The 111,465-nt window shown below is 71.0% G+C and carries 110 protein-coding genes; 48 read left to right on the top strand and 62 right to left on the bottom strand.

Features of this window, described 5'->3' with window-relative positions; translation table 11 throughout:
* Window positions 1-52 precede the first annotated feature (52 nt).
* Complete coding sequence (locus ODJ79_RS12630) at window positions 53-919, top strand: winged helix-turn-helix domain-containing protein (protein WP_263023576.1); 867 nt, start codon at window positions 53-55, stop codon at window positions 917-919.
* Between the two features lie 44 nt (window positions 920-963).
* A complete protein-coding gene (locus tag ODJ79_RS12625) occupies window positions 964-1,602 on the top strand; it encodes an HAD family hydrolase (protein ID WP_263023689.1) in 639 nt (212 codons plus the stop codon).
* Between the two features lie 73 nt (window positions 1,603-1,675).
* Here the strand turns inward: ODJ79_RS12625 and ODJ79_RS12620 are convergent, their stop codons facing one another.
* The gene (locus ODJ79_RS12620; protein ID WP_263023575.1) at window positions 1,676-2,299 is read right to left on the bottom strand and encodes a ribonuclease D; all 624 of its coding nucleotides are present in this window, start codon (window positions 2,297-2,299) and stop codon (window positions 1,676-1,678) included.
* A 41-nt stretch (window positions 2,300-2,340) separates the two neighbouring features.
* Window positions 2,341-3,117, bottom strand: a complete 777-nt coding sequence (locus ODJ79_RS12615; protein WP_263023574.1) for a hypothetical protein — start codon at window positions 3,115-3,117, stop codon at window positions 2,341-2,343.
* 291 nt (window positions 3,118-3,408) lie between these two features.
* Here ODJ79_RS12615 and ODJ79_RS12610 point away from each other — a divergent pair, with 291 nt between their 5' ends.
* On the top strand, window positions 3,409-3,627 hold the full coding sequence (locus ODJ79_RS12610) for a hypothetical protein (RefSeq protein WP_263023573.1): 219 nt from the start codon (window positions 3,409-3,411) through the stop codon (window positions 3,625-3,627).
* Window positions 3,628-3,719: 92 nt separating this feature from the next.
* On the opposite strand, the gene ODJ79_RS12605 is transcribed toward ODJ79_RS12610, so the two are convergent.
* The 4 genes from ODJ79_RS12605 to ODJ79_RS12590 all read right to left on the bottom strand — a co-directional run bounded on the left by ODJ79_RS12605 (window position 3,720) and on the right by ODJ79_RS12590 (window position 11,244).
* A complete protein-coding gene (locus ODJ79_RS12605) occupies window positions 3,720-5,705 on the bottom strand; it encodes a hypothetical protein (RefSeq protein ID WP_263023572.1) in 1,986 nt (661 codons plus the stop codon).
* Window positions 5,706-6,656: 951 nt separating this feature from the next.
* The gene (locus tag ODJ79_RS12600) at window positions 6,657-7,310 is read right to left on the bottom strand and encodes a hypothetical protein (protein WP_263023571.1); all 654 of its coding nucleotides are present in this window, start codon (window positions 7,308-7,310) and stop codon (window positions 6,657-6,659) included.
* Window positions 7,307-7,624 (bottom strand): hypothetical protein, encoded by a 318-nt coding sequence (locus ODJ79_RS12595; RefSeq protein WP_263023570.1) that lies wholly within the window; start codon window positions 7,622-7,624, stop codon window positions 7,307-7,309. The genes ODJ79_RS12600 and ODJ79_RS12595 overlap by 4 nt, the downstream gene beginning before the upstream one ends.
* Window positions 7,621-11,244 carry a CHAT domain-containing protein gene (locus tag ODJ79_RS12590; RefSeq protein WP_263023569.1) on the bottom strand — a complete coding sequence of 1,208 codons (3,624 nt, stop codon included), beginning with the start codon at window positions 11,242-11,244 and terminating at the stop codon, window positions 7,621-7,623. Before ODJ79_RS12590 ends, ODJ79_RS12595 begins: the two co-directional genes overlap by 4 nt.
* A 590-nt stretch (window positions 11,245-11,834) precedes the next feature.
* Between ODJ79_RS12590 and ODJ79_RS12585 the strand changes: the two genes are divergently transcribed.
* Window positions 11,835-12,035 (top strand): hypothetical protein, encoded by a 201-nt coding sequence (locus ODJ79_RS12585; RefSeq protein ID WP_263023568.1) that lies wholly within the window; start codon window positions 11,835-11,837, stop codon window positions 12,033-12,035.
* A gap of 138 nt (window positions 12,036-12,173) precedes the next feature.
* Here the strand turns inward: ODJ79_RS12585 and ODJ79_RS12580 are convergent, their stop codons facing one another.
* The 3 genes from ODJ79_RS12580 to ODJ79_RS12570 all read right to left on the bottom strand — a co-directional run bounded on the left by ODJ79_RS12580 (window position 12,174) and on the right by ODJ79_RS12570 (window position 14,583).
* The gene (locus ODJ79_RS12580; protein ID WP_263023567.1) at window positions 12,174-12,572 is read right to left on the bottom strand and encodes a hypothetical protein; all 399 of its coding nucleotides are present in this window, start codon (window positions 12,570-12,572) and stop codon (window positions 12,174-12,176) included.
* 561 nt (window positions 12,573-13,133) lie between these two features.
* Window positions 13,134-14,012 carry a class I SAM-dependent methyltransferase gene (locus tag ODJ79_RS12575; RefSeq protein ID WP_263023566.1) on the bottom strand — a complete coding sequence of 293 codons (879 nt, stop codon included), beginning with the start codon at window positions 14,010-14,012 and terminating at the stop codon, window positions 13,134-13,136.
* A 73-nt stretch (window positions 14,013-14,085) separates the two neighbouring features.
* Window positions 14,086-14,583, bottom strand: a complete 498-nt coding sequence (locus tag ODJ79_RS12570; RefSeq protein ID WP_263023565.1) for a nucleoside deaminase — start codon at window positions 14,581-14,583, stop codon at window positions 14,086-14,088.
* Window positions 14,584-14,829: 246 nt separating this feature from the next.
* Here ODJ79_RS12570 and ODJ79_RS12565 point away from each other — a divergent pair, with 246 nt between their 5' ends.
* Window positions 14,830-15,642: a glycosyltransferase gene (locus tag ODJ79_RS12565; RefSeq protein ID WP_263023564.1), complete on the top strand. Its 813-nt coding sequence runs from the start codon at window positions 14,830-14,832 to the stop codon at window positions 15,640-15,642.
* A 37-nt stretch (window positions 15,643-15,679) separates the two neighbouring features.
* Here ODJ79_RS12565 and ODJ79_RS12560 read toward each other — a convergent pair whose 3' ends face one another.
* The 3 genes from ODJ79_RS12560 to ODJ79_RS12550 are packed head-to-tail and all read right to left on the bottom strand — an operon-like array spanning window position 15,680 to window position 19,466.
* Window positions 15,680-18,097: an FtsX-like permease family protein gene (locus ODJ79_RS12560; RefSeq protein ID WP_263023563.1), complete on the bottom strand. Its 2,418-nt coding sequence runs from the start codon at window positions 18,095-18,097 to the stop codon at window positions 15,680-15,682.
* 2 nt (window positions 18,098-18,099) lie between these two features.
* Window positions 18,100-18,840: an ABC transporter ATP-binding protein gene (locus ODJ79_RS12555; RefSeq protein WP_263023562.1), complete on the bottom strand. Its 741-nt coding sequence runs from the start codon at window positions 18,838-18,840 to the stop codon at window positions 18,100-18,102.
* Complete coding sequence (locus ODJ79_RS12550; protein WP_263023561.1) at window positions 18,837-19,466, bottom strand: PadR family transcriptional regulator; 630 nt, start codon at window positions 19,464-19,466, stop codon at window positions 18,837-18,839. The genes ODJ79_RS12555 and ODJ79_RS12550 overlap by 4 nt, the downstream gene beginning before the upstream one ends.
* A gap of 215 nt (window positions 19,467-19,681) precedes the next feature.
* Here ODJ79_RS12550 and ODJ79_RS12545 point away from each other — a divergent pair, with 215 nt between their 5' ends.
* Window positions 19,682-20,428 (top strand): alpha/beta fold hydrolase, encoded by a 747-nt coding sequence (locus ODJ79_RS12545; protein ID WP_263023560.1) that lies wholly within the window; start codon window positions 19,682-19,684, stop codon window positions 20,426-20,428.
* A gap of 52 nt (window positions 20,429-20,480) precedes the next feature.
* A complete protein-coding gene (locus ODJ79_RS12540; protein ID WP_263023559.1) occupies window positions 20,481-20,792 on the top strand; it encodes a hypothetical protein in 312 nt (103 codons plus the stop codon).
* A gap of 38 nt (window positions 20,793-20,830) precedes the next feature.
* Here ODJ79_RS12540 and ODJ79_RS12535 read toward each other — a convergent pair whose 3' ends face one another.
* The 3 genes from ODJ79_RS12535 to ODJ79_RS12525 all read right to left on the bottom strand — a co-directional run bounded on the left by ODJ79_RS12535 (window position 20,831) and on the right by ODJ79_RS12525 (window position 25,091).
* Window positions 20,831-22,921: a serine/threonine protein kinase gene (locus tag ODJ79_RS12535; RefSeq protein ID WP_263023558.1), complete on the bottom strand. Its 2,091-nt coding sequence runs from the start codon at window positions 22,919-22,921 to the stop codon at window positions 20,831-20,833.
* 610 nt (window positions 22,922-23,531) lie between these two features.
* Complete coding sequence (locus tag ODJ79_RS12530) at window positions 23,532-23,891, bottom strand: nuclear transport factor 2 family protein (RefSeq protein WP_263023557.1); 360 nt, start codon at window positions 23,889-23,891, stop codon at window positions 23,532-23,534.
* A gap of 21 nt (window positions 23,892-23,912) precedes the next feature.
* Window positions 23,913-25,091 (bottom strand): serine hydrolase domain-containing protein, encoded by a 1,179-nt coding sequence (locus ODJ79_RS12525; protein WP_263023556.1) that lies wholly within the window; start codon window positions 25,089-25,091, stop codon window positions 23,913-23,915.
* Window positions 25,092-25,159: 68 nt separating this feature from the next.
* On the opposite strand from ODJ79_RS12525, the gene ODJ79_RS12520 reads away from it, so the two are divergent.
* Window positions 25,160-25,651, top strand: coding sequence for a hypothetical protein (locus ODJ79_RS12520; protein ID WP_411267306.1), 492 nt, complete (start codon window positions 25,160-25,162; stop codon window positions 25,649-25,651).
* A gap of 605 nt (window positions 25,652-26,256) precedes the next feature.
* Here the strand turns inward: ODJ79_RS12520 and ODJ79_RS12515 are convergent.
* Window positions 26,257-26,613: an STAS domain-containing protein gene (locus ODJ79_RS12515; protein WP_263023555.1), complete on the bottom strand. Its 357-nt coding sequence runs from the start codon at window positions 26,611-26,613 to the stop codon at window positions 26,257-26,259.
* 289 nt (window positions 26,614-26,902) lie between these two features.
* Between ODJ79_RS12515 and ODJ79_RS12510 the strand changes: the two genes are divergently transcribed.
* Window positions 26,903-27,901 carry an AraC family transcriptional regulator gene (locus ODJ79_RS12510; RefSeq protein WP_263023554.1) on the top strand — a complete coding sequence of 333 codons (999 nt, stop codon included), beginning with the start codon at window positions 26,903-26,905 and terminating at the stop codon, window positions 27,899-27,901.
* A 70-nt stretch (window positions 27,902-27,971) separates the two neighbouring features.
* Here the strand turns inward: ODJ79_RS12510 and ODJ79_RS12505 are convergent, their stop codons facing one another.
* Window positions 27,972-28,337, bottom strand: coding sequence for a hypothetical protein (locus tag ODJ79_RS12505; protein WP_263023553.1), 366 nt, complete (start codon window positions 28,335-28,337; stop codon window positions 27,972-27,974).
* Between the two features lie 239 nt (window positions 28,338-28,576).
* Between ODJ79_RS12505 and ODJ79_RS12500 the strand changes: the two genes are divergently transcribed.
* Complete coding sequence (locus ODJ79_RS12500; protein ID WP_411267305.1) at window positions 28,577-28,873, top strand: hypothetical protein; 297 nt, start codon at window positions 28,577-28,579, stop codon at window positions 28,871-28,873.
* A gap of 64 nt (window positions 28,874-28,937) precedes the next feature.
* On the opposite strand, the gene ODJ79_RS12495 is transcribed toward ODJ79_RS12500, so the two are convergent.
* Entirely contained in the window at window positions 28,938-29,837 is a 900-nt protein-coding gene (locus ODJ79_RS12495; RefSeq protein WP_263023551.1) for a Gfo/Idh/MocA family protein, read from the bottom strand.
* 60 nt (window positions 29,838-29,897) lie between these two features.
* Between ODJ79_RS12495 and ODJ79_RS12490 the strand changes: the two genes are divergently transcribed.
* The 3 genes from ODJ79_RS12490 (at window position 29,898) to ODJ79_RS12480 (ending at window position 31,195) form a co-directional block, all read left to right on the top strand.
* Window positions 29,898-30,263, top strand: a complete 366-nt coding sequence (locus ODJ79_RS12490; protein ID WP_263023550.1) for a hypothetical protein — start codon at window positions 29,898-29,900, stop codon at window positions 30,261-30,263.
* Window positions 30,256-30,708 carry a hypothetical protein gene (locus ODJ79_RS12485; RefSeq protein WP_263023549.1) on the top strand — a complete coding sequence of 151 codons (453 nt, stop codon included), beginning with the start codon at window positions 30,256-30,258 and terminating at the stop codon, window positions 30,706-30,708. The genes ODJ79_RS12490 and ODJ79_RS12485 overlap by 8 nt, the downstream gene beginning before the upstream one ends.
* A gap of 61 nt (window positions 30,709-30,769) precedes the next feature.
* Complete coding sequence (locus ODJ79_RS12480) at window positions 30,770-31,195, top strand: hypothetical protein (protein WP_263023548.1); 426 nt, start codon at window positions 30,770-30,772, stop codon at window positions 31,193-31,195.
* Window positions 31,196-31,214: 19 nt separating this feature from the next.
* Here ODJ79_RS12480 and ODJ79_RS12475 read toward each other — a convergent pair whose 3' ends face one another.
* The 9 genes from ODJ79_RS12475 to ODJ79_RS12435 all read right to left on the bottom strand — a co-directional run bounded on the left by ODJ79_RS12475 (window position 31,215) and on the right by ODJ79_RS12435 (window position 41,025).
* On the bottom strand, window positions 31,215-32,678 hold the full coding sequence (locus tag ODJ79_RS12475; RefSeq protein ID WP_263023547.1) for a glutathionylspermidine synthase family protein: 1,464 nt from the start codon (window positions 32,676-32,678) through the stop codon (window positions 31,215-31,217).
* A gap of 1 nt (window position 32,679) precedes the next feature.
* Complete coding sequence (locus tag ODJ79_RS12470; protein WP_263023546.1) at window positions 32,680-33,093, bottom strand: hypothetical protein; 414 nt, start codon at window positions 33,091-33,093, stop codon at window positions 32,680-32,682.
* 37 nt (window positions 33,094-33,130) lie between these two features.
* A complete protein-coding gene (gene fabG, locus ODJ79_RS12465) occupies window positions 33,131-33,895 on the bottom strand; it encodes a 3-oxoacyl-ACP reductase FabG (protein WP_263023545.1) in 765 nt (254 codons plus the stop codon).
* A 50-nt stretch (window positions 33,896-33,945) separates the two neighbouring features.
* Entirely contained in the window at window positions 33,946-35,583 is a 1,638-nt protein-coding gene (locus tag ODJ79_RS12460; RefSeq protein ID WP_263023544.1) for an alpha-amylase family protein, read from the bottom strand.
* A 126-nt stretch (window positions 35,584-35,709) separates the two neighbouring features.
* Entirely contained in the window at window positions 35,710-36,897 is a 1,188-nt protein-coding gene (locus ODJ79_RS12455; RefSeq protein WP_263023543.1) for a carbohydrate-binding protein, read from the bottom strand.
* 24 nt (window positions 36,898-36,921) lie between these two features.
* Window positions 36,922-38,199 carry a chitinase gene (locus ODJ79_RS12450; protein ID WP_263023542.1) on the bottom strand — a complete coding sequence of 426 codons (1,278 nt, stop codon included), beginning with the start codon at window positions 38,197-38,199 and terminating at the stop codon, window positions 36,922-36,924.
* A 180-nt stretch (window positions 38,200-38,379) separates the two neighbouring features.
* Window positions 38,380-39,789, bottom strand: a complete 1,410-nt coding sequence (locus tag ODJ79_RS12445; RefSeq protein ID WP_263023541.1) for a carbohydrate-binding protein — start codon at window positions 39,787-39,789, stop codon at window positions 38,380-38,382.
* A gap of 94 nt (window positions 39,790-39,883) precedes the next feature.
* On the bottom strand, window positions 39,884-40,558 hold the full coding sequence (locus ODJ79_RS12440; protein WP_263023540.1) for a YidC/Oxa1 family membrane protein insertase: 675 nt from the start codon (window positions 40,556-40,558) through the stop codon (window positions 39,884-39,886).
* Between the two features lie 191 nt (window positions 40,559-40,749).
* Entirely contained in the window at window positions 40,750-41,025 is a 276-nt protein-coding gene (locus ODJ79_RS12435; RefSeq protein ID WP_263023539.1) for a DUF6412 domain-containing protein, read from the bottom strand.
* 44 nt (window positions 41,026-41,069) lie between these two features.
* On the opposite strand from ODJ79_RS12435, the gene ODJ79_RS12430 reads away from it, so the two are divergent.
* The 3 genes from ODJ79_RS12430 (at window position 41,070) to ODJ79_RS12420 (ending at window position 45,240) form a co-directional block, all read left to right on the top strand.
* Entirely contained in the window at window positions 41,070-42,242 is a 1,173-nt protein-coding gene (locus tag ODJ79_RS12430; protein ID WP_263023538.1) for a glutamate--cysteine ligase, read from the top strand.
* Between the two features lie 117 nt (window positions 42,243-42,359).
* The gene (locus ODJ79_RS12425; RefSeq protein ID WP_263023537.1) at window positions 42,360-43,793 is read left to right on the top strand and encodes an FAD-dependent oxidoreductase; all 1,434 of its coding nucleotides are present in this window, start codon (window positions 42,360-42,362) and stop codon (window positions 43,791-43,793) included.
* 133 nt (window positions 43,794-43,926) lie between these two features.
* A complete protein-coding gene (locus ODJ79_RS12420) occupies window positions 43,927-45,240 on the top strand; it encodes a polysaccharide deacetylase family protein (RefSeq protein ID WP_263023536.1) in 1,314 nt (437 codons plus the stop codon).
* On the opposite strand, the gene ODJ79_RS12415 is transcribed toward ODJ79_RS12420, so the two are convergent.
* Window positions 45,225-46,037 carry an Fpg/Nei family DNA glycosylase gene (locus tag ODJ79_RS12415; protein WP_263023535.1) on the bottom strand — a complete coding sequence of 271 codons (813 nt, stop codon included), beginning with the start codon at window positions 46,035-46,037 and terminating at the stop codon, window positions 45,225-45,227. The two genes, ODJ79_RS12420 and ODJ79_RS12415, sit on opposite strands and share 16 nt — an antisense overlap.
* Window positions 46,038-46,127: 90 nt before the next feature.
* Between ODJ79_RS12415 and ODJ79_RS12410 the strand changes: the two genes are divergently transcribed.
* The 4 genes from ODJ79_RS12410 to rocD all read left to right on the top strand — a co-directional run bounded on the left by ODJ79_RS12410 (window position 46,128) and on the right by rocD (window position 49,628).
* The gene (locus tag ODJ79_RS12410) at window positions 46,128-46,730 is read left to right on the top strand and encodes an ATP-dependent Clp protease proteolytic subunit (protein ID WP_263023534.1); all 603 of its coding nucleotides are present in this window, start codon (window positions 46,128-46,130) and stop codon (window positions 46,728-46,730) included.
* A 141-nt stretch (window positions 46,731-46,871) separates the two neighbouring features.
* Window positions 46,872-47,486 (top strand): hypothetical protein, encoded by a 615-nt coding sequence (locus ODJ79_RS12405; RefSeq protein ID WP_263023533.1) that lies wholly within the window; start codon window positions 46,872-46,874, stop codon window positions 47,484-47,486.
* Between the two features lie 142 nt (window positions 47,487-47,628).
* Complete coding sequence (gene ddaH / locus ODJ79_RS12400; RefSeq protein ID WP_263023532.1) at window positions 47,629-48,417, top strand: dimethylargininase; 789 nt, start codon at window positions 47,629-47,631, stop codon at window positions 48,415-48,417.
* Entirely contained in the window at window positions 48,414-49,628 is a 1,215-nt protein-coding gene (gene rocD, locus ODJ79_RS12395; protein WP_263023531.1) for an ornithine--oxo-acid transaminase, read from the top strand. The genes ddaH and rocD overlap by 4 nt, the downstream gene beginning before the upstream one ends.
* A 4-nt stretch (window positions 49,629-49,632) precedes the next feature.
* On the opposite strand, the gene ODJ79_RS12390 is transcribed toward rocD, so the two are convergent.
* A complete protein-coding gene (locus tag ODJ79_RS12390) occupies window positions 49,633-50,790 on the bottom strand; it encodes an FHA domain-containing protein (RefSeq protein WP_263023530.1) in 1,158 nt (385 codons plus the stop codon).
* 115 nt (window positions 50,791-50,905) lie between these two features.
* On the opposite strand from ODJ79_RS12390, the gene ODJ79_RS12385 reads away from it, so the two are divergent.
* The gene (locus tag ODJ79_RS12385; RefSeq protein WP_263023529.1) at window positions 50,906-51,691 is read left to right on the top strand and encodes a hypothetical protein; all 786 of its coding nucleotides are present in this window, start codon (window positions 50,906-50,908) and stop codon (window positions 51,689-51,691) included.
* On the opposite strand, the gene ODJ79_RS12380 is transcribed toward ODJ79_RS12385, so the two are convergent.
* From ODJ79_RS12380 to ODJ79_RS12340, 9 genes are all read right to left on the bottom strand, one after another.
* Window positions 51,670-52,755, bottom strand: a complete 1,086-nt coding sequence (locus tag ODJ79_RS12380) for a 1-acyl-sn-glycerol-3-phosphate acyltransferase (RefSeq protein ID WP_263023528.1) — start codon at window positions 52,753-52,755, stop codon at window positions 51,670-51,672. The two genes, ODJ79_RS12385 and ODJ79_RS12380, sit on opposite strands and share 22 nt — an antisense overlap.
* Window positions 52,755-53,603, bottom strand: coding sequence for a patatin-like phospholipase family protein (locus ODJ79_RS12375; RefSeq protein ID WP_263023527.1), 849 nt, complete (start codon window positions 53,601-53,603; stop codon window positions 52,755-52,757). The genes ODJ79_RS12380 and ODJ79_RS12375 overlap by 1 nt, the downstream gene beginning before the upstream one ends.
* A gap of 61 nt (window positions 53,604-53,664) precedes the next feature.
* Entirely contained in the window at window positions 53,665-54,156 is a 492-nt protein-coding gene (locus ODJ79_RS12370; protein WP_263023526.1) for a hypothetical protein, read from the bottom strand.
* An 85-nt stretch (window positions 54,157-54,241) separates the two neighbouring features.
* Complete coding sequence (locus ODJ79_RS12365; RefSeq protein WP_263023525.1) at window positions 54,242-57,403, bottom strand: cyclic nucleotide-binding protein; 3,162 nt, start codon at window positions 57,401-57,403, stop codon at window positions 54,242-54,244.
* Window positions 57,404-57,554: 151 nt separating this feature from the next.
* Entirely contained in the window at window positions 57,555-59,069 is a 1,515-nt protein-coding gene (locus ODJ79_RS12360; RefSeq protein ID WP_263023524.1) for a S1C family serine protease, read from the bottom strand.
* 39 nt (window positions 59,070-59,108) lie between these two features.
* The gene (locus ODJ79_RS12355) at window positions 59,109-60,704 is read right to left on the bottom strand and encodes a sensor histidine kinase (RefSeq protein ID WP_263023523.1); all 1,596 of its coding nucleotides are present in this window, start codon (window positions 60,702-60,704) and stop codon (window positions 59,109-59,111) included.
* A gap of 7 nt (window positions 60,705-60,711) precedes the next feature.
* Complete coding sequence (locus tag ODJ79_RS12350; RefSeq protein WP_263023522.1) at window positions 60,712-61,425, bottom strand: response regulator transcription factor; 714 nt, start codon at window positions 61,423-61,425, stop codon at window positions 60,712-60,714.
* Window positions 61,426-61,497: 72 nt separating this feature from the next.
* Entirely contained in the window at window positions 61,498-62,259 is a 762-nt protein-coding gene (locus ODJ79_RS12345) for a lysophospholipid acyltransferase family protein (protein WP_263023521.1), read from the bottom strand.
* Window positions 62,256-63,017, bottom strand: a complete 762-nt coding sequence (locus ODJ79_RS12340; RefSeq protein ID WP_263023520.1) for a GNAT family N-acetyltransferase — start codon at window positions 63,015-63,017, stop codon at window positions 62,256-62,258. Before ODJ79_RS12340 ends, ODJ79_RS12345 begins: the two co-directional genes overlap by 4 nt.
* A 159-nt stretch (window positions 63,018-63,176) precedes the next feature.
* On the opposite strand from ODJ79_RS12340, the gene ODJ79_RS12335 reads away from it, so the two are divergent.
* From ODJ79_RS12335 to ODJ79_RS12315, 5 genes are all read left to right on the top strand, one after another.
* Window positions 63,177-64,094, top strand: a complete 918-nt coding sequence (locus ODJ79_RS12335; protein WP_263023519.1) for an ABC transporter ATP-binding protein — start codon at window positions 63,177-63,179, stop codon at window positions 64,092-64,094.
* Window positions 64,091-64,915, top strand: a complete 825-nt coding sequence (locus tag ODJ79_RS12330) for an ABC transporter permease subunit (RefSeq protein WP_263023518.1) — start codon at window positions 64,091-64,093, stop codon at window positions 64,913-64,915. The genes ODJ79_RS12335 and ODJ79_RS12330 overlap by 4 nt, the downstream gene beginning before the upstream one ends.
* Window positions 64,916-65,060: 145 nt before the next feature.
* Window positions 65,061-68,774, top strand: a complete 3,714-nt coding sequence (locus tag ODJ79_RS12325; RefSeq protein WP_263023687.1) for a multifunctional oxoglutarate decarboxylase/oxoglutarate dehydrogenase thiamine pyrophosphate-binding subunit/dihydrolipoyllysine-residue succinyltransferase subunit — start codon at window positions 65,061-65,063, stop codon at window positions 68,772-68,774.
* A 65-nt stretch (window positions 68,775-68,839) separates the two neighbouring features.
* A complete protein-coding gene (locus ODJ79_RS12320; RefSeq protein WP_263023517.1) occupies window positions 68,840-69,019 on the top strand; it encodes a DUF6104 family protein in 180 nt (59 codons plus the stop codon).
* Complete coding sequence (locus tag ODJ79_RS12315; RefSeq protein ID WP_263023516.1) at window positions 69,006-69,731, top strand: AAA family ATPase; 726 nt, start codon at window positions 69,006-69,008, stop codon at window positions 69,729-69,731. The genes ODJ79_RS12320 and ODJ79_RS12315 overlap by 14 nt, the downstream gene beginning before the upstream one ends.
* 43 nt (window positions 69,732-69,774) lie before the next feature.
* Here the strand turns inward: ODJ79_RS12315 and ODJ79_RS12310 are convergent, their stop codons facing one another.
* Window positions 69,775-70,197, bottom strand: coding sequence for a hypothetical protein (locus ODJ79_RS12310; RefSeq protein WP_263023515.1), 423 nt, complete (start codon window positions 70,195-70,197; stop codon window positions 69,775-69,777).
* Between the two features lie 175 nt (window positions 70,198-70,372).
* Between ODJ79_RS12310 and pta the strand changes: the two genes are divergently transcribed.
* On the top strand, window positions 70,373-72,451 hold the full coding sequence (gene pta, locus ODJ79_RS12305) for a phosphate acetyltransferase (protein WP_263023514.1): 2,079 nt from the start codon (window positions 70,373-70,375) through the stop codon (window positions 72,449-72,451).
* Entirely contained in the window at window positions 72,448-73,563 is a 1,116-nt protein-coding gene (locus ODJ79_RS12300) for an acetate/propionate family kinase (protein WP_263023513.1), read from the top strand. The genes pta and ODJ79_RS12300 overlap by 4 nt, the downstream gene beginning before the upstream one ends.
* Before the next feature lie 4 nt (window positions 73,564-73,567).
* Here ODJ79_RS12300 and ODJ79_RS12295 read toward each other — a convergent pair whose 3' ends face one another.
* The gene (locus tag ODJ79_RS12295) at window positions 73,568-73,729 is read right to left on the bottom strand and encodes a hypothetical protein (protein ID WP_263023512.1); all 162 of its coding nucleotides are present in this window, start codon (window positions 73,727-73,729) and stop codon (window positions 73,568-73,570) included.
* A 131-nt stretch (window positions 73,730-73,860) separates the two neighbouring features.
* Between ODJ79_RS12295 and ODJ79_RS12290 the strand changes: the two genes are divergently transcribed.
* Window positions 73,861-74,763 carry an alpha/beta hydrolase family protein gene (locus tag ODJ79_RS12290; RefSeq protein ID WP_263023511.1) on the top strand — a complete coding sequence of 301 codons (903 nt, stop codon included), beginning with the start codon at window positions 73,861-73,863 and terminating at the stop codon, window positions 74,761-74,763.
* 55 nt (window positions 74,764-74,818) lie between these two features.
* Here ODJ79_RS12290 and ODJ79_RS12285 read toward each other — a convergent pair whose 3' ends face one another.
* The 3 genes from ODJ79_RS12285 to ODJ79_RS12275 all read right to left on the bottom strand — a co-directional run bounded on the left by ODJ79_RS12285 (window position 74,819) and on the right by ODJ79_RS12275 (window position 78,035).
* A complete protein-coding gene (locus ODJ79_RS12285) occupies window positions 74,819-75,769 on the bottom strand; it encodes a zinc-binding dehydrogenase (protein ID WP_263023510.1) in 951 nt (316 codons plus the stop codon).
* Window positions 75,770-76,323: 554 nt separating this feature from the next.
* Window positions 76,324-77,604 (bottom strand): NADP-dependent malic enzyme, encoded by a 1,281-nt coding sequence (locus tag ODJ79_RS12280; RefSeq protein ID WP_263023509.1) that lies wholly within the window; start codon window positions 77,602-77,604, stop codon window positions 76,324-76,326.
* Window positions 77,605-77,726: 122 nt separating this feature from the next.
* Window positions 77,727-78,035: a S26 family signal peptidase gene (locus tag ODJ79_RS12275; protein WP_263023508.1), complete on the bottom strand. Its 309-nt coding sequence runs from the start codon at window positions 78,033-78,035 to the stop codon at window positions 77,727-77,729.
* A gap of 86 nt (window positions 78,036-78,121) precedes the next feature.
* On the opposite strand from ODJ79_RS12275, the gene sodN reads away from it, so the two are divergent.
* From sodN to ODJ79_RS12260, 3 genes are read left to right on the top strand one after another with little or no spacing between them, the layout of a single operon-like run.
* On the top strand, window positions 78,122-78,526 hold the full coding sequence (gene sodN / locus ODJ79_RS12270; protein ID WP_263023507.1) for a superoxide dismutase, Ni: 405 nt from the start codon (window positions 78,122-78,124) through the stop codon (window positions 78,524-78,526).
* Window positions 78,527-78,582: 56 nt separating this feature from the next.
* Window positions 78,583-79,032, top strand: coding sequence for a GNAT family N-acetyltransferase (locus ODJ79_RS12265; protein WP_263023686.1), 450 nt, complete (start codon window positions 78,583-78,585; stop codon window positions 79,030-79,032).
* Window positions 79,033-79,062: 30 nt separating this feature from the next.
* Window positions 79,063-79,467 carry an anti-sigma regulatory factor gene (locus ODJ79_RS12260; protein WP_263023685.1) on the top strand — a complete coding sequence of 135 codons (405 nt, stop codon included), beginning with the start codon at window positions 79,063-79,065 and terminating at the stop codon, window positions 79,465-79,467.
* Here ODJ79_RS12260 and ODJ79_RS12255 read toward each other — a convergent pair.
* Together ODJ79_RS12255 and ODJ79_RS12250 are read right to left on the bottom strand one after the other, a co-directional pair.
* Window positions 79,445-80,167: a FadR/GntR family transcriptional regulator gene (locus tag ODJ79_RS12255; protein WP_263023506.1), complete on the bottom strand. Its 723-nt coding sequence runs from the start codon at window positions 80,165-80,167 to the stop codon at window positions 79,445-79,447. The two genes, ODJ79_RS12260 and ODJ79_RS12255, sit on opposite strands and share 23 nt — an antisense overlap.
* 38 nt (window positions 80,168-80,205) lie before the next feature.
* Window positions 80,206-80,610 (bottom strand): hypothetical protein, encoded by a 405-nt coding sequence (locus ODJ79_RS12250; protein ID WP_263023505.1) that lies wholly within the window; start codon window positions 80,608-80,610, stop codon window positions 80,206-80,208.
* Window positions 80,611-80,662: 52 nt separating this feature from the next.
* Between ODJ79_RS12250 and ODJ79_RS12245 the strand changes: the two genes are divergently transcribed.
* A complete protein-coding gene (locus ODJ79_RS12245) occupies window positions 80,663-81,613 on the top strand; it encodes a diacylglycerol/lipid kinase family protein (protein ID WP_263023504.1) in 951 nt (316 codons plus the stop codon).
* 442 nt (window positions 81,614-82,055) lie between these two features.
* Window positions 82,056-82,310: a WhiB family transcriptional regulator gene (locus tag ODJ79_RS12240; protein ID WP_030438685.1), complete on the top strand. Its 255-nt coding sequence runs from the start codon at window positions 82,056-82,058 to the stop codon at window positions 82,308-82,310.
* A 253-nt stretch (window positions 82,311-82,563) separates the two neighbouring features.
* Here ODJ79_RS12240 and ODJ79_RS12235 read toward each other — a convergent pair whose 3' ends face one another.
* From ODJ79_RS12235 to ODJ79_RS12225, 3 genes are all read right to left on the bottom strand, one after another.
* Window positions 82,564-83,343 (bottom strand): sirohydrochlorin chelatase, encoded by a 780-nt coding sequence (locus tag ODJ79_RS12235; protein WP_411267304.1) that lies wholly within the window; start codon window positions 83,341-83,343, stop codon window positions 82,564-82,566.
* On the bottom strand, window positions 83,325-84,089 hold the full coding sequence (locus tag ODJ79_RS12230; RefSeq protein ID WP_263023503.1) for a phosphoadenylyl-sulfate reductase: 765 nt from the start codon (window positions 84,087-84,089) through the stop codon (window positions 83,325-83,327). The genes ODJ79_RS12235 and ODJ79_RS12230 overlap by 19 nt, the downstream gene beginning before the upstream one ends.
* 151 nt (window positions 84,090-84,240) lie before the next feature.
* Window positions 84,241-85,935 carry a nitrite/sulfite reductase gene (locus ODJ79_RS12225; protein WP_263023502.1) on the bottom strand — a complete coding sequence of 565 codons (1,695 nt, stop codon included), beginning with the start codon at window positions 85,933-85,935 and terminating at the stop codon, window positions 84,241-84,243.
* Window positions 85,936-86,290: 355 nt separating this feature from the next.
* Here ODJ79_RS12225 and ODJ79_RS12220 point away from each other — a divergent pair, with 355 nt between their 5' ends.
* The gene (locus ODJ79_RS12220; RefSeq protein ID WP_263023501.1) at window positions 86,291-87,766 is read left to right on the top strand and encodes a glycosyltransferase family 39 protein; all 1,476 of its coding nucleotides are present in this window, start codon (window positions 86,291-86,293) and stop codon (window positions 87,764-87,766) included.
* Here the strand turns inward: ODJ79_RS12220 and ODJ79_RS12215 are convergent.
* Both ODJ79_RS12215 and ODJ79_RS12210 read right to left on the bottom strand, forming a co-directional pair.
* A complete protein-coding gene (locus ODJ79_RS12215; protein ID WP_263023500.1) occupies window positions 87,763-89,361 on the bottom strand; it encodes a sensor histidine kinase in 1,599 nt (532 codons plus the stop codon). The genes ODJ79_RS12220 and ODJ79_RS12215 overlap by 4 nt on opposite strands.
* Before the next feature lie 94 nt (window positions 89,362-89,455).
* Entirely contained in the window at window positions 89,456-90,493 is a 1,038-nt protein-coding gene (locus tag ODJ79_RS12210) for an SIS domain-containing protein (RefSeq protein WP_263023683.1), read from the bottom strand.
* Window positions 90,494-90,655: 162 nt separating this feature from the next.
* Here ODJ79_RS12210 and ODJ79_RS12205 point away from each other — a divergent pair, with 162 nt between their 5' ends.
* Window positions 90,656-92,227: a tetratricopeptide repeat protein gene (locus ODJ79_RS12205; protein ID WP_411267303.1), complete on the top strand. Its 1,572-nt coding sequence runs from the start codon at window positions 90,656-90,658 to the stop codon at window positions 92,225-92,227.
* Window positions 92,228-92,261: 34 nt separating this feature from the next.
* Here ODJ79_RS12205 and ODJ79_RS12200 read toward each other — a convergent pair whose 3' ends face one another.
* On the bottom strand, window positions 92,262-92,477 hold the full coding sequence (locus ODJ79_RS12200; protein WP_263023499.1) for a biotin/lipoyl-binding carrier protein: 216 nt from the start codon (window positions 92,475-92,477) through the stop codon (window positions 92,262-92,264).
* Window positions 92,478-92,608: 131 nt separating this feature from the next.
* Between ODJ79_RS12200 and ODJ79_RS47115 the strand changes: the two genes are divergently transcribed.
* Window positions 92,609-92,683, top strand: a complete 75-nt coding sequence (locus ODJ79_RS47115; protein ID WP_369814844.1) for a 50S ribosomal protein bL37 — start codon at window positions 92,609-92,611, stop codon at window positions 92,681-92,683.
* 110 nt (window positions 92,684-92,793) lie between these two features.
* Here the strand turns inward: ODJ79_RS47115 and rsrA are convergent, their stop codons facing one another.
* The 5 genes from rsrA to ODJ79_RS12175 all read right to left on the bottom strand — a co-directional run bounded on the left by rsrA (window position 92,794) and on the right by ODJ79_RS12175 (window position 95,937).
* The gene (gene rsrA / locus ODJ79_RS12195) at window positions 92,794-93,081 is read right to left on the bottom strand and encodes a mycothiol system anti-sigma-R factor (RefSeq protein WP_263023681.1); all 288 of its coding nucleotides are present in this window, start codon (window positions 93,079-93,081) and stop codon (window positions 92,794-92,796) included.
* Window positions 93,082-93,086: 5 nt separating this feature from the next.
* Window positions 93,087-93,887: a sigma-70 family RNA polymerase sigma factor gene (locus ODJ79_RS12190; RefSeq protein WP_317620662.1), complete on the bottom strand. Its 801-nt coding sequence runs from the start codon at window positions 93,885-93,887 to the stop codon at window positions 93,087-93,089.
* A gap of 78 nt (window positions 93,888-93,965) precedes the next feature.
* Window positions 93,966-94,568: an alpha/beta family hydrolase gene (locus ODJ79_RS12185; RefSeq protein WP_263023497.1), complete on the bottom strand. Its 603-nt coding sequence runs from the start codon at window positions 94,566-94,568 to the stop codon at window positions 93,966-93,968.
* Window positions 94,569-94,671: 103 nt separating this feature from the next.
* Window positions 94,672-95,067: a WhiB family transcriptional regulator gene (locus tag ODJ79_RS12180; RefSeq protein WP_263023496.1), complete on the bottom strand. Its 396-nt coding sequence runs from the start codon at window positions 95,065-95,067 to the stop codon at window positions 94,672-94,674.
* Between the two features lie 192 nt (window positions 95,068-95,259).
* On the bottom strand, window positions 95,260-95,937 hold the full coding sequence (locus ODJ79_RS12175) for an SOS response-associated peptidase (RefSeq protein ID WP_263023495.1): 678 nt from the start codon (window positions 95,935-95,937) through the stop codon (window positions 95,260-95,262).
* Window positions 95,938-96,015: 78 nt separating this feature from the next.
* Between ODJ79_RS12175 and aroA the strand changes: the two genes are divergently transcribed.
* The 7 genes from aroA (at window position 96,016) to ODJ79_RS12140 (ending at window position 102,282) form a co-directional block, all read left to right on the top strand.
* Window positions 96,016-97,308: a 3-phosphoshikimate 1-carboxyvinyltransferase gene (aroA, locus tag ODJ79_RS12170; protein ID WP_263023494.1), complete on the top strand. Its 1,293-nt coding sequence runs from the start codon at window positions 96,016-96,018 to the stop codon at window positions 97,306-97,308.
* Between the two features lie 2 nt (window positions 97,309-97,310).
* Complete coding sequence (gene rsgA / locus ODJ79_RS12165) at window positions 97,311-98,381, top strand: ribosome small subunit-dependent GTPase A (RefSeq protein ID WP_263023680.1); 1,071 nt, start codon at window positions 97,311-97,313, stop codon at window positions 98,379-98,381.
* A gap of 32 nt (window positions 98,382-98,413) precedes the next feature.
* Window positions 98,414-99,217 carry a histidinol-phosphatase gene (hisN, locus tag ODJ79_RS12160; protein ID WP_263023493.1) on the top strand — a complete coding sequence of 268 codons (804 nt, stop codon included), beginning with the start codon at window positions 98,414-98,416 and terminating at the stop codon, window positions 99,215-99,217.
* Window positions 99,218-99,283: 66 nt separating this feature from the next.
* A complete protein-coding gene (locus ODJ79_RS12155) occupies window positions 99,284-100,156 on the top strand; it encodes a hypothetical protein (protein WP_263023679.1) in 873 nt (290 codons plus the stop codon).
* Window positions 100,157-100,189: 33 nt separating this feature from the next.
* Entirely contained in the window at window positions 100,190-100,798 is a 609-nt protein-coding gene (locus ODJ79_RS12150; protein ID WP_263023492.1) for a sugar O-acetyltransferase, read from the top strand.
* A 135-nt stretch (window positions 100,799-100,933) separates the two neighbouring features.
* A complete protein-coding gene (locus tag ODJ79_RS12145; RefSeq protein WP_263023491.1) occupies window positions 100,934-101,656 on the top strand; it encodes an ATP-binding protein in 723 nt (240 codons plus the stop codon).
* Window positions 101,657-101,724: 68 nt separating this feature from the next.
* The gene (locus tag ODJ79_RS12140) at window positions 101,725-102,282 is read left to right on the top strand and encodes a DUF5709 domain-containing protein (protein WP_263023490.1); all 558 of its coding nucleotides are present in this window, start codon (window positions 101,725-101,727) and stop codon (window positions 102,280-102,282) included.
* A 3-nt stretch (window positions 102,283-102,285) separates the two neighbouring features.
* Here ODJ79_RS12140 and ODJ79_RS12135 read toward each other — a convergent pair whose 3' ends face one another.
* Complete coding sequence (locus ODJ79_RS12135; RefSeq protein ID WP_263023489.1) at window positions 102,286-102,921, bottom strand: response regulator; 636 nt, start codon at window positions 102,919-102,921, stop codon at window positions 102,286-102,288.
* The gene (macS, locus tag ODJ79_RS12130) at window positions 102,921-104,033 is read right to left on the bottom strand and encodes a MacS family sensor histidine kinase (RefSeq protein WP_263023488.1); all 1,113 of its coding nucleotides are present in this window, start codon (window positions 104,031-104,033) and stop codon (window positions 102,921-102,923) included. Before macS ends, ODJ79_RS12135 begins: the two co-directional genes overlap by 1 nt.
* 44 nt (window positions 104,034-104,077) lie before the next feature.
* On the opposite strand from macS, the gene ODJ79_RS12125 reads away from it, so the two are divergent.
* The 3 genes from ODJ79_RS12125 to ODJ79_RS12115 all read left to right on the top strand — a co-directional run bounded on the left by ODJ79_RS12125 (window position 104,078) and on the right by ODJ79_RS12115 (window position 106,893).
* Window positions 104,078-104,518 carry an ATP-binding protein gene (locus ODJ79_RS12125; RefSeq protein ID WP_263023678.1) on the top strand — a complete coding sequence of 147 codons (441 nt, stop codon included), beginning with the start codon at window positions 104,078-104,080 and terminating at the stop codon, window positions 104,516-104,518.
* Window positions 104,519-104,666: 148 nt separating this feature from the next.
* Entirely contained in the window at window positions 104,667-105,575 is a 909-nt protein-coding gene (locus tag ODJ79_RS12120) for a carbohydrate-binding protein (protein WP_263023487.1), read from the top strand.
* Window positions 105,576-105,666: 91 nt separating this feature from the next.
* Window positions 105,667-106,893 carry a family 16 glycosylhydrolase gene (locus ODJ79_RS12115; protein ID WP_263023486.1) on the top strand — a complete coding sequence of 409 codons (1,227 nt, stop codon included), beginning with the start codon at window positions 105,667-105,669 and terminating at the stop codon, window positions 106,891-106,893.
* Here the strand turns inward: ODJ79_RS12115 and ODJ79_RS12110 are convergent.
* Together ODJ79_RS12110 and ODJ79_RS12100 are read right to left on the bottom strand one after the other, a co-directional pair.
* Window positions 106,890-108,122, bottom strand: a complete 1,233-nt coding sequence (locus ODJ79_RS12110) for a chitosanase (RefSeq protein WP_317620660.1) — start codon at window positions 108,120-108,122, stop codon at window positions 106,890-106,892. The two genes, ODJ79_RS12115 and ODJ79_RS12110, sit on opposite strands and share 4 nt — an antisense overlap.
* 67 nt (window positions 108,123-108,189) lie before the next feature.
* Window positions 108,190-108,444 (bottom strand): hypothetical protein, encoded by a 255-nt coding sequence (locus tag ODJ79_RS12100; protein ID WP_263023485.1) that lies wholly within the window; start codon window positions 108,442-108,444, stop codon window positions 108,190-108,192.
* A gap of 99 nt (window positions 108,445-108,543) precedes the next feature.
* On the opposite strand from ODJ79_RS12100, the gene malQ reads away from it, so the two are divergent.
* On the top strand, window positions 108,544-110,472 hold the full coding sequence (gene malQ / locus ODJ79_RS12095) for a 4-alpha-glucanotransferase (protein ID WP_263023484.1): 1,929 nt from the start codon (window positions 108,544-108,546) through the stop codon (window positions 110,470-110,472).
* 4 nt (window positions 110,473-110,476) lie between these two features.
* On the opposite strand, the gene ODJ79_RS12090 is transcribed toward malQ, so the two are convergent.
* Both ODJ79_RS12090 and narI read right to left on the bottom strand, forming a co-directional pair.
* On the bottom strand, window positions 110,477-110,860 hold the full coding sequence (locus tag ODJ79_RS12090) for a hypothetical protein (protein ID WP_263023483.1): 384 nt from the start codon (window positions 110,858-110,860) through the stop codon (window positions 110,477-110,479).
* 69 nt (window positions 110,861-110,929) lie between these two features.
* The coding region (narI, locus tag ODJ79_RS12085; protein ID WP_263023482.1) for a respiratory nitrate reductase subunit gamma at window positions 110,930-111,465 on the bottom strand (536 nt) is incomplete at its 5' end.

Genomic DNA, 111,465 nt, shown 5'->3' with positions numbered 1-111,465 from the left:
AGCCCTAGAGTGCAGCTTTTCTCGCTTGTCTAGGCAGGGGTATGGTCGGAGCGTGACCTCGAACCTGGACTTCCTTGGTGAGCTGGATCCTGACGATCCACGCCAGGCGTCGCAGCAGATCGCGAACATGCTGCGAGCGGCCATCCTGACCCGGAAGCTCGCGCCGGGCGACAAGCTGCCGTCTCAGCCGGATTTGGCAAACCGCTATGGCGTCGCCAGGGAGACCATCCGGCGGGCGCTTGAGATCCTGCGTAGTGAGCGGCTGATCGTCACCCGGCAGGGCAGCGGCGCTTTCGTCCGCGCGCAGACTCAACGTCCTGTAGAGCTACGTCCGTTGATCGAGGCGGCATTCGAGCAGCCGCACGTGACCATCGACTTCGCCGGATTCGCTGGCGAAACGCTTCGAGACGCCATCGCCGAAGCACTGGACCTCGTACGTGCCGGCCGCATGGCGCCGGAGACGATCGCGGTGCGCCTGTTGATCTCCGACATGTCTGTGCCGATGGCGCTGCCCGCCCTAGCAGCAACCGGAGGCGACGACGCCGCCGTGCGGAAGCGGCAAGAACGGATCACGCGACGCTCGACCGATGGGATCATCGACCAGGTAGAAGAGCTAGGAGACCTCGGCCTAGTGAAGTCAGCGACGGTGGAGGCGAGGATGCATAGCATCGCCCCCACCTTCAAGCTCTATCTGCTGAACGGTCGTGAGGCGTTCTTCGGCTACTACTCCGTGGTCAAACGCGAGGTGACCATCGGCGGCAACCCAGTCGAGATCTTCGACCCAATGGGCAAGGACGTGACCCTGTTTCACTACGCAGCGGATGACGACGAAGGATCACACGGCACACAGTTCGTCGAGTCCTCCAAAGTCTGGTTCGACGCCGTTTGGAACAGCGTCGCCCGTGAGTACCGCCCGTGAGCCGCGCAGTACTCGCCCGGCTCATCAGCAGCGGCCCGCTTCTGATGGACTTCGACGGTCCCGTCTGTTCTGTCTTCGCGGGTTACCCGGCCCCCCGCATTGCCGCAGAACTCGTCGGACTCCTAGCCGGGCTCGGCGTCGACGTGCCCACGGATGTCCAGGCCGAGCCGGACCCGATGGAGGTACTGCGCTGGTCGGGCGAGCAATGCTTACCGAAGGTGGTCACCGCTGTCGAGGACGCACTCTGTGAGGCGGAGCTTCGCGCTGTGGCAGTCGCTGCGCCCACCCCATTCGGACATGAGTTGATCGTCAACGCCCACGATCACGGTCTACCTGTCGCCATCGTCAGCAACAACTCGGCACCTGCCGTTGAGGCGTACCTTGCCGCCCACGGCCTTATAACGTTGGTCACCCCGATCGTCGGCAGGGCCTACGCGGACCCTGCAAGGATGAAGCCGCACCCCGGCCCGGTGTTGGACGCGGCCCGATACCTCGGCGCTGCGCCCGCGGACTGCACGTTGATCGGAGACTCGCTTACGGACATCGAGGCTGCCCGGGCGGCCGGCGTCCGCGTTGTTGGCTACGCCAACCGAACATGGAAGGTCGCGGCCTTCGCTTCCGCTGATGCTGTGGTCACCTCAATGGGACATCTCGCCGAAGTCTTGGCACCAGAGGCAAGCTAGCCACTAGGAACATAGGCACATCTGGTCGCAAGAGTTTGAATAAGCTACCTCGGCCCGATGCCAGCGCTTCTCATCAGTATGCGAACACGTCTGGCCATCCGCCCAATTCCAAGCGGACACGAGCGGGAATGAATTCGAGACACTGCTGAAATAGCGCCAGAAGGCCGGCGGGCGCCATGTCCCCCTCTAGCGCCTGAAGCAAAGGCAACAGGAATTCGACATCGGCTGCCGCGTATCGGATCTGCTCCTGCGACAGATCCGACGTAAGCCAGTCGGTAAGCCGCTGGTCCTTGCTGATGCTGACACCCAAGCGTCTCTGCAATAGCTGCTGCAATGAGTGGCACTTATTCTCAATTTGCGGCTCAAGAATCTTAGACGCAATTTTGGTGCACGCGACATTGCTCGGAGTGACATTCCAGTGAGCCGTCATGAAGCGAAGATCGAACATCGCGTGGTGAAATACCTTCCGCACGGATTGATCCTCAATCAGGCGACAGAGTCGGTCGGGCCGCCGTCGGCCTACCTGAATGATCACGCCTCCCACGCCCGCAGCGTGTATCTGGACGGTGCCGATCCGATCCAGCTTCGGATTCAGGCCACTCGTTTCGATGTCGCAGGCCATCTCACCGGCAGCAACGAGAGCGCCAAACAAGCTTTCATCGATATCGCCGCGTACGACGTTGATCGTCACCGTCATTTACCTAGCCTTTCTCTTTAAGCAACCGTGCCAATCGACGGCTACGCCGGTCGACTGCCGCCCCTAATGGAGACGAGTTCGTCGTAGACGAACTGGAATATCAAGCCACCGTTCCGACAAGCGATGGTCGGGAGCGACGATGAACGGCCCTCGCTATGCTTATAAGGGACAAAAACAGCAGTGTTGTCGAATCGATAGAAAGTAAAGACGCGGTCACCTGCCCAGTACCAGACCTCAATGCTGGCGCCGCCGGGAACTCGTAGAGATTCAAATTCATCCTTAGTTTCCGCGATCTTTTTGCGCAGATCGTCCGGCGTCGTCTCGAAGCGTGCCGACAACGTCTTCATTGTCAGGTCATCGTCAGGATCCGCGAGGTATACACGAATACGCCCGCTCGACTTCTTTGCCACCTCCTTCAGCTTTGCCATATGCATGCGGCGCCATGTGTTCGCATACGCGACGAATATGTCTAGTTTTTCAACGCCCTTAAAGCAGTCTTCCCAGAGCGTTGCGTCATAGAACTGGTCCGTAACACGCTTGATGCCGGCCGCCTCCAGATCGGCTGACGTTCGCCATGACTCCATCAGTTCGCGGGCAAATGCCCGTTTTCCCATCAGCTCCCACAACATGGAGAACCCCGCGGTGACGATGAGAAGACCTCCCAGCGCTTCCAGGAAGGCCTGCGACGACGGGTGGCTTCGCCAGAAACGCGTCTGATCGCTCCCGAGGTATAGGAACCAGATCCCGACCAGCAAGACGGGAACGCCCGCGAGCAGGTACTTGTACGTGTTGATCGTCTTGAGAGGGGTACTCGACACTGCAACCTCCGCTTCATGTACTGGACACTACGAGGGGGGTACGACAATTTAGCCTCGATCGATCTCCTGAAGGGATCAACTGGCCAGACAGCCTGAAGGCAACTACCAGCGGCGGAACCGGCTACCTGACCGATTGCTGCTCGTCGGACCTCTCGTACAGGCCAGCCCAGGCGAATAGAGCGGAGATGGCGGCACCCTCTGGGAGCGCCGCCATCCCCCCGGTTACTTGCCGCCGGGAACCCGTTGACACCAGGCTGGGACGCCTAACGCACGCGCGACGGATCCCTCTAGTTGGCGGACCTCCCGGACGGCGATGTCGGCTCGCAGCGGGATGATGACCTGGCTGGTGAAGCGCGCGCGTTTCGCTTCGGTGCGCAGGTGCTCACGCATCCGAGCGGCCATGTCCGAGCCGACGCGTACGGCGCTGCCAACATAGTCGATGAGCAGACCGGACGAGACGGGGTGACGGTGGCCAAGAAGGTAGATGCCGACCGGCCAGCCACAATCTGACCCGGCTGCCTGCACGGCAGGCCGGGGATGGTCCAGGGCGCTCCCGACGAGAACGCACAGATCGCGGTAGTCCGCCGCAGTGAGGCGACTCGTCACTCCTCCTCCTCGTCGTCGGCCTCGGGCTCCTCCTCCACCGGGTCGACGTCGGGAAGCTCGTCCTCGCCGAGGCCCGCGAGCATGTCGTCCTCGTCCTGGCCGTATCGGTTGTAGAGCTTGGTCAGGTATGCAGGGAATTCCTCGTACAGCTCGGTCTTGCGCAGCTTGAGCCGAGGCATCAGCCTGCGCTGCTGCTCGTCCACGGCGGCGTACATGTCCGCCAGGCGCTGCTTGGCCGCCATGAGGTTCTCGATGAGCCTGCTCTCCTTGGCCCGATAATCGTCCTCGGGAGACTTCGCCAGCTCATCGTCGTCGTCGGAACCGGGTCCCGACTTGCCCGACGGAATCTCGCCGTCGGCGGTGAAGGCGAGCGCGCGAACCCCCATGTTGCCGACCCACCAATCCTTGCTGAAGTGCAGCGGGTCACCGTGGAGGTCCGTCTTGACGTTTCCTTCGAGGTCGAACTGCCGCGGGCGCTCCCGCACCTCGCCGTCGGCCCACGCCACGGCATCCGCGAGGACGTTGACGCCGCCGATCCGTTTGGCGAGCCCCTCCACGACCTTATCGACACTGCCGCGAAGGTCGCTGATCTTCTTAACGGTCGACTCCTGGTCGCTGAGCAGAAGCCCGGCGGCACACAGCGCCGGTCCCCCGCGGGCCATGAGTTCGGCGATCGAGGAGGACCGGACGTCGCCGTTGTCGAGGTCGGCGAGGCACCGCAGGCGGAGCGTCTCGCTGTCGTCGTCGGAGAGATCCCACGGGAACATCAGCAGTTCGGGGGTGAAGGCCCGCATGAGAGCGCGCTCGGCCGTCGGTTCGGCCTCCTCGAACTGCCGGACGACCAGCGGGCCGATCAGCTTCGCTCGCTTGATCTTCGTCAACCGGCCGTTGTCCTCGGTGACGACGAACTCGCGGACCAGGGGCGCGTTCTCCGGGTCGCACACCGCCTTGACGAGGGTGGCGGCCCGAACGGTGGGCTTGCCGTCGATGTCCGGCTCGCGACCCAGGATGGCCTGGGTCTGCGCCTCGGTCAGCCATTCGCGCTCCTCCAGGGTCAGAACGAAGCGCTCGCCGATCACGTTGCTCTGGGCGGCGGGGGAGAACTGCCGTGGCTGGACATGAACGCTCTCGACATAGTCATTGATCACGACCTGGAAGCCGGTCTGGATGGGCGTCACGCCGTCGGGCTCGACGACCCCGACCACGATCAGGGCCGGCATCGTCGCGGCTCGCGCCGCAGCCAGGCTCCGCGGCGAGGTCGGGGTGGTGTTGAACCTCTCGATCAGGCGGGCGTGCGTGGTGCGCAGGAAGTCCAGCGAGGCTTCACAGTGCTGGATCGGCGCCGTCGGCGCGATGTCGGTCAACTCGTGGCACGCCTCGACCCGGGTGCTCCCGTCGATCGTGTGCAGGAACCAGAGGTCCTTGCGGGTTCCGTCGGCCACCTTCAGGTGGATCCGGGCCAACACGACCACGGGCGGGTTCCAGACACCGCGCGGGTTCCGGCCGACCTGGGTCACCAGGTCCGCCGAGCGGATCGCGGCCGCGCTCAGCTTCACGGCCGAGGTCATGTCCTCGAACGCGGCCGGGTGGTAGTCAACGATGGCCGGCTGGTGGTGACGGCCGATCGGCCAGGGGCGCGGGCGCACACCGTTGGCCGGGCTCGTCTGGATCACGTACCGGCTGCGACCGTTACCGCCGTCGCCGGAGATGAGCGCCGTCCACACCCGCGTATTGAGGGTCAGGAGGAAATTACCGTCGGGCGTCTGGATCGGGCGCAGATGGCCGACCACGTCCTTCGGGTCGATGGCCTGCCGGTCGGCGGCCGGGTCGACGAGGGCTGCGGCCAGCGCGAATGCGGCCTCGTCAGGGAGCTTCCAGGCCGATTCGAAGCGCTTGGCGGCATTCTTCACCGCCACGCCGGTAGTCAGATTGGGGAAGTCGATCGGCTGCTTGGCGAGCACGAACGGGGTCGTCTGAGACATACGAGTCCTTAAGAGGCGGAACGTACAGGGCACCCAGACATTGGGGCGCAGTCCCGCGGACTCGTCCCAGTGGCCCTTCCAACGCGTGGCGTGGGTCCGATCTGGCGACCGAGCTAACTCGCGTTCCGTCACCGGTGGAATGGGGTCGAGGTCTGGCGTACGGCGAGACGATTCCTCGGGACCTCGCGCCGACTCCGGACCCCGGTGACCCCGCTCGATGGCGGACTCGACTAGGTCAGTCGCACGAGATCTTACACCCGCGCTGCCACGGCCCCGATGACTTCCCGACTCGGTGACGCCGTGGACAGGACGCCCTCGATGGCCGAGCGTCTACCGGACGGCTACCGAAAAGGCGGCACCCGGCCGCTTCGGATCAGCGATTCGGGCAGGTCAGGGCTACTGTGGGGGACCGCCTGCATGTCGCCCTCCGGAGGCGAAAGCGCAGGTTCGAATCCTGCCGGGGGCACGATCTTGGGAGCTCTCTGTTCGCTGTGATGCGCGGACCGGGAGCTCGTGCTATTTCTCCCTGGGGGCCGAGCCCCCAGACCCCCACGGTGCGGACGTAGCGCGGCGCGGTCGACGCCCGCTTCCATTCGAGGGCGCTGCTTGGGGTAGTTGCGCCGGAGCACTCGGGCTGAGTACCCGGCGGCCGGGATGCCGTCCGGATCAGTGAACGCGGAAACAACCTTAGCCTCATCGAACAGGTGTCCGACCGCGTCCGGCTGTCATCGGCCGTCCACGACTATCTGTGCCGAATACGTGCCGAAGCCATGCGCCCCGCCCGGCGGCCGGTAGCCGACCTCCACCCGGCGGCGAAGCTCCGCCTGTCCCCCATCGAGGCACTTGGCGTAGTTGCGCCACAGCACCTCCGGCGACTGACCGGCCCACTCGGCGACCTGGGTAGGCGAGATGCCCGCGTTCAGCCAGGTGGAGACCGCCCGGGATGTGGGGCTATCTCCCAGGGGTGGGGCAGGCGGTGACCGGGGTGATGTCCCGGACGTTGCCGATCGGGGTGCCGTTGAGGGTGAGCTGACCGTTGGTGGTGCGTCCGATCAGTCCGCACGTGGCGGTGCCGGTCTGGTCGACGACGACGGCGGTTGTAGTGGCCGTCTGCTTGGGCTGGGCGGCGACGCTGATCAGCCCGAGGAGCCCGATCGTGAAGACGGTGAGCGCGGCGGCCAGGCCGGTCCATCGGGCCCACCGCAGCCACTTAAGGGCGTCGTCGGTATTGGTGACTACGGCGGCCCGGTAGGCGCTGCCCGACCAGTTGTCGGAGGTTCGCAGGCTAGCCCCATGGGCGGCCCGCACGCCGGTCGCGATCGACGCGCCGGCCAGCAAGCCGGCGACCGCGACCAAGCTGACGATGACCCAGCGCAGCGTCGGGCTCGGCACGTCGGCGAGCTTGGTGGTGCCGCCGATGACGGCGACCGCGCCGAACAGGCCGAGCAGCGTGCCGACGGTGCCGGTCCAGGCGGTCGCCGATGCCCGGATCCGGGTGAGTTGTTCGGTGGCGAAGGTCACGGCGGCCTTGTCCCACTCCGCCGCGTCGGGTGGGCCGGGCTGGTGCGGCCGCGACTGCGGGTCGGGCGGTGGCTGTCCGGTCACGACGACGCGGCCCGGATGTCGGCCTGCTGCCCGCAGCCTTTGACGGGCTCGTCGGTCGGTCTGCCCTCGTGGGGATGCCCGCAGTTGCATTGGGCGTGCTTCCAGTCCATCGGCGGGGCGTAGCGCTGCTTGGTCTGGTGGACGGTCATAGGATGCTGGCAGTAGGGGCAGTCGCCAGCTTTCATCCAGCCGAGTTGGACGTCGTGTTCCAGCCAGGGTTGCCACGGCCAGGACCCGACGGTGTTCCCCCAGCCGGGGATCGGGTCCGGTCGGTACGGCGTGCCGCCGGTCGGTGTGTTGGCTGCGTTGGTCATGGGGCTCCGGGCGGTGTCGGATCGGCGGGCGGGTCCAGCAGGGCGATGAGACTCTGGGCGACCTCGATGTCGGCGGCTGCGCCGGCGCCGTAGGGCGCGTAGTCGGCCAGGGCTGCGCGGGCGTACAGCAGCGCGTCGCCGGTGCGTCCCGCGCAGGCGAACAGGAATGCGACGCTGTAGCGGGTCTGCCCTGCGCGGTAGCGGTCGCCGACCGCCTCCCTGAGGCGGATGGACTGCTGGTAATGCGTCAGCGCGGTGTCGTACTCGCTGGCCTCGGTGTAAACGTCGCCGAGGTGGTGATGCGCGGTGGCGAGGTCGGGTGTCGCGTCGGCGGGCAGCAGGTCCAGGGCGTCCCGATACGCGTCGACGGCGGCGTTGAGGTGCTCCAGCAGCACCGGCTCCGGCTGCCCGGCGTCGCGGGCATCGCGAAACCGCTCGGACGCCACGGTGCCGAGCTGTCCGACGGTGCGGGCCCGGCCGAGGCGGTCCCGTTCGTCGGTGAGGTCGAGCCTGCGGCGGTACCAGCGCTCGGCCTGGTCAAGGTCCCGCAGCGACGGAATAAGCAGGTGGGCGTGGCCCAGGTTGAACGCGCACATGCCCTCTATCAGACGGTCGCCGATGGCGCGGGACAGGTCGGCCGAGCGCTCGTAATGGGCTACGCAGTTGGGGTCCTGCTGCTGGCGAAGGATCTGGCCGAGGGCGTGCTCGCCAACGGATAGGAAGCGGATAAGGAGGCGGTCTACGTCGGTGCGCCGGTCTGGGGCGGTAGCGAGTGCGGCGGCGGCTTCCTTCTGATCGTATTCGACACGGGCCTGCTGCAGCGACAACGCTGCGGTCCAGTCCCGGGCCTCCCGGGCGATCTTGGCCCGGTAATCGGTGAGCAACCCCCACTCGCCGGCGAGGCCGGGCCGGGGGCCGCCGGTGTCCGGGTCGACGAGGTCCGGTACGAGTTCGTCGACGAGGCGGGCCCACTCGGCGCCGCGCCCGGTGTGTTCGTACAGGTTAAGCAGACCCTGCATGCAGCTGATCACATCGTTCCATCGGCCGGCGGCGCGGGCCAGGGACCGAGCGTGGAGCAGGTTCGCCTCCTCCAACCGCAGGATGTCCACCACCTCGGCCAAACGCCCCTCGTACCAACTAAAATATGTGTTAGCGAGGGAGGCGATCGTGGTGATGTAGGCGGCCTGCACTCGAGCCGCCGCGTCCGAGTCCCCTTGGCTGGCGTGGAGCCGGCGGAAGAACCACGGCAGCGCCGGATGAATCGCGTAGTAGCCGCCACCGAGGGCGGTGAGCAACCCGATCTCAGCCGCCCTGTCGAGCAGGCCGATCCCGGCTTCGCGGGTCAGCCCGGCCAATGCCGGCACCGCCGACGGATTGCTCTCGTGACCCATGCCCACTAGGGCGTCGACGTCGACGGTGTCCTGGAACACGCTGAGCACCGCCAACTGGCTGCGCTCCGGCGGGGTGAACGCGGCTGTCAGTCCATAGGTGAGCGACGCGGCCAGCGACCGCGACCGGCCCTGCGCCTCGTCCGCGTCGTCCAGGTCGGCCTCGCCCGACCGCAGCCGGTCCACGAACTCCTCGATCTGGGCCTTGGCGGTGTATCCGGCACGTAGCGCCTGCCCAACCACCACGGTGATGGTGAGTGGGTTGCCGTCGCTGTAGCGCAGCAGCGGCCGCCAGTCCGCCACCGCGGTGATCCGGTGGCCGTGCCGGGCGGCCAGGCCCTGGGTGAACTGGATGCGTTCGAGCATCGGCATCTTGGGCAACCGGACCCGGATGGGCAACTCGCCGAGCCAGCCTCGTTCGTCGCGGCGCGAGGTCAACAGCAACCGCGCTCGCGTCCCGGCCGCCGCCTGCAGGAAGTCACGCAACTCGCGCTGCTCGTCGGCCGTCCAGGCCGACGGTATCCCAGCCGGGAACCCGGCGACCGGCTCGACGTTGTCCCAGATCCACAGCACCGGCGACAAACTCAGTAGCTGCAGAGCTACCTCCCGCCGCTCAGCCTGCGACAGGCTCAGCCACTGGATCCCGTTGGCCTGCAGAACCGGGTCGAGCTTGGCGCCGAGCTGGTTGAGGAGCGCGACCAACGGCGTGTGCTGCTCCAGCGACGAGAACAGCACGGGCCCGTGTTCGCCAGTCGTCGGATCGGTGAGGCCTCCGGTAGCCGTGTACCAGTTGGCAAACTCCGTCGCGGTGGATGTCTTTCCGCTGCCGGCGTAGGCGTGCAGCAGCACGATCCGATGCGTGTCGAAAGCCCGGTCCAGCGCCAGCAGAGTTTCGTCGCGGCCGAAGAACCCGACCTCGGGGGCGGGTGGCAACCCGGCCAGACGGCCCTGGGTCCGTCCCACGGTGATCTGAACCGTGTTCCGCTTCGCCTGGAGCAGCTTCATCGGCGCCGTCTCGTAGACGATCGGCACCGACCAGTCCTGCAACGGACGGGGCTCGAAGGCGATCGAGCGGTTGGGCTGGGCCGCCAACTGCTGCCGGCCCACCGACACCGCGCGACCTAGCGTGCGTCCTGCCAGCAGTGCGCCATAGAGGTCGGCGACGAACTGGGCCGCAGTGACGACGTACACGTTGTAACGCATGGCCACGACCCCGGCGACGCCGGCGTCGCTGACCTCCAATGCGAGCGAGCCGTATCCGCGGACCTGCGAGTGGACGTCAGCCTGGTCCGTGCGGGGCTCGTCGGCGGCTTCGGCGTAGGCGGAGCGGCAAGCGTTCAGAACCAGCGCCCCGACTCCGGTGCGGGCCAGCAGCGCGCCCAACGCCGGGCCGTCGACCAGCTGCTGGTTGTTCGGCGCGGTCGGGTCTTCGAACAGCAGGTACCCGTGCGTGCCCTCGCGCAGCGGGGACAGCAGGCCGTACCTGGCCGGACTGACCGGCACGCCCCCACCCCGCAACCGGCTTGCCGGCAGGTAGGTACCGTGGCCGTCGAAATGCACCGCGTGGAACGGCTTTCCGGCGGCGTGGGCCTGCTCCAGCACCGACGACAGGGCGGCGAAGGTCGGCGGCCGCAGCACGGTCAGGCCGAGGACCTCCCGGGCCTGCGGCGTCTTGAGCAGCAGCGCGCCCACCGACCGGAACGGCACGTCGTCGCCCCCGCCGGGACGGCAGATCACCAACAGCACCCGCAGTCGATCGGCGTCGTCGGCCGGCCGTCGCGGCACCCGCTTGGCCGGCTGGGCGTTGACCCGCACATACTCGGCGGCCTCCAGCGCGACGGGGCGCAGCGTACGCGGATCCCGCAGCAGCTCCCACGGTAGGATCGCCGCCGCGTCGACCTCGCAGGCTACCTCGACGCGCACCTCGTGCAGCGTTCCGCGCACGCTCGCCCACAGCTCGCGCGCCTCCTCCTCCGCGAAGACCAGCTGGAATAGCCGGGTGCCGATCTCGGCCAACCGCGACTCGACACCCGCCGCAAGTTCCGGCGCCGGGTCGAGCGGGTACTCCAGGAAGTCCTCCAGGTACCAGCGGATCCGCTCCCGGTCCTCGTCGGTGATGGACAACTCGAACCGGCTCGTCGCCGACGCCTCGGGAATGTCCTCAAGCCCGGTCACCCGCGTCGTCACCACATGCTGACCGCCCGCCGCCGCGGCCTGCGTCAACCGCAGCACGACACCCACCCGCGTCCGCCTCCTGCCCGCAACGGTCATCGATAGACGACCAGTCGACCACCGTCGAATGACCACGGGCAACCACCAACCCGACAAACCACCCGCCCAAACGGGCCAGCAGATCTGCGTGCCAGGAGACGGACTAATCGCTGCGCTTGACTGCCGCGATCCGTTCGGGCGGACGGCAGGGGAAGGTATGCCTCCAGCGGTCCTGCCGTGGGGCGGCCTATGGCCAGCCGAGAATCCCTGCCTCCGGCGGGCGCTCCGGAAGCGGCTTCCCATCGCGCGCCAGAGGCAATCAGACCGGCCCCGGCGGCAAGCGTTGGAATGTGCTTGCCGCCGGCGGCCCGGCCCGATCGGGCAGAGCCCGCGCGACGGAAGCCTTCTGGCCCCTCCCTAATGTGAGGATCACCAGGCACCGTGCCGAATACGTGCCGAAGTCGCATCGCCTCGGGTAGCCGGCCTCCACTGGGCGTCGGAGCTCCCGTCTGTCCCCGATCGAGACACTTGGCGTAGTTGCGCCAGAGCGCCTCCGGCGACTGACCGGCCCATTCCGCCACCGGGGTGGGCGGCCGCCAACGGGTGCGATCATGACCGCGGTTGCCAGCCCACCGCCGCGGCCAGAGCCGGCCGACCCGGACGCGCTGGTGGCGCGGGCCCGGCGCCGGCTGGCCGGCCGGAGTCTGGCCATCGCGGTGACCGGGATCCCGGCGCCGACGACGGGCAGCCGCCGGCGCCCGGACGAGTTGGCCACGGGGCGGCCTGAAATTCTGCACTTCTACATCTTCTGAAGTGGTGTGATGCCGATCTGGAGCGCGGCGCATTCCTCGGCCGGCACCGGCTCGATCACCTTGGCGCCACAGATCGGACAGTGGCCGGCTCGCCCTCCGGGTGACCCAAGGGCTTCGCCGCGCTGGCGGCGTCGAGCGCTACGGCCCGAGTTCGGTCAGCCGCCGCACCCACCTATTGACGTCCGCGATGGCTTCCATCCGGTCGCCCTGCGTTGTGGCCTCCCGGACGTGCTGCCGGGCCAATTCGAGGTACGCCCGGGCCTCCATGACGTCCAGGTCGTGGTGATCCTCACCAGTGGTGCAGGCATACGCATCGTTCAGTTCCCGCCTCGCCGCCGCTAGGTTGTAGTCAGCGACCGCCTTGTCGCCGGGTCCATAGCTGGGTGACCTTTCCTCATCCAGCGCTTCCTGGATGTCGGCCTTCGCCTGATAGATCTCGTCGGGGTCCGGGTTGCATTCCGGCTCGGCAGGTGGGGTTTGCTTCGGCCGCGCCGGGGTCGGGTTGTGGTGGACGGGCCGAGGCGCTGCCGTGGTCACCGTCCGGACCGGTGACGGCGTCGGCGTGTACACCGGGGCCGCCGACGGGGCCTCAGTGGTCGGAGAGGGCGAGTCTGCCGGGGTCGCCGGAACTCCCTGCGCGACCGCACCAGCGTCCACGAATTTGCTCGGGCTATTTGAGTGCCAGGAACCGGCGAACGCGATGACACCGGCCGCGACGACACCGGCAGCACCAACCCCAACCCACGTCCGGCGCAGCTGGAACTTGGAGCGTCGCCGGTGGCGGACGAGGACGCCTTGGCCTTCGCCGTGCTGCATGGGTATCGCCCTTTGCCGTTGTTGGCCTGGTCAAGGGTCAATATCGGTGGGCCGGTCCATGGGTTGAGGCATCGCCCGACACGCACGTGGGATACGCCCGCCGCGGTGTCCAGGGCGCTTGTGGTCGTCATCGCCCCGGCCTGGGGGCGGTAGTGGCCAGGGAACTCGTGCTATTTCTCCTGGAGGCCGAGCCCCCAGGACCCACGGTCAGGACGTATCGGATGGGAGCGGGCGTCGGCCGCGCGTCGGGCGGGGAAGATCTCCGCCGGCGGGGTGAGTCGGTCAGCGCCTGCGCGCGGCGGCTATACGGGCGTGGACGACCGGGGGTAGCCAATCCTTGGCGATCCTGCGGAGGCCCGTGCGCGGGTGCGGCTCGGGTATCGGTGCGGCCGGCTTGGGTGCTGACGGGTGGGCGACGGCGGGTGCCGGGGCGAGACGGACCTTGGCGCGCAGCATCGGATGGCCGGCGACGCGCTGCGTTTCGACGAAGCCGAACGGGTCGTGGGACAGCCAGGCCTCGAGATCGGCGCGCACTCCCCCGGCGTCGCCCCAGGTGCCGTACAGCTTCGACTCGGTCAGGCAGATCGGCTGCAGCCCCTTGTTGAGCACGGCCTCCCAGACGGCACAGGCGACGCCGGGGGTGTGCTCGGCGCGGAAGTCGTCGAACACCACGATCCCATCCGGCCGGAGCAGCTTGCAGGCGGAGTCGACGTCGGTTGCGACGTGTTCGTAGAGGTGCGAGGCGTCGATATGGATGAAACGGCACGAGGCCGGCGCGACATGGTCCACGATCGCCGACGACGGAGCCTTGACCACGACGGGCAGGTCGGGGTGGAACCGTAGGTAATTGCGCTCGAACGCCGCCTGGGTCAGGGTCGAATAGGACCGCTGCATCTCCACCGAGTTCTCGGCGTCGGGCGCGTCGGACTCGAACAGGTCGAGCACCGTGAACGTCTCGCCCGGCCGAAGGTAGTCGCCGATCAGCACCGCGCTCTTACCGAGGTAGCAGCCGAGTTCGACGACGTCGCCGAGCTCGCCGAGCCGCGCCTGACGCTCCAGTATGCGGGCGAACATGCGCCGGTCACTGGCATTGAACCAGCCCTTGATCGTGTCCAGATCCTGGGCGACCGTGGCTGACATCAGCGTACGGGTGTCGGACATGCGGGCAGAGTATCGAGTTATTTTACCTGGTTAGGGGTGATTTGGGCGATCGGTGCTGTCTGAGGTTGTGCGGCTATCTCGATCGCAGCGTCTGGGCCCACGTACGGAAGCCGGAATCCGGGGCCTGGTTGCAGTAGCGGCGGAACTGGTCTTGTACCTCGTCCCGGTGTAGGCCGCCGGTTATCGCCGGTGGGGTGTACCACGGGAGGTCGGGGCTGGCCGGCCAGTCGGCTACCAGGGCGCTGCCGCCGTCGGCGGGGGAATCCAGGCCGTAGTAGACCTCGTCGACCTTCAGGGCCATGGCCGCGCCCAGGCACATCAGGCAGGGCTCCAGATTGACGGCCAGGCGCAGCGGATGCGGGCGCGGGGCCCAGCCGAGCTTCTCGTCCGCCTCGGTCATGGCCAGCAGGTCGGCGTGCACCAGGCGACGGCCCCACGAGCGGTCGCGGGTGTGTGCGCGGGCGATGATCTCGCCGCCCATCTCGATGACCGCGCCGATCGGCAACTCGCCGTGGGCCATGCCCTCCTCGGCGACCTCGATCGCGGCCCGCACCAACTCGTCGGGGGTCATGATCCGCAGCAAATCAGTCGGGCGTGGCGGCGGCAAGGGGCCGAGTCCAACGGCAAGCAGACGAGTCCTAAAGATCGGGCTCGCGCCGGGCAGGACCGGGCCTGCCGTTGTTGTTTCTCGTATGGGACGTTGCGGGACCCGGCCGTGCTGCTTGCCTCGGGCGCGCGGGCGTGGGTCTACGTGGCGGCAGGGGATCGAGTCGGCGACAACCGGGACCACAAGAGCCTGACGGTTTACCCTTTTGGGATGGTTGCACCGGTTTGCGTCGTCGTTCCGGCGTACCGGGCGGGGCGCTTCATCCGGAGCACGGTGGAGAGCGTGCTCGCCCAGACCTTCACCGACTTCGAGCTGGTCGTCCTGGAGAACGGCGTCACCGACGACACCGCGGCGATCGTCGGTGGCCTGGGTGACCCGCGGATCCGGCTGGAGCGCAACGAGAACGTCCTGCCGATGGCGAACAACTGGAACCGCGCCGTCGAGCTGAGCCGATCGCCGCTGGTCAAGGTGCTGTGCGCGGATGACCTGATCTATCCGCGCTGCCTGGAGACCCAGGTCGCCGAGCTGCGGGTCCGGCGGTACGCGGCGCTGGTGGCCTGCCGCCGCGACCTGGTCGACGCCGACGGCGCCACGGTCAGGGCCGGCGGCGGCCTGCGCGGGCTGCTCGGCCGGCGCACCCGCGACGAGGTCGCCCGGGCGGTCGTCCGGCACGGCGGCAACCCGATCGGCGAGCCCGGCTCGGTCCTGTTCCGGCGCGAGGCGTTCGACGCGACCGGCGGCTTCGCCACCGAGCAGCCCCTCCTGATGGACCTGGACCTGTGGGTACGCCTGCTGGACCACGGCGACCTCATCGGCCAGGGCGAGAGCCTCGCCGCGTTCCGCCTGCACGACGCGTCGACCACCAGCCAGGTCACGGTCGAGCAGCAGGCCGCCCAGGCCGCCCTGATCCGTGACCTGGCCGTCAGCCATCGCGTCCCGATCACCGACCGCGTGATCGGCGCCGCGGTGTCCCGCCTCGGCCGGCTCTGGTGGAACCACCTGCAGTCCAAGGCCGGCACCTGACCATCAGTAGGACCGGGCCGTCCCGGGTCGACGCCGGCTACAGCGGGGTGCGGGCGATCGCCGACGGGGCCCGCCCGCCCAGCAGCCAGCCACCCACGGCCGCGACCAGCGGGAGCCCAACGACCAGGCCGGCCAGGTTCATCAACGGCACCTCGGCAAGCCAATGCAGTTGATGGACGTACCAGGCGATCTGGGCCGCATAGGCACCCGTCACTCCGAGCAGCGCGCCGAGGCCGCCGAGCGCCGCCGCGGTGGCGGCGACCAGGATCCGGCGGGTGCCGCCACCGGCGCCGTTGGCGGTGAGCGTACGCAGATCGCGCGCGCCCTCGCCGCGGATCAGCCCGACCGTCATGGCCAGCACGCCGAGCGCCACCGCCACCCCGATGCCGGTCGCGATCGCCCGCAACCGGGCCATGTCGGCCAGCACCGGGCGGGTCTCCACGCTCAGGCCGGTGGCGATCGCCGTGGTGGTCGCCTTGTCCACCTGCGCTGGGGTGAGCGCGGCGGGCGCCTGGATCAGCCACCCGACGGTGATCGGGTCGAGTCCCAGACTCCGCATGCCGTGGTCGGTCAGCAGCACGATCGGCTCGGAGGTGTACACCGGCAGGGTCACCCGCTGGACGGCGGGCTGCCACTTGTGCGGCCGCTCGGCGCCGGTCAGCAGGTCGTAGCGGGACAGGTCGGTGCGCGCGGTGAGCACCTCGGCCGCCGGGTCGATGCTCGCCGGGTCGATGCCGTACCGCTGAAGCAGGGCCGGGGTGGCGACCAGCAGCGGGATCATCGTATCCCCGTTGTACCTCGTGTGACCGCCGTCGCCCGGCTCCGGGATGCCCAGCACCGCGACCGGCTTGCCGTCGACCCCGCTCGCGCCGCCCATCGGCTGAGCTTTCGGGGAGAGGGCGCCGACCAGCGGCAGGGTCCAGCGGGCGTGCAGCCCGTCGGCGACCGACTGGACGCCGGCCTGCGTGTTCCGCAGATCCTCGGCGGACAGGGTCGGCACCGGACCGGAGATACGCTCCGGCGAGAGCCAGACGATGAGCTGGTCGGGTGGCAGGTTGCCGGTGGTCGGCGGTGCCTCGCCGGCGGCCTGGGCTGCCCCCGCACCGATCACCACCGCGGCGGCGATGCCGGTGCCGAGCGAGATCGCGGCCAGCGCGGCGCCCGAGCGGGCCCGGTAGCGGGCCAGGTCGCGCAGTGCGAGCCGGGGACCGACCGGGCAGATCCGGGCCACCGCCGCCAGCGCCGCCACGCCCAGCGGGGCGAGCAGCAGCATGCCGACCGCCGTGGCGAGGATCCCGCCGACGATCAGGAAGGGGCGGGAGTGCTTGGACGCGACCAGCAGGGCCAGGCCGGCGGCGGTCAGCACCACCCCGGCCACGGCGAAGCGGTGCGCTGGCCGGGGACGCGGCGGCCGGTCGGAGAGGGCGGCCACGATCGGCACCCGGGCCACGCCACGGGCCGGCCACCAGGCGGCCAGCACCGCGGTCAGGAAGGCGAGCAGCAGCGCGATCACGACCTCGGTCCAGGGCACGTCGAAGCGGTCGATGCGGTGCTCGACCAGGCCCTCGAGCCGGGTGGCGGCGGCGAACCAGATCAACAGGCCGAGTCCGCCGCCGACCACGGCCGCGACCGCCCCGACCAGGGCGCCGTTGGCCTGGGTGACCAGGCGCAGGTGCCGCTGCCGGGCGCCGACCGCGCCGAGCATGCCGAGCGCGCGCTGGCGGCGCTGGGCGAGCACGGTGAAGCCGGCCGCGGCGAGCAGGCCGACGAAGAGCAGGCCGACGGTGGCCAGGATCAGCACGGCCTGCGGGCCGGCGTTGACGTCGCCGGCCCCGCGGAAGTCGACGGTCGAGCCGTCCGGGCGGTGCACCGCCGCGAACTGCGCCCCCGTGGCCTTGACCAGGATCTCGACCCGATCGACCGGGCCGGGCAGGCCGGGCTGCACCAGGGCGAACGTGTCGAGCAGGTCGAGCGGGTTCTCCACCAGGCCGACCACCGTCCACGAGGTGCCGGACGGACGCCAGGCGCTGCCGACGTGCAGGCCCAGCAGGCGGGCGACGCGGGCGGTCAGCGCCACCTCGCCGGGGCCGGATGGGTAACGCCCATCGGTCAGCCGAAGTTTGGGCTTTCCCAGTGGGCCGTCCGGCGCTTGACCGCGTACGTCAAGCGCGGTTGCCAACCCTCGGACCGTGACCTTCCGATGCTCGATGATCTCGGCGGCCGGATAGGACGCCCGCAGGGCGGCCAGGTCCGAAGTGGAGCCTGGCAGGCCGACCCGGTAGTCCGCGTTGCCGAAGACCGCGGCCGGCGAGGCCGGAGCGTTCGCCACCGCGCCCAGCCCGAACACGGTCGCCGTCACCGCCAGGGTGAGCAGCGCGAGCACCAGCGCCTGCTGCCGCCACTCGCGCCGGAACAGCCGCCAGGCCCAGCGCACCACGGCCCGCCTGGCTGCCATGCTCATAGCGCCGGCCCCGACGGGAAGCCCGGGCCGGGCGCGAGCAGGGACTCGGGGCCGGCCGGCGGGGACGTGCCGTCGGTGACCCGGTCGTCGCGCAGGAAGATCACCCGGTCGGCCCAGGAGGCCGACTGCGCGTCGTGGGTGACCACCACCGCGGCGACGCCCTGCTTGCAGGCCTGCCGGATCAGGCGCATCACCGCCTCGCCGGTCGACGAGTCGAGCGCGCCGGTCGGCTCGTCGGCCAGCAGCAGCCGGCGATCGCCCACCACCGCCCGGGCGATCGCGACCCGCTGGCGCTCGCCGCCGGAGAGCTGGTCGGGGAAGTGGCCGGCCCGGTCGGCCAGATCGAGGCGCTCCAGCGCGGTCATCCCGGCGGCCCGGGCGCGACGGGCGGAGAGGCCGTCCAGCTCGAGCGGTAGCGACACGTTTTCCACGGCGGTCAGGCCGGGCAGCAGGTTGAAATCCTGGAAGACGTAACCGATCGAGCGGCGCCGCAGCCGGGCCAGCTCGTCGCGGGACATCTCGGCGAGCTTGCCACCGCCGACCAGCACCTCACCCGAGGTCGGCGCCTCGAGGCTGCCGGCGATGGTGAGCAACGAGCTCTTGCCGGAACCGCTCGGGCCCATCACCGCGACCATCTGGCCGGGATCCACCGCGAGGTCGACGTCGTGCAGGGCGACGACCTCGGTGACGCCCTGGCCGTACACCTTGGACACCGCGCGCAGCTCGAGGACGCTCATCGTCGGACTCCGATCTTGCGGCGCAGGGCGACGGCCGGCTTGCCGGCCGGGGCGTCGGCGGGCGCGCGCCGGATCCGGCCGTCGGCGGCGTCCAGCCAGCGGATCACCGAGTCGAGCCGGAACAGCTCGGCGTCGACCACCAGGGCGAGGCTCAGGTCGAACTCGGCCTCGTCGTTCTTGAGCCTGGTCCACTGCTGCATCAGCTCGACCAGATAGCGCCGATGGGCCTGGATGACCTCGTGCACGTCGACGCCGGGCAGGCGCACCGCGACCAGCACCTTGATCACCAGCTCGTCGCGGGGCGGCGCGGAGAGGTCGGGCGGGGTACGCAGCCACTCGGCCAGCTCGCCGGCCCCGCCCTCGGTGAGGTGGAAGCTCTTCTGTGGACCGTCGGCCTCGCCGTCGGACTCGACCAGGCCGTCGCGCTCGAGACGCTGGAGGGTGGTGTAGACCTGCCCGACATTCAGCGGCCAGACCTCACCGGTGCGCGACTCGAACTCCTCGCGCAGTTGCAGACCGTACTTCGGACCCTCGGCCAGCAGGGCCAAGAGGGCGTGCCGGATGCTCGTACCGAGGATAATACTGAGTATATAGGCGCCGGTCCAGACCTCGATAGTTTCAGCCACCTGTTGATCTTCCGGTCGAGCCCCGCACGGGAAGCAAGAGCCGGGCCCGGCTGAAACTATCGGAAAGTCATCGCAAGTTAGGCGTTGACTCGGCTCGAAGCGGATACCACCATGAATTCGCCCGGGCGGCGCGGCAGTGGGTGGCCGCGCCGCGCGGGCCAACAGGCCCGAACTGGCCGTTGTCCCCGGCGCCGGAACGAGGAAGCGTCGACGGCATGAAGATCCTGCTCATCCACGGCCATCCGTTCGACCACAGCCTATGGGATCCGCAGGCGGTGGCCCTGCGCTCGGCCGGGTACGACGTCATCACACCCGACCTGCGCGGATACGGTGCAGACCCGCGCCAGGTGGGCGAAATAACATACCTCTCGGACTTCGCGAGCGATCTGGCCGCCGAGTTCGACGGTCGGGCCATTGTCGGCGGTGTCTCGATGGGCGGGCAGATCGCCATGGAGTTCTACCGCCGGTACCCCGAGCGCGTCGCCGGCCTGATCCTCTCCGACACCTCCCCGGTCGGCGAGACGCCGGATGGTCACCGCTACCGCAACGATCTCGCCGACCGGCTGCTGGCCGAGGGCATGGCCGGCTACGCCGACGAGGTGCTGGACAAGATGATCACGCCGGAGCACGTGACCGCGCTGCCCGAGGTCGCCGCGCACGTCCGCCGGATGATGCTGGCCACCGCTCCAAGGGGCGCCGCCGCGGCGCTGCGCGGCCGGGCCGAGCGCCCCGACTACCAGAAAACCCTGGCCGACGTACGGGTCCCGACGCTGATCGTGGTGGGCGCGCGGGACGTCTACACCCCCCTGCCGGACGCCGAGCTGATCAGCAAGCTGGTCCCCGGCAGCGAGCTCGTCGTGGTCGACGACGCCGGCCACCTCCCGGGGCTGGAATCCCCCGCCGTGGTCAACGCCGCCCTGCTGTCGTTCCTCGCCGCCCACTTTCCGACCCCGGCGAGATAGACCTCGTCGTGGTAGATCTGGGCCGGACGGCTATCGCGAAAGGATGGCGAGGATGGCTAGCGACGATTTCCACACCGAGGCGGCCGAGGGCCGTCGCGACCGCCGGTTCCACGGCGGCACGCCCGCACACCTCGACGACGACGAGCTGAACCGGCGCACCGAGGCCGAGCGCGCCGACGCCGGAGTGTCCGACTACGACCCGGCCGACGTGCCCGCGGCCACCGACGACCCCGTCCCGTTCGACCCGGCGTTCGACGAGGTCGAGCAGGACATCGAGAGCGTGACGGCCCGCCAGGAGGCGGAAGGCGAGACGACACCACTGAGCGAGGACAACCCGTTCCCGCCCACTCGCTACGCGGAATGACTCCCGTTGGGGGCCTGATCAGGGCCCCCAACACTCTTTCAGAGGGGCAGCACGACCGCGGTGGGGCCGCCCGCCACGCAGGTCACCGTCATCCGGTAGCGATCCAGCGTGCCCTCGAAGACGACCGACGTGGTGAGCGCCGGACCGGCCTCGACCTCCACCGCGGCGTAGCCCGGGCTCGGCTGCCACGAGGTCAGCTCGGCCATGCCCTGGTCGCACGTCGCATAGGCGTAGCCGCCCGGCGAGCCGACCCGCGTACCCGCCGTCCCGGCCGGACCGCCGCCCGAGGGGCTCACCGACGCCGGTGATCGCCCCGAACTGGCGCGTGCGGCCGGCGCGCGGTCCGCGCTGACCGAGACGGACGGCCCGCGCCCGGTGATCGGCGGCCGCATCGCCCGTCCCGCGGCGGCTTTCGGGGTAACGGCGGTTCCGTTTCGCGTGGCGGGCGCCCGGATGCGATTGCTCACGCTGGGCGCCGCCGTGGCGGTCACCGCCGGCTGCGGGGTCAGACCGTCGATATTGGACGGTCCGCTCAGCGCCGTGCCGAACAGCGTCGCGATGGTCACCGCGAGGACGGCCCCGCCCAGCAGGATCCGCCTTCGCCTGGCCAACTTCCGATCGGGTACGCGACGAGCCCCGCCCGCGCCCGCACGATCCTCCCCCCGCCTCGCGGGGACGTTCCGTCCGGCCGCCCCGATCACGGTCTCGGCCGGCGACCTCCCACCCACGACGGCGCCCGTTCCCCGGACCGGGCCCGCCTCGACGACCAGCCCAGCACCCGACACCGCCCGGCCGCCCGACCCAGCACCCGCACCCGACCCAGCACCCGCACCCGGCCCAGCACCCGCACCCGGCCCAGCGACCGACCCGACGCGGGCGACCAGCCCAGCACGCGCATCTGGCCCTGCCTCGGCTGCCGCGCCGGCGCCGATGCGGGCAGCCACGGTTCCGCCGGCCGATTCCGGGGTCGGCGCCCGCTTCCGCCCCTCGGTCGCGGCACCCGATCGGCCACGGCTGGCCGGTTCCGAGATGACGCTCGATCGGCCACCGCTGACCGGCTCTGGCGTGGCACCCGACCGTGCGCCGCTGACCGGCTCCGGCGTGGCACCCGACCGTGCGCCGCTGACCGGCTCCGGCGTGGCACCCGATCGGGCACCGCTGACCGGCGCCGGGATGGCATTCGGTTGGGCGCCGCCCGGGTCGGCGGGCGCATCGCGCGGCGGGCGCGCACGCACCGAGGTATCGGCGTCGAGACTGTCGGCCTGGCCGTCCGCCGGGGCGGGGATGTGCGGAAGCGGACCACGTACCACATCGGGATGCGCGGCCTCGGCCGCGTCCGCCAGCGTTTCCGACACCTCGGTCGCGCTCGGCCGGGCGTCGGGATCCTTGCGCAGGCAGCGGTCGATCAGATCGGCCACCGCAGGCGGCACGCCGGGCAGGGCCGGCAGGGGTGTCGGATCCTGATAGACGTGCGCGCTCAGCATCTGCGCGGTGTTCTCCACCGACCAGGGCGACACTCCGGCCAGCAGGCGGTAGAGCAGCACGCCGAGCGCGTAGACGTCCGACGCCGGCACGACCAGGTCGCCGATCAGGCGCTCGGGGGCCAGGTAGCCGGGGGTGCCGACCAGCATCTCCTCCGGCGAGGCCGGGCCGACCGCGGCCGCGATCCCGAAGTCGACGACCTTGGCGCCGGCCGGGGTGACCATGATGTTGGCCATCTTGATGTCGCGGTGCACCAGTCCGTGCGCGTGTGCGGCCGCCAATGCTGCCGCCACCTCGCCGCAGATCCGGAAGACCGTGCGCGGCGGCAACTTGCCCGCCATCACCCGCTCCTGCAGGGTCGGGCCGTTGACCAACTCCATCACCACGTACGGCGTGCCCGAGTCGGCCGTCTCGCCGTAGTCGTGGACCTGGGCGATGTTCGGATGGGACAGGGTCGCGGCGGCCCGCGCCTCGTCCCGGATGCTGGCACGGGACCGCGGATCTCCGGCAAATCGTCCGGCGAGCAGCTTGATCGCGACTGGTCGCCCGAGCACCTCGTCGCGGGCACGCCACACCACCGCCATGCCGCCGCTGCCGAGCTCGTCGAGCAATTTGTAGCGGCCGCCGAGCGTCTGCCGAACCTCCACCGTGGCAGTGTGCCCGTCCGGCGGGAAAATCGCACATCCGGACCACTCGAATGACATTCACATTTCAAATTCCGACATGATCGAATAACGCTTTTCCGCGGCCACTGACAACAGGTCGAGAGCATGGAAACGCCGATGGCAGAACCGCACGGTGCACGATCAGCAGCTCGCACGGCTCGAGTGTCTCGACAACCTCGCACGGCCGCGGATCGCCGCTCCCCCGGCGTCACCGCCGGATCTTCGTGACCGGAGCGATCAGATCGCCCATCAGGGGGACGGCGGCCAGCAGCGCCCGGCCGGCACCCGCCCCGACAACGCCCGGCTGACACCCGCCCCGGCAGCGCCCGGCCCGCCCCGACAACGCCCGGCTGACACCCGCCCCGACAACGCCCGGCTGACACCCGCCCCGGCAGCGCCCGGCCCGCCCCGACAACGCCCGGCTGACACCCGCCCCGGCAGCGCCCGGCCCGCCGCGGCAGCGCCCGGCTGACACCCGCCCCGGCAGCGCCCGGCCGGCACCGGCCCCGGCAGCGCCCGGCCGGGACCCGCCGCGGCAGCGCCCAGCCGGCACGCGCGGCCCGGCCACACGTCGGGTCCGGCGCGACCGCTGCTACTTCTTGGGGTGCTTCATCCACCATTCGGTGAATTGCCGGGCCTGGCCGAGGTTATCGAGCCGCAGCACCCACAGGTTGCTGAACGTCTTTTTCGGATAGGTCGTTGTCGCCTCGATGATCGCCAGCTCGTCGGTGACGATCAATGGGTGCCACTCGAAGGTCGTGGTGCCGGGCTTGTCGGCATTCTTGATCCATTGCTCGACAATGGTGTCCCGGCCCAGCCAGGGCTTTGCGAACGGCTCGGTGAAATACGCGCCGTCCTCCGCGAAAAGGTCACCGATGTCACGGGGATCATTCGACTCCCATGCCTTCCGATAGTTCTCGATCCACGCCGTCACCGCGTCGAGACTGGTCATCGTGCGCCTCCCCAGGGGTGGTCAGGGCCTTCCATATTCCTCGTACGCGAGGCGGTTGAACTCTTGCAGTGCGCCACTCCACAGCAGATCGCCGACCTGACTGAGCACGATCGCGATCAGCCCGGCACCGGGGTCGTTGAACCAGGTCGTGCCGTAGCCCCCGGACCAGCCATACCGCCCGGGCGGGGACACCTCGTCGTCGACGACCGTGACCGCCAGGCCATAGCCCCAGCCGCTGCCGCCGAGAAGGACGCCGCCGTCGGCGATCTGGGCCGGGGTCAGGTGATTGCGCGTCATCGAGGCGACGGACGCGGCCGAGAGCAACCGGGTGCCGCCGTGCACCCCGCCGTTGAGCAGCATGCGGGCGAAGGCCAAATAGTCGTCGGCGGTGGAGACCAGCCCGGCCGACCCGGACGGGAAGGCGGGCGGCCGGCTCCAGACCTCTGGGCCGGACACGGTCTGCTCGGTCATCTCGCCGGTGGCCGGGTCGGTCATATAAGTCGCCGGCAGCTCGGCCGCCCGCTCGGCCGGCAGCCAGAACCCGGTCTGACTCATGCCCAGCGGCGCGAACACCCGGTCATGCAGGATCTCGGGCAGCGGCCGGTCGTCGGCCCGGGCGAGCAGCACGCCGAGCAGCAGCGTGCCGGTGTTGTAAAGCCAGGTCTCGCCGGGCTGGCGGATCAGCGGGAGCGAGCCGAACCGCCGGACCCACTCGTCGGGGCCGTGCGGCGTGCGCGGATCGGGCCGGCCCAGCACCAGCCCGAGCTCGTCGGCGGCCTCGACGATCGGACAGGGCGGGTCGATGCCGTCCGGTGTGACGATGTGGCCATAACCCATGGTGAAGGTGAGCAGGTCTTCCACGGTGATCGGGCGGACCGCCGGGACGGTGTCGTCGAGCGCGGCGTCGGGCGCGCGCAGCACCCGCCGGCCGGCCAGCTCGGGCAGCAGCTTGGCCACCGGCTCCTCGAGGTCGAGCCGATCATCCTCGGCGAGCATGAGCGCGGCGACGGCCAGCACCGGCTTGGTCATCGAGGTGATCCGGAACGGGGTGTCGCGCCGCATCGGGACGTCGCCCCCGAACCGGGTCACGCCCACGGTGTGGACCGTGACGTCGTCGTCGCGGGCGAGCAGAGCGACCACGCCGGGGAACTCGCCCCGCCCGACCCGGGCGGCGATGGCATCGCGCAGTGGAGAACTCATGCGGACAGCCTGCCAGCACCCACCGACATTTTCCGGTTCTGTCGGAGGGCATCGCTAGGGTCCTGGCCATGGAACAGAACCTGGCCATGGAACAGAACTGGCGCCACCTCCCGTCCCCGGCGCGGCCGATCGCGGCCGCGGCCTGCGTCGCCGTCGAGGCGGCCCAGCGCCGCGACGAGCAGGCTCTGGCCGCCGCGGCCGACGACCTCGCCGCGCTCGACCCGGCGCGGACCGGCCTCGTCCTGGGCACGCTCGTGCGCGTCCTGCTGGAAGACTCGCATCCCGCCGGGCTCGACGGCGAGGCCGTGCGCGCCGTGCTCGAGCGCGGCGTCCGGTCGGCTGCCGTGTGGCAGCCCGAGGTCGACCCGCACGTGATGCTGTTCCTGGTGGCCGGCGCACTCGGCGTGACCGACGAGGACGACGACACACCCCCGCCGAAACCCGACGTGCTGGCCCGGCACGCCGCCCTGCTGACCGCCGACCTGCTCGGCCCGCGCCCGGTGCCGCTGTTCCTCGAGGCCACCTTCGTCGAGATCGAGCGCACGCAGCTCAACGACTGACGCCGCCCGGCACCGCCCGGTGCTGCCGCCGCCGGGAGACTGCGGGCGCGCCGCCGCCCGGGACACTAAGTGGGAGCCCGCGGGTAGACGGCAAGGAAGCCCGCCGCCCGGGACACGGCGCGCGAGCACGCTGCTCGGGACACGACGCGCGAGCAGGCCGCCCGGGGGCACGACGCGGGGAGCCACCGCCCGGGGGCACGACGCGGGAGCCCACCGCCCGGGACACGACGCTCGAGCCCGCCACCCGAGGTACGACGCGGGAGCCCGCTGCCCGGGACACGGCGCAGGAGCCCGCCGCGGGACACCACGTGTAGGCTGCCGCCGGGCACTGTCCAGATTGTCCTGGTCGTCGTGGGATCGGCCGGTGCGGCCCTGGGGAGAAGCCGCCGCAAAGCGGTTGCTCTCGGTAAATCTCCGACGGCCGCGCGCCCGAAAATCCGGCCGATGATTTTCGGTCTGCCGATGCCCACGAACGATCGCCGGGGCAGCTCGTCGCGAAGTTCGGCAGGCCGCACCGCACGAGGTCGCGGGCGCACCGCAGGGAGGCGTCCGCGGGGACACGCACGAGAGCCGGCCGCGAGCCGACCCTCGTCGTGAACGACCGATCAGGAGGGGCGCAGGCCCACCGACGTACGCGCCTGGGGCGGCTCGGCGCAACCCAGCAGGCCGACGAGCCCGGAGACCCACAGCTGGCGGTAGACCGTCGGGCTGGGGTGGCTGACCACCAGTTTGATCCCGCTGGCGGCAGCGGTGTGGAAACAAGCGACGAGTATGCCGATGCCGATGCTGTCGATCAACATAACCCGTTGCAGGTCGAGGCAGATCTTGCCCGGCGTGCTGCTCGTGAGGACGTCGTTGACGGCGTCCCGCATCACGTGGGCGTTGTCCAAGTCGATCTCTCCGCTGGGCGCGATCTCGACGGTGCCATCGGCCAACTGGCGGGTAGTGATCGGCAGATACACGGCTGCCCTCTTCCTGGCGTCGAGCAAGGCCGACGCCGAACCTACCGCGTGGAGGTCACATCCGCCGGTCGTGTGGCCTGGCTGGACGTGGGACGCCTCGCCCAGGCGCCACTCTCCCACCGCGCTCCTACAACAATCCGCTGGACTGCAAGTTACGCCACGTAGGCGCGGAAAGCCAGAGTAGTTCATATGGCCTGAATGTGCTGGAACGGTCAGCGGGCTGCCACGACATTGACGTGCCTGGCGTCCCGTGCGAATACTCACGGTATGCGATGGAGTCCGCTGCGGTATGGGTGACACCTTCCCGCCGTTCGGCCCGACGTACTCCGAAGTGCCCGACATCGCTCGCTTCAGCAGTGTAGATATCGATCATGCCCGTTCGGTGCTGGATCGCTTCTATTACCCTGTGGCCATCGGCACGCCGGAGGGCGCGGACGGCTTCGGCCTGGGGATGGAAGTGATCCAACTCGGACCACTCACCGTCGGGCAGGTCAGTTTCTCCGGCACGGTCAGCCTGGACGTCGCCGAGTTGGATGCCTACCACGTGAGCATGCCCACCGGCCGCATGCAGGCCCGGCATGCCGGGCACGAGGTGGTTGCCGGTCCCTCGACCGGCGTTGTCTTCGGTCCGGGGAACCCGGTCCACGTGGTGCACGCCAACTCCGCCACGCTCGCCGTGAAGATCAAGCGAGGAGCGCTCGAGCGGGAGCTGGCCGGCCTGCTGGGCCGCTCGGTCGCCGGGCCGATCGAGCTACCGCCGGTCGTCGACCTCTCGATCGGCCCCGGTCACTCGTGGGCCCGGCTGGTGCGGCTGCTGCGCGACGAGCTGGCACACCGGGGGAGCCTGATCCACCAGCCGCTGATCGCCGAGCAGCTGCGCAGCAGCGTGCTCAGCGGCCTGCTGCTGAGCATCCCGCACCGGTACCTCGCCGAGCTGACCGGTCCGGCCACCGCGGGGCCGCCGCGGGCCATCCGGCGGGTGGTGGACGCGGTGCACGACGAACCGGAGCGGCCGTTCTCGGTGAGCGATCTGGCGACGATCGGCGGGATGAGCGTCCGGTCGCTCCAGGAGGGATTCCGCCGGCATCTGGCGTGTACGCCGATGGCGTACCTCCAGCAGGTGCGGCTGTTGCAGGCGCGCGAAACACTGCGCCAGGCCGACCCACGCGGGAGCACGGTGGCCGCGGTCGCGCACCGGTGGGGCTTCGCGCACCTGGGCCGGTTCGCGTCCGCCTACCGCGAGCGCTTCGGCGAGGCCCCGTCGGACACCCTGCGCCGCACAAACTGAGGGACAGCCGGACGCCGGACGGGCCGCACAAACTGAGGGACAGCCGACATCCGTGTCACCCGAACGGGTGTCACTCCCCCGGGTCGTAGCGGCGCGGCTGGGGCACCCCGTTGGTCCGCCGCACGCCGGCGGACGCCCCGAACAGGTGACCGCGCTCGGGCGTCCACTCGCGCCACGGCCCGAGCCGGCGGGGCACCGCGACCACTTCGCCGTCCCCGGCGCCGCGCTGCTCGCGCAGATAGGTCACCACCCGTTCGCAGGCCTGACCGGCGTCCTCGGCGAGGCCCAGCAGCAGCTGACGGGCCCTCTCCACGGCCGGATCGCTCGGGTCGAGGCCGGGCAGATCACCGGCCGGCCGGCGCAGCAGGGCGGCCAGGACGGCCAGCGACTGCATCACGTCACATGCGTCCTGTTCCGCGTCGGACAGACTCGTCACGCATCTCTCCCTCACCCACACGACCGGGCGAATCGAACCCGACCGACCCCCCGGTTCCGCCGCCCTCACACGCGCCGAGCGAAAATGTATTCGGACAGCTACTCAGCGTCCATCCGTAACGCGCAAGTCCTGTCCAGTTAGCGCTCAGTTTGACCGGTCGACTCCACGATCGTCCGGTTCCGTGCCATGGTCAGCGTGGGCGTGGCGGGGTAATACGGGTATGACGGCAACCACGGAGGATGATCATGAGTGACGAGTTGCGGCCACCGCTGGAGGAGTCCGAGGAGGTGGCGGACGCGATCGGCGACGACGTGGCCGTCGACGCCTTCATCACCGAGGGCGGCCCGGGCCGGGACGGTCCCGAGTTCCTGGCGCCCGGCCAGGAGCCACGCTGGCGCACCGGAGCCGACCAGCCGTGGGATCCGGAGGATGTGGCGGTCGCGGAGGGCCGTGACCCGACGCCGGAGAACATCGAGCGCGCCCGCCGGGAGCTCGAGCGGGACGGCGCGGCGGTGATCGAGCGCATAGTTCCCTAGGATTCGGCCGGAGCGCCGAAGTCGCCGCCCACCTCGGAACCGGTCGGCACGTACTCGAGGAGGCTCAGGAGCCGACCGCGACCGTACGACCGGTGTCGATCGCCTCCTGGCAGGCCGCCAGGACGGCGGTCACGGCCGCGCCGAACCGTACGTCGATGTCCGGCTTCGGGCCGCCCCCGGCGGCGGCGATCAGCTGCGAGATGGCAAGGCCGAGCGCGTGGCCGGGTCGCCATTCCGTGTCGGGGAGCCGGCGCAGCCCCGCCTCCCCGGCGAAGATGACCTCTTGGCGTACCTGATCGGCGGCGGCGTCGACGCTCAGGGTGAGCGTGCTGATCGCGCCGCCCTCGTGGCGCAGCAGCGCGTGGGTCATGTCGTGCGGTCCGGCCATCGCGGTCACCGCGGTGACCGGACCGAGCACCGGGAGCAGCAGCGCGAGCGCGTGCGGCCCGACATCCCACAGGCCACCCCTCTGCTGCCGCCAGGGCGACTCGCCGAACGGGCTGCCGGTCGTGAAGATCGAGCCGAGGTGGTCGACGCGCGCCTCCCGCCAGCCGCCGAGCGCGCGGGCCTCGGCGAGGAAGTCGGCGGTGACCGGCTCCAGCCTCCGGGTGAAGAACACCGCCGAGGCGAGGTTCCGCTCGTCGACCGCCGCGGCGATCTCGTCGGCCTCGGCCGGGGTGAACGCCACCGGCTTGTCGAGCAGCAGGTGCCGGCCCGCCCGCGCGGCCCGCAGGGCGATCGGGGCCTGCACATCCGGCGGGAGGGCGATCGCCACCGCGTCGACGTCCCCGATGAGATCTTCGAGGTTCGCGTACGCCCGGACGCCGTGCTCCGCCGCGAGAGTGCCCGCCTTGTCGGGATCGCGGCCCCAAACCCCCACGAACTCGACGTCCGGGTGATCGGCCAGCGCCGGCGCGTGCGCCAGCTGAGCCCAGGGTCCCGTGCCGAACAGTCCGAAGCGCATGATCCGCAAGCTATCCGGCCGCAGGCCGCCGGGCAAACCGGGATCAGTACGCTGTGCCGCGTGAACGGTCCCCTGTCGGTCGCGACGATCGTCGTCTCCCTCGTGCTGGCGGCATGGTTCCTGCTGCGTGCCGCGCTCAACCGCGCACCCGGCCGCGCCGAGCTGATCGCCATCGGCGTCCTCGGCGTCCTGGTCGCGGTGCTCGTCGTGGTGGCGGTCATCGGCCTCTTCGACGGCTCCCGCCCGTCCGACACGGCCACCTTCTGCGGTTATCTGATCACCACGATCGCGTTCGCCCCGGTCGCCCTCTACCTGGCGAAGATGGAGCCGACCCGCTGGGGCAACCTGATTCTCGGCGTCGCCTGCCTGGTGCTGCCGGTCCTAGTGCTACGCCTCGAGCAGATTGCGTCGGTGACCGTTGCCTGACTCACCCACCCCCCAGCGCACCCGGCCGGCCGATTCCGCGCTCAACACCGGCTTCGGGCGAGTGCTGCTTTTCGTGTACGCGCTGGGCGCGCTCTCGGCCAGTGCCCGCGGCCTGGTCCAGGTCTTCACGCACTTCTCCGAGGCGCCCCTGGCGTACCTCCTGTCGGCCTTCGCCGGCCTGGTCTACCTGGTCGCCACGGTCGGCCTGGCGATCGGCGGCGAGCGCGGCCGGCGCATCGCCCTGGTCAGCTGCAGCATCGAGCTGGTCGGGGTGCTGGTCGTCGGCACGCTGAGCATCGCCGACGCGGTGGCCTTCCCGGACGACACGGTCTGGTCCCGGTACGGCAGCGGCTACGGCTACGTCCCGCTGATCCTGCCGTTCCTCGGCCTCTGGTGGATCTGGCGGCACCGCCCCCGCCCGGAAAAGGATGCCGACGAGACGTAGTCAGGCTTGCGCGACAGGTAGAGCATCGGTCGGGACAGTTCTGCTGAAAGGAGCCGGACCGATGAACAGAGCCGGCGAGCGTGTGCTCGCCGTGGTGACTGCCGCGCTGCTCGGCGTGGACGCGTTCGTCCACCTGCACTATGCCCACAGCTATGACCAGTTCAAGTCCTCGACGATGAGCGAAGGCACACTATTCCGGATCCAGGGCGTCGTGGCCATTGTGGTCGGCGTCCTGCTCCTGATCTGGCCGGGCGTGCTCACCTGGCTTCTCTCGCTGCTGGTCGCGGGCAGCGCGGTGGTGGCGGTGACCCTTTACACGTACGTGGACGTGGGCAAGCTCGGCCCGCTGCCCGACCTTTACGAGCACACCTGGAGCCCGCCCGGCAAGGTCCTCTCAGCGGTCGCCGAGCTGGTCGCCGTCGTGCTCTCCATCATCGGCTTGACGCTGGCCCTACGCCGGCGCCGCGTCCGAGCCGCCGCCTACTGAGAACGACGAGGCCGGCCGGTCAGGTGCTGGACTCGATCGCGTGGGGGACGAAGTTGGACTGGTTGTTCGTGACCAGGCCGTCGATGCCCACGCCCTCGCGGATGCCCAGGCCGGCCGGTTCGCCGTCGATCAGCCAGGCGCCCAGGACCGGATGGACGGTGCCCTCCAGGCCGTCGAAGGAGGGGAGCTCGCACAACTGCTGGACGACGTAGAGCCCGTCCGCGCCGTACTCGGAAGGGTTGTCGTTGATGGTCTCGCCCTCGCGCACGAGGGTGACCGAGCCGCCCTCCCGGCCCCACACCGGCTTTTTCGCGTAACTCCGCAATGTCGAGGCGCCGGAAGACCCCGCGAAGTAGGACGGCAGCAGGAGGCGGGACCGCTCGGGGTCGTCGCCGAAGAGCTTCCACAGCACCGGGAGCAGGGCCTTGTTGCCCAGCAGGGCCGCCTTGTACGGCGGCTCGATCCAGACCGTGCCGTGCTTCGCCGGGTCGGCCATGTTGCGGAAGAAGGCCTTGCCGCCCTCCTCGTGCCAGAACCATTCCCAGGGGTACAGCATGAAGATGATGTCGATCGGCTCGGCCTTGTGCTCCTTGCCGGGCTCGGGGACGAACACCACCCGGTCGCCGGCGACATCCCAGCCGATCTGGCTCATCGCGATCAGCTCGACCGGATAGCCGGCCTCCTCGGCGGTCGACATCAGGTACGCGACGTTCATCCGGTCCTCGCCGGACGTCTCGCTCGTCTCGTACGCGAAAAAGATCTTCGGTTTGGACGGGAGCCAGGTGCGGGCCTCGCGCAGTTTGTCGATGTTGCGGCGCCAGGCGCCGGGGTTGGCCGGCTCGCCGTCGGCCGCCTCCCAGCCGACCAGGCGGTCGTGGATCGAGTTCCACTGACGCCACGGGTGCTGGGTGACGCCGGTCTGGTCGACCCAGTGCCACTGGATGACCGCGCTCTCCACCAGCGAGGTGGGCGTCTGCGCGTTGAACTCGAGCAGCTTGGGCGTGCTGCCGGCGCCGTTGTACCAGAGGTCGAAGCGGCCGTAGACGCTCGGCGAGTAGTCCGGCGTCTGCATCGGCAGCCGCATGTCGGGGTCTTTGTCGTAGTGCGTCCAGGTCTCGGCGTCGCCGTCGAACCAGGTGCGGATGATCTGCTCGTGCGCGAACTCGGGGATGCCGATCTTCGCGAGGAAGCAGCTCGCCGGGGTGCAGACCGACGCGAAGTAGCCCTGCCGGCGGCCCTCGACGGTGTGCCGCGGGCACTGCCTGACCATCCAGTCGCCGGCCTCGAGGCACATCGCGAACAGCGTCGCGGTGGCCGACTCGAGCTCCTCGACCTCGGCCGCCGTGAAGTCGTAGTACGGCCCCTCCTGCCAGTACGAGACCATCGTCCCGTCCGGCAGCTGGGTGTCGTTGTAGGTCAGCCCGAGGCTGTAGTTGGTGAGCTTCCAGCCGTCGCGAACCGGACCGTACGGAACTCGACGCACGTCAGCTGCCGCCGGACCGGTGGCTGCCGGACGAATGGCTGCCGCTGCCGCCCTTGCCCACCACGCTGGTCTTGACCGTGCCGTTGCCGATCCGCCCGGTGGTGGGCAGCCCGAAGGAGGACCGCGCCGCCCTGTCGTTGTACGCGAACCGGGCGCCCCCGGCCGGCAGCAGGCTGCCGACCGCGAGGCCGCGGCCGTACGACGGCGAGTGGTAGATGTAGTACGGGTGGCCGCCCGAGTAGTAGCGGTTGTCGTCGCAGAAGTCCTCGTCGACGATCCTGCCGTTCTCGTCGGCGCAGTAGAAGCCCTCGTCGCGGTACCGGTTGCCGCTGTCGCAGGCCGCCACGCCGCCCGCCGCCAGCATGAGGAAGCTGCTGGTCAGCGTGACGCTGCGGGAGGTCATGCGTCGGTTCATCATTTCGTTGTAGCGCCCTTCAGCAACCGGCAACCTGCTAGTCGCGCGGGCCGCCCGCCACGTAGATGACCTGGCCGGAGACGAACCCGGCGCCCTCGCTGACGAGGAAGGATACGGTGTTCGCGACGTCTTCGGGACGGCCCGCGCGACCGACGGGAATCTGACTGACCGCCGCCTTGGAGAAATCGGCGAAATCCATCCCGACCCGGGCGGCGGTGGCGGCGGTCATGTCGGTGACGATGAAGCCGGGGGCGACCGCGTTCGCGGTGATGCCGAAGCGGCCCAGCTCGATCGCGAGGGTCTTGGTGAAGCCCTGCATGCCGGCCTTGGCGGCCGAGTAGTTGGCCTGACCGCGATTGCCCAGCGCCGAGGTGCTGGAGAGGCTGACGATCCGGCCCCAGCCCGCGTCGACCATGTGCTTCTGCACCGCGCGGCTGAACAGGAACGCGCCGCGCAGGTGGACGGCCATGACCGTCTCCCAGTCGTCCTCGGTCATCTTGAACAGCAGGTTGTCGCGCAGCACGCCGGCGTTGTTGACCAGCACGGTGGGCGCGCCGAGCTCGGCGACCACCCGCTCGACGGCGGCGGTGACCTGGGCCGAGTCGGAGACGTCGGCGCCGACGGCGAGCGCGGTGCCGCCGGCGTCGTGGATCGCCGTGACGGTGCTGGCGCAGGCGCCCTCGTCCAGGTCCACCACGGCGACGGCCATGCCGTCGGCGGCGAGCTTGCGGGCGGTGGCTTCACCGATGCCGCGGGCGGCTCCGGTCACGATGGCTACGCGGCTGGGTGCGGACTGCGACATTGCGGCCTCCGGGAAGTGATCTCAGCACCGACGGCCGACTTTAGCCCGGCTCACGGGCACCGCCGCAGCCGGATCCACCGATAGCCATACCCGGCGACCGGAACCTCGGCGAGCTTGCCCAGGTCGGGGTACTCCCGGTCGGCGAGAACGTCGTTCGGTGACTCGGCCTCGGGGTGGACGGAGCTGAGATCGACGACCGCATCATTTGTGCACAGGTTGTGCACAAACAGCATGGTACCGGTGGTGTCGTCGGCGCGGTGCACCAGCACGCCGGGCGGGGTCGGCACATCGACATGGGTGCAGCTGCCGGCGCCGACCTCGGGGGCCTCGCGGAGCGTCCGGATCATCCGCTCGAACCAGGAGAGCAGCGAGGTCGGGTCCTGCCGCTGCGACGTCACGTTGACCCGCTGGTAGCCGAACTCCCCGTCGGAGATGACCGGGCGCACCGGCTCGCCCGAGGAAAAGCCGGCGTTGGGCAGAAAGGACCACTGCATCGGCGTACGGATGGCGTCGCGACCCTCCAGGGCGAGGTCGTCGCCCATCCCGATCTCCTCGCCGTAGCGCAGCACCGGCGTGCCGCGCAGGCTGAACTGCAGCGAGTACGCGAGCTCCAGTCGCCGCCGGTCGCCACCGAGCATGGGCGCGAGCCGGCGACGGATGCCCCGCCCGTACAGCTGCATCTCGGGTTTGGGCCCGAACTCGGCGAAGACGTCGGCGCGCTGCTCGGCGGTCAGCCGGGAGAGGTCGATCTCGTCGTGGTTGCGCAGGAACGTCGCCCACTGGCCGCCCTCGGGCAGCTTCGGCGTCTCGCGCAGCGCCTCGATGATCGGCTCCGGGTCCTGCCGGGCCAGCGCAAGCATCAGCCGGGCGTTCAGCATGAAGTCGAACAGCATGTGCAGCCGGCTGTTCGAGCCGCCCGAGTCGCCGAAGAACTTGGGCAGCTGGGCCGGCTCGACGTTCGCCTCGGCCAGCAGCATCGCGTCCCCCTTGCGCCACTGCAGGTAGTCCCGCAGGTCGGTGAGGAAGTCGTAGTCGTGCGGCGAGTTCGGGTTGCCCGGCTCGGTCTCCTCGATGATGAACGGCACCGCGTCGATCCGGAATCCGGCGACGCCGAGCTGCAACCAGAACGCGCAGATCTTCTTGATCTCGGTGCGCACGTCCGGATTCTTGATGTTCAGATCCGGCTGGAAGTCGTAGAACCGGTGGTAGTACCAGGCCTTCGCGGTGCGGTCGTAGCTCCAGGTCTCGCGTTGTTCGCCGGGGAAGACCATGCCCTGGTGGCGGTCCTCGGGCGCGCTTTCGCTCCAGACATACCAGTCCCGGTACGGCGAGTCCGGCGACGACCGCGCGGACTGGAACCACGGGTGCTGGTTCGAGGTGTGGTTCACGACCAGATCGATGATCACCTTGATGCCCAGATTGCCGGCCTGGTGCAGCAGCTCGGCGAAGTCGCCCAGGTTGCCGAAGCGCGGGTCGACGTTGTAGAAGTCGGCGACGTCGTACCCGTCGTCGCGGTCCGGCGAGGGGTGGATCGGGTTGAGCCACAGGCAGGTGACGCCGAGCCGGGCCAGGTAGTCGAGCCGGCCGATGAGGCCGCGGATGTCGCCGACGCCGTCCCCGTTGGCGTCGGCGAAGGTGTCGATGTCGAGGCAGTAGACGACGGCTTTCTTGTACCAGCGGTCACTCATGCACCGTTATTTGCCACCGGCGCCGTCCGGTAAAACCGACGGGCGGCCGCTCGTGCGAAGCGGCCGCCCGTCTTGATCAGCGGATGGGTTCCTGCCCGTGGGGACGGCGTTGGCGTGGCGCCCCCGTCAGAACCCTGCGCTGATCCTGGTGAAGGCCCAGTCGGACTGTGCGATGCCGGAGCAGTTCGAGACCACGCCGCCGCCGGCGCAGCCGCGGTCCCGGTTGACCGACCAGAAGGTGAACCGGGCGAAGCCGTTGTTCTTGGCGTAGTCGCGAATCCGGGTCCAGGTGTCGGTCGTGGTCGTCTCCTGCTGGTCGGAGAGACCGTTCATGCCGGAGATGCCCATGTGCGAGTAGGCCTGCGCGGCGGTGTAGCCGAAGGTCGACATCAGCAGGTTCTTCAGGCCCTCGGAGGCGTTCACCGTGGCGGAGTACATGTCCGAGCCGCCGCCGAAGTCGAACGGCATCTGGGTGAAGATGTCGATGTTCGCGCCGAGCGCCTTGGCCTGCTGGACGAGCCGGGTGCCGTAGTAGGTCGGGCCGGTCGTCGAGGTGCCGAAGGTGAGGATGGTCTTCACCGACGGGTTGTTCTGCTTGATGACCTTCAGGGCGCCGAGGATCCGGTCCTGCACGGCGGTGTTCTCGAACTCGTCGGTGTTCTCGATGTCGACGTCGATCGCCTTCAGGCCGAACGCGTTGATGATCTTCTGGTACGCGCCGGCCAGGGCGTCCACCGTGGTGCAGTTCGGGCCGAGCTTGTTGCCCTGCCAGCCGCCGATCGACGGGACCACGTCCGCGCCGGCCGCCTTGATCTGCGAGATGTAGCTCGCGTGCACGCCGCCGGTCAGGCCGCTCTCGCCGTCCCATGCCGGGTTGCAGCCGCCGCTGGCCAGCACGAACGCCATGGTGAACGCCTTGATGCCGGTCGCACCGGTGACCGTCGACGGGGCCGGCGGGTCACCCCAGCCCGGGTAGACGTACGGCGCCGAGGGCATCTTCGAGCCGGTGGTCGGCGGGTTCGTGGTCGGGCCGGTGGTCGGCGGCGTGGTGGTGCCCCCGCCGCAGGCGCCGTTGTCGGCCCAGACGTCCCACTGACCGGAGTGCGTGGCCGGCGACTCGTTCTGCGTCCACCACTTGGCGGTGTAGTTGTGGCCGTTCTGCGAGGCCTGGTTGCCGTTGACGTAGACCGCGGTCGACGACCAGGCCGGCGCACAGGCCACGGCCGCGTTCGAGCTGGTCATCGGGATGATCGCGGTGGCCAGGCCGGCCGCGGCGACCGAGGCTACGACCAGCAGCTTTCTGCCGAGTTTCACGGGGACTCCTACGGGGGTGGGGAGTTAGGGAAGGGTGGCGAGGTGGGGCTTGACCGTGTTGGCGAACGAGTTGCCGTTGCTGACGTCCCAGTTGATCGACCAGGTCATCGCGCCGCGGATGCCTGGATAGGTCGCCGGGGGCTTGAACGTGCCGCAGTTGGTGCCGCGGGCCAGGCAGTCGAGGGCGGCGTTGACGTTCGCCGGCGACTGGTAGCCGCCACCGGCCGCGGACGAGCTCGCGGGGAGTCCGAGCGCGACCTGGTCGGGGCGCAGACCGCCCTGCGTCTGGATGCAGGCGAGCGCGGTCAGGAAGTTCTCGGTGCCCTGCGAGTACGCCTGGTTCTGGTCGCAGCCGAGCATCGAACCGGAGTTGTAGAACTGGGTGTGCACCACGGTGAGGATGTCCTTGATGGACAGCGCCAGCGCGAAGTACGACGACCCGGTGCTCTGCATGTCGATGGTCTGCGGCGCCAGCGTGATGATCAGGTTGGCGCCGGCCTTGGCCCGCAGGCTGCGCAGCGCGCTCGCCATGTAGGTCGAGTTGATGCCGTTCTCGAGGTCGATGTCGACGCCGTCGAAGCCGTACGTCGTCATCAGCGAGTAGACCGAGTTCGCGAAGTTGGTGGCCGAGCCGGAGTCGGCGACGCTGACCGTGCCGTTCTGCCCGCCGACCGAGATGACGACCTTCTTACCGCGCGAGTGCAGGGTGGCGATGTCGGCCTTGAACTGGGCGTCGGTGTAGCCGCCGACCTGCCCCGCGAGGCCGGAGTCGAGGGTGAAGCTCACCGCGCCCGGGGTCGAGGTCGCGTCGGCGAAGGCCACCGCGACCAGGTCGTAGGTGGTCGGGACGGCGGCGAGCTTGAGGGCGGCCGCGCCGTTGTAGAAGTTCTGCCAGTACCCGGTCAGGAAGTGGGCCGGCAGGGTGCCGCTCGGCGGCTGGGTGGTGGGCGACGTGGTCGGCGGCGTGGTGGGCGGCGTAGTGGGCGGCGTGGTCGTCGGCTGGGTGGTCGGCGGCGTCGTGGTCGGCTGGGTGGTCGGGGTGCCGCTGCCGCACGCGCCGTTGTCGGCCCACACGTCCCACTGGCCCGAGTGGGTGGCCGGCGACTCGTTCTGGGTCCACCACTTCGCGGTGTAGTTGTGGCTGTTCTGCGACGCCGAGTTGCCGTTGACGTAGACGGCGGTCGCGCTCCATGCCGGCGCGCAGGCGGTGGCGGCGCTCGCCGCGCCGCCGAAGTAGACCGCCGTGCCGCCCGCGGCGAGCGCCGCGACGGTCGCGAGGATCACCGATCTGGAGCGCTTCATCGCCGTCCCTCCATGCATCACGTTGAGATGCGTCAATCTTTAGGACTGTTAACAGTAAAAGTCCAGAGGGCGGAATGTTAAACAACCTTAAATCTTTTCGGATGGCGGACAGGCGCCTCGCCAGGCAGGCCGAAGAGCCGAAGGCGCAGGTCGCGCCTCCGGCCCCATCGAGCCGTACCGCTACTTGCGGAACTGGATCCAGTTGACGTTCACGAAGTCGGCCGGCTGGCCGCTGCTGAAGGTCAGGTACACCGTGTGCGTCCCGGTCACGCTCGACACGTTGCCCGGGATCGACGTCCAGGTCTGCCAGCCGCCGGTGTTGGCGAGCGCGAAGCTGCCGATCGGCGCGTTGCTCCGGCTGTCGATCCGCACCTCGACGAGCCCGCTCACCCCGGAGCCGGCGCCGGACGCGACCCGGGCCAGGAAGTCCTTGACCCCGCCCGTACCGAAATTGACGTTGTTGAACTGCAGCCAGTCGCCGTTGGCGATGTAGCCGACGTCCTGGCCGCCCTCGGAGCAGGTCTCGGTGGTGGTGCCGGACTGCGCGTTGTACGACTCGGCCTCGATCCTCGAGAAGGCGTCCCGGGTGGTGCCGGTCGGCGGGGTCGTGGTCGGCGCCGTGGTGGGCGTGGTGGTCGGCGGGGTGGTGGTGCCGCCCGACGACTGGTAGACGGCCACGTAGTCGACCAGCATCGGCACGCCGGACTGGGTCGCCGAGGTGGGGCCGCCGCCGAACGCGGCCGGGAAGCCGCCGCCCATCGCCACGTTGAGGATCATGAAGAAGCCGTGGTGCAGGGCGTTGTTCCAGGTCGTGGCGTCGAGCTGGGACGAGTTCAGCGTGAAGTAGTTGCTGCCGTCGAGGTAGAAGCGCAGCTGCTCGGGCGAGACGCTGCGGTCGTATTCCACCGCGTACGTATGGAAGCCGGTCTGGCAGCCGGAGCAGGCGTGCTCGCCGCTGCCCAGGCCGGTGGTCTCGTTGCACGGCCCACCGGAGGCGGTGCCGCAGTGCAGCGTCGAGAAGACCGAGGACCGGCCGTTGATGTCCTCCATGATGTCGACCTCGCCGATGCTGGGCCAGTTCGTGGCCCCGACCGGGCGGGCCGCCGCGCCGAGCGCCCAGAATGCCGGCCAGTAGCCGGCCGCCGCCGCGCCGCTCACGTTCGGCTGCTGGATGCGCGCCTCCATGCGCAGCTTGCCGCCGGCGGGCGCGGCGAAGTCGGTGCGCTGCGTCTCCACCCGGCCGGACGTCCAGTTGCCGGCCCCGTCCCGGATCGGCTTGATCACCAGGTTGCCGCCGCCGTCCTGGTAGACGTTCGCGGTCGAGTTCGTCATCGTCTCGACCTCGCCGGTGCCCCAGTTCGCCGCGCCGCCCGGGTAGGACGTGCCGATGTCGTAGAGCCAGTTCGCCGTGTTCAGGCCGGTGCCGGCCGCGCCGGTGAAGTCGTCGCTGAACACGGTCGTCATGCCGGCCGGGGCCGACGGTACGGCCGCGTTCGCGTCCATGGTGAACACCGCCGTGGCCGCGACGGCAATGGCCGCGGTCGATACCGCGAGCGCCACCCGGAGTCGTCGTCTGCTGCGAGATGCCATCGTAGAAACGCCTTTCCGTAGGGGGGTGAGGAGGCGTGAGAGCGCTCTCACGCCGCATTTCACGCCTGTTACGGCAGCGTGTCAATATCGGCGCTCAACGATTGCCCGTTGTTACCGGCCGGCGATAGACGGCCTGTTCGATCGCGGTCCACGCGGTGGAGGTGACCAGGTAGATCCCGCCCGCCAGGGGCATCCAGGCCACCGCCAGAACGGACAGATAGGGCAGGTATCTGAGGAACCCCATCGATGGCGCGCCCGGCGTCGCCGACGCCATCGACGCGCTCATCCGGCGCGAGGACCACCAGGCCAGCGCCACCGACAGCGCCAGCAGCACGGCGAACACCGGCAGACCGGCGGCGAGATGGGCGGTCAGCGGGACGCCCATCAGCGACCCGGCGGGGGCCCGCAGCGCGACGTGGTACATCACCATGAAGAACGGCGCCTGCGCCAATGCCGGAAGGAATGCGGCGAACGGACTGACTCCCGCGGCGCGTTGCAGGGCAAGCGTTTCGGTGGCCAGCGTCATCGGGTCCTTGCCGTGTTTCTCGCGCAATTTCGCGATGTCCGGGGCCAGGGCGGCCTGCCGCCGCTGTGCGCGGACCTGCTGGTAGGTGAGCGGGCTGATCAACAAACGGATGAGCAGGGTGAAGACGACGATGGCGAGGGCCGCGGCGGCCCCGCCAGCAATCGGGACGAACAGCCCCGCGAGCGATTCGATGGCGGAATGCGCGGCGCCGACGACGGCACCGGGAATGGCGAGAACAGACATGGAGACACACCCCTGGCGATCCACTGGGAAAAGGACGCTGGGCGGCGATCAGGAAGGACGATCGGACACGGCAGGTCAACCCCGCCGGCGATCGAGCCGTGACACGGTCGGAAGCGGCGAGTCAACCCCGCCGGCGATCGAGCCGTCACACGGTCGGAAGCGGCGAGTCAACCCCGCCGGCGATCGAGCCGTCAGATCGCCGCAGGGGCGAACGACGGTGCTCGGGAACGCGGGCGGCCGGCCGCATCGGGGTCGGCCAGACGGGGGCGGGCCGCGACGCGGGCCCGGCGGGCAAAGGCGCGCACGGTCGGCGCGGCGAACAGGGCAGGCACCGGCAACGCGGCGGCCGCGGCGATCAGCAGAACGGCCGTGGCAACCAGGGCGAGGCCGAGAACGAGCTGCCCCGGCGCACCGGCGCGGGTCGGGTCGACGAGGGCGGCCAGCGCCCCGATCCCCGGTAGCAGCATGGGTTCAACGTTAGCGCGCCAACGCCATCGGGTATTCGCAGGGCATGGACACCGATTCGGGTGCGACGACGATCTCCGAGGAGATGGCCGAGGAGGCCGAGTCGCAGGACCTTCTCACGCTCGGGATCGAGGAGGAGTACATCCTCGTCGACGCCGTCGAGCCGCGTGGCGTCGAGGCGGTCGAGCACGTCGTGGACCTGATCCCCGACGAGATCCGCGGCTCGGTGCAGCACGAGTACCTGCGCAGCCAGATCGAGGTGGCCAGCCCGCCGCAGCTCGAGCTGAACGGCCTGTACCAGGCGATGCGCCGGCTGCGCCGGGAGGTGGCCGACGCCGCCGAGCGGGCCGGCACGCGCCTGCTCGCGGTCGGCACCGCGCCGGCGGCCGGGCCGGTGACCCGGGTCGTCGACCGGCCGCGATACCACCGCATGCGCGAGCAGTTCGGCGACCTCTCCCCGGGCCAGGGGATGTGCGGCACACACGTGCACGTCAGCATCCCGGACGCCGAGACCGGTGTCCGGCTGCTCAACCACCTACGGCCCTGGCTGCCGGTCTTCCACGCGGCCACCACCAACTCGCCGCTGTTCGGCGGCCGCGACACCGGCTATGCCAGCTGGCGCTCGATGATGTGGGAGCGCTGGCCGACCGTCGGACCGACCCCCTACCTCGAGTCGCTGAGCGAGTACGAGACGCTGGTCGCCGACCTCGAACAAACCGGCGCGATGCTCGACGAGGGAATGCTCTACTGGTACGCGCGGCTCTCCGCGCACTACCCGACCGTCGAGATCCGGATGGGCGACGTGACACCCACCCTCGACGACGCCATGCTGCTGGCCGCGCTGGCCCGTGCCCTGGTCGCCACCCTGCTGCGCGACGTGCGGGCGGGCGTGCCGGCCCCGAAGGTGCCGCATCCGCTGCTGATGGCCGCGCACTGGCGGGCCGCGCACGACGGCCTCGAGGGCGTGGCGGTCGACCTGGCCACCCGCGAGCCGCGCCCGGCCTGGCGCCTGATGCGGCAACTCTTCGACCACGTACGCCCGGAGCTGGAACGCCACGGCGACCTGGAGATCGCCACCGTCCTGATGGGACGCTTGCGGGAGCACGGCACCGGCGCCGCCCGCCAGCGCGCGATCCTGGCCCAGCGCGGCTCGGTCGACGACGTCGTCAGTTGGCTCGCCGACGCCACTCGGGGCGCCCCGACTGCGGTCCGGGCATAGCGCGGGCGCTGATCGAGGCGCCGGGAAGGCGAGCGCGAGCGCTGATCGAAGCGCCGGGAAGGCGAGCGCGAGCGCTGATCGAAGCGCCGGGAGGCGGTCCGGGCATAGGCTGGGCCGGTGAGGCTGGTGGTCATCGGCGGCGACGCGGCGGGCATGTCGGCCGCCGCGCAGGCCCGCAAGCGGCTCGGGCCCGACAAGTTGGCGATCGTGGCGTTCGAGCGGGGGCACTTCACGTCGTATTCGGCGTGCGGCATCCCGTACTGGATCGGTGGTTCGGTCGCCGAGCGCGACAAGCTCGTCGCGCGCTCACCGGCGCAACACCGCAAGGCCGGCATCGACGTGCGGCTCCAGCACGAGGTGGTCGGGATCGACCTCGACCGGCGCGAGGTGATCGCGCATGATCTGCTCGGCGGCGGCGAGGTGCGGGAAGGCTTCGACCATCTGGTGTACGCGACCGGCGCGTCCCCGGTCACCCCGGAGTGGGCGCGCATACCCGCGGCCGGCATCTTCGGCGTCCAGACGCTGGACGACGGCGCGGCCATCCACGACTGGCTGGACGGGATACCCCCGTCGGGTCCCGGGCTCTCCGCGCCGTCCGAAGGACCGGGCGGCGGCGCCGGCCGAGTGCCCAAGCCGCGCAAGGCGGTGGTGATCGGTGGCGGCTACATCGGCGTGGAGATGGCCGAGGCCATGATCCTGCGCGGCCTCGACGTCACGCTGCTGGAGAAGTCGCCCGAGCCGATGGGCAAGACCGTCGACCCGGAGATGGGCGCGCTGGTGCGCAAGGCGATCGGCGAGATGGGCATCGAGGTGGTCACCGACGCCGAGGTGTCCGGCATCGGCACCGACGGCGGCCGGGTGCGTGAGGTGATCACCGCGGGCGGCGCGCTGCCGGCCGACATCGTGGTGATGGGCTTGGGCGTACGCGCGAACAGCTCCCTCGCGGCGGACGCCGGCCTCCCGGTCGGTGCGACCGGCGGGGTGCGCACCGACCGGCAGATGCGGGTGACCGGGGTCGAGGGCGTCTGGGCGGCCGGCGACTGCGTGGAGACACGACACCTGCTGACCGGTGAGCCGGTGCACGTCCCGCTCGGCACGCACGCGAACAAGCAGGGCCGGGTGGCGGGCATCAACATCGGCGGCGGCTACGCCACGTTCCCCGGCGTGATCGGCACCGCGGTGACAAAGGTCTGCAACCTCGAGGTGGCCCGCACCGGCCTCACCGAGAAGGAGGCGCGCCGGGCCGGATACTCGTTCGTGACGGCATCGGTGGAGTCCACGAGCCGGGCCGGCTACTACCCCGGCGCCGCGCTGATGACGATCAAGCTGATCGCCGAGCGGCGCACCGGGACGCTGCTCGGCGCGCAGATCGTCGGCCGGACCGAGGCGGCCAAGCGGATCGACGCGCTGGCGGTGGCGGTGTGGAACCGGATGACCGTCGAGGAAATGACCGCCCTCGATCTCGGGTACGCCCCACCGTTCGCGCCGGTGTGGGATCCGGTGCTGATCGCGGCCCGGAAGGCGACCGAGGCTGTCCACAATGCGATGTGAGTCGAATTTGTAGGAACCGGTCGATTTTGCGAGTTCGGGATCACGGAGCGCCAGCAGGTGATACTACATAACGTACGGACAAGATAACCGAAGCGGTATCGCGTCAGATCTTGCTACACGGTAGAGATGTCCCATGTCGCCGCTCTCCACCCGCAACCCGAGCCCGGCGTCCGGCGGCGTCGCCGAAACCGGCGGCCGGCACCGCCGGCCCGAGTCGCTCGCGGATGAGCCGCGCTCGGCCCCGGTCTACCGGGTAAGCACCCTGCTGGAGAGCGACACCTGGATTCCTGGCCCGCGCTCCGCGCGCCACCGCCCGGCCCCCCGGCGTCACGCACCCTCCCATCGGGCGGCCGCCCCGACCCGCCCGCCGGTCACCGGCAGCCACCGCGCACCCGGCACCGTGCCGATCGAGTCCTGGCTGCTGATGGGCAAGAAGCGGCAGCAGCTCCTGCTCGCCTCGCTGGTCGCGGTCGGCCTGCTGCTGGTCGCGGTGCCCGGCTCCCCGACCCGCGACGGCCTGGACGCGGTCAACGCCGCGGCCCGGGCCACCGGCAAGCACACCCAGCATCAGGACAAGGGCGCCGGTGGCGCCCGAAAGGGCGACACACCGGGCGCGAAGGCCGCCCCGTCCGCCTCCGCGCCGGTCACCGACGTGCCGGTGCTCGGTCCGACCGGCGCCGCCGACCGGAAGGTGGCCGACGCCGGACCGGGCAACTCGCTGCGCACCACCGGGTCGGCCACGGTCGCGCTCACCTTCGACGACGGCCCCGACCCGACCCGTACCCCGCAGATCCTCGCGCTGCTCGCCAAGTACCAGATCAAGGCGACCTTCTGCCTGGTCGGGCAGCAGGTGGTGAAACACCCCGAGATCGTGCGCGAGATCGTGGCCGGCGGCCACACGCTCTGCAACCACACCTGGAACCACAGCCTCACCATCGGTAAGGACAAGCCCGAGCAGATCCAGGCCGACCTGGCCCGGACCAACGCGGCGATCCGGGCCGCCGTGCCGGACGCGAAGATCCCGTTCTTCCGGGCGCCCGGCGGCAACTTCACCGATCGGCTGGTCGACGTGGCCGGGGCCGACGGGATGACCTCGCTCTACTGGGAGGTCGACCCGAAGGACTGGCAGCACAAGACCGGCGAGACCGACGCCGCGCACACCGACCGGGTGATCGCGGAGGTCAGGAAGCACGTGCGGCCCGGCTCGATCGTGCTGTCGCACGACTTCAACCAGCCGGACACCATTGCCGCGTACGAGAAGCTGCTCCCCTGGCTCAAGGCGACCTTCACGCTCGGCATCCCGGGCGCGGCCCCGGCCCCGGCGGCGACCACGCCCCCCACCACGGCGCCGGAACCGACCCCGACCGATACGCCGGCGGCTCCGGACCCGAGCGCCTCGGCCTCACCCGCCCCGGCGGACACGGAGGCGACTCAGGAACTGGGCTGACAAACCGGGCACCAGTAAAGATTTCGCCCGGCCAGCGGTCCTCGCGCCACGGCCGTGCCGCACACCAGGCAGGCTTGCCCGGGGCGGCGGTAGACGTACACCTCGCCGCCGTGCCGGTCGACTCGCGGCGCCCGCCGCATCGCCTCCGGCGTGTGCTCGGTATGCACGGTGTCGATCCGGCCGCGGGCCACGCCCTCCTTCATCAGCGCGCGCAGGTCGGCCCAGATCTCGTCCCACTGCTCGGCGGCGACCAGCCGGCCCGGCGTGGTCGGCGCGAGCCCGGCCCGGAACAGCACCTCGTTCGCGTAGATCAGACCGCAGCCGGCCACGATCGACTGGTCCAGCAGCAGCGCGAAGATCGGCTTGGTGGTGGCGCGCACCCGCCGGCCGGCCGCCTCCGGGTCGGCGTCGTCGCGGAGCGGGTCGGCGCCGAGCCGGTCGCGCAGCTGCTGGCACTGCACCGGGTCGAAGACCTCGCAGGCGGTCGGTCCGCGCAGGTCGAGCCAGTGCGCGCCGGTGGTCACCCGCATCCGCACCTGGCCGACCGGCTCGGGCACCGGCGGCTCGCCGTCGCCGAACTTTCCGTAGAGTCCCAGATGGACGTGCACGCTGAGATCACCGTCGTAGTGATGGAGCAGATGCTTGCCGTACGCCTCGGTGTCGCGCAACGTGCGACCGTCGACCCGGGCGGCCCCGGCCGCGAAACGCCCCTGCGGGCTGGCGACCGCGAGCCGCCGGCCGGCGAACAGCTCCCGATGCCGCGCGGCGAGTCGATGAATGGTGTGTCCCTCTGGCACGGGGAGCAACGGTATCCGGTCACCCGCCGGGCGGTTATGCCCACAGGAGAATCGCTGGGTGCCGGCGAGCCGATGCGAGAAGGTGAGTACATGAGTGTTGACGAGCTGACGATGCGCACGGGCGGCGCCTCCTTCGACGACCAGGTCTTCGAGCGGCTGCTGCGAGAGCGCATCATCTTCCTGGGCAGCGAGGTGAACGACGAGGTCACCAACCGCATCTGCGCCCAGATGCTGCTGCTCGCGTCCAACGACAGCGAGCGGGACATCGCGCTCTACATCAACTCGCCGGGCGGCTCGATCAGCGCCGGCATGGCGGTGTACGACACGATGCAGTACATCAAGAACGACGTGGCCACGATCGCGATGGGGATGGCCGCCTCGATGGGCCAGTTCCTGCTCTGCGCGGGCACGCCCGGCAAGCGGTTCGCCCTGCCGCACGCGCGGATCATGATGCACCAGCTCTCCGGCGGCATCGGCGGCACCGCGGCCGACATCGCCATCCAGGCCGAGAGCATGCTGCACATCAAGAACGTGATGAACGAGCGGATCGCCTTCCACACCGGGCACACCGCCGAGGAGATCGAGCGGGACGCCGACCGCGACCGCTGGTTCACGGCGGACGAGGCCAAGGCGTACGGCTTGGTCGACCACGTGATCAGCCGGGCCAGCGACGTGGCGTCGCTGCCTGCCTGAGACCCGCGCCGGCCGCTGCGGCGGTGGCGCGATGCCGCGCGAAGGGCGTGTGACCTGCGGGTCCACGCCCTTTGGTGTGCCCGGCGGGTGATCGGGGTATAGGCGGTGGCATCCCCTGAAATCGTCAAGGAGGTGCTGGACGTGAGGATCCCGACGTTCTCCCGCCAGACCGAGCCCGAGACCACGGACGCGGAGCGTCCCACGGCGGCGACCGCCGCCGCGTCGACCGACACCCGCACCGCGCCGGTGCGGCCTCGCGACGACGAGCCGACGACGCGCGACCTGCGGACCACGCCGAAGGCCGACGACCTGCCGCCGGCCCCGGCCCGCAGCGACCGCACGGTGCCGCCACCGCCGCCGCCGTCGACCGTCTCCCGGCCGGTCTTCCCGAAGTCCGACGAGACCACCGAGACGCCGGTGGTGGCCGGCCCGAAGCCGCGGGCGAGTCTGCTCGCCACCCTCGGCCTGATCCTCGGCGTCGCATCGGTGCTGCTGGTGCTCTCCGGGCCGCTGCTCGGCTGGGGCATCGGCGTGGCCGGCGTGGCACTGGTCCTGTCGCTGAGCGGCATCCGAGCCACCGGCAAGCGGCACGTGGCCGGCAAGTCCGACGCGCTGCTCGGCATGGTGCTGGCGCTGGGCGCGATCGTGCTCGGCGTGCTGGCGCTGACCGGCTCGCTCACCTGGCTGGGCACGAACACAGACACGGTGCCGGCCTTCCGTCAATGGCTGGACACGCACACCGTCAACCACTTCTGAGCACCATCGTTCCCGGAGGGCGGCCCGGTTCGGGCCGCCCTTAACGATTCGCCGCCAGACGGGCGAATCACGCAACGATCGAACGCGGCACGCACGGTTGAACCCTGGGTAGGCAGGGCGGTCGCGACCTAGCGTTTCAGTCATGCGCCGATACCTGATGTGCCGCCCCACCCACTTCGCGGTCACGTACCGGATCAACCCGTGGATGGATCCCACGGCGCCCTACGACAACGCCCTGGCCGTCTCGCAGTGGGAGACGCTCCGGCAGACATACCTCGATCTCGGGCACACCGTCGACCTGATCGACCCGCTGCCCGGCCTGCCCGACATGGTCTTCGCCGCGAACGGCGCCACCGTGGTCGACGGGCGGGTGCTGGCGGTGCAGTTCCGCGACGCCGAGCGAGCCGACGAGGCGCCGGCGTACGCCGCCTGGTTCCGCGAGCGGGGCTTCGCGGTGACCGAGCCGAAGCACACCAACGAGGGCGAGGGCGACATCCTGCTCGCCGGGGACGTGCTGCTGGCCGGCACCGGCTTCCGCACCGCGCACGCCTCGCACGCCGAGACGCAGGAGGTCCTGCAGCGGCCGGTGATCTCCCTGCAGCTGGTCGACCCGGCCTACTACCACCTCGACACGGCGCTGTGCGTGCTCGACGACACCAACGTCGCGTACCTCCCGTCGGCCTTCTCCCCCGGCTCGCAGGCGGTTCTCCGGCAGATGTACCCGCACGCGATCCTCGCGAACGCGGAGGATGCCGCGGTGTTGGGCCTCAACGCGGTCAGCGACGGCCGTACGGTTGTGCTGCCCACCCAGGCCACCCACCTGGCCGCCGAGCTGCGCGCGGCCGGCTACCAGACCGTCGGGGTCGACGTCTCCGAGCTGCGCAAGGCCGGCGGCGGACCCAAGTGCTGCACGTTGGAGGTGCGCTCATGACCAGTGTCGACATGCGTACGCCGGAGGCTCTGGCCGAGGCCGAGCGCTGGACCGCGCACAACTACCACCCGCTGCCGGTGGTCGTCACCGAGGCCGAGGGCGCCTGGGTCACCGACGTCGACGGCCGCCGCTACCTGGACATGCTCGCCGGGTACTCGGCGCTGAACTTCGGCCACCGGCACCCGGGGCTGATCGCCGCCGCGCACGCCCAGCTCGACCGGGTCACGCTGACCAGCCGGGCGTTCGTGCACGACCAGTTCGGCGAGTTCTGCCAGTCGCTGGCGCAGCTGTGCGGCAAAGACCTGGTGCTGCCGATGAACACCGGCGCCGAGGCGGTCGAGACGGCGATCAAGGTGTCCCGAGCCTGGGGCTACCGGGTGAAGGGCGTCGAGACCGACCGGGCCGAGATCATCGTGGCGTCGGACAACTTCCACGGGCGTACCACGACGATCGTGAGCTTCTCCACGGATCCGGACGCGCGCAACGACTTCGGCCCGTACACCCCGGGATTTGTGGTTGTTCCCTACGGCGACCTGACCGCGCTGACCGACGCGATCACCCCGAACACGGTGGCCGTGCTGCTCGAGCCGATCCAGGGCGAGGCGGGCGTGCTGGTGCCGCCGGCGGGCTACTTCGCCGGGGTGCGGGCGGCCTGCGACGAGCACAACGTGCTGCTGGTCGCCGATGAGATCCAATCCGGGCTGGGCCGCACCGGCCGCACCTTCGCCATCGAGCACGAGGGCGTCGTTCCCGACATGTACGTGCTGGGCAAGGCCCTCGGCGGCGGCATCGTGCCGGTGTCGGCGGTGGCCGCGGACCGCGCGGTGCTCGGGGTGCTGAAGCCGGGCGAGCACGGCTCGACCTTCGGTGGCAACCCGCTGGCCTGCGCGGTCGGCATCGAGGTGGTGCGGCTGCTGGCGACCGGCGAGTTCCAGCGGCGCTCCGCCGAGCTCGGCGAGCGGCTGCACGAGGGCTTGAACGCGCTGGTCGGCAAGGGCGTGGTGACGGTGCGCGGGCGCGGCCTGTGGGCCGGCGTCGACATCGACCCGGCGCTGATGACCGGCCGGCAGGCGTGCGAGCGGCTCGCCGAGCGCGGCGTCCTCGCCAAGGACACGCACGGCTCGACCATCCGCCTCGCACCCCCGCTGGTGGTAACGGCCGAGGAACTGGACCACGCGGTGGCCCAGCTGGCCGCGATTCTGGCCGGCTAGGCCACTAGCTCCGCTCGAATTTGCGCAGGGCCATCGTCGGCGCCTCGCCCATCACGGACTGCGTCTGGGCGACGCCGCCGGTGGCCCACAGCTTCGAGCGGCCCACGTTCACCCCGGCGTACAGCTCGACCACGTCGGTGGGTGCCAGCTGCCGCGACTCGTTGCGGTTCAGGGTGATCCGCTCGTCGTCGTCCGGCGAGCCGCCCGGCCGGATGCCGGTGCCGTTCGTGCTCACGTCCTGCACCGTCAGGCCACCGCCGGGCTGCAGGCTGAACTGCGCATGCCCGCGGCTGATCCACTTGCGGGCGTCCTCGGTGAGCCACTGGCCGAGCATGACGCCCCCGCCACCCTCGGGCGCCCGGCCGACCACGACCGGCGCCTCGGTGGAGACCACGAAGCGCTTGCGGACCACGCCGTCGATGCGTACGGACAGCACCTCGACGGACGGGCGGGCGCCGGCGTCCTTGAGCTTCGCCCCGTGCCGCGGGCAGCTCGGAACCCCGGCCCGGATGGCCGGTGGCGGCTGCGACACCGGGCTGGTGAAGGTGCGCATGTCGGCGAACGGGCTGTCCGGATCGCCGCCCGAGCCGAAGCTTGTGCAGTTGGACTCGGGACACTGCCACACCCGGGCCAGCAGCCGCTCCCCCATCGGCGAGCGCTCCGGCTGCTTGGCCGGGTCACCCCGGCCCACCCGGGAGACCAGCACCGGCGCGCCGCCCTCGCCGGCGATCGCGGCGAGCAGCCGGCCCGGCTCGTCGACCCACGGCCGGCGGCCCCGGAACTGCTCCCCGCGGGTGCGGGTCAGCACCGGCAGGCCGAGCAGCTCGGCCACCTCGAAGACCCGGTCCTCCAGCACCGGCACCACCTCGACCTTGCCGTCGTCGGCCCAGCGGCGGATCACCATCCGCTCGTTGGAGGTCAGGTCGGTGTCGGAGAGCAGACCGCGTGGGGCGATCACGTAGACCGGCACGTTGTCCTCGGTCAGGTAGCGGCCCAGCGCGTCGATGACCAGGCCGAGGCGGACCGAGCTGGCCGGCCGGCCGCCGTCGAGGTCGGCATAGCGCACGATCTCGGACAGATCGACCACCGCGCGCGCCAGCGCCGGGTCGGTGGTCAGACGCGCCTCGATGGCATCCAGGACCTTGCTGACCTCGAATCTCACGGATCCTCCAGGTGTTTGCCTCCCGCCATCATGCCGCGTCCGGAATAGCCGTTTGCCTCCCGGGGCGGTCGGGAATTGATATCGGTCAGCCACAGAAACGTCAGGGAGGACGGACATGCGGACACCACGGCTCGCCGGGCTGGGTCTCGCGACGATGGCCACGGTGGCCCTCGCGGTGGCCGGTTGCAGCGACAACGCGACCGGCACCGGCACCCCCAGCAGCGCCGGCAGCGCGGCACCGAGCGCGACGACCTCCGCCGATCCCGCGGCGGCCGCAAAGCTCGCGCAGGCGGTCGAGCAACTCGACCAGACCAGTTTCACCCTCACGGCGTCGTCCGGCTCCGGTTTCCGGATGACCGGCTCGATCGACGCGCCGAACGGCAAGGCGGCGGCACAGCTGACCGCGAGCGGCCCGAACGCCGAGATCAACGTCAAGACCATACTGATCGGGCAGGACCTGTACGCGCAGGTGCCCGGGATCACCAAGGCCGGCACCTGGACCCACGTCGACGGCTCGCGACTGCCCGCCAACGCGAACATCGGCCTGCGGCCCGGCCAGATCGACCCGGTGAACACGGCGAACCTGCTCAAGGCCACCACCGACGTGCAGGCGACCAGCGACACCAGCTACTCCGGCTCGGTGGACCTGTCGAAGGCGGCCGGGGTGGCCGGCCTGGGCCAGGTCACCGTCGCGGCCTCGAACGCGCCGGTGCAGAACGTGCCGTTCACGGCGACGCTCGACGCGCAGGGGCGGCTCTCCACGCTGACCGTGAACCTGCCGCAGAGCGAGCCGCTGCAGGTCGCGTACGCGAACTACGGCCAGCCGGTGCAGGTCACCGCGCCGGCGCCCAACGAGATCACCGAGGCGCCGGACAGCTTCTACAGCTCGCTCGGCTCCTGAGCCTTCTCCCGGGGACCACGCCGGCGGGCGGTCCAGTTCGTGCTCAGCGGACGGGCCGTCGGCCGGTGCTCCTCGATCCACGCGTCGATCCGGGCCCACCATTCGTAGAGCCAGTCGACGCGTTCCTGCTCGCCGGTCGGCACGTCGCCGGGCGGCACGCTCCAGAACCGCATGATCAGCTGCTTGTCCATCGGCAGCTCGCGCCAGACGTCGGCGACCGTCATCATCCGGTCCAGCCCGGTGTGCGCCACGAAGATCACCCCGGCGTCGGGCGCGGCGTCGATCGCCGCCGACAGCCCGCCCGGCTTGGGCGGCAGCACGTTGCGCAGGCCCTCGGCCCGTTCCGCCATGTCGGACAGTCCGCGGGCGCGCAGCCAGGCGATCGCCCTGATCCGGCGGCGCGGGGTGAAGTTGCCGCCCTCCGGAAAGATCACGAAGGCGTCGTTGTCGTCGAGGCCGTGGGCCAGGTCGCCGACCTCCTCCTCCAAGTTGCCGGCGCCGCCCCGGCCGGGCGAGATGAACCGGTTGGGCAGGCGATTGAGCAGCACGTCCACCGCCGGGTCCCACTGCAGCGTGGCCTTGAGGACGATCCGCGGCTCCCGGTCGAACCAGTTGACCAGCGCGTGGATCAGGATGAACGAGTCGCCCGGCCCGGCGTGCCGGCTCACCACGATCTCCGGGCGGCCCGGCACCGCGGTGTCCGGATCGGTGCCGACCACCGCCACGGTCAGGTGCAGCGACCACCGGGCCAGCCAGAACAGCACGCCGAGGAACTTGCCGGTCAGCACGTAGTGGGCGCGCTGGAAGGCCGGGTTGCGGATCTTCCACCCGAAGCCGGACGCGACCCACAGGACGAACAGCGCCACCAGGGCGGCGGCGTCCCAGACCACGTACACGACCGCCAGGAAGACCAGGCGGGGCACCCGCAGATGCCCGGGGACCAGCGGCGACGCGGCCAGCGCGAGCAGCAGCCAGACCGGGAGGGTGACGAGCAGACCGGCCGCGAGCAGCACGACCGCCGGCGCGATGATCAGCCGGCGGACCCAGACGGGTGCCGGGGGCATCAGCCGCCACCCGGCAGCGGGTGCACATTGGCATGCAGATAGCGGCGGGACGCCACGTACGCACGGCTGATCCGGCGACCGACCGCGGCCATGTCACGGTACGCCCACGGACTGTCGTCCCGGCTGTCGCCGCCGCCGCTGGGGAGCACGTGCACGCGTACATCGTCGGACAGCGAGGCAAGCTCGCGCGCGAACCGGTGCCGGCGGGCGATCTCGAACGCCACCTGGGCCACCTCCCACGGCCGGCGGGGCACGCTGAGCGGGCGCTCGACCCGCCCCACCTGGAGCACGAAGATCAGTTTGGCGCCGACCCGGACCGCCTCACCGATCGGGATCGAGTTGACGATTCCACCGTCCACATAGTGCTCCCCCTCGATCTCCATCGGCGGCAGCAGCCCCGGCACGGCCGACGACGCCACCACGGCATCGACCAGCGGGCCGCTGTCGAACCAGTGCTCGGCGGCCCGCTCGATGCTGGCCGCGCAGCACCGGAACGGGATCTTCAGGTCGGCGAACGTGGTGTGCTCGCCCAGCTCGCTCTCCAGCAGGCGGCGCAGCGGGCGCGGCGAGTGCAGGTGGGTGCGGGCGGCGAAGCGGCGCATCTGCCGGCCGATCGAGTCGCCGTAGACGGCGGCCGCCTCCGGCGACGTCCAGAGGCGCACCAGGCGGTCGGTGACGGCCTCGCTCGGGTCGGCCGCGACCAGGGCGCCGTTGACCGCGCCGATCGACGTGCCGACCACCGTGTCGGGACGGAAGCCGGAGCGAAAGAGAGCGCGCAGCATGCCCACCTCGACCGCGCCCAGCACGCCACCGCCACCGAGCACGAACGCCACCGGACCGTCGACCATGACTTTCATCCTGGCATGGGTGCCCGCCGTGGGCCGGGCGAGTTGCCGCGCTCCGCGCCGATCAGCTGTCGTGGATCCACTCGGTCCGGTCGAGGATGCCGTCGCCGTTGTCGTCGTACATCCGCTTGTCGATGAAGCCGTCGTGGTCCTTGTCGTACTCCGCGAAGTCGACCCGGTTGTCCAGGTCGGTGTCGTGACCGATGAAGTCCGGTTGGCCGTCGCCGTCGAGGTCGACCAGGATCTCCGCGCCGCCGTGGCCGTCGCCGACGTAGGTGGCCTTGTCGAGGTGGCCGTCACCGTCGGCGTCCACCCGATTGTGGTAGCCCTTCGGCGGCGCGTACCGGCTCAGGTCGTGCAGGGCCGCACCGAGGCCGGACGGCGGCGCATCGCCCAGCCCGGCGTGCGTCACCGGGGGCAGGCCGTCGAGATCGGGCCGGTCACCCAGCCCGGAGTGCGGCTCGACCGGCGCGTCGCCGCTTTCGGCCAGCGCGTGCAGCGCCATCCCGAACTCCGACCACGGGCCGAGGTCGTCGTCGTCGTTCCGCGTGCTCATCCCTCGACGATAGGGCCGACGGTCCAGTTCCGGGATCGCCACCAGGGATGGTCGTCACCGGCCCGGAGGCCACGACCACCTCCACCTACGGGGTGCCACTCGCCTGCACGGACGACGACTCCGGCGTGGTGCTGTCGGTGGTGGGCGTGGTCGTCGGCTCGGTGGTGGTCTGGGTCGGGGTCGGCGACGTGGTCGTGGAGCCCGTGGTCGGCGTGGTCGTGGTCGGTCTCGACGTGGGCGGCCTCGTGGTGGCGGGCGGCCCGGTGGTGGTGGTGGCCGTGGTCGGCTGCGTGGTGGCCTCGGTCGGGGCGGTGGTCGCGGCCGGCGCGGTGGTGGCCGTCGCCGAGGTCTCGCTCGCGGCCGGCGCGACGCTCGCCGAGTCGCTCGGCAGCGGCGCGTCGGTCCCGGTCGTCGACGGCTCCTCCGAGGGCGTGTTGCCCTCGGTCGAGGGCGGCGTGACCGCCACGCCGTCGCCGCAGGTCAGCTGCTTGCCGGTGGACTTGCTCACGGTCCCGCCGACGGACACCTCGCCGGTCGACACGGTCACCGCGCCCGGGTCGACCGCGTACCAGGCGGCGCCGGAGTTGACCACGTCGCCGGACGCCCGGGCGACGGTCAGCCGCAGCGGCTGGAACGCTCCGCTGGTGCCGGTCGTGTCGGCCAGCACCCGGCCGGCCTGCAGCGTGAGCGTGCCGCGCGGCGCCTGGTGCCGGCCGCCGGCAACGGCGAGCGAGCCGAGCTGGACCCGGGCACCGGTACAGAGCACCGAGGCACCCCCACCGGGGAAGACGAGGCGGGCCGTCGACCCGGCCGGCACCTCGACCCGGGCGCCCTGGCCGAGATACTGCTCGTCGCCGGGGTCGAAGGTGGTCACCACTCCGCCCACGGTCGCGTTGACGTGCCCGCGGTCGACGGTCAGCAGCACCTGGTCCCGGGGCATCTCGGCCCAGGCCGGTCCGGGCCGGAAGCTGATCCCGACCAGCACCAGCGCCATCACCAGCAGGAGCACGATGAGCCACCAGAGGCGGCTCTCGAAGCGCCGGTCCAGCGACTGGTTGTCCGGACCGTCCGGCGGGCCGGGCGGCACGGCGAGCGGCGGGTACGCGTCCGGGGCGGGCGCACCCGGGCGCAGGACACCGACCGGCATCGCCGAACCGGGGCGATGCGCGGAGCCGACCAGCGGCGGCAGGTCGGAGGCGTCCGGCAACACCCAGATGCGTACCGGGGTGAGGGTCTGCGCGACCATGCCGGGGCGGCCGTCGCCGACCGGGCCGACCAGCGTGCCCCGGCGCAGCTCCACGCCGTCCGACATGCCGATCACGCCGGACTCGACCACGACCGCGTGGGTCGGGCCGGGCAGGATCACCGGCGCGCCCGGCTCGAGGTCGACCGGGTGCGCCGAGGCGATCAGCGCGAGCCGCTGGTCGACGGCGAGCCCGGCCAGCGCCGGAGTGTCCGCGAACAGCGCCTCGGCCTCGGCCCGGTCCTGCGGCGGCGGCCCGGGCAGGGGCCCGACCACCGACGCCACGGTGGCCGCCGGAATGTAGAGCAGGGTGGTGCCGGCGGTGTGCCAGTCGAGCTGGGTCGAGCGGCCGGCGATCGCGTTGACCAGGCCGACCACCCCACCGGGACCGACGTGGTAGCGGATCGAGCCGGGCGGGTCGCCGGGCTTGCGGCCCTGCAGCGCGCCGTCGACGACCACGTAGACGGCCGACTGCGAGCCGCCGGCCTGGATCAGCTGACGGCCGGCGGGCGGGTGCACCCAGCGCGCCCGGGTGGCCAGGGCGGCCAGCGTCGCCTCGGGAAGGCCACCGAGGTCGGAGGCGCGCAGCGCGGCCAGCCGGCGGGGAACGTCGGTCTCCCGGTCGTTCTCGGCCCGCTGCCGGCGGGTCCGGGCCCACCAACGGGCGAGCCGGCCGAGCACGAAGAAGACCACCGGCGCGCCCAGCCCGAGAACGATCAGCAGGAGCAGCAGCCCGCCGAGCAGGCCGGCCTGCCAGAGGCCGGTGGCCAGCCCGGAGATGCGGTCGTCGAAGACCAGGAAGGTCAGCACGGCGGCCATCGCCAGCCACGCGATCGAGAGGATGCCGTAGAGCGCGATGAGCCGGCCCTCGCGGTCGAGCGCGGACCAGCGCGGCGAACGGCCACGCAGCCGGCCGCCGGCCCAGGCGAGCCCGCGGGCCCGCAGCTGCGGTATCTCCAGCCAGTCCATCAGAAGGTATTGCCCGTCGAGCGGCAGGAGCGGGCTGAGCTGGAAGAAGGCGTTGACGTACCAGAGGAAGGCGAGCTTGAAGGCGAGACCGGCGAACGCCGGCACGGCCAGCCCGCCGAGCTGCACCAGGCCGCCGAGGAACAGCGCGCTCGCCGGGCCGGACGCGGCCACCAGCAGGCGGGCACGGCGGCCGGCCATCCAGACGTCGGTGGTGTCGACGAAGACCGAGGGAATGCCGAAGTAGATGAGCAGGCCGGCGGCGGGCACCTCGCGCCCGGTGGCCTTGGTGGCGAGCGCGCGGGCCAGCTCGTGCGTGACCAGCACGATGCCGTTCAGCACCACCAGCACGACCGCGCCCAGCAGGTACGAGTCGCCGGTCAGGAACAGCGACCGGCTGCCGCGCGCCCAGGTGGCCACGAACAGGCCGATGCCGAGCACGCCGAGCAGACCGGTGACGACGAAGGCGCCGGTGCCGAAGAGGAACCGGCCGCCGGCCCGATAGAGCGCGGTGATCAGCCCGTCGACGTGGAAGACCAGCGTCTTGCGGCCGCGCGCGGCGGCCAGCATCCCGTTGCCCACCCGCTCGGGCAGTGGCTTGCGCCGGGACTCCTGCAGCGGGCGGAACGCGTCCATCGGCAGTTCGTCGAGCATCCGGTTGCCGGCCAGGTCGGCCACCACCCGGCGGACCTGGTCGGGGGCGAGCCGGCCGGCGATCCGGGCGAACTCGGCGACCAGCATGGTCACCGTGCTCCGCCCGTCCATCAGCAGGGCGAGCTGCCACTCCTCGGGGGTCAGCCGCAGGTAGCCGGCGCGGGTGCCGCCGTCCGGGGAGCGCAACATGATGTACGTGTCGCCGCGCGCCGCGGTCAGCTGGACGGCCTCGATGCCCGCCCGCAGGACCGGCCGGGCGCTGGCCGGATCGAGCCGGTCGACGACGGCGCCCCACAGCCCGGGGTCGGCCGGCCCCCCGGGCTCTCCCGGAGCCCGCCCGGCCAGCGCTTCCCAGACGTTCATCCGGGTCTCGACGTAGGTCACCTGGGGGCCTTTCGCTGCTCGCCGCCGATGGGCGGATTGGAGAGTAGGCGGTCGGCCAGCACCCTGGCGAGTCCCAGGTGGAGATTAACGTCGTATGCCGTGAAAGTCCCTAATTACCGGCATACATAAGCGTGCGGCGGGGCGTTCGGTCCTATTCAGCCTCGGCCAGGGTGGCCGTGGCCTGCTGCTTAGCCCCGTCCCGGGTGAACTCGATGACCATCTTCTGGCCGACCGTGCCGCCTTGCACCGCGGCGACCAGGTCGTTCGAGTCGTCGATGGCCTTGCCGTCCACCGCCGTGATGACATCGCCCTGCTGGAGGCCGGCCTTGGCGGCCGGGCTGTTCGGGGTGACGCTGGAGACCAGCGCCCCGCCGTTCTCCGCGTCGGTGACGCTGACGCCGAGCGCCGGGTGGCTGACCTTCTTGCCGGCCATCAGGTCGTTGGCGACCTGGCTGGCCTTGTCGCTCGGGATCGCGAAGCCGAGACCGATGTTGCCGGAGCCCTGCCCCTGGGTCGCGATCGCCGAGTTGATGCCGATCACCTCGCCGTTGGTGTTGACCAGGGCGCCGCCGGAGTTGCCCGGGTTGATCGGCGCGTCGGTCTGGAGCAGGCCGGACATCGTCGTGCTGGAGCCCTGCTGCTGCTGGTTGCTGCCGAACGGGCTCTGCTGGCCCTCGCCCTCGCTGCTGGACTGGATGGTGCGGTCCTTGGCGCTGATGATGCCGGCGGTGACCGAGCCCTCCAGGCCGAGCGGGCTGCCGATCGCCAGCACCGTGTCGCCGACCTGCATGTTCGCGCTGCTGCCGAAGTGTGCGGGTTTGAGGTCGGAGACGCCGCTCGCCTTGACCACGGCCAGGTCGGTACGCGGGTCGGTGCCCACGATCGTGGCCGTCGCCTTCTTGCCGTCCGCGAAGATCACGGTGACCTTGTCGCCCTGGGCGGTCGCGACCACGTGGTTGTTGGTGACGATGTAGCCGTCGGCCGAGGTGATCACGCCGGAGCCCTCGCCCGACTCGGTGGTGATCGACACGACGCTGCCCTCCACCATGGAGGCGATCTGGGCGAGCGAGGAGCGGTCGACCACCCGGCTGATCGACGAGTTGCCGACCTGCACCTTGGGGCTGCTGCCGTCGCCCTTGTCGAAGGCCAGCGCGGTGGCGGCGCCGACGCCGCCCGCGACGAGCGCGATCAGCACGGCGGCCGCACCGGCCACGAAGATCTTCCGGCCACGGCCGTTGGACGGCGGGCGCTGGTCGCCGACCGGCGCGGCCCAGACCGGATGGCCCTCGCCGGGCTGCTGCCAGGCCTGGCCCTCGACGGCCGGCTGCTGCTGCGTGCCGCCCTCGGTCCAGGCGCCGGCGTACGCCGGCTGCTGCGCATACGGCGAGTACTCGGCGTGGGCCGGCTGCTGCGGCTGCTGCCCGGGCTGCTGCCACGGGGACTGCGGCTGCTGCGGCTGCTGGTGCCACGGCGACGCCGGCTGCGGCGGCTGCGGCGCTACGCTGCCACCGCCGGGCACCTCGGCCGGAGCAGGCGGCTGCGGGGTGCCGGGCGCGCCGGCGTGCGTCGGCACGGCGACGGTCGGCTGCGCGGACTGGCCCGACTCCGGGCTGCTGCTCTCCGTGGAGGCGTCCGCGGGGCGCGGGTCGGTCTCGTTCTCGTTCATGACACTCACCTTGCCCCGCTGGGCTCGTATCCGACTGTGTTACGCCTGGATGTTTTCTGTGAAGCTTTTGTCCGGGTTTACGGTGGGCAAAGTGACCCGGAACGTCGCTCCCTTGTCGCGTTCGCTGATCACCTCGACGGTCCCTTGATGGGCCCGCACGATCGCCGCCACAATGGCCAGCCCCAGACCCGTACCGGTCGCCGTCCGATCGGTCCGCCGCGTCCGCGCCTCATCGACCCGATAGAACCGCTCGAACACCCGCGCCTTCTGCGCCTCCGACAAACCCGGCCCGGTATCCGAGATCTCCACCACCGCCCGGCTGCCCTCCTCGGCGAACAACCGCAGGGTCACCGACGCATCCGGCGGGGTGTGCGTCAACGCGTTGGTCATCAGGTTTCCGATCACCTGCCGCAGCCGCGCATCATCACCGTACGCCACCAGCCGCTCCGGCTCGTCCCGAACGTCCAGCCTGATCTCGCGCTCGGGCGCCATCGCCTCCGCCGCCTGCACCGCGTCCAACGCCAGCACCGGCAACTCCACCGGACCCAGCGTCAACGGCCGCTCCCGATCCAGCCGGGCCAGCAGCAACAGGTCCTCCACCAGCAGACCCATCCGGGCCGCCTCGTCCTCGATCCGGCGCACCAGCTTCGCCACGTCCTCCGGATCGGCGACCGCGCCCTGCCGGTACAACTCGGCAAAACCCCGAATCGTGGTCAACGGCGTCCGCAACTCATGCGACGCATCCGCCACGAACTGCCGCATCTTCGCCTCCGACGCCAGCGCCCGAGCCTCCGACTCCAGCGCCCGCGCCTCGGAGATCTGGGCGGCCTCGGCCGCCTGGCGGGCCGACTGCTCGGACTGCGCCCGGGCCGTGAACGCCGCCTCGATCTGCGCCAGCATCGCGTTCAACGCCCGCGACAACCGGCCCAGCTCGGTCGTCGGCTCGCTGCCGTCGTGCTCCTCCGGATCGGGCACCCGCTGGCTCAGATCACCGGCCCCGATCGCGGCCGCGGTCCGCTCGATCTGCAACAACGGGATCAGGCTCTGCCGCACCAGCGCCGCACCGACCGCCGCCAACGCGATCAACACACCGACTCCGACCAGGATGTCGGCCCGCACCAGCCGGGCGATCGCCTCGTCGATGCCGGCCATCCGCTGCCCGACGTAGAGCACCGTGCCGTCGTCGAGCCGGAGCACGAGCATCCGCCAGATGTACTTGCCGTTGTTCGAGCGGACCGTGTACGGCGTGTTCGCCCGGGCGCCGATGGCCGCGAGATTGGTCAGGAACGGCGGCTGGTCGCCGGCCGCGATCTCCTGCGGGTAGACCGGACCGACCCCGGTGGTCGACTTCCAGGAGGCCAGGTAGTCCGGCGGCACGACCACCCAGTACCGGGTGGTGAGCGCCCGGTCGTTGGCCTTCTCCGCCGCCACCGAGGTGTTCGCGAACGTGCGCAGCTGGTCGTCCATCCGCGAGATCAGGTAGCTGTGCAGCGCGTACGTGCTGGCCAGGCTGATCAGCGTGAGCGCCGCGAACACCAGGATCAGCACCGAGGCGACGAGCTTGGTGCGCAGCGATACGCGGCGCAGGTTCGGCTGCGGCGGGATCGAGTTGCGAACCCGCTCGGTCAGCGTCATCGCGGGCTCAGACGGCGGGTTTGCGCAGCACGTACCCGACGCCGCGAAGGGTGTGGATCAGGCGCGGCTGAACGTTGTCGACCTTGCGCCGGAGGTAGGAGATATACGACTCGACGATGTTGTCGTCACCACGGAAGTCGTACTTCCAGACGTGGTCCAGGATCTGCGCCTTGGACAGCACCCGGTTCGCGTTGAGCATCAGGTAGCGCAGCAGCTTGAACTCGGTCGGCGACAGCTGCACGCGCTGGCCGGCCCGGTACACCTCGTGCGTCTCCTCGTCGAGCTCCAGGTCGGCGAAGACCAGGCGGGACGGCTCCTCGTCGCCCGCGGCGGTACGCCGGAGCACGGCCCGGATGCGGGCGGTGAGCTCCTCGAGGCTGAACGGCTTGGTCACGTAGTCGTCGCCACCCAGGGTCAGCCCCCGGATCTTGTCCTCGGTGCCGTCGCGGGCGGTCAGGAACACCACGGGAGTGCGCTGCCCGCCCTCACGCATCAGCCGGATCACTTCGAAGCCGTCGAGATCGGGCAGCATCACGTCGAGGACGACCAGGTCGGGCGTCGCGTTCTTCGCCGCGCTGACGGCAGCGCTGCCGCTGGTGGCGGTGCTGACGTCGAACCCGGCGAAGCGGAGACTTGCGGAGAGGAGCTCGAGAATATTCGCGTCGTCCTCGACGACGAGGAGCTTCGCCTCACTCTGCTTGGGCTGGGTCTGGGTCGCCATGAGACCCATTGTTTATCAATCCACTGCACCCTGGCTGCACGTAGGCTGAATGTTGTCTGTGAAAGTATCCAGCTACGCTGCCAGCCGGTACCCAGATGGACCCAGCGAGGACTGGGCGGTGCGGGCCAGCGTACGGCGGTCGGCGTCGGCGGTCGGGCGCAGCGCCGGGGCGGTCACCAGGGTGACGGTGAGCGACCGGAGCGCGGCCACCCGGCGGATCGAGTCCCACAGGGTGTCGTCCCCGATGAACGCGGCCGCGGTCGAGTCGTAGCGGATCGAGGCGGGCACCACCGGTGCGCCGGCGTCGATCGCCGCCTGGAACAGCGCGGGCCGGAATCGTCCCTGATTGGCACCGCAGAACGTCGTACCCTCCGGGAAGGCCGCGACCGACCGCCCGGCCCGCAGCGCGGCAGCCACCTCGGCCACCGTGGCCGGCAGCGCCTTCGGGCGCGACCGGTCGATGAAGATCGCCCCGGAGAGACCGGCCAGCGCCCCGATCCCCGGCCAGGCGCCCACCTCGCCCTTGGCCACCAGCCGCACCGGCGCCACCGCGAGCAGCACGAGAATGTCCAGCCAGGAGACGTGGTTGGCGGTCAGCAGGCTGCCCGCCCGCAGCGTCGGACCCTGCCGGACCAGCCGGATCCCGAGGACCGCGAGCATCGTGCGGGCGAGGGTCCGCAGCGCGGGGCCGCGCACGAGCGGCACCAGCAGAAACCCACCGAGGAGTACGCCGGCCAGCGTCACCATTCGCAGCGTCGCCATGCCCCGGGCCGCGTGCGGGTCGGCACCGTCGCGGCACTGGTCCCCGCAGCCGGAGACGGGCTGCCACATCATCGAGCCGCTCCCAGGAAGTGCCGGCGGTAGCGCGGGTCGAGGCGGTCCATCGAGAACAGGACGTAGAAGTCGGCGCAGTCGAAGTCGGCGTCGTAGGCCGGCTCCCCGCAGATCCAGCTACCCAGCCGCAGGTAACCCTTGAGGAGCGCGGGTGGCTGCAGCTTCGGGTCGCCGACCAGCTCGGTGCGCAGCAGCCAGTTGTCCCGCGGCTTGACCCGCAGGGCGGGCGGCGCGAGGTGCTTGGACTGCACCCGGGCCCAGACCCCGGCCGCGGTCGCGCCGCCGTCGGCCAGCGGCACCGAGGCGCACCCGGCCAGCCAGCGCAGGTTGTTCAGGTGCAGGTAGCGGGCGATACCGGCCCACATCAGGTTGACCACGGCACCGGTGCGGTGGTCGGGGTGCACGCAGGATCGCCCGGTCTCGACCAGCTGGTCGCGCAGCGGGCGCAGCGCGCTCAGGTCGAACTCGCCATCTCCGTAGCGATGCCCGGCCCGCTCGGCTGCCTTGGGGGGAAGCATCCGGTAGGTGCCGACCACCTGTCCCGTCTCGTCGTCCCGGACGATCAGGTGGTCGCAGTGCTCATCGAATTCGTCGGCATCCCGACCGTCCACGGCGTCGTGCAGACGGGCGCCGAGTTCGCCGGCGAACACGTCGTGGCGCAGCCGCTGCGCGGCGGCGACCTGGCTGGAGTCGTCGGCGATGAGCAGGGTGTAGCCGCTGGTCCCGGTGGATGCGGGTGCGGTCAGAAGAACGGCCATGTGATCTGTGTAAGGGTGACACCTGCCGATGGAATGTCGGCCTTGGTGGGGATTCATGGCCGAGAAATGAACGGCTTGTGCGCCTGGCCAGGGGGCCACGTGAATGGCGCCGACCTAGTACGTTGATCCTTCTGAGAACAGGCCGAAGGAGTTGGGTCGATGGTTGCGCCGGCGAGCGACGACATCGTCGTCGATCACCTCACGAAGCAGTACAAGAAGCTGCGCGCGGTGGACGATCTCAGCTTCCGGGTGCGCTCCGGGCGGGTGACCGGCTTCCTCGGGCCCAACGGCGCCGGCAAGACCACCACGCTGCGCATGCTGCTCGGCCTGGTCACGCCGACCGCCGGGCACGCCACCATCGGCGGCCGGCGGTACATCGAGCTGCACGACCCGATCCGGCACGTGGGGGCGGTGCTGGAGGCGTCCAGCGCGCACCGCGGCCGCACCGGGCGCAACCACCTGCGGATGATCTGCCGGGCGGCCGGCCTGCCCGACTCCCGCGCCGACGAGACGCTCGAGCTGGTCGGGCTCACCCCGGCCGCCAAGCGCAAGTTCAAGGGCTACTCGCTCGGCATGCGTCAGCGGCTGGGCATCGCCGCCGCCATGCTCGGCGACCCGCGGGTGCTGATCCTCGACGAGCCGGCCAACGGCCTCGACCCCGAGGGCATCCGCTGGATGCGTGACCTGCTCAAGGCGCTGGCCGCCGAGGGGCGTACGGTCCTGGTCTCCAGCCACCTGCTGGGCGAGATGCAGCTGCTCGCCGACGACGTGGTGATCGTGGCGGCCGGCAGGCTGATCCGGCAGGGCCCGGTCGACGACGTGCTCGGCTCGATGGGCGCGGCCCAGGTGCGGGTGCGCACCCCGCAGGCGTCCGAGCTGACCGACGCGCTCTTCAAGATCAATGCCACGGTGTCCCCGCAACCGGACGGCTCGCTGCTGGTCGCCGGGGCCGAGGCGGCCGCGATCGGGCACGCCGCCTTCACCGCCTCCGTCGAGCTGCACGAGCTCACCCCGGAACGCGGCGACCTCGAACAGGTCTTCCTTCAGCTCACGGCCGGAATGGCAGGCATCCGATGAGACTGGTCAACGCCGAGCTCTTCAAGCTCCGCACCACCTCGCTGTGGTGGATCATGGGGCTGATCCTGGTGCCGCTCTATGCGCTCAGCGTCGGCTTCAACTGGCTCACCTCGTACGCGTTGATCAGCGGCCAGGCCAACGGCGGCGGCGCCGACGCGCAGGCCCAGGTCGAGGCGGCCAGCCTGCCGATCAACATCGCCACCAACCTCTACACCACCGGGCAGTACATGGGCGTGCTGATCGTCCTGCTGCTCTCCGCGATCATCGTGACCAGCGAGTTCTTCCACCTCACCGCCACCACCACGTTCCTGGTGACACCCCGGCGGGAGGCGGTCATCCTGGCCAAGCTCGGCGCCGGGATCGTCGTGGGCCTCGTGGTCTGGGCCGTCACCACGGCACTCAACCTGCTGCTGGTGCCGATCATCATGGATGCGCTGAACGTACCCTCCCAGTTCGGCGAGCCGGCGGTGTGGCGGGCGATCGGGCTCAACGCGCTGGCCTTCGTGCTGTGGGCGGTGCTCGGCGTCGGGCTCGGCGTGCTCATCCGCAGCCAGCTGGCGGCCACGCTGATCCTCGCCATCGTCTACACGGTCGGCTCCACGGCGCTCGGGGTGATCTTCAGCCTGCTCGCCGACCACGTGGCCAAATGGATCGACAAGCTCGAGGTGCTGATCCCGACCACGGCGTCGCAGCTCATGCTGTCGGGTACCGAACTTCCCGGTAACCCTCCGCGCTGGGTCGGCGCCGCCGTGTTGATCGGCTACGCGATAGTTGCGGGAGTCGTGGGTACGCTGATTACCAAGCGTAGGGATATCAGCTAACGAACCTTAAGTTTCCGCGTCCGGACCCCCGACGCGGGGACGAGCCACGCCCGGGCACGGCGTAGCCTTGACACCGAATTCTTCCCGTCCCACGCGACGAAGCGGTTGCGTGCTGACAAACACGGTGAAAGAGGCGAACACGAAAGTGTCGACCCAGCAGACTTCGCAAGACAACCCACTCGCGGACTTCGGTCCCAACGAGTGGATCGTCGACGAGATGTACCAGCGCTACTTGGCCGACCCCTCCAGCGTCGACCCGGCCTGGCACGACTTCTTCGCCGACTACAAGCCGGCGATGGCCACCGGATCGATCGTCACGCCCGACGAGGCGACCGCCGCGAACGCGACCGCCTCGGCGGCCCGCGCCGGCACGGACGCCCCGGCCGCGGTGACGGTCGCGCCGGTGAAGCCCACCGTGCCCGAGGCCGCGAAGCCTGCTACCACGCCCAAGCCGGCCCCGGCCGCGAAGCCCGCACCGGCCGCCTCGAACGGGAAGGCCCCCGAGGGCGCCAAGGTCACTACTCTGCGTGGCGTCGCCGCCAAGATCGTGCAGAACATGGACGCCTCGCTCGAGGTGCCCACCGCGACCTCGGTGCGGGCCGTCCCGGCCAAGCTGATGGTCGACAACCGCATCGTCATCAACAACCACCTCGCCCGCGGGCGCGGCGGCAAGGTCAGCTTCACCCACCTCATCGGCTGGGCCCTGGTCCGCGCCGTGGTCGCCCACCCGGAGATGAACAACTCATACGCCGAGATCGACGGCAAGCCCGCGCTGGTCACCCCCGAGCACATCAACCTCGGCATCGCCATCGACCTCGCCAAGAAGGACGGCTCCCGCACCCTGGTGGTGCCGTCCATCAAGAACTGCGAGGACATGGACTTCCGCAAGTTCTGGCAGGCGTACGAGGACGTGGTCCGGCGCGCCCGCCGCAACGAGCTGACCATGGACGACTACACCGGCACGACCATCTCGCTGACCAACCCGGGCGGCATCGGCACGGTGCACTCCATCCCGCGGCTGATGAGCGGGCAGAGCGCGATCATCGGCGTGGGCGCCATGGAGTACCCGGCGCAGAACGCCGGCATGAGCGACGAGACCCTGTCCGACCTCGGTGTCAGCAAGGTCACCACGCTCACCAGCACGTACGACCACCGGGTCATCCAGGGCGCTCAGTCCGGCGAGTTCCTCAAGGTGATGAACGAGCTGCTGCTCGGCGACCACGGGTTCTACGACGACATCTTCACCTCGCTGCGCATCCCGTACGAGCCGGTGCGCTGGGTGCGGGACGTCGCGCGCACCTCCGAGGGGCAGATCGACAAGGCCGCGCGGGTGGTCGAGCTGATCCACGCGTACCGGGTGCGCGGTCACCTGATGGCCGACACCGACCCGCTCGAGTTCGAGATCCGCCGCCACCCCGACCTGGACGTGCTGCAGCACGGCCTGACCCTGTGGGACCTCGACCGCACGTTCCCGGTCGGCGGCTTCGCCGGCAAGCAGCGGATGAAGCTGCGTGACGTGCTCGGCGTGCTGCGCGACACGTACTGCCGCCGGGTCGGCATCGAGTACATGCACATCCAGGGCCCCGAGGAGCGGCGCTGGATCCAGGACCGGATCGAAATCAAGTACACCAAGCCGGACCAGGACGAGCAGAAGCACATCCTCAACCGGCTGAACGCCGCCGAGGCCTTCGAGACCTTCCTGCAGACCAAGTTCGTCGGGCAGAAGCGGTTCTCGCTGGAGGGCGGCGAGTCGCTGATCCCGCTGCTGGACGCCGTGCTCCAGTCGTCGGCCGAGGCACAGCTGGACGAGATGGTGATCGGCATGGCCCACCGCGGCCGGCTGAACGTGCTCGCCAACATCGTCGGCAAGCCGTACGAGAAGATCTTCTACGAGTTCGAGGGTCAGATGGACCCGAAGTCCTCGCACGGCTCCGGCGACGTGAAATACCACCTGGGCCAGACCGGGAAGTACACGACGCCGGACGGCGAGAGCTCGACGACCGTCAGCGTGGTGGCCAACCCGTCCCACCTGGAGGCGGTCGACCCGGTGCTCGAGGGCATCGTCCGCGCCAAGCAGGACCGCCTCGACCTGGGCCTGCACGGCTACACCGTGCTCCCGGTGCTGGTGCACGGCGACGCCGCGTTCGCCGGTCAGGGCGTGGTCGCCGAGACGCTCAACCTCTCCCAGCTGCGCGGGTACCGCACCGGCGGCACGGTCCACGTGATCGTGAACAACCAGGTCGGCTTCACCACCGCGCCCGAGTACAGCCGCTCGTCGATGTACTCGACCGACGTGGCCCGGATGATCCAGGCGCCGATCTTCCACGTGAACGGCGACGACCCGGAGGCCGTCGTGCGGGTCGCGAAGCTGGCCTTCGAGTACCGCCAGGCGTTCAACAAGGACGTCGTGATCGACCTGGTCTGCTACCGCCGCCGCGGCCACAACGAGGGCGACGACCCGTCGATGACCAACCCGCGGATGTACCAGATCATCGACACCAAGCGCTCGGTGCGGAAGCTGTACACCGAGGACCTCATCGGCCGCGGCGACATCACCGTCGACGACGCCCAGGAACAGCTGCGCGACTACCAGTCCCAGCTGGAGCAGGTCTTCAAGGCCACCCGGGACGCGGCCGGCACGCCGCCGCGACCGCGGGTGATCGCCGAGGAGCCGGAGCCGCTGGTGGACACCGCGGTCGACGCCGCCGTGGTCGCCTCGGTCGGCCAGGCGCACATCGAGCTGCCCGAGGGCTTCACCCCGCACAAGCGGGTCCAGCAGCTTCTCGAGCGGCGGGCCAAGATGGCCAACGACGGCGGCATCGACTGGGCGTTCGGCGAGCTGGTCGCGTTCGGCTCGCTGCTCAGCCAGGGCGTCACGGTCCGGCTGGCCGGGCAGGACTCGCGGCGCGGCACGTTCGTCTCCCGGCACGCCTCGATCGTCGACTCGAAGACCGGTAAGGACTTCCTGCCGCTGTCCACGCTGACCACCGGCAACGCCCGGTTCTTCGTGCACGACTCGCTGCTCAGCGAGTACGCCGCGATGGGCTTCGAGTACGGCTACTCGGTGGAGAACCCGGACGCGCTGGTGCTCTGGGAGGCCCAGTTCGGCGACTTCGCCAACGGCGCCCAGTCGATCGTGGACGAGTTCATCTCCTCCGGCGAGGTGAAGTGGGGCCAGCAGTCGTCGCTCGTGCTGCTGCTCCCGCACGGCCAGGAGGGCCAGGGTCCGGACCACTCGTCCGGCCGTCCCGAGCGGTTCCTGCAGCTGTGCGCGCAGGACAACATGCGGGTGGCCAACGTCACCACCCCGGCGAACTACTTCCACCTGCTGCGTCGCCAGGCGCTGACCACCAAGCGCAAGCCGCTCGTGGTGTTCTCGCCGAAGTCGCTGCTGCGGCACAAGCTCGCCACGTCCTCGGTCGCCGACTTCACCCAGGGCAGCTTCCAGCCGGTGATCGGCGACGCCGGGGTCAACGGGGCACCTTTGGCGAATAGCTCGGTGCGGAGGGTATTGCTCTGCTCCGGCAAGGTCTACTACGACCTGTTCCAGGCACGGGCCGAGCGCGGCATCACCGACACCGCGATCATCCGGATGGAGCAGATCTACCCGCTGCCGGTGGCCGAGCTCAAGGCGGTGCTCGCCCAGTTCCCGAACGCCGAGGACTTCGCCTGGGTGCAGGAGGAGCCGGCCAACCAGGGCGCCTGGTCGTTCGTGGCGCTCAACCTGCTCGAGCACCTCGAGGGCGTCCGCCTGCGGCGCATCTCCCGGCCGGCGGCGGCCGCGCCGGCGGTCGGCTCGGCGAAGATGCACGACGCCGAGCAGTCGGCGCTGATCGAGGCCGCGCTGCCGCGGCTGTGACGCAGCCGTAATTTTGGCAACGGGGCGCTCCGCCAGGTGCGGAGCGCCCCTTTTATGATCCCCGCATGTACTTCACCGACAGGGGCATCGAGGAACTGGTCGAGCGGCGCGGCGAGGAAACCGTGACCTTCGAGTGGCTGGGCCAGCAGCTGCGCACCTTCGTCGACCTGCACCCGGAGTTCGAGACGCCGGTCGAGCGCCTGGCCACCTGGCTGGCCCGCCACGACGAGGATGACGAGGAGTGACGCGCCGCGCCCGATCCGCCGGATAGAACGGGCCGCGGGCGCCGAGATCGACGCGACGGCGTGGTGGGCCCGGATCCCGGCGGTGGCCGCGGTGCTGGAGCATGGGCTGAACCTGCCGGCCGGCGTGACCTTCCTGGTCGGCGAGAACGGGTCGGGGAAGTCCACCCTGATCGAGGCGCTGGCCGGGGTGCACGGGCTGAACGCCGAGGGCGGCTCGCGGGGTGCGATGCACGCGACCCGGGTCACCGAATCCCCGCTGGCCGAGGCGCTGCAGGTGGTGCGGACACCCGGTAGGCGGGTCAATTCGTACTTCCTGCGGGCCGAGACCATGCACGGCCTGTACACGTACCTGGAGAATCTGCCCTGCTCGCCGGATGCCGACCTGCACGACCGCAGCCACGGCGAGGGTTTCCTCACCCTGCTCGAGCGCAAGTTCCGCGGGTACGGCTTCTATCTGATGGACGAGCCGGAGGCACCGCTCTCGTTCACGTCCACCCTGCGGCTGGTCGCCCAGCTGGACAAGCTGCGGCTGGCCGGCGCGCAGGTGGTGGTGGCCACCCATTCGCCGCTGCTGACCGCCTTGCCCGGCGCCACGATCATGGAACTGGGCGAGCACGGCATCCGCCGCACCACGTGGGACGAGCTGGAGCTGACCAACCGCTGGCGCCTCTTCCTCGCCGAACCGGCCGCCTACCTGCGACACATGCTGTAGGGCTCGGCCCAGGCTCGCGGGAGCCCGGGCCGAGGTGGTGGCGTCAGTTCGTCTCGACCGCACCGCCCGACGGCGGCTCGAGCAGTGTGAGGATTTGGTCCACCTTCGTGTCCAGGCCAGTCACCTTGGTATCAAGCCTGTCGACCTTGGTATCAAGCCTGTCGACCTTGAACTCAAGCGCCAGCACCCTCACGTCATGGAGGTCGAGGGCACTATCGAGGCTCTTGAGCTTGCGGTCGATCAGCGTAAACCGGTCGCCATGACCGGCGACGGCCTTCTCCAGCCGCGTCAACTGCTCGCCGTGCTCCACCTGCGTTTCCCGAATGGCCTGCACCACGCTCGTGGTGTGCCTCTGCTGCTCCTCCAACCGAGAAAGGTCGTGGTCCACCGAGGCCCGCAGCCTCGCTTCCCTATTGACTCGGCGCTCCAGGGACGAGAGCCGTCGTTCGAGGTTGTCGTCGTTCACCGATCCTCCATGTCGCACGAGTTGCCGAACGTAGCGACCGCACCTCCCACCGTTCATCCCGCTCCCCGCCCTGTGGATAAACAGTTGTCGTGGGACTAGTGTCGCGCGCCAAGGCCTGATGCACAAGAGGGCTTTTGGCCCGGTGCTGTTCTGGCTGGGCCGGTAGGTTGAGGGCGTGGCACGAAGCGTCTATGTCGCCGGGCTCGGCCCCGGTGTCGGCAAGAGCACCGTCGCGCTCGGGCTGGTCGAGTTGCTCTCCCGGCAGGTGGCGCGGATCGGCGTGTTCCGGCCGCTGCTCGCCGGTCCCGGCGACGATGCCCTGCTCACCCTGCTGACCGAGCGCTATCCGGTGATGGCCGGCTATGCCGAGTCGTTCGGCGTGACCGCGGCCGAGGCCGGCTCGCTGATCGCCGACGGCAAATGGGAAGACCTGATCAGCCGGATCGTCGAGCGGTACCGCGAGGTCGAGCGGCGGTGCGCGTCGGTCGTGGTGATCGGCAGCGACTTCCTCGGCGGTCCGGCGTCCGGCGGCGACGAGATGCCCCGCGAGCTGGCCTTCAACACCCGGCTGGCGACCGAGTTCGGCAGCGTGGTGATCCCGGTGGTCAGCGGCGGGGGGCGCACCGACGAGACCCTGGGCGCCGCCGCCCGCAGCGCGTACCACTCGCTGAGCGACCTCGGCGCCACCGTGCTGGCGGTGATCGCCAACCGCGTACCGGATGGGGTGGGTGCGCAAGCCGACGCCGGGCTGCCGGTCCCGATGTGGTCGATCCCGGAGGTCGCGGCGGTGGCCGCGCCGACGGTGGCCGAGGTGGCGGCCGCGATGGACGCCACCGTGGTCACCGGCACCGACAGCGCGCTCGACCGGGACGTGCTCGACTACGTGGTGGGCGCCGCGCACGTGCCGACCCTGCTCGAGCACCTGACCGACGGGACCCTGCTGATCACCCCGGGCGACCGGGCCGACCTGTTGGTCGCCGCGAGCGCCGCGCACGCCGCGGGCAACGTCACGCTGGCCGGGCTGGTGCTGACCCTCGGCGAGTTCCCCGACCCGCGGGCGGTCGCCGTGATCGAGCGGCTGAACACCGGGCTCGCGATGCTGGTCGTGCGCTCCGACAGCTACCACACGATCGCCACCGCGGCCCGGATCGAGGCCCGGCTCAGCACCCGCACGCCGCGGAAGGTGCAGGCCGCGCTCGGCGCGTTCGAGGAGAGCGTGGACACCGCCGAGCTGGCCCGGCTGCTCGACGTGGCCCGGTCGTCCCGGGTCACCCCGCTGATGTTCGAGAACGATCTGATCGACCGGGCCCGGGCCGAGCGCCGCCACCTGGTGCTGCCGGAGGGCACCGAGGAGCGCATCCTCCGGGCCGCCGAGACGCTGCTGCGCCGCGGAGTCGCCGACCTGACCCTGCTCGGCGACCCGGCCGAGATCACCCGGCGGGCCCGCGAGCTGGGCGTCTCGATCGGCGACGCGCGGCTGGTCGACCCGGCGACGAGCGAGTGGCGGGACGGGTTCGCCGAGCGCTACGCCGAGCTGCGCCGCAAGCGCGGGGTCACCCTCGACCTCGCGTACGACGTGGTCCGCGACGTCAACTACTTCGGCACGATGATGGTCGCCGAGGGGCTGGCCGACGGGATGGTCTCCGGCGCCACCCACACCACCGCGGCCACCATCCGCCCGGCGTTCGAGATCATCCGCACCACCCCGGACGTCTCGGTGGCGTCCAGCGTGTTCTTTATGCTGCTGGCCGACCGGGTGCTGGTCTACGGGGACTGCGCGGTCAACCCCGACCCGGACGCCGAGCAACTGGCCGACATCGCCCTCTCCTCGGCGCGGACGGCGGCGGCGTTCGGCATCGAGCCGCGGGTGGCGATGCTGTCGTACTCCACCGGCAGTTCGGGGGCGGGCGCCGACGTGGAGAAGGTCGCGGCGGCCACCGCGCTGGTTCAGAAGCGCCGGCCCGATCTGCCGGTGGAGGGACCGATCCAGTACGACGCGGCGGTCGACCCCGCGGTGGCGGCCACCAAACTGCCGCACAGCGAGGTCGCCGGCAAGGCCACGGTCTTCGTCTTCCCCGACCTGAACACGGGGAACAACACGTACAAGGCGGTCCAGCGGTCGGCCAACGCGGTCGCCGTCGGTCCGGTCATGCAGGGCCTGCGCCGGCCGGTCAACGACCTGTCCCGGGGCGCGACGGTCAAGGACATCGTCAACACGGTGGCGATCACGGCGATTCAGGCGGCGGTGCGATGACCCGGGTGCTGGTGCTCAACTGCGGCTCCTCATCGGTGAAATACCGGCTCTTCGACGGCGCCGGGACGGTCGCCAAGGGCCTGGTCCAGCGGATCGGCGAACAGGGCGGGGACGCCGCCGACCACCTCGCCGCGCTTCAGCGGATCATGGCGGAGACCGACCTGGACGGGCTGGCCGCGGTCGGGCACCGGGTGGTGCACGGCGGTCCCGACTTCGGCGAGCCCACGGTGATCGACGACGCCGTGGTCGAGCGGATCGAGGCGCTGGTCCCGCTGGCGCCGCTGCATCAGCCGGCGGCGCTGAGCGGCATCGAGGTGGCCCGCAAGCTGCTGCCGTCGGTGCCACAGGTGGCGGTTTTCGACACCGCGTTCCACGCGACGATTCCGCCCGAGGGCTTCACCTGGGCGATCGACCCGAAGCTCGCGGAGCGGTGGCAGATCCGGCGGTACGGGTTCCACGGCACCTCGCACGCGTACGTGGCGCGCCGCACCGCCGAGATCCTGGGTCGTCCGCCGGCCGAGGTCAACGTGATCACCCTGCACCTCGGCAACGGCGCCAGCGCCTGCGCCGTCCAGGGCGGCCGCAGCATCGCCACCTCGATGGGCCTGTCCCCGCTGGACGGTCTGGTGATGGGCACCCGCAGCGGCGCGATCGACCCGACGGTGATCTTCCACCTGCACCGGGTGGCCGGCCTGCCGATCGACGAGATCGAGACGCTGCTGACCCGGCACGCCGGCCTGCTCGGCCTCACCGGGGACAACGACCTGCGTGCGGTGGAGTCCCGCCGGGAGGCCGGCGACGCGGCGGCCATCCTCGGCTTCGACGTCTACATCCGCCGCATCCGCGAGTACGTGGGCGCCTACCTGGCCGTGCTGGGCCGGGTCGACGCGATCGCGTTCACCGCGGGCGTGGGCGAGAACTCACCGGAGGTCCGGGAGGCGACGCTGTCCGGGCTGGAGCCGCTGGGCATCGCGCTCGACCCGGTACGCAACGCGGCCGCCGCCCCGATCATCTCGCCGGACGGCGGCCGCACCGCAGTGTGCGTGGTCCCCACCGACGAGGAACTGGAGATCGCCAACCAGTCCCGCGCCGCGCTGGGGCTCCACGACTGACCGATCAGGCGACGAGCCAGATGATCAGGGCGATCAGCACCACGGCCACGACCACGCCGGTGACGATCAGAGGAGTCTTGGAGGCCGCGGCCTCCGGCTGCGGGGTCTGGGTGAAGGCACGGAACGCCTCGGTGTTGCCACTGGGATCGACGCTGTTGTCAGACATGGCCAAGACCATAGCGAAAGGGTTCCTGCGCCGACCAACGCCACTCGCGATCCCACCTCGCCTACCAGGACGAATGCGCCGGGTCTGAGGATTTCACCCCTTGGTGGGCGGGTTGGCCGTAACTTTGGATCATGAGGACGCGGCGGCCGGGTGGGGTGGTGATCGCGCTCGTTCTCGCCCTGGCGGGCACGGGTTGCGTGCACACATCGGCGCCGATCGCCGTACCGTTCCCGCCGGTCGTCGCGCCCGCGCCGGTCGCCTACCCGGTTGGGCTGCGCATCCTTCGGCTGCACCGTGGCCCGGACCGCCCGCTGCCGACGCTCGTCTTCTATCCCGCGGCCGTGCGCCTGCCGGTCCGGGCCGCCGTCCCGCCCGCGCCGGGCCGGTTTCCGCTGGTCATCTTCTGCCACGGGCTGAGCGGCTCGGCGCCGCGGTACGCGGACACCCTGGCCGACTGGGCCGCGGCCGGATTCGTGGTAGCCGCGCCGACGTTCCCCCACACGAGCGAGTTCACCGACGACTTCGAGCGACCGGACATCGTCAACCAGCCGGCCGACGCCCGCTTCGTGCTGAACGCGGTCGCGCGACTGAACGAGACCGCCGGCGACCCGCTGTGGCACCGGATGGACACCGACCACCTGGCCGCGATCGGGCACTCGGCCGGCGGCTACACCACCACCGGGCTGTTCACCGCCGGGCACGACCCGCGGCTGCGGGCGGGCGTCATCATGGCCGGGTGGGGTGCCAAGGGTGCGTTCGCCGGGCCACCCGCGACCATGCTGTTCCTGCAGGGCAAGGCCGACCCGATCGTGCCGGTGGCGAGCAGTCGCCGGCTGTTCTCCCGGGTGCCCTGGCCCAAGTCGTACGTGCTGATGCGCCGCGACTCGCACGCCACCTACCTGCGGCCGGGCGACATCGGGTACGACACGATGAACTCGCTGGTCATCGACTTCCTGCGGTGGACGCTCGACGGCGACACGGCGGCCTGGAGCGGGTTGCCGCCGATGGAGTACCCACAGCTCTCAGTGCAGTAGGTCGAGCAGCTCAGTGTCGAGCAGCTCAGTGTCGAGCAGCTCAGTGTCGAGCAGCTCAGTGCAGTAGGTCGAGCGCGACCTTGCCGAAGACGTCGCCCGACGCGAGGTGTGCGAAGGCGTCCGCCACCGCCGTGAAGCCGTAGGTCGAGTCGATGATCGGGTGCACGTTCTTCGCGACGCACAGGTCGAGCAGCGCGGCCAGCTCCTCCCGGCTGCCCATGGTGCTGCCGAGCAGTTCCAGCCGCATCGCGAACAGTCGCCGCAGGTCGATCGTGGCCAGGTGGCCGCCGGTCGCCCCGCACACCACAATTCGGGCGCCCGGGGCCGCGCACTTCATCGAGTGGTCGAAGGTGGGCTCGCCGACCGACTCGATCACCACGTCGACCCGCTCGGGGAGCCGCGCGCCGGGCTCGATCGCGGTGGCGCCCAGCGCGGCGATCCGCTCCCGCTTTCCGGGATCGCGGCTCGACGCGTACACCCTCTTGCCCATCGCCAGCGCGAGCGCGACCGCCGCGGTGGCCACCCCGCCGCCGGCGCCCTGCACGAGCACCGCGGCGCCCTCGTCGACGCGGCCTCGGGTGGTGAGCATGTGGAAGGCGGTGAGCCAGGCGGTCGGCAGGCAGGCGACCTCCAGGAACGACAACCCGGCCGGCTTGGCGATCAGGTTCGCCCGGGGCACGGCGACCCGCTCGGCGAGGGTGCCCGGGTGACGCTCGGAGAGCAGCGAATACCCGCGGGGATCGCCCGGGTCGGCCACCACCGGGTAGATCACGACCTCGTTGCCGTCCGGGTCCACGCCCGCGGCGTCACAGCCGAGGATCATCGGCAAGCGGTCCGGCGGCAGCCCCACGCCGCGCAACGACCAGAGGTCATGGTGGTTGAGCGACGCCGCCCGCACGTCGATGGTCACCCAGCCGTCCGGCGTGGCCGGCTCGGGCGCCTCGCCCACGCTCAGCACCCGCAGCGGTTCGTCCTGGTCGGCTCCGATGGCGATAGCAGCGCGCATTCTCCGACCCTATAGAAGACCCCATTTCCGGTACGAGGGCTCGCCCGTCCCCCACCGCATCGATGTCCGCCCCCGCCGTCGCGAGGCGGCCGGGCGGTGGGTCGCGCCCGCGGTCCGCCGCCGGGCGGAGCTGCCGGGCCGAGCGCGCTTCGCGCGCTCACCTACACCCCGCCGCCCGTGCCCCGCGCCGCACCGCACACTCGGCCGCACCGCTCGCTCCGCCGCACCGCTCGCTCCGCCGCCCCGCCATCCCGCACGCGGCCACCGCGCCGCGCACTCCGACCTCCCGCGCAGCCCGCATTCTCGGGAGGGCCGCCGTCTCGGGCAGGCCGCCGCCGTCTCAGTCAGGTGGGCCGCCGCCGTCTCAGGTGGGCCGCCGCCGTCTCAGGTGGGCCGCCGCCGTCTCAGGTGGGCCGCCGCCGTCTCAGGTGGGCCGCAGTCTCGGGTGGGCCGCCACCTCGGGCGGGCCGCCGGAGACGGCGAAGCCCGGCGGCCGTCGCGGCCGCCGGGCTTGCTCGAAGCGCTGCGGGATCAGACTCTCGAAGCGCTGCGGATCAGTTGATGTCGGACTCGGTCAGCAGCGACAGCGTCGACTTGCGCGGCTCGGGCGCCGACGGTCCCACGTGCCGGCGAGCCACCCCGTCGCGCGCCGCGGCCTCGGCCACCGCCGCCGCGACCGCCGGGGCGACCCGCGGGTCGAGCGGCGACGGCACGATCGCCTCGGCGCGCAGGTCGTCGGAGACCACGTCGGCGATGGCCTCGGCCGCCGCCACCTTCATCGCGTCGGTGATCGTCGTGGCGCGGGAGTCGAGCGCGCCCCGGAAGATCCCCGGGAAGGCGAGCACGTTGTTGATCTGGTTGGGGAAGTCGCTGCGGCCGGTCGCGACGATCGCCGCGTACTTGTGCGCGATGTGCGGCGGCACCTCGGGCGTCGGGTTGGCCAGCGCGAAGATGATGCCGCGCGGCGCCATCCCGGCCAGCGCCGCCTCGGGGATCGCGCCGCCGGAGACGCCGATCAGCACGTCCGCGCCGATCAGGGCCTCGGCGATGCCCCCGGTGCGCCCGGAGAGGTTCGTTGTGGCCGCCAGCTCCGCCTTGATCGAGGTCAGGTCGCCGCGCTCGGCGTGGACGATGCCCCGCGAGTCGCAGATGATCACGTTGGCGCCGTCGACGCCGGCCGCGATCAGCGTCTTGGTGATCGCGACGCCGGCCGCGCCCGCCCCGCTGATCACCACGCGCAGGTCGGCGAAGCGCCGCTCGAGCAGCTTGGCCGCGTTGCGCAGGGCGGCGAGCGTGACCACCGCCGTGCCGTGCTGGTCGTCGTGGAAGACCGGGATGTCCAGCTCGGCGTCGAGCCGCCGCTCGATCTCGAAGCAGCGCGGGGCGCTGATGTCCTCGAGGTTGATGCCCCCGAACGACGGCGCCATCGCCTTGACCGCCGCGATGATGCCCTCGACGTCCTGCGTGTCCAGGCAGATCGGGATCGAGTCGACCCCGCCGAACTGCTTGAACAGGATCGCCTTGCCCTCCATGACCGGCATCGCGGCCTTGGGCCCGATGTTGCCGAGGCCGAGCACCGCGCTGCCGTCGGTGACGACGGCGACCGTGTTGGCCGTCCAGGTGTAGTCGGGGTAGAGCGAGGGGTCGTCGGCGATGGCCTCGCAGACCCGGGCCACGCCGGGGGTGTACGCGAGGGACAGGTCGTCGCGGCTGGCCAGCGAGACGGTGGGGCTGATCGACATCTTCCCCTGCCTGTGCAGGTCGAAGACGGGGTCGGCGGCTAGGGCGGGATCGAGCTCGAAGCTGAAGAATGACACGGTGACTCCACACGGCATCGGCATTGACACGGTGCACCGGCGCGGTCCTCGATCGCGAATGAGCGTCGAGCGGCGGTGCGATGCGGGGATCACCCGGGGTAGCAACCCGCTGCGCGGGTGTGCGCTGCGGTTTCTGGACCTTAACTTAGCCGACCAGGCCGCGGATAGTAACGAATTAACACGCGGCCAATGACATCCGCCACCCCGTACCGCCGGGAGTCGTCCTCGACCAGTGCGTTGTCGCCCTGGATCCACCAGCCGCCGTCCTGCTCGCGGACCGCCCGCTTCACCACCAGCAGCTCCGGCCGGGCCCGGAATCGCGCCACGACCAGGTCCCCGGCCCGCACCCGGCCGCCGCGGCGGACCAGCAGCGCGTCGCCGGAGCGCAGGACGGGCGCCATCGACGGCCCGCTCACCAGGACGGCGAACAGTGGTAATTGCCACCTCAAGGCAGTTGTCCTCCGTTGCGTTACGGCCGAGATGTAAGGGGTAGTGTCAACCGCGGATCATCGCAAACCCGTATGGAGGAGTCCTGATGCGACTTCCGCGTTTCCTCACGCCGCGTACCGTGGTCAGCGCCCACTGCGACCTGCCCTGCGGCGTCTACGACCCGGCACAGGCCCGGATCGAGGCCGAGTCGGTGAAGGCCATCCAGGAGAAGTACCAGGCGAACACCGACCCCGAGTTCCGCACCCGCGCCATCCTCATCAAGGAGCAGCGGGCCGAGCTCGTCAAGCACCACCTCTGGGTGCTGTGGACGGACTACTTCAAGGCCCCCCACTTCGAGAAGTACCCGAACCTGCACCAGCTCTTCAACGAGGCCACCAAGCTGGCCGGCGCGGCCGGCGCCAAGGGCTCCCTGGACCCGGCGATCGGCGACCAGCTGCTCGCCAAGATCGAGGAGATCTCGAAGATCTTCTGGGAGACCAAGCAGGCGTGAGCTTCACCGCTACGGTGCGGCCGGTGCGTCCCTCGGACGTGCCGGCCGTTGTCGCCATGGTCCATGAGCTGGCCGACTTCGAGCGCGCGGCCGACCAGTGCCACCTGACCGCCGAGCAGCTCACCGGGGTGCTCTTCGACGAGCCCACCGTCTTCGGCCACGTCGCGGTCGACGCCGGCGACCAGCCGGTCGGCTTCGCGCTCTGGTTCCTCAACTTCTCGACCTGGACCGGCACCTCCGGCATCCACCTCGAGGACCTCTACGTGCGCCCCGAGGCTCGGGGCACCGGCGCCGGCGGTGCCCTGCTGGCCGCGCTGGCCGACCTCTGCGTCCGCCGCGGCTACCAGCGCCTCGAGTGGGTGATGCTGGACTGGAACCCGGCGGCCGAGTTCTACGCCGCGATCGGCGCCACGGTCACCGCCGACTGGCTGCCGTACCGCCTCTCCGGGGACGCGCTGCACCGGCTCGCCGAGCGGGCCTCCCCGGCCGCCGCGCTGAACGGCTAGGCTGCCTGGCGTTGGGAGGAAACGGTGACCTTGACGCACGCGCACCCTGATCCGGCCCTCGGCGACGACGTCGTCCTGCTGACGGTGCCCGCCGACGGCGGCTACCTGGGCGTGCTCCGCACCGCGACGGCCGGCCTCGCGGCCCGGCTCCACTTCGCGCTGGACGAGATCGAGGACCTGCGGATCGCCGTCGACGAGGCGTGCGCGATGCTGCTCGCGATCGCCACCCGCGGCGCCGAGCTGGCGTGCCGCTTCGCGGTGACCGACGACGCGCTGACCGTCGAGGTGAGCGTGACGACGGTGCGCGGCGCCCGCCTGCCGGCCGAGTCCTCCTTCGCGTGGAAGGTGCTGACCGCGCTGACCACCTCGGCCACGGCCGAGACCAGTGGTCAGCGGGCGACCATCCGGCTGCTCACCCGCCGTATTGAGGCATGATCTGGCGCTCGCGGGTGCTCGACCCGACGTAGTCGAGGTGGCTGCTCGCCGTCCGGCGGGCCGACTCCACGTCCCGCGCGGTGATGCAGTCGATCATCGCGCGGTGATCGGCGTCGATCCGCGTCCAGTAGTCCGCCGGCAGGTTGGCGGTGACGTCCGCGCCGAACTGAGCGTGGTAGAGCGGGCGCACCACCAGCTCGAAGAGCGGGTTGCCGGTCGCCTTGGCCACCGCCATGTGGAACGCCGCGTGCGCCGCCATCTTGGTCTCGAAGTCGTCGAGATCCGGGTCGAAGAGCGCGCCGCGGATCTCGATGAGGTGTTCCTCGGTACGCCGCGCCGCGGCCAGCCCGGCGGCCGGCACCTCGAGGGCCCGGCGCAGCTCCAGCAGGTCGGCGAGGTCCACATCGGCCGAGTTGGTCAGCAGCGTGAAGCCGGCGGCCAGACCGTCGGCCAGTTGCTCGGCGTCGGGATGGGCGACGAAGCTGCCACCGGTCACGCCGCGGGTGGTGACGATGAGGTGCTGGCTGGCCAGCAGCCGCAGCGCCTCCCGCACCGTGCTGCGGCTGACCCCGGTCTTCACGCACAGCTCGGGCTCGGGTGGCAGCCGTTCACCCGGTTGCAGTCGTCCCGATGTGATGTCCGCGCGTAGCTCGTCTGCCAGGAGTTGATAGGCGGGCGGCCGCACCGTTGATCCGGTCACCTACACAGGGTAGGCCCTGCGTAGGGACACGAGGGCCATTAATCGACGCCGAGCGCTCGGGTTGTCGGCGGAACCACGACGAGCACTCCGGTCAACACGCCCCAGGCCAGCATGACGAGGCCGAGACAGAGCGGATGCACCTGAACCAGGAAGCCACCCGCGGCAATCACGAACAGCTGCACGACGATCGCCGGCCCGCGGGCGTGCAGGGACCGGCGGCCGAGCGCGCGGGCCACGAAGAAGACACTCACCGCGCCGATCGCGGCCAGCACGATGAGCGCGATCGCCATCGCGACCACGTCGAGAGTGCGCGTCACCGTGACGATCGTCAGCCAGACCGTCAGCGCGGCCAGCCCGGCGCACTGCAGGTAGAGCAGCCGAACCGCCCACACCAACGTCGCCGGATTGTCAACGACGGCATTCTCACCCTTCTCAGCGGTCACCCGAGCACCATACCGACAGACCCCGGGCCGATCTCCGGGTACAGTGCCGCCCATGCGAGCGTTACTGGTGGTTAACCCCAAGGCCACCACCACCAGCGAGCGCAGCCGCGACGTGCTGGTCCGGGCGCTGCGCAGCGCGGTCAGCCTGACCGTGGAGTACACGAAGCGCCGCGGGCACGCCACCGCGCTGGCGCGGGCCGCCGCGGAGAGCGGCGTCGATGTCGTGGTGACCCTGGGCGGCGACGGCACGATCAACGAGGCGGTCAACGGCCTGATGGCCGCGCACGCCGCGCTGGACGGCATCAGCGGCCCGCGGGCCAACGCGCTGCCCGCGCTCGCCGTGGTGCCCGGCGGATCGACCAACGTCTTCGCCCGCGCGCTGGGCCTGCCCCGCGACTGGGTGGACGGCACCAGCGTGATCCTCGAGGCGCTGCGCGACGGCCGGCACCGGGTGATCGGGCTCGGCCGGGCCGACGACCGCTACTTCACCTTCGCCGCCGGCGTGGGACTGGACGCGGCGGTGGTGCGCCGGGTCGAGCAGTCCCGGCTGCGCGGCCGCAAGTCGACCCCCGCGCTCTACTTCCGCTCGATCGTCGGGCAGTTCCTGGTCGGCGACGACCGGAAGAACCCGCCGCTCTCGATCGAGCGGCCCGGCGAGCCGGCCGAGCTCGACCTCGGCACGGTCATCGTGCAGAACACCGCACCGTGGACATACCTGGGTGACCGGCCGATCAATCCGAATCCGGCGGCGTCCTTCGACCGCGGGCTGGACGTGCTCGCCCTGCGGGGCCTGGCGGTGACCAGCACCACACGTACTCTCGCCCAGTTGGCCACCCGCCGTGGCGACCCGCACGGCAAGCAGGTGCTGCAGCTGCACGACCAGGACGAGTTCACCGTGGTCGCGAGCCGGCCGCAGGCCTTCCAACTGGACGGCGATTACCTGGGGGAACGGCAGAAGGTGCACTTCGCGTCCGTCCCCGAAGCACTGCGCGTGATCTGCTGACCAGCGCTCCGTACACAGCGGCCACGCTCCCGGGCAGCCATCACGATCCGTTACAGAAAGTCGGGCAAAAGGTCGGCGAGGCGGCCCGGACCGTACTACATTGATGGGGGCGTAGGTCATCCGGCTCTGGCGCTTCTCGAAACAGCAGGGGCAGAACCGGACAAAGGGGTCGTGAGCCAGCTCACCCGCGGGGAGAAAATTCCGCCGCTACCCTTGACATCGCACGAGTTCGTGAAAGCATTCACAAGCGATAAGAAGTAACCGGGTGCCGCTTGCGCGCGTTCCTAATCCAGAAGCGCCGAACGACTCCGGGAACACCCAAAAGCTTGCTGCCGGTCACGGCGATCAGATGGGCTGTCCGCCCGACGACCGCCACCGTGCACGCATAGGTAAACCAGTACGCGAATTCATTACCCCATCCGAAACAAGGAGTGTTGCCGCCATGGACTGGCGTCACGATGCGATCTGCCGCGACGAGGACCCGGAGCTGTTCTTCCCGATCGGGACGTCCGGCCCCGCGCTCCTGCAGGTCGAGCAGGCCAAGGCCGTGTGCCGGCGGTGCCCCGTGACCTCCGAATGCCTCGCGTGGGCACTCGAGTCCGGTCAGGACGCCGGCGTCTGGGGCGGGATGAGCGAGGACGAGCGGCGCGCGGTCAAGCGTCGTGGCGGCCTTCGGGTCGGCGCTCCCACCGCCTGACCCAATCCCCCCGAAGCATTTGCGCCCCGGACCGATCGGTGCCGGGGCGTCTTGCTGTTCTGACTCGATTACGGAGCGCGGGGATTCCGGCCAGGTGCCGGAGAGCGCGAATTCGATCACGTTGGGTTTCATCGAGATTCACGAAATGATCTCGAAAATGACGAGCCAGGCAAACAAATAGTCTCCGGCGCCTTACCCTCCGTTGTAGACACGGGAGCTGGTCGCTCGGTGACGCTGCGCTACGACGGAACGGTCACGCGGCGGCGAGCAGACCCGAGAGGCTCTCGTCCACCCTTGCCGCCACCAGGCGGGCGATCTCCGGTGCGTCGGTGAGCGGCTCGGCCACGGCCACCGCGCCGGCCTCGAGCGCCGAACGGGCCGCCAGGTCGTACAGCCGGCCCGGAGCCAGGAAGTAGGCGGCGACGCCGATCCGGCGGGCGCCGGAGGCCCTCAGGAGATCCACAACGGCACCGGGGAGCGGCGGGGCGGCCGAGGCATAGGAGACGGCGCACGGGACGCTCAGGCGGGCGCTGAGGGCATCGGCGGCCCGCTCGACCGTCGCCCGGGCGGCCGCGTCGCGGGTGCCGGCCGCCGCCAGCACCACCGCGTCGAGCCGATCGGCGGGCAGCCGCCGCACCAGCCCCTCGATGACCGCCGGCGCCGGACCCAGCACCGGCGCGAGGGTGACCGAGACCGGCAGGCCGGCCGCCGCGGACAGCACCGCGGGAAGGTCGACCCGGCCGTGGTAGGCCTTGGTCAGCAGCAGCGGGACCACGACGGCCCGGCGCCCCGGCAGTGCGGCGAGCACGTCCAGCGGGCGCGGGCCGGCGTGGTCCAGGTAGGTCGCCCGGACCTCCCAGTCGGGCCGGACCCGGCGCACCGCGCAGGCCAGCGCCTCGGTCGCCGCCGCGGCCCGCGGATCCCGGCTGCCGTGGGCCACCAGGACCACGGCGAGCCGGTCAGGGCCGGTCAGACGTGGGCCGGTCAGACGTGGGCCGGTCAGACGTGGGCCGGTCAGACGTGCAGACCGCATTCGGTCTTCTCGAACATCGCCCAGCGGCCCGCGCGCGGGTCCTCGCCGGCCTGGGTACGCCGGGTGCACGGCCAGCAGCCGATCGAGCCGTACCCCTTCTTGAACAGCTCGTTGACCGGCACGTTCCACCGGCTGACATAGCGGTCCACGTCGGCCTGGGTCCAGGCCGCGATCGGGTTGACCTTGACCTTGCCCTTCTTCGCGTCGAAGGCGACGACCGGCGTGTTGGCGCGGGTCGGCGACTCGTCGCGGCGCAGGCCGGTGGCCCAGGCGTCGTAGTCGGCCAGGGCGCGCTCGAGCGGCTCGACCTTGCGCAGGAAGCAGCACTCGTCGGGGCTGCGGGCGAACAGCCGGGGGCCGAACTCGCCGTCCTGCTGGCCCACGGTCATCCGCGGCCGGATCGAGCGGACGTTGACGTCCATGGTCGCGGCGACGGTGTCGCGCACCTTGAGCGTCTCCGGGAAGTGCAGGCCGGTGTCGAGGAAGACCACGTCGACGCCCGGGGAGACCCGGGAGAAGAGGTGGGCCACGACGGCGTCGGCCATCGAGCTCGTCACGCAGAACCGCGCGCCGAACGTGTCGGTCGCCCACTTGGCGATCCGCTCGGCGGGGGCGCCCTCCAGCGCGACGGCCGCGTCGCGGGCGAGAGCCTCGAGCTCGGCGGGCGTACGGCGACCGGCCTCGACCGGTCCCGGCGCGGCGCCGAGTGTGACGAGATTGAGAGACGTGGCGGCGACGATCGTCATCGGTTGACTCCCTTGGAAAGCAGACCGTTGAACTTCACCGTGAAAACCCGAGCGCAGGAGTGGCACTCCCAGGCTCCGTGCGAGGCCTCGTGCGGAAAGAGGTCCTCTTCCCCGCAGTAGGGGCAATAGAGGGGCGTCGACCGGGTGTCGCTCATCTGATGAGCTCCTCGTCCGCGCGGACCACCCAGGTGGCGAACGACTCCTGCGCCGACGACCGGTCGGCCAGGTAGTTGGTGGCGAGGCGCTCCACGTACCCGGGAAGCTCCTCGGCGGTGGCCTTGAGGCCACGGACCTTGCGGCCGAAGCCGGCGATCTCGCCCTTGGCCATGCCGAGCGCGCCGCCCAGGTGGATCTGGAAGCCCTCGACCTGCTCGCCGTTCTCGTTCATCACCAGCTGGCCCTTGAGGCCGATGTCGGCGACCTGGGTGCGCGCGCAGGCGTTCGGGCAGCCGTTGATGTTGATCGAGATGTCCGCGTCGAAATCGCCCAGTCGCTGCTCGAGCCGGGACACCAGGTCCTCGCCGCGCTTCTTGGTCTCGACGATCGCGAGCTTGCAGTACTCGATGCCGGTGCAGGCCATCGTGCCCCGCCGCCAGCTGGACGGCCGCGCCTCCAGCCCGATCTCGCGCAACCCGGTGACCAGCGACTCCACCTGATCGTCGGCAACGTCGAGGACCAACAGCTTCTGGTACGGCGTGAGCCGCACCCGCTGCGACCCGTGCCGCTCGACCACGTCGGCCAGCCGGGCGAGCTGAGTGCCGGACGAGCGCCCGACCACCGGCGCCGCCCCCACGTAGTTGAGCCCGTCCCGCTGCTTGTGCACGCCGATGTGATCGATCGGCTTCTCCGGCAGCTCCGGCTCGGGGCCGTCGATCAGCGCGCGGCCGAGGTACTCCTTCTCCAGCACCTCGCGGAACCTGGCGACACCCCAGTCGGCGAGCAGGAACTTCAGCCGGGCGCGGTGGCGCAGCCGGCGGTAGCCGTAGTCGCGGAAGATGCCGACCACGCCCTCCCAGACATCCGGGATCTCGGCGAGTGGCACCCAGGCGCCGAGCCGCTCGGCCAGGCGCGGGTTGGTGGAGAGACCGCCGCCGACCCACAGGTCGAAGCCGGGGCCGTACTCGGGGTGCACCACGCCGATGAACGAGACGTCGTTGGCCTGGTACGGGGTGTCGGCCAGCCAGCCGATGGTGGTCTTGAACTTACGCGGGAGGTTGGAGTACTTCGGGTCGCCGATGTACCGGGCGAGGATCTCGTTGATCGCCGGGGTGGCGTCCACCACCTCGTCGACCGAGATGCCCGCCACCGGGCTGCCCAGCACCACCCGCGGGCAGTCGCCGCAGGCCTCGGTGGTCTGCAGGCCGACCGCCTCGAGACGGCGCCAGATCTCCGGGACGTCCTCGATGCGTACCCAATGCAGCTGGATGTTCTGCCGGTCGGTGATGTCGGCCGAGTCGCGGGCGAACTCCTGCGCGATGCCGGCGATGGTACGAAGCTGGTCGAGGCTGAGCCCGCCGCCGTCGATCCGGACCCGGAGCATGAAGTACTCGTCCTCGAGCTCCTCGGGCTCGAGGATCGCGGTGCGACCGCCGTCGATTCCGGCCTTGCGCTGGGTGTAGAGGCCCCACCAGCGGAACCGGCCGCGCAGGTCGGCCGGGTCGATCGAGGCGAACCCGCGGTGCGCGTAGATGTTCTCGATGCGGGCGCGGACGTTGAGCGGGTTGTCGTCCTTCTTGCTGCGCTCATTGGGGTTGAGCGGCTCGCGGTGTCCGAGCGCCCACTGGCCCTCGCCGCGCGCCTTGCGAGGGCGGGCGGTCGGCGTAGCTGTGGTGCTGCTGGGCGCCATGTCGGCGGTCCTCCGGGTTTCGTGGGCGCGGAAGGACGCTCACGGCACCTGTGAGGCTCGTGACATCTGTGTCAGGAGAGTGCCGGCCGCGTCTCGCGCCCGAACTCAAATCGGGCGGCGTCAGTAAGCCGGACACATCGCGCTGCGGACACGGCCGTAGTCGACGTGGCGACGGGCCACGAAGCGGCGGTCAACTGCAGCGGTCATGTCGGTAAGCCTCTCACGGCCCGGCATTCTCGGCCAGTGCGGTCCAGATTCCGGGAGTGTGCGCAGCAGCACACCGGCAACATGGCGTTTACAACACGATGCGACCTGACCTCACGTCTTCCAGGTACACCTGCCACCCTTGTCCCCCGTGACGAACGTACGGCTCTCCCGACGCCTGGCTCCCGGCTGGCTACGGGTCCAGATCTGCTGGATCGTGCCCGCCGTGGCCACCTGGCTGGTGGTGAGCTGGGAGGTGGCCCGGCCGCAGCCGTGGCGGGACGAGGTCGCCAGCTGGAGCGTGGCCACCCGGACCGTGCCGGAGATCCTCGCGCTCGGCAAGAACACCGACGGCGTCCTCGTCCCGTATTACCTGTTCCTGCACTACTGGATCTCCTGGTGGGGCGACTCGGTGGCGGCGATGCGCATCCCGTCGATGGTCGCGATGACCGCCACGGCCGCCGCGGTGGCGCTGCTCACCCGCCGCTTCTGGGGCAACAAGGCGGGCATGCTGGCCGGCCTGCTGTTCGCGGTGATGCCGGCGGTCGCCCGCTACGGGCAGGAGATCCGCGGGTACGCGCTCGCCACGCTCTTCGCCACCCTGGCCACCCTCGCGCTGGCCTCGGCGCTGGAGAAGTCGGCCTGGTGGCGGTGGGTGCTCTACAGCCTATGCGTGGCGCTGATGGGCACGTCCCATCTGCTCAGCGTGCTCCTCCTCGCCGGGCACCTGGTGATGGCGATCGTGCTGGGCTGGTGGTTCGGCCGCTGGCGGATCCTGTGGTGGGTGCTCGCCGCGGCGGCCGGCTTGAGCGCGATCCTGCCGCTGACCCAACGCGGCCTGGGTCAGCAGAGCGAGCAGCTGAACTGGCTTGATCCGGCCACGCCCAAGGTGCTCGCCGAGGTCGCCGGTGCGATCTTCGTGGTGCCGCTCGTCGGCGGCGTCGTGATCGGGCTCGCGGTGGGCGCGCTGTGGCGCGAACGAGCCTCGGCGGCGGCGCTGATCTGGGTTTCCGCGCTGCTTCCGGTGGGGCTGCTCTACGCGTACGACCAATTGGTGTCGCCGATCTTCGTCGGGCGCTACCTGCTGTTCTGCGTGCCCCTGGTGTGCGCCCTGGCCGGCGCCACGCTGTCGGTCCTGCGCCTGCCGCTGGCACTGGTGGCCGTGCTGGCGATCGGCGCCCTGGGCGTCCCGGCGCAACTCTCCATGCGGCGCGACCACTCGGGTACCGACTACCGGTCCGCGGCCCAGGTCGTGCTGAACAACGCGCGGCCCGGCGACGGCATCATCTACGAGCCGCGGGACGGCTGGCAGTTCGTCGACCTCGCGCTCGGCTACTACCTGCGCGACCGCGCGCCGCGCGACCTGCTGCTCCAGTCGACCGAGCTGCAGAACGCCTCGCTGTGGGCCACCGAGTGCACCGACCAGGTGAAGTGCATCGGCAATACCCGGCGGATCTGGGTGGTCGCGGCCGACTACTCCGGGTCGCCCTTTCCCTTCCGGGCCAGCCCCACCAACGAGCTGCCGTACGGGGCGAACTCCGTGATCGACCGCTATTACGTCCCACTTGTCACCTGGCGGGTCAGCGGCATCACGATCGCCCTGTTCGTCCGCCCGCCCACCGTCTAGCGCTTGGCGAGCGGCACCACGAGGACCGCCTCGGTGCCGCCGCCGGCCCGGTTGCGCAGCTCGATGCTGCCGCGCAGCTCGCCGGTGGCCAGCGCGCGCACGATCTGCAGACCGAGCCGCCCGCTGGAGTCCGCGACGAACTGCGGCGGCAGGCCCTGGCCGTTGTCGGCGACCGTGACATGCAGCTGCTTGCGGAACCGGTGCGCGGAGACCACGACCTCGCCCGCCTCGGCCGGCGGCTCGATGCCGTCACCGACGCCTGGTCCGCCGGACGGCGCGGAAGTCTCGGCCGGCAGCGGCTCGGCGTCCTCCTCGGGCTCCGGGAAGCCGTGCTCCACCGCGTTGATCAGCAGCTCGTTGAGCACCATCACCAGCGAGGTGGCGATCTCGGCGGGCAGCACCCCGAAGGTGCCCTCCCGGCGCATCTTGACCGCGATGCTGGTCGCCGCGACCTCGGTGGCCGCGCTGGCCACCCGGTCGACGATCCCGTCGAACTCGACCGCCTCGTCGCTGGACATGGAGAGCGTCTCGTGCACCAGCGCGATCGAGGCAACCCGGCGCACCGACTCCTGCAGCGCCATCCGGGCCTCCGGCGCGTCCACCCGGCGGGCCTGCAGGCGCAGCAGGGCGGCCACGGTCTGCAGGTTGTTCTTGACCCGGTGGTGGATCTCCCGGATGGTGGCGTCCTTGGTCATCAGGGCGCGGTCCCGGCGGCGCACCTCGGTGACGTCGCGGACCAGCACCAGCGCACCGATCGGCACCCCGGCCGGCAGCAGCGGCAACGCCCGGGTCAGCACGGTCGCGCCGCGGGCCTCGACCTCCTGCCGGGGCGGGAACTCGCCGCGCAGGGCGGCCAGGATCTTCTCGGCGGTGTCGGTGCCCTCCAGCGGGTCGGCGGCCAGCCGGCTGGTCAGCATCGACAGCTCCTCGCCGACCAGGTGCGCGTTGAAGCCGAGCCGGCGGTACGCGGACTGCGCGTTCGGGCTCGCGTAGGTGACCTTGCCGCTCGCGTCGAGCCGGATCAGGCCGTCGCCCACCCGCGGCGCCGAGGTGGTCTCCCCCGGGTGCCGGGTCGGCGGGAACGTCCCGTCGGCCACCATCTGCGCCAGGTCGTCGGCGGTGGTCAGGTAGTTGAGCTCGAGCTGGCTCGGGGTGCGCGCGGTGGACAGGTTGGTGTCCCGGCCGATCACCGCGATGACCTCGCTCCAGCCCTCTTCGCGGTCGTTCTGGCCGCGCAGGCGCACCGGAACGGCCTCGTGCCGGGCGGGGGTGTCGCCGTACCAGACCGGGTCGCCCTCGCGCCAGATGCGCTCCTGGGTGAAGGCGATGTCCAAGTGCGCCACCTCCGGCCCGCCGGAGATCTTGCCGACCTGGTCGTCCTGGTACGCGGTGGGCGCCGTGGTCGGCCGCACCTGCGCCACGCAGAGGAACTCGCGCGGCCGGCCCGGCTCGGCCTTGACCGGCACCCACATCAGCAGGTCGGCGAAGGACAGGTCGGAGAGCAGCTGCCAATCACCGGCGAGCCGGTGCAGGTGGTCGATATCGGCGGGGCCGAGGCCGGTGTGCTCCTCGGCCAGATCGCGCAGGGTGGACACGGACCAAGACTGCCACGTCCGTGTTACCGGCAGCGGCGGGACGCCCAGGCAGGTTCGCGGAGTCGGCCGCGCACCCGCCCATCCACATCGGACCTCACAGCGTCGTGGTGACCTTCTTCAGGCCGCGCGGCGCGTCCGGGTCCTCGCCGCGGGCCAGCGCCAGCGCGAGCGCCAGCTTCTGCAGCGGCAGGATGTCCAGCAGCGCGCTGTGCCGCTCGTCGGCGACCGCGGGCACGGCCAGCCGGCCGGCGGCGCCCGGCACGTCCGAGGCGCCGATGGTGACCACGTCGGCGCGGCGCTCGGCGAGCCGGTTGACCACGTCGCGCATCGACCGGCCGCCCGGTCCTTCGCCGACCACGGCCAGCACCGGGACGTCCGGGTCGGTCATCGCGAGCGGGCCGTGCAGCAGGTCGGCGCCGGAGAACGACAGGGCGGGCAGGTACGAGGTCTCCATCAGCTTGAGCGCGGCCTCCCGGGCGGTGGGGTACGCGTACCCTCGCCCGGTCGTCACCAGCCGGGAGGCGAAGCGGTATCGCTGGGCCAGCACGTCGGCGGCCGGGTCGGCGAGCGCGTCCTCGGCGAGCTGGGGCAGCTTGTCCAGCGCCGCCCGCTCCTGCGCGGGCACCCGGCCGTCGCCGGCCCGGACCCCCTCGACCAGCAGCAGCAGGGCGAGCAGCTCGGCCGTGTACGACTTGGTGGCCGCAACCGCCCGCTCGTGCCCGGCGGCGACGTCGATGGACAGCTCGGCCGCCCGGGCCAGCGGCGAGTCGGGGTTGTTGGTGACCGCCAAGGTCAGGCCGCCGGTCTCCCGGGCCGCGCTGAGCACCCCGGTGAGGTCGGGCGAGCCGCCGCTCTGGCTGACCCCGATCACCAGCGTGTCGGTGAAGTCGGGCCGGGCGCCGTACAGGGTGATCGCGCTCGGCGACGCGCTGGCCACCGGCAGGCCGAGGCGGATCTCGCTGAGGTACGCGCCGTACAGGGCCGCGTGGTCGGAGGTACCCCGGGCGACGAACATCACGTTCCGCGGCCGGCGCCGGGCCACCTCGGCCGCGACCTCGGCGATCGCGACCGCGTGCGGACCGTCCAGAAGCCGGGCGAAACCTGCCGGTTGTTCCGCGATGTCCGCCGCCATTCCCTGGCCCCGCTGCACCACGTGTTCCTCCCTTGTTGAGCGCTTCTCGCGCAGATCCTGCGCAGTCTTGCAAGAAATAGCTTACAGAGTCAATGTTTCGCGCACTAATGCGCAGCCGCCGGTACTGACATCCGACGTGCACTTCGCCTACTGTTCTCGTTCGTGGATGTTCGCCGTGCCGCCGACCGCGCCCTTGAGCAGGCAAGATCCGCTTTGGCGCGCGACGAGCCGCATCAGGCAGCCGATCACCTCGCCGGAGCGCTCACCCACGCGCCCACCCTCCCCGAGGCGCACGAGCTGCTCGGGCGCCTCGCCGGCCGGCCCGGCGGCGGGCTCGACCTCTTCCCGCTCGCGCCGCACGTGTCGGCCGGCGGGCTCGCCGCCCGCGCCCACCTGCTCGCCGCGGCCGGCCAACCGGAGGACGGGCTGCCGCTGCTGGCCGCCGCGAGCGGACGGTCGCCGGGTGCCGACTGGGCGGGCGTCCCCTGGGTCGGCGACCCGGGCCTGGGCGTCCGCATCGAGCCGGGTCAGCTGGTCCAACTTCTCATGCGGCTGTGCACCGCGGTGGGCGATCCGGCGCCCTCGGCCGCCCGCACCACCCTCCAGCCGTACCTGACCGTCGCCCGGCACGCGATCGCCGCCCATCCCGACGACGCGATGCTGCTCGGTGCCGGGTCTGCGCTGGCCCGGCGGATCGGCGAGTCGGCGCTGGCCGTCGAGTGGGCGTCCCGCGGCGCCCGGGCCCGCCCGTCCAAGCTCGCCGAGATCTGGCTGGGCTACGCGTACCGCAGCGCCGGCCGGGTCGCCGAGGCGCTGGCCGCGCTGCGCCGGGCCGTCGCCCACGACCCCGACGACCTCTCCGTGTACGCGGACATCGCCGGCACCCTGGCCGACCACGGCCGCCTCGACGACGCGCTGAACTGGGTCGACCGCGCGCTGGAACGCGACCCCGAGTTCGACTGCGCGGTGCACACCGCGCACCGGCTGCGGCACCGCGCCGACGGCGACGTCGGCCACCTGGTGCGGCTGGCCGACTTCATCCGCGACCACCCGGACGAGTCGCACGAGCACACCGACCTGGCCGACTGCTGCCGCGAGATCCCCTGGCTCGGCGGGGTCCCGGCCGCGGCGCCGCTGCCCCGGCGAGGGGCGGGCGCGGCGCCGCTGCCTTGGCGCGGAGCGGGCGCGGAGCCGGCCGCCAAGCCCTCGGCCGACGTGGTCCGCCGGTTGCGTCAGGTCGCGTCGCTCTCCTGGGCGCACCCGCCGGCCGCCTACGACGCCGCCGTTCCGCTGATCATGGTGCGGCCGCACGACCTGCTCGCCCTGCTCGCCCACCCGCCGGCCGACGTGGCCGCCGCGGAGATCTGGGCCTGCCTCGGGCTGCTGCACCACGGCACCGAGGAGCCCTGGCTCGATTCGGCCCGCCGCCGGCTGCTGCTCGACCTGCTCGACGGCGGTCTCGACCGGGTCACCGAGGCGGCGCTCTTCGCGCTCGTGGTGACCGCCTGGATCGACCCGGCGGCGCGGGCCGACGTGGCCGCGATCGTCACCGGCCGGCTGGCCGAGGTCGCCGGGCGGCCGGGCGGCCGCTCGGTGGCCGAGCTCGCCCAGGCCACGCCCGATCTCGGCCCGGCGGCCCGGCGCACCGCCGCCGGCCTGGTCCGCACGGCGGTCATCCCACGCCAGCGCGGCCGGGCCCGCAACCGCCTGCTGCTGCGCTGGCGGCGCGACTGAAAGCGTCCCCGCCGCGACCAAGCGGCGGCCCTGCTCAGCCGATGACGGCGATCAGGTCGCCCTCCTGCACCACGTCGCCCTCGTGCACGGCCAGCTCGGCGAGGGTGCCATCGGCCTCGGCAACGACCGGGATCTCCATCTTCATCGACTCGAGGATCACCAAGGTGTCGCCCTCGGCGACGGTGTCGCCCTGCTTGGCGACGACCTTCCAGACGTTGGCCACCATCTCGGCGCGGATCTCGTCGGCCATCGGGTAACTCCTCCTCATCGAGCAGCCGGTCAGCGTCATCCAATCATGGATCCGCCCCGGGCGAGTCCCGGCGGACCGGACGCGCCGACTAACATCGGCCCGGGAAACATGCCACGAACAGGAGTCCAACCATGGCCAAGAAGTCTCGCAAGAAGAAGGCCCGCAAGAAGAGCGCGGCGAACCACGGCAAGCGCCCCAACAGCTGAGAGCTGAACTGAGCTGGCTGGCCTCGCTCCGCTCGGCGGGCGACTCTGGTCGCGGTTAGATGAACAAAGAAGCCCGGCAGCTGGTGCTGCCGGGCTTCTGGTACGGACGGCTACGGGAGGTACTCCCGGGTCTCCACCTGGACCTCGAGCTGGTCGAGCTTGAGCCGCAGGCGCTCGCGCAGCTCGACGGGCGCGGTCTCGGCGCCGCAGCAGCGGGCCACCAGCGCCTTCACCTCGTGCTCGATGCCGTACTCCCGCAGGCAGCCGGTGCACTCGTCCAGGTGCTTCTGGATCAACGCACGCCGGTCCTCGCTGCACTCCAGGTCGAGGTAGAGGTAGACCTCCTCGATGACCTCGCTGCAGTCGGTCTCGTGCTCCTCGCCGTTCACGCCGCTCATCTCGGTCACGCCTCCTGCGGTTCCGAAGCGGTCCGGGTGATGCCCCGGTCGATGGCGTACTGCTCGAGCAGCTTGCGCAGGTTGCGCCGGCCGCGGTGCAGCCGGGACATGACGGTGCCGATCGGGGTGCCCATGATGTCGGCGATCTCCTTGTACGAGAAACCCTCGACATCGGCGAGGTAGACGGCCAGGCGGAAGTCCTCCGGCAGCTGCTGGAGGGCGTCCTTGATGTCGCTGTCCGGCAGGCGGTCGAGCGCCTCGGTCTCGGCCGAGCGCAGGCCGGCCGAGGTGTGCGACTCGGACGACGCCAGCTGCCAGTCGGTGATCTCCTCGGTCGGCGCCTGCACGGGCTGCCGCTGCCTGCGCCGGTACGAGTTGATGTAGGTGTTGGTCAGAATCCGATACAGCCACGCCTTGAGGTTGGTGCCCTCCTCGAACTGGTGGAACGCGGAGTACGCCTTCAGGAACGTCTCCTGCACCAGGTCCTCGGCGTCGGCCGGGTTACGCGTCATCCGCAAACCCGCCGCGTACAGCTGGTCCACGAACGGCAGCGCGTCGCGCTCGAAGCGCGCCCGGCGCTCCTCCGTCCGTTCTGTCTGGGCCACCCTCTGCTCCCCCCTCGACCGTCCCGCCGAGGATACGGGTAGTGCCCCAGTAGCCGCTTCGAAAACAGCGGGTGTGCTCACGCTCACCGATGGGCTGGAGGGCGAGGGCACGGCCGCGGGCCACTCCGGGGAGGACAAAAGGTTACGTACCCGGGCAGTATCATCAGTGCCCCGCGCCACGTACTCAATTCCCGCTCGCACCGCTGGAAACCCCTTTCGACGTACAAGCTCGCGGGGTTTACAACGGCGGGCGCGCAACTTGCATTCCCTCATGCTCTTTCATCCGGCCCACCCGTGCGCGCGCAGCCAGTCGACGGCCAGCGCCGCGGTGGTCCGCACGTCCTTGCGGAGGTCGTGGGTGGCGCCGGGGCGCACGATCACCTCGACCCGGCCGACCGGCTCGGGCACGCCGAACGGGTCGCGGTCGCCGTTGAGCACCAGCGTGGGCAGGCCGGTGGGCAGCTCGTCGGCCCGGCTCTTCTCCGGCTTGCCCGGCGGGTGCAGCGGGAAGGCCAGGGCGAGAACGCCGGCGGCGCCGAGGACGGGCGCGGTCCGGCACGCGACGCGCGCTCCGCTCGACCTTCCGCCAAAGATCAACGGCAGATCGTGTACGCCGAGGTGCTCCACAACCGCGGTCCACGCCTCGTCCAGCTGCCCGGCGGGAGCCGGCGCCCGGCGCCCGGCCACCCGATACGGCTGGGTGACCAGGCAGACGCGCACGCCGGCGGCGGTGGCGGCCGCCCGCACCGCGACCAGGTCGGGCGCGTCGACGCCACCGCCGGCCCCGTGCCCGAGGACGAGCACGCTGACCGGCGGCCCGGCCGGCTCGACGAGTCGAATACCGGCGGGTCCGCGCGGCGTCATGATCTCGGTGTCGGTCACCGCACCATCAAACACCGCACCATCAAAACAGGTGTGCAGCGTTGCATGGCCCGCCGGCGAGCTTCTTCGATCGGGGCGGGCCGCTCCTACGGCGTACCCGGATTCAGCGGGACGACGGGATCAGCGTGAGCAACCGCCGGTCTTCCTCGTCCGGCCCATCGTCGACGGGCTCCCCGTTCGGCTTCACCCGCTCGCGCCAGGCGATCAGCATCGCCCGGCGTTCCCGCGGCGTGGTGCCGCCCCAGACCCCGTGACAGTCGCCGACCTGGAGCGCCCAGGCCAGGCACGAACCCTGAACCGTGCAGGTTCCGCAGAGCGACACGGCGCCCTCCGACGGCTCGTTCGGAGCCGGGAAGAACGTTTCCGGGTCGACACTGCGGCAGGCGCCCCGCGTGCGCCATGCCTCGTCGGAGCGTCGTTCCTGAATAGCTGAGAGCAGTCGTGGGTCGCGTCGTGCGATGGCAACTTCGTGTGGACGCGGCATACGAGCCCGTGTCATCAGCCCACCTCCCCCGTGGGACCGGTGTAGCGCGTGGTAACCCGTCCGCACCGTGCGGACCGGCACCACTCCGGCGCTGGTTTGTATCGCACGGTAGAAGATCAGAACAAGGGGCTTATCTATCTCGAAACAAAGTTCGCCTTTGAAAACACCTACATATGCAGACAAAGACCCCTGTTGATCATGGGTGGCTCAGAAAAGCTTTGCCTCTACGGGCGGTTCCAACAGGTGCGGGCCGTTGTTGCGGACGTTGCCGACCGCCGGGCCGACCGGTCGCACCTCGATCATCTCGAGCTCACTCTCCGTCATCGGACGCAGCAACTCGACCGGATCGCCGCCGCCGGCCAGCCAGTCGGCCCAGCGCTCCGGGGGCAGGACCAGCGGCATCCGGTCGTGCACCCGGGCCAGGCGGCCGACCGCGGCCGTGGTGAGCACACTGCAGGTGAGCAACGACTCCGGGCCCCAGGGCGACCAGATGCCGGCGAAGGCGAGCCCCGAGCCGTCGGCCGGGGTCATGAAGAAGGCCTGTTTTTGCTTGCCGTCGCGAATCCACTCGAACCACCCGTCGGCCGGCACCAGGCAACGGCGCCGGGCGAACGAGGGCGCGAAGGCCGGGGAGGTGGCCACCGTCTCGGACCGCGCGTTGATCATGCGGGCCGCGCCGCGGGTGTCGGTCGCCCAGGGCGGCACCAGGCCCCAGCGGGCCGTGTCGAGCACCCGGGCGTCGTGCCGCTGCGACACGCGGACGACCGGGACCGGATCGGTGGGCGCGACGTTCCAGCTCGGCCCCAGCCCCTCGGTGAGGTCGACCGCCTCGAAGAGATCGCTGAGGTCGGCCTCGCTCCGCGTCGTCGCGTACCGCCCGCACATGCCGCGCAACGGTACGCCACCCGCCGCGATCCCGGGGGGCGGGATTGCGCCGCGGAATTGTCGGAGCCCGGCGGGAGAATGGCCCTCGTGACTGCTGAACCTCGCCCCTGGCTCGCGCCCACCGCGAGCGGCCCGGCCACCGCCACCGTCCGGCTGCCCGGCTCAAAGTCCATGACCGCCCGCGCGCTGATCCTCGCCGCGCTGGCCGACGGCCCCTCGGTGATCGAGCGGCCGCTGCGCGCCCGAGATACCGAGTTGATGTCGGCCGGCCTGCGCGCCATCGGCGTGGCGGTCGACACCGGCGACCCGGAGCGCTGGCGGGTCGAGCCGGGGCCGCTGCGCGGGCCGGCCCGGGTCGACGTGGGCCTGGCCGGCACGATCATGCGCTTCCTGCCGCCGGTCGCCGCGCTGGCCGAGGGCACCGTCGAGTTCGACGGCGACCCGCACGCGCGCAACCGCCCGATGGGCCCGATCGTGGCGACACTGCGCTCGCTCGGCGTGGCGATCGACGCGTCGCCGACCGGCGGGCTGCCGCTGGCGGTGCGCGGGTCCGGGCTGGTCGAGGGTGGCGAGGCGGTGATCGACGCGTCCGGGTCCAGCCAGTTCGTCTCCGGCCTGCTGCTCTCCGCGCCGCGCTTCACCAAGGGCCTGGTGCTGCGGCACGAGGGCCCGCCGGTCCCCTCCGCGCCACACCTGCGGATGACGACGCACATGCTGCGCGCCGCCGGCGCCACGGTCGACGAGAGCGTCCCCGACGTGTGGACGGTCGAGCCCGGCGTGCTGCGCGGGCGCACCTGGGTGATCGAGCCCGACCTCTCCGGCGCGGCGCCGTTCTTCGCGGCCGCCATGGTCACCGGCGGCGCCGTGACGCTGGCCGGCTGGCCAACCGAGAGCTGGCAGCCGGTCGGCCAGGTGATCGAGCTGCTGCGCCGGTTCGGCGCCGAGGTCACGCCGGACGAGTCGGGCCTGACCGTGCGCGGCACCGGCACGCTGCACGGCGTCACCGCCGACCTGTCCGAGGTGAGCGAGCTGACCCCGGTGATCTCGGCGCTGGCCGCGCTCGCCGACGGGCCGAGCGAGCTGCGCGGGGTCGAGCACATCCGCGGCCACGAGACCGACCGCATCGCGGCGCTCGCCACCGAGCTGGGCAAGGCGGGCGCCGGGGTCACCGAGTTCCGTGACGGGCTGCGCATCGAGCCCCGCCCGCTGCACGGCACGTCCTTCGAGACGTACGCGGACCATCGGATGGCGCACGCCGCGGCGGTTATCGGCCTCGCCGTCCCGGGCATCACGCTGACCGACGTAGCGTGTACGTCGAAGACGTTGCCCGAGTTCCCCGAACTCTGGGCGGGACTCGTGGCGAGGAGCTAGATCTGCCAGGACGCAAACGGGAGTACGACGAGGACGACGTCCGGGTCCGGCCGGCCCGCTCGTCCCGCCCGCGTACCCGCACCCGGCCCAAGCACGACGATGCCGTCGACGCGCTGGTCATCACCGTTGACCGGGGTCGGTACGGCTGCGTTCGCGAGGACGGCGCCGCCGACAGTCCGGTGATCACCGCGATGCGGGCCCGCGAGCTCGGCCGCAAGTCGGTGGTGGTGGGCGACCGGGTGGCGCTGGTCGGCGACGTGTCCGGCGCCGCCGGCGCGCTCGCCCGGATCGTGCGGATCGCCGACCGGACCTCGGTGCTGCGGCGCACCGCGGACGACGACGACACCACCCCCGAGGGCCGGCTCGAGCGGGTGGTGGTCGCCAACGCCGACCAGCTGGTCATCGTCAGCGCCCTGGCCGATCCGCCGCCGCGCACCGGGTTCATCGACCGGTGCCTGGTCGCGGCGTACGACGCGGACATCGAGCCGCTGCTCTGCCTGACCAAGGCCGACCTGGCCGGCCCGGAGGCGGTGCTCGACTACTACGCCGAGCTGGATCTGCCGTACGTCCTGGTCCAGCCGGACAGCGACCTGGCCGAGCTGCGCCGGAGCCTGGCCGGCCAGATCTCGGTGCTGGTCGGCCACTCCGGCGTGGGCAAGTCCACCCTGGTCAACCGCCTGGTGCCGGCCGCCCTGCGCGCGGTCGGCTCGGTCAGCGCGATCGGCAAGGGCCGGCACACGTCGACCAGCGCGGTCGCCCTGCGGCTGCCGCCGGTCGGCCGCTCCCGCAAGGACCCGGGCTGGATCATCGACACCCCGGGCATCCGCAGCTTCGGCCTGGCCCACGTCAGCGCCGAGAGCCTGCTGCACGGCTTCCCCGACCTGGTCGACGGCACCCTGGAAGACCAGCCGAACTGCGGACACACCCCGAACGACGTCGAGTGCCGGCTGGACGCCTGGGTGGCCGAGGGCAAGGCCGACCCGCGCCGGCTCGCCTCGTACCGCCGCCTCCTCGCCTCCCGCGCCGGCGAGCTGGATCCCCGAGACCACCCCGACACCGAACTCCCTACCTGACCCGCAGAGCCCGATCGGCTAGGTTTCGACGCATGGCCGGATATGCCGACGATCTCGCCCTTGCCCATCTGCTCGCCGACACCGCCGATTCGATCTCGATGTCGCGGTTTCGGGCGCTCGACCTGCGCGTGGAGTCCAAGCCCGACCTGACTCCCGTCTCCGACGCCGACACGGCGGTCGAGCAGGCACTTCGCGGCACGCTGGGGCGTGCTCGGCCCCGCGACGGGGTGCTCGGTGAAGAGTTCGGCAGCACCCAGGCGGCGGCCGGCCCCGGGAGCCGGCGGTGGGTGATCGACCCGATCGACGGGACCAAGAACTTCGTGCGCGGCGTGCCGATCTGGGGCACGCTGATCGCGCTGCTCGAGGGCGACGTCCCGGTCGCGGGGCTGGTCTCGGCGCCGGCGCTGGGCCGGCGGTGGTGGGCGGCGCGCGGGCACGGCGCGTTCGCCGGGAAGCACCAGCACGCCGCCACCCGGATCGCCGTCTCCGGGGTGGCCCGGCTGTCGGACGCGAGCTTCTGCTTCGCGAGCCTCGACGGGTGGGCGTCGACCGGGCGCCTCGAGCCGATCGTCGACCTGAGCCTGAGCGCCTGGCGGAGCCGGGCGTACGGGGATTTCTACGGCTACATGCTGCTGGCCGAGGGCGCGCTGGACATCATGGTCGAGCCGGAGCTGTCGCTCTGGGACGTCGCCGCGCTGATCCCGATCGTCACCGAGGCCGGCGGCACGATCACCGACCTGACCGGGCGCCCGCCGGGCGACAAGACCGCCGCGATCGCCACCAACGGGCGGCTGCACGAGACGATCCTGACCGCTCTTACCGCCCCGAAGCGCTGAGCCGAGCCGCGGGCCTGGTCTATCGTACGTCTGGTGGTAGCAGCCGGCTGGTACTTCCTCGTCGCCATGATCGTGGCGTACGGCGTGGCCAACCTGCTCCAGTCGATGGCCGCGGCGCGCACCAGCGTGCACCACACCTTCGACCCCGGGCTGCTGGTCCGGCTGGCCGGGCAGCGCACCTACCTGCTCGGCATCGCCTGTCAGACGCTCGGGTTCTTCCTCGCCTTCTTCGCCCGGCGGGACCTGCCGCTGTTCCTGGTGCAGGCCAGCGTCGCGGCGGGCCTCGGTGTGACCGCCGTGCTCGGCGTACTGCTGCTCAAGTGGAGCCTGCCCGCCGCCGAGGTGCTGCTGCTCGGGGTGCTGCTGGCCGGGATCACCGCGCTGGTGATGGCCGCGGAGCCGGCTCATTCGCGCGACATCGAGCCGGTCGTCGTCCTCCTGCTGGCGGCGTCGGTCCTGGTGATGGCGGTGGGCGGCTTCTTCGCCGCGCGGCTGCACGGCGCGCTCGGGTCGGTCGTGCTCGGCTCGCTGGCCGGGATCGACTTCTCGGCGGCGGCGATCGCGGCCCGGCCGCTGACCAACGAGCACTCGGTCGCCGGTTTCCTCACCAACCCGCTGCTCTACCTCGTGGTGATCCACTCGCTGGTCGGCCAGCTGCTGCTCGGGCTGGCCATGCAGCGCGGCTCGACCACCGCGGCGGTGGCGGCGATGGATGCCGCGGGCGCGGCGCCGGCCGCGATCGTCGGCCTGCTGCTGCTCGGCGACCGGATCGTGCCGGGCCGCGGCTGGCTCGCCGTGGTCGGCTTCGTGGCGACGCTGCTGGCCGTGATCGCGCTGACCCGGTACGCCGAGCCGCAACATCATCACGCCACGACGCCGCCCCGGCGGGCCAACCCCCGAGCCGGCCTGCGGGCGATGCCGACCGCGCGATCTTCGTAGCGCTCCGGCCCGCCGTCCGGCGACGATGGGCTGGTGAATCTCGACGAGCAGCGGTCGCTCATCCGGTCCGGCCGGATGTACAACGACCTGACGCCGGAACTGATCGAGGCCCGCCGCCGCGCCGTCCTGCTCAGCACCGAGTACAACGCCGCCTTCGGCCGCCCCCAGCCCGACCGCGAGGCGATCCTGCGCCGCCTGCTGGGCGCCGTCGGCGAGGGCTGCCATTTCGAGCCGACGTTCCGCTGCGAGTTCGGCTTCAACATCCGGATCGGCGACAACTTCTACGCCAACTTCGACTGCGTCATGCTCGACGGCGGCGGCATCACGATCGGCGACAACGTCCTGTTCGGCCCGCGGGTCGGCATCTACACGTCCAACCACGCCATCGACGCGTCCGAGCGAGCCGCCGGCGGCTGCTATGCCAAGCCGGTGACGATCGGCGACAACGTCTGGATCGGCGGCGACGTGACCATCAACCAGGCCGTGACCATCGGCGACAACGCGATCGTCGGCTCCGGCAGCGTCGTCACCAGGCCGATCCCGGCGAACGTGATCGCGGTCGGCTCCCCGGCCCGAGTCCTGCGCGACATCACCGAAGCCGACCGGACCGGCTTTGAACCCGGGCCAAATCACTCTGCGTGATCGACCCGGTGGAACCGTGGGTGCGGGTGCATGTGATGACGGAGAGCGGGTATTGGCCACGGATATGTACTGAATGACCGTCCTCGGGGTTGTGGAAATGCGAGAAGGGGACGCGTTATGCACAATGGAGCGATCATGTCGAGCGAAGTGCGACACGTGGTGGACGGCGACCGGCCGTATCCGCTGGTCCGGTTCAGCGGGGTGCTCGACGCGACCACCGCGGGAACCGTGCGGGACGTGCTGCTCGAGGTGCTGGCGGGGCAGCCCGAGGCCGTGGTGGTGGAGGTCGGCGGGCTCGAGATCGGCGAGCCGGCCGCGGTGGGCGTGCTGCACGACATCCGGCGGGCGACGAGCTGCTGGCCGGCCACCCATCTCACGCTCTGTGATGCGCGCGCGGAGGTCTGGGGCGGGTCGGGGTGGGCCATGTGCCGGGACCCCGCGGCGGCGTTCGCCGCGCTCGGTGAGCCGCGGAGCGGTGATCGGATCGCGCTCGAGCTCGAGCCCCGGGTGGGCGCGGCTCGGGAGTGCCGCACGGTGATCACGGCGGCCTGTGCGGAGTGGGGGCGGGCGGAGCTGGCCGAGCCGGCCTGCATCGTGGTCACCGAGATGGTGAACAACGTGGTGGCACACGCGGAAACGTCGATGATCGTCCTGCTCGCGAGCCGGGACGAGGCGGTGAGCGTCGCGGTGCGTGATCGGTCGACGGTCACGCCGTCCTATGCCGGGGCACCGGTGTCGCCGACCGCCTCGGGCGGCCGCGGGATGCTGCTGATCGACGCGGTGGCGAGCCGGTGGGGCAGCCTCGCGCTGGCCGACGGCAAGGTCGTCTGGGCGCTGGTCACCCAGCCCGGCACGTGATCACGCACCCGCCCACATCGATTGGCGCGAGAGGTATCAGCGGGCACCTACGCGGGTAGATTGCGACCATGCGAGACAACGACTACCCGACCGAGGTTTCCGATCCGGAGGCGTCCGGGCTGCCGGAGACCGCGGATGACGATTCGAACGCGTACGACTCGGTGGCGAGCAGCCGCTGGGCGGACGGCGCCGACCCGGCCGCGCTGCCCGGTGTCGGGCCGGGTGGCTCCAACCGCTTCGGCGACACGGCCGCGGAGGCGCGGGAGGGCGAGTCCCTCGACTACCGGCTGCGGCAGGAGCAGCCCGACTTCGGCGCGGAGGACCCGATCCCCCAGCGTCGCGACCCGTACGACGAGACCGTGGACAGCTCCGAGCAGCGGAACTTCGACGCGGACGTGTGGGGTGAGTCGCCGACCTCCGACCCGAAGTCGCCGATCTCCCTCTACGACGACGGGCAGCTCGACTACGACGACCCCGAGCCGGTCGGCCGGCTGGTCGCGCCGGACGAGGGCTACGGCTTCGACGACGAGGCGGACAGCGTCGCCTACGACGCGGGCGCGGCCGGCGGCGGCGCGAGCGCCGAAGAGCTGGCCATCCACGAGACGAACGCGCCGGACTACGAGTAGGGACTAATCCAGGCCTTTTTCGATGGCGTAACGGGTTAGTTCGACTCGGTTGTGCAGTTGAAGCTTGCCGAGCGTGTTCTGGACGTGGTTCTGCACGGTGCGGTGGCTCAGCACGAGCCGCTCGGCGATCTGCCGGTAGGACAGGCCCTTCGCCACCAGGCGCAGCACCTCGGTCTCCCGCTCGGTGAGCTTCGGCGCAGCCTGGTCCACCGGCTCGACGGCGAGCCGGCGGAACTCGCCGAGCACCAGCCCGGCCAGCCCGGGCGTGAAGACCGTGTCGCCGGCCGCGGTGCGGCTCACCGCGTCCAGGAACTCCGGCAGGCCGGCCGATTTGAGCAGGTAGCCGGCCGCGCCGGCCTTCACCGCATCGAGCACGTCCTGCTGCTCGCCGCTGGCCGAGAGCATGAGAATGCGGACGCCGGGCAGCTCGGCGCGCAGCCCGTTGATCACCTCGACCCCGGACACGTCGGGGAGTTGCAGGTCGAGGATGACAACGTCGGGTCGCGCCGCGGCGGCGATGCGCACCGCCTGCCGGCCCTCGCCGGTCGTGGCGACCACGTCGTACCCGGCCGCGGCCAGATCGCGGCTGACGCCCTCGCGCCACATCGGGTGGTCGTCCACCACCATCACCCGGACCATCAGGTCAGCCTAGACAACCGCAGCTCGACTTCCGTTCCTTCACCGGGGGTCGCGGTGATCGTGGCGGTACCGCCGAGGTCGGCGAGGCGGCCGCGGATCGACTGGGCCACGCCGAGCCGGCCCTGCGCCGCGGCCTCCTCGAGCCGGTCGGGAGCCATACCGGGACCGTCGTCCCGGACGGTCACCACGACCGCGCTCGGCTCGTCCTCTATTAATAGGAACGTCTTCGTGCCGGATGGGCAGTGCTGGCCGACATTGTCGAGCGCCGCCACGACCGCGGCGGCGAGCTCGCGGGCGGTCGGGCCGGGCAGCCGGACCGGAGCCGCCGGACCGGAGATGGTCACGCTGGCCGAGGCGTACGGGCCGAGCAGGGTCATCAGGTCGACCTCGGACCGGTCGTCGACGGTCTCGGCCGCGTGCCGGGCGACCAGGTTGCGCAGCGCGGCCTCGGTCTCCCCGGCGAGCTTGGCCAGCTCGCCGGTCTCGCGCCGCTGCACCAGCGCCAGCACCTGCAGCACCGAGTCGTGGATGTCGCGGGCCAGCCGCTCCCGCTCCCGGGTCGCCGCCTCCAGCTCGACCGCCCGTTGCAGTCGCCCGTGCGCGTCCTCGGCGAGCCGCACGAGGTAGCCGACCGCGATCGCGGCCAGCAGCATCAGCACCGAGCCGGTGTAGGCGGCCTGGTCGTAGTGCGCGCGGACGACCAGGTCGGTGGCGCCCATGAACACGGCGGCCGCGATACCGCCCCGCCGGCCGCCGGCCACCGCCCAGGCGAGCACCGGGGCGACGTGCCAGGCGACGGCGAGGGTGGGCTTGCCCTCCCCGAGGGCGACGCGGCCGACGATCGGCACGCTGGCCGCCAGCACGGCCGCGGTGAGCAGCAGGTCGGCGACGAACAACGAGGGCCGGCGGCGGGCGGGGTTCGCGTACGCGTACGTGGTGAACACCGTCCACCCGGCCATGATCGCGAGCACCGGCCAGGCCGCCATCGGCCGCGCGTAGAGCGTGCAGTTGCGGATCACCAGGATCGTGGCGTAGATCAACGCGGCGATCCGATAGACCGCGATCGCCCGCCACAGCGGCGCCTGAAACCCGGTGTCCCGCCCTTGGCGCATGTGCCGACCATTTCACATCTCCGGCCCGGCGGCGGACGCCCGGCCTGCGGGAAGATCAGACGTCGCCTACCGTCGGATGCATAACAACCGAGGTTCTGCTCACCGAGTCGTTCGACCACAGCTCGATCACCGCGCTGCGGCACGCCGTCGCGTCCCGGGTGCGCGAGGCCGGACTGACCGGCGAGCGGCTCGACGATTTCGTGCTGGCGGTCAACGAGTTGCTGACCAACGCGGTGCGGCACGGCGGTGGCCTGGGCCGGGTGGCGCTGTGGCGGCAGGACCTCGACCTGGTCTGCGAGGTGAGCGACTCGGGTGCGGGGCTGGCCGAGCCGCGGCCGGTCACGCAGGTGCGGCCGGCCGCCGATCAGCCCGGCGGCTGGGGGCTGTGGCTCGCCCAGGAACTGACCGACTCGTTCCAGCTCAGCACCGGGGTCGACGGCACCACGGTTCGGGTCACCAGCCGCGTTTCCTTAAGCGAGTCTTAAAACTCTTCGCTCGATCTTGCCTCCCGTACGCGGTCTCGAAAAAGTCGTGCCTGCTGTTATTTGAGGGGTAGGGGTGCACGTGGCGCGTCATCGCACCGAAAAGCCGTCGGCATGGTGGATCCGTCCGCGAGCTGCGGCGCTGGCTGCGGTGGCGGCCAGCGGTCTGGCGGTCGCCGTCTGGCTTCCCGGGCGCGACGATGTCGCCTCGGCCGACGTGCACGGCCACGACTCGGCGGCCCAGTTCGGCCACAGCGCCTTCCAGGACGACTTCAACGAGAACGGCCTCGACCGGTCGAAATGGTCGCTGCTCGGCGACAACGGCGCGCCGGTCGACGGCGGCGCCCAGGTCAGCGACGGCGAGCTCCAGGTCGACCGGCTGCTGCGCAGCAGGCAGCGGTTCACCGACGCGTTCGGGCACGCCGAGGCGCGGATCAAGGTGCGCCGGGAGAACGGCGTCTGGCGGGCGTTCGCCGTGCTCGACGAGACCGGGCGGGTGCCGCAGGGCACGCTCGAGACCATCGACGGCGGCATCGACCCCACGTCGGGGCGCCATTTCCACACGTACGCGATCGACTGGTCGCCGGAGACGGTGGTCTGGTCGGTCGACGGCAAGCCGAGCCTGCGGCTGCTCCGGGCGCAGCCCGGCGGCCCGCTCACCCTGGTGCTGAACCTGGCCACGGACGGCCGGTCGTCGACGGACATGGTCGTCGACTTCGTCCGGGTGTTCACCAGCCCGACGGGTCCGCCGACCGCCTCGCCGTCGGAGCCGTCCGATTCGGCCTCGCCGGAGCCGTCCGATTCCGCCTCGCCGCCCGAGTCGCCGTCACCGTCGCCCTCCGAGTCGACCTCGCCGGAGCCGACCTCGCCGCCGGAGTCGCCGTCACCGTCGGCCACGCCGTCGGCCACGGCCACCATTGCGGCCTGGGCGCCCTTCGTGGCCTACCAGGCGGGCGATCTCGTGACCTTCGCGGGCGCGACCTACCGGGTGCTCGAGGCGCACACCTCACTGCCCGGCTGGGAGCCCACCAAGCTGCCCGAGCTGTTCGCCAAGGTGTAACAAGGGGTCGAATTCCGGGGACGATGTTGACGACAACGGTCTATTTATTAAGACTGTTGCCGATAACGCACCTCTTCCCCGGAGGATCCCCATGCGTACGACAAGAATCCTGCTCGCCGCGGCCGTGGTCGCGACGACCCTCACGGCCGGCCTCTGGGCCGGCGCCCGCAACGACACGGCCGAGGCCGCGGTCGGCGCGGTGACCTGGTCCGACGAGTTCAACGGCTCGGCCGGCAGCCCGGTCGACTCGTCGAAGTGGAAGTTCGACATCGGCGGCAGCGGCTGGGGCAACAGCGAGCTCGAGTACTACACGAACTCGACCAGCAACGTGTACCAGGACGGCCAGGGCCACCTGGCGATCACCGCCCGCAAGGAGAACCCGGCCGGCTACGGCTGCTGGTACGGCAGCTGCACGTACACCTCCGGCCGGATCCTCACCGCGGACAAGTTCTCGCAGACCTACGGCCGGTTCGAGGCCAGCATCAAGATCCCCAAGGGCCAGGGCCTCTGGCCGGCCTTCTGGATGCTCGGCGGCAACAACTGGCCCACCACCGGCGAGATCGACATCATGGAGAACATCGGGAAGACCCCCAACACGGTGTACGGGACGATCCACGGTCCCGGCTACTCGGGCGCGAACGGGGTCGGCGGCAGCCGCACGATCGGCTCGCCGCTGGGCGACGGCTTCCACACGTACGCGGTGGATTGGTCCCCGAATCTGATCGTCTGGTACCTGGACGGCAGCGAGTACTTCCGCGCCACCCCGGCTCAGATCAACGGCAACACCTGGGTGTACGACCACCCGTTCTTCATGATCCTGAACGTGGCCGTCGGCGGCTCCTGGCCGGGCAACCCGGACGCGAGCACGTCGTTCCCGCAGACCATGCTGGTCGACTACGTCCGCGTCTCGGCGTGGAACAGCGACGGCGGCGGCTCCGGCTCGGCCCTGAAGAGCAACTTCAGCGGCCGCTGCATCGACATTCCCGGCGCCAACCCGGTCGACGGCGCCCGGCTGCAGATGTACGACTGCAACGGCACCCCGGCGCAGCAGTGGACGTCCAACTCGGACGGCACGCTGCGGGCGATGGGCAAGTGCATGGATCCGGCCGGTGGCGCGCTGGCCAACGGCACGCCGATCCAGCTGGTCACCTGCAACGGCAACCCGGTGCAACGGTTCACCCTGTCGGCGGCCGGCGACCTGGTCAACGTCTCGGCCAACCGATGCGTGGACGTCAAGGACTGGAACAGCGCGAACGGCGCCGCCCTCCAGTTGTGGGACTGTGGCGGCACGTCCAACCAGAAGTGGACCAGGGCCTAGCGGACCCCGATCCGGTAGCTGTCGCCGTAGACCTCCCAGGTCAACGGCCAGGCCAGGTCCAGATTGCTACGACGCAGGAAGAGGCGCTGGGCGGTATCCACCCGGGTGGTGTCGCTGTGCGCCTCTTCCGCGCGCATCTGGGTGACCCGGGCGTCGAGGAACGCGTTCAGGTAGGCGATCTCGTCGCCGCCCTGGGCCGGCGACGGGGCCCGGGCCAGCGCGCGCTGCCGGATGCCCTGCAGACCGTCGACGCCGTGCATCACCGCCGCGTCGAAGTAGGCGAACTGGCCGAGCGCGCGCAGGTGGTCCGCCTCGGCCAGGTGCACCGCGGGCGTGAAGTACATCGCGTCGCGCTCGTCCTCCTGCACCTTCTGGAAGACCGGGTCGCCGGCGGCCGCCCGCCAGGCGGCCGGGAAGACGGGATCCAGGCCGGCGTGCGAGTCCGAGCCGTTCACCGCGCGCAGCGCCGGCAGGTACTTGGCGAGCACGTTGTGCGGTTTGCGGCGGGTGTACTCCTGGACCACCGCGAGCATGTCCCCCGTGCCCGAGGCGAACCCGACCAGCCCCGCCGTGTAGCCCCGCCCGTCGCCGATGTCCTCGATGTAGCCGTACTCGTGCCGCCAGGCCAGCGTCGAGTTCTCGGCGCTGGAGATCAGTTCGAGGGCGATCTCCTTCTTCTGCGGGTCGGTCAGCCCGGCGCCGAGCGAGCCGGTCGCCGGGGAGATCGCGGCCAGCGGCGCCGCGGACGGCCCGTACGCCCGGATGTCGGAGAGCGCGTATCCGCCGCTGTTCGCGCCGCGCCGGGTGGCCAGCACCCGGACGTACCGGCCGGTGCCGCCGAGCCCCGTCAGGTCGTCGGTGCCGCCGCGGCCGGCCCGCGTCGCGTACAGGTCGGTCCAGTTCGCACCGTCGATCGAGGTCTGCACCCGGAACGTCTGCGCGTACTCCGCACCCCAGCGCAGCAGCACCCGGTCGACGTCACGTACCGCGCCCAGGTCGATCCGCACCCACTGGGTGCCCGGCCCGGCGGCGCTCTCCCAGCGGGTCGCCGGGTCGGCGTCGGTCGCCTGACCGGCCTCGGTCCGCTCGCCCCGCTCGGAGGAGGCGACCGCGCCGTGGCCGCGGGAGATCAGCCGCTCGGGGCTCGCGCTCGCCGCGACCGAGATGGCCAGCGGCACGCACAGCACCAGGGCAATCCCGCCGGCGAGGGCGATCCCGCGGATCCGCATCATTCCACGCTAGGTGGGCACTCTCGAAGGCCGCTGGGAATCCGCGGATATCACCCGGGCCGGTGGGTTACGACCTCCGCCGCCGCCCGCGGGTGATCAACACGATGATCAGCACGATCCCCCCGACGACCGCCAGGCAGCACAGGAAGCCGAGGAAGCCGAGGAAGCCGAACCCGCCGCGCCTGCGGTATCTCGCCGCTTCCACCGCCGCGTCGGCCACGCCGTTGCCGGCGGCCCAGGCGTGCACCGGGACGACCAGCGTAAGTGCCACGCCGGTCACCGCCGCGGCCGCCCGCGACCACCACTTCGCCACTGCAGACATGCATTCCATCGTGGCCCACTCGCGCAAGCGAGGAAGCCAGGAAGCCATCGAATCAGGCAGGGTATGTAAAAGCGGTAGGACGATGCGGAAGGGGTGCGGATGGACGCCGATCTGGTGGCATTGGCCGAGGCCCACGGGGTGGCCACCTGGTACGAGGACTGGCATCGCCTGCGGAAGGACGTCGCGGCGGAGTCGGTCGTCGGGGTGCTCGGATTGCTGGGGGTCGACGCCTCCTCGCCCGCGGCGATCGCGTCCTCGCTGGCCGCGGTGCGGGCGCGGGACGACCGTGGGCGATTGCCCGGCACGATCGTGGTACGCGCCGGCACAACTCGGACATTGCCCGCCGCCGGCACCATCACCCTCGAGGACGGGTCCGGCATTTCGGATCTGTCGGAAGTTCCGGCCGACCTTCCGCTCGGCTGGCACCGCCTGGCGGCCGGCGGCCAGGAGGTCACCCTGGTCGTGGTGCCGGCCGAGCTGCCGGCCCCGCCCGAGACCTGGGGCTGGATGCTCCAGCTCTACGCCCTGCACTCGGCCGAGTCCTGGGGCATGGGGGACCTCGGCGACCTGCGCACCTTCGTCGGTCAGGCCGGGCGCCCCGGCCTCGTGCTGCTCAACCCGCTGCACGCGATCACGCCGACCCTGCCGGTGCCGCCCTCGCCGTACGCCCCGTCCAGCCGGCGCTTCGCGAACCCGCTCTACCTGCGGGTCTCGGACACCGCGGAGTACCGCCGGGCCGATCCCGCGTTGCGCGCCAAGGTGGACGCGCTGAAGCCGGCCGCGTCCGAGCTGATCGACTACAGCGCGGTCTGGCAGGCCAAGCGGGCCGCGCTGGAGATGCTCTGGCCGCTGGCCGGCGAGATCGACCTGACCGCCGACCCGGGCCTGCTCGACTTCGCCCGGTTCTGCGCGCTCGCCGAGCTGTACGGCGCGAACTGGCAGCAGTGGCCGCCCGAGTTCCGCCGCCCCGACACCCCCGCCGTCCGGGCGTTCCGCAGCGACCGGATCGCCTTCCACGCCTGGCTCCAGCGGCTCGTCAAGGAGCAGCTGGACGCCACCAACGAGGCCGCCCGCGGCATGCCGGTCGGTATCGTGCTCGACCTCGCCGTCGGCACGGACCCGAGCGGCGCGGACGGCTGGCTGCTGCAGGACGTGCTGGCCGAGGGCGTGCACATCGGCGCCCCGCCGGACGCGTTCAACCAGTTCGGGCAGGACTGGGGCGCGGCGGCCTGGCGGCCGGACCGGCTCGTCGAGACCGGGTACGCGGCCTACCGCGACATGCTGCGACGAATCTTCGCGAGCGCCGGCGGCCTGCGGGTCGACCACGTGGCCGGCCTGTGGCGGCTGTGGTGGGTGCCGCCGGGGATGGGCGCGGCCGGTGGCACCTACGTGCACTACGACCCGGAGGCGATGCTCGGCATCCTGGCGCTGGAGGCGAGCCGGGCCGGCGCCGTGGTGATCGGCGAGGACCTCGGCACGGTGCTGCCCGAGGTCACCGAGGGTCTCGAGCGGATGAACATGCTGGGCTCGGCGGTGCTCTGGTTCACCCGGGACTACGACGACCCGGAACACCGCTACCTGCCGCCCGGGAAGTACCCGCGAAACGCGCTGGCCTCGATCTCCACTCATGACCTGCCCACCGCGGCCGGCTTCCTCACCGGCGAGCAGGTCCGGGTGCGCGCCGAGCTGGGCCAGCTGGCCGGCTCGGTGCAGGACGAGCGAAAGGCCGCCGACCAGGACCGGGCGCAGCTCAAGGCGGCGCTGCGGGCCGAGGGCCTGATCACCGCCGCGAGCACCGACGACGAGGTCGTGGTGGCGATGCACGAGTTCCTGGCCCGCACGCCGTGCCGGTTCGTCACCGCGTCGCTCTACGACGTGCTGGGCGAGCTGAACCAGCCGAACCTGCCGGGCACGGTCGACGAGTACCCGAACTGGCGGATGCGACTGAGTCGCAGCCTGGAACAGATCGCCGGCGACCCCCGGATCGCGCGGATCGCCGAGATCCTGAGTACCCGGGCTCGGCCTTGACCGGCTACCTCGGCGGGGGCGGTGGGTCGTCGTCCACCGCGAACAGCATCGGGTGCAGCGGCAGGTAGACGTCGCGCTGGCGGCAACCGGCCGGCGGCAGCAGCGAGGAACGGTGTTCCGGGTGCTCGGCGCAGTGGCGCGTCGCCCGGGACACCGCGTCCGGGTGATGCCGGCCGCCGCCGTACTCGCCGCAGGTCTCGCAGTCCCAGCGCCAGAACGGCTGCCCCTCGTCGGAGAGGTGCCGGCGGATCCGCAGCGGCGGGCCGGCCTCCCGCTGGGCCGCGGTCAGGATCGCCGGCATGCTCCCGGTGAGCGGTGGCTCGGCCGGGCGCGGGACCGGCGCGGTCCCACCACCGATGATCTCCGCGAGCGGGTTGCTCGTCGACACGGCCCACCTCCGTACGCGATGAGGACCAGTTAATCGACGTACGGCCGCTATGTCCGGATTTTTCGAAAATTACACTCGTTCCCAGCCTCGGCGGGGCGACCGCGCGCCGAGCCGGTCGTCGCGGCTGCGGTAGACGATGTACGGCCGGGTCAGGTAGCCGATCGGCGCCGAGAACACGTGCACGAGCCGGCTGAACGGCCAGAACGCGAACAGCACCCACGCCGCGAGGACGTGCAGCTGGAACCCGATCGGCGCGGCCAGGATCAGGTCCTTCTCCGGATGCAGGTAGAAGATCGACCGGAACCACGGCGAGACGGTCTGCCGGTAGTCGTGCGGGTGCCCGGTCAGGTTGCCGAGCACGGTCGTGCCGAGGCCGAGCACGATGGTGCCGATCAGCAACACGTACATGATCTTGTCGTTGCGGGTGGTGGCGGAGAAGACCGGGCCGACCGTGCGCCGCCGGTAGATGAGGATCGCCGCGCCGGCCAGCGTGCAGAAGCCGGCAACGGTGCCGAGGGTGACCGCGACGGCGTGGTAGGCGGTCTCGCTGATGCCGACCGCGTCGGTCCACGACTCCGGGATCAGCAGTCCGCCGATGTGCCCGA

The sequence above is a fragment of the Actinoplanes sp. KI2 genome (assembly GCF_025630775.1).
Lineage (GTDB): Bacteria > Actinomycetota > Actinomycetes > Mycobacteriales > Micromonosporaceae > Actinoplanes.
The sequence above is the reverse complement of the archived record's forward strand: the minus strand, read 5'-3'. Positions and strand labels throughout refer to the sequence as shown.

Bases quoted from the DNA above. Each gene is read 5' to 3' on its own strand.
- ODJ79_RS12625 (WP_263023689.1), top strand. From the start codon at position 964: ATGGACTTCGACGGTCCCGTCTGTTCTGTCTTCGCGGGTTACCCGGCC.
- ODJ79_RS12620 (WP_263023575.1), bottom strand. From the start codon at position 2,299: ATGACGGTGACGATCAACGTCGTACGCGGCGATATCGATGAAAGCTTG.
- ODJ79_RS12605 (WP_263023572.1), bottom strand. From the start codon at position 5,705: ATGTCTCAGACGACCCCGTTCGTGCTCGCCAAGCAGCCGATCGACTTC.
- ODJ79_RS12595 (WP_263023570.1), bottom strand. From the start codon at position 7,624: ATGACCAACGCAGCCAACACACCGACCGGCGGCACGCCGTACCGACCG.
- ODJ79_RS12585 (WP_263023568.1), top strand. From the start codon at position 11,835: ATGACCGCGGTTGCCAGCCCACCGCCGCGGCCAGAGCCGGCCGACCCG.
- ODJ79_RS12575 (WP_263023566.1), bottom strand. From the start codon at position 14,012: ATGTCCGACACCCGTACGCTGATGTCAGCCACGGTCGCCCAGGATCTG.
- ODJ79_RS12570 (WP_263023565.1), bottom strand. From the start codon at position 14,583: ATGACCCCCGACGAGTTGGTGCGGGCCGCGATCGAGGTCGCCGAGGAG.
- ODJ79_RS12565 (WP_263023564.1), top strand. From the start codon at position 14,830: ATGGTTGCACCGGTTTGCGTCGTCGTTCCGGCGTACCGGGCGGGGCGC.
- ODJ79_RS12560 (WP_263023563.1), bottom strand. From the start codon at position 18,097: ATGGCAGCCAGGCGGGCCGTGGTGCGCTGGGCCTGGCGGCTGTTCCGG.
- ODJ79_RS12555 (WP_263023562.1), bottom strand. From the start codon at position 18,840: ATGAGCGTCCTCGAGCTGCGCGCGGTGTCCAAGGTGTACGGCCAGGGC.
- ODJ79_RS12545 (WP_263023560.1), top strand. From the start codon at position 19,682: ATGAAGATCCTGCTCATCCACGGCCATCCGTTCGACCACAGCCTATGG.
- ODJ79_RS12540 (WP_263023559.1), top strand. From the start codon at position 20,481: ATGGCTAGCGACGATTTCCACACCGAGGCGGCCGAGGGCCGTCGCGAC.
- ODJ79_RS12530 (WP_263023557.1), bottom strand. From the start codon at position 23,891: ATGACCAGTCTCGACGCGGTGACGGCGTGGATCGAGAACTATCGGAAG.
- ODJ79_RS12525 (WP_263023556.1), bottom strand. From the start codon at position 25,091: ATGAGTTCTCCACTGCGCGATGCCATCGCCGCCCGGGTCGGGCGGGGC.
- ODJ79_RS12520 (WP_411267306.1), top strand. From the start codon at position 25,160: ATGGAACAGAACCTGGCCATGGAACAGAACTGGCGCCACCTCCCGTCC.
- ODJ79_RS12510 (WP_263023554.1), top strand. From the start codon at position 26,903: ATGGGTGACACCTTCCCGCCGTTCGGCCCGACGTACTCCGAAGTGCCC.
- ODJ79_RS12500 (WP_411267305.1), top strand. From the start codon at position 28,577: ATGATCATGAGTGACGAGTTGCGGCCACCGCTGGAGGAGTCCGAGGAG.
- ODJ79_RS12495 (WP_263023551.1), bottom strand. From the start codon at position 29,837: ATGCGCTTCGGACTGTTCGGCACGGGACCCTGGGCTCAGCTGGCGCAC.
- ODJ79_RS12480 (WP_263023548.1), top strand. From the start codon at position 30,770: ATGAACAGAGCCGGCGAGCGTGTGCTCGCCGTGGTGACTGCCGCGCTG.
- ODJ79_RS12470 (WP_263023546.1), bottom strand. From the start codon at position 33,093: ATGAACCGACGCATGACCTCCCGCAGCGTCACGCTGACCAGCAGCTTC.
- fabG (WP_263023545.1), bottom strand. From the start codon at position 33,895: ATGTCGCAGTCCGCACCCAGCCGCGTAGCCATCGTGACCGGAGCCGCC.
- ODJ79_RS12460 (WP_263023544.1), bottom strand. From the start codon at position 35,583: ATGAGTGACCGCTGGTACAAGAAAGCCGTCGTCTACTGCCTCGACATC.
- ODJ79_RS12450 (WP_263023542.1), bottom strand. From the start codon at position 38,199: ATGAAGCGCTCCAGATCGGTGATCCTCGCGACCGTCGCGGCGCTCGCC.
- ODJ79_RS12445 (WP_263023541.1), bottom strand. From the start codon at position 39,789: ATGGCATCTCGCAGCAGACGACGACTCCGGGTGGCGCTCGCGGTATCG.
- ODJ79_RS12440 (WP_263023540.1), bottom strand. From the start codon at position 40,558: ATGTCTGTTCTCGCCATTCCCGGTGCCGTCGTCGGCGCCGCGCATTCC.
- ODJ79_RS12435 (WP_263023539.1), bottom strand. From the start codon at position 41,025: ATGCTGCTACCGGGGATCGGGGCGCTGGCCGCCCTCGTCGACCCGACC.
- ODJ79_RS12430 (WP_263023538.1), top strand. From the start codon at position 41,070: ATGGACACCGATTCGGGTGCGACGACGATCTCCGAGGAGATGGCCGAG.
- ODJ79_RS12420 (WP_263023536.1), top strand. From the start codon at position 43,927: ATGTCGCCGCTCTCCACCCGCAACCCGAGCCCGGCGTCCGGCGGCGTC.
- ODJ79_RS12410 (WP_263023534.1), top strand. From the start codon at position 46,128: ATGAGTGTTGACGAGCTGACGATGCGCACGGGCGGCGCCTCCTTCGAC.
- ddaH (WP_263023532.1), top strand. From the start codon at position 47,629: ATGCGCCGATACCTGATGTGCCGCCCCACCCACTTCGCGGTCACGTAC.
- rocD (WP_263023531.1), top strand. From the start codon at position 48,414: ATGACCAGTGTCGACATGCGTACGCCGGAGGCTCTGGCCGAGGCCGAG.
- ODJ79_RS12385 (WP_263023529.1), top strand. From the start codon at position 50,906: ATGCGGACACCACGGCTCGCCGGGCTGGGTCTCGCGACGATGGCCACG.
- ODJ79_RS12380 (WP_263023528.1), bottom strand. From the start codon at position 52,755: ATGCCCCCGGCACCCGTCTGGGTCCGCCGGCTGATCATCGCGCCGGCG.
- ODJ79_RS12375 (WP_263023527.1), bottom strand. From the start codon at position 53,603: ATGGTCGACGGTCCGGTGGCGTTCGTGCTCGGTGGCGGTGGCGTGCTG.
- ODJ79_RS12370 (WP_263023526.1), bottom strand. From the start codon at position 54,156: ATGAGCACGCGGAACGACGACGACGACCTCGGCCCGTGGTCGGAGTTC.
- ODJ79_RS12360 (WP_263023524.1), bottom strand. From the start codon at position 59,069: ATGAACGAGAACGAGACCGACCCGCGCCCCGCGGACGCCTCCACGGAG.
- ODJ79_RS12355 (WP_263023523.1), bottom strand. From the start codon at position 60,704: ATGACGCTGACCGAGCGGGTTCGCAACTCGATCCCGCCGCAGCCGAAC.
- ODJ79_RS12350 (WP_263023522.1), bottom strand. From the start codon at position 61,425: ATGGCGACCCAGACCCAGCCCAAGCAGAGTGAGGCGAAGCTCCTCGTC.
- ODJ79_RS12345 (WP_263023521.1), bottom strand. From the start codon at position 62,259: ATGATGTGGCAGCCCGTCTCCGGCTGCGGGGACCAGTGCCGCGACGGT.
- ODJ79_RS12340 (WP_263023520.1), bottom strand. From the start codon at position 63,017: ATGGCCGTTCTTCTGACCGCACCCGCATCCACCGGGACCAGCGGCTAC.
- ODJ79_RS12335 (WP_263023519.1), top strand. From the start codon at position 63,177: ATGGTTGCGCCGGCGAGCGACGACATCGTCGTCGATCACCTCACGAAG.
- ODJ79_RS12330 (WP_263023518.1), top strand. From the start codon at position 64,091: ATGAGACTGGTCAACGCCGAGCTCTTCAAGCTCCGCACCACCTCGCTG.
- ODJ79_RS12320 (WP_263023517.1), top strand. From the start codon at position 68,840: ATGTACTTCACCGACAGGGGCATCGAGGAACTGGTCGAGCGGCGCGGC.
- ODJ79_RS12315 (WP_263023516.1), top strand. From the start codon at position 69,006: ATGACGAGGAGTGACGCGCCGCGCCCGATCCGCCGGATAGAACGGGCC.
- ODJ79_RS12300 (WP_263023513.1), top strand. From the start codon at position 72,448: ATGACCCGGGTGCTGGTGCTCAACTGCGGCTCCTCATCGGTGAAATAC.
- ODJ79_RS12295 (WP_263023512.1), bottom strand. From the start codon at position 73,729: ATGTCTGACAACAGCGTCGATCCCAGTGGCAACACCGAGGCGTTCCGT.
- ODJ79_RS12290 (WP_263023511.1), top strand. From the start codon at position 73,861: ATGAGGACGCGGCGGCCGGGTGGGGTGGTGATCGCGCTCGTTCTCGCC.
- ODJ79_RS12285 (WP_263023510.1), bottom strand. From the start codon at position 75,769: ATGCGCGCTGCTATCGCCATCGGAGCCGACCAGGACGAACCGCTGCGG.
- ODJ79_RS12280 (WP_263023509.1), bottom strand. From the start codon at position 77,604: ATGCCGTGTGGAGTCACCGTGTCATTCTTCAGCTTCGAGCTCGATCCC.
- sodN (WP_263023507.1), top strand. From the start codon at position 78,122: ATGCGACTTCCGCGTTTCCTCACGCCGCGTACCGTGGTCAGCGCCCAC.
- ODJ79_RS12265 (WP_263023686.1), top strand. From the start codon at position 78,583: ATGGTCCATGAGCTGGCCGACTTCGAGCGCGCGGCCGACCAGTGCCAC.
- ODJ79_RS12245 (WP_263023504.1), top strand. From the start codon at position 80,663: ATGCGAGCGTTACTGGTGGTTAACCCCAAGGCCACCACCACCAGCGAG.
- ODJ79_RS12240 (WP_030438685.1), top strand. From the start codon at position 82,056: ATGGACTGGCGTCACGATGCGATCTGCCGCGACGAGGACCCGGAGCTG.
- ODJ79_RS12235 (WP_411267304.1), bottom strand. From the start codon at position 83,343: ATGCGGTCTGCACGTCTGACCGGCCCACGTCTGACCGGCCCACGTCTG.
- ODJ79_RS12230 (WP_263023503.1), bottom strand. From the start codon at position 84,089: ATGACGATCGTCGCCGCCACGTCTCTCAATCTCGTCACACTCGGCGCC.
- ODJ79_RS12225 (WP_263023502.1), bottom strand. From the start codon at position 85,935: ATGGCGCCCAGCAGCACCACAGCTACGCCGACCGCCCGCCCTCGCAAG.
- ODJ79_RS12210 (WP_263023683.1), bottom strand. From the start codon at position 90,493: ATGGCGGCGGACATCGCGGAACAACCGGCAGGTTTCGCCCGGCTTCTG.
- ODJ79_RS12200 (WP_263023499.1), bottom strand. From the start codon at position 92,477: ATGGCCGACGAGATCCGCGCCGAGATGGTGGCCAACGTCTGGAAGGTC.
- rsrA (WP_263023681.1), bottom strand. From the start codon at position 93,081: ATGAGCGGCGTGAACGGCGAGGAGCACGAGACCGACTGCAGCGAGGTC.
- ODJ79_RS12180 (WP_263023496.1), bottom strand. From the start codon at position 95,067: ATGACACGGGCTCGTATGCCGCGTCCACACGAAGTTGCCATCGCACGA.
- ODJ79_RS12175 (WP_263023495.1), bottom strand. From the start codon at position 95,937: ATGTGCGGGCGGTACGCGACGACGCGGAGCGAGGCCGACCTCAGCGAT.
- aroA (WP_263023494.1), top strand. From the start codon at position 96,016: ATGGCCCTCGTGACTGCTGAACCTCGCCCCTGGCTCGCGCCCACCGCG.
- hisN (WP_263023493.1), top strand. From the start codon at position 98,414: ATGGCCGGATATGCCGACGATCTCGCCCTTGCCCATCTGCTCGCCGAC.
- ODJ79_RS12155 (WP_263023679.1), top strand. From the start codon at position 99,284: ATGATCGTGGCGTACGGCGTGGCCAACCTGCTCCAGTCGATGGCCGCG.
- ODJ79_RS12145 (WP_263023491.1), top strand. From the start codon at position 100,934: ATGTCGAGCGAAGTGCGACACGTGGTGGACGGCGACCGGCCGTATCCG.
- ODJ79_RS12140 (WP_263023490.1), top strand. From the start codon at position 101,725: ATGCGAGACAACGACTACCCGACCGAGGTTTCCGATCCGGAGGCGTCC.
- ODJ79_RS12135 (WP_263023489.1), bottom strand. From the start codon at position 102,921: ATGGTCCGGGTGATGGTGGTGGACGACCACCCGATGTGGCGCGAGGGC.
- macS (WP_263023488.1), bottom strand. From the start codon at position 104,033: ATGCGCCAAGGGCGGGACACCGGGTTTCAGGCGCCGCTGTGGCGGGCG.
- ODJ79_RS12115 (WP_263023486.1), top strand. From the start codon at position 105,667: ATGCGTACGACAAGAATCCTGCTCGCCGCGGCCGTGGTCGCGACGACC.
- ODJ79_RS12110 (WP_317620660.1), bottom strand. From the start codon at position 108,122: ATGCGGATCCGCGGGATCGCCCTCGCCGGCGGGATTGCCCTGGTGCTG.
- ODJ79_RS12100 (WP_263023485.1), bottom strand. From the start codon at position 108,444: ATGTCTGCAGTGGCGAAGTGGTGGTCGCGGGCGGCCGCGGCGGTGACC.
- malQ (WP_263023484.1), top strand. From the start codon at position 108,544: ATGGACGCCGATCTGGTGGCATTGGCCGAGGCCCACGGGGTGGCCACC.